The organism is Marinobacter persicus (assembly GCF_002934325.1).
GTDB lineage: Bacteria > Pseudomonadota > Gammaproteobacteria > Pseudomonadales > Oleiphilaceae > Marinobacter > Marinobacter persicus_A.
In genome coordinates this window covers 1-114,725 of sequence record NZ_PTIV01000003.1, presented here as the reverse complement: position 1 = coordinate 114,725, position 114,725 = coordinate 1, and the positions used below count along the sequence as shown (strand labels likewise).

The window sequence follows — 114,725 nt, the reverse complement described above, 5'->3', positions numbered from 1 at the left end:
CGGTGCGGTCATGATCAAATGCTTCGGTCAGCAGGATGAAGGGGATGTCTTTATCCATGCGCTTGATGATGGCGAGAACATCGTCCGGACCGAACTCCTGCTCAAGATCCCTGGCCAGAACCAGATCCCAGGTGGAGGTCTTGAGGGCTTCTTCCAGGTCTTCCTCGGAGGTGATCCGGTGCGCCCTGGTTGCGCGGCCTGCATTTCGCAAAAGGCTGACAACCGACTCCGCATCGTTCTGGGATGGGTCGAGGATTAACAGGTGTACGGTGGTGTTGTTCTTATGCATTCGAAAGAGATCTCATGACGCCCGTGGGTGATCTGGCCGCCACCCCGTTGTTTAAGTTTGCTGTTGGTTATGATGCAGGGCCTTGAAGCCGATAACAACCGGATATGTCACAACGAGGGCCAGAGGGAGTCAAACTCGTCATCGGTTGCCGTGCCGCCACCGGAATGCTGGCCCGGTGATCCCGTGCCGGACACCACTTCGGAACCATAGACCTTCAGTTCAAACTGGCTGACACTGCCGGTGGCCGAGACTTTCTTGAGCAGTTGTGCCTGATCCTCGCAGCCGTCGTGCAGGAGCGAGATTCGGTGTCCGGTCTGGAAGGGCATCCGGGGAGTGACCAGCGTTGCCGCCTGATTGACCACGTTGATTTCCGGCAGCATCAGGCCACGGAGGTATTCGCTGCTGTTACCCGTTTTCTGGATCAGGCGCACGGCGCAGGGGGCGGCGCTGGGCGCGAGCAGTTCAATGCCCAGTTGCGTGCCCTGGTTCTTGATCTGACGCAGCCACCGGACCACCGCAATGCTCCAGGGGTAGGAGGGGTGTTCCCGTACCCCCAGGATTTCACCGGCTTGCAGCGATGGCGGTACATTGTGCTCCCAGGCCACGCAATAGCCACCTGGGCTGGTGTTGACCAGTAAGGTCTGGTGCGATTGGGGCCGATTGCGCGGGGCCTGGGTGCTGGCGTGGTTGTCGGAGCCGCGACGGAAGGTGATCGGGGTTTCACTACCGTGCAGGCGGTGTTCGTCCGGTTCGGTATCGTGGGCTTGTGCCCATGGGTCCTTTTCCTCGTTGGCGCGTTTGATGAACAGGTTTTCCTGTTCATGATGCGAGCTTTCATTGCCATCAAGGAATTCGGAGAAGGTTTTTTCACCCGACACGAAGTAGTGGGTGGCGCTCAGCCCCACGCAGACTTCCAGGGTGCCCTGGCTGGCAATCCGGTTGAAATTCCGCTTGGCCAGAATCCCGAGCGCCTGGCTCAAGTGTGTGAGCAGGGTGTCACTGACATTACCGGGCACGGCCAGGGGTGTTTTATCCTGGGTCTTGTTTCGCTTGGCCTCCAGCAGTTCAGACAGGTAGCCGGATAGCGTGGTGGTATCAAATCCGTAACAGTCGTCTTCCGGGGCCTGGTTCAGCAGGCTCCGGTAGATGGGCGGCTTGTCCCGTTTGGGGTTGACGATAAACAGGCTATCGGTACTGGCATCGGGGCCGCAGTGGGTGAATGGCGTCCAGGTTTCGAACAGCTCATAGACCTGCGTCAGTTCGTTCTGGCGCAACTGGTTTGGTCGCGCGCAACCGAGAAGCAGGACCCGCTTGTAGCTGTCCTCCACCGTGCTGGTGCGCTGGTGGTCCAGAGTGTTGTCTTCCACCTCCTGGTCAAGCAGGTCATGCTGCCAGGCAAATCGGTACAGGTTGTGGGCTTCGAACCAGCTGCGGCGAGGGCTGGGACAATAAAGCTGATGGGAGCGCAGGATGGTTGCTCCCAGTTCGGAAATGATGCGATGGGTCACTGTCGCAATGGGACGCCGGTGTTTGTCTGCACCGCCGTTATCCAGAAACTCCAGCAGGCAGAGCTTGTAGCCGTTGGCCAGGTGAAGCTGTAGGGCCTGGGTCAGGTTGGCAATTTTGCGCTGTTTTTCGGGCAGGGCAATGGCCAGTCCCAGAAAGTGGCGGGATAGCTCGGCACAGACAAAGTGGATCTTGTCCCGAATGATTTCCAGAAATTGCAGGCGCTGCTGGGGTGCCATGAACACCTGATTCAGCTCCAGGATGGCGTGATACAGCTGGCGTGACGCCTCGCCGACATTCACCATGGGCAGTTGTTGGGCCCAGAGCCGGAACGCCTTGGGCGTCGTGTCACAGAAAGACAGACTGGCCGTTTTCTGTTCCGGCACCTCAAGGTCTGGTTTGCTCAAATTACCTTCCATGTTTCAACGCCAATGTCTGTACGGCACCTGCGCGTTTGAAAGCGCTTAAGAAAAATGCCGTAATTATTGATAAACAATAAAGTTCAGGATAGCAAAACCGCTAAAAAAAGCGAGTCGCCAACTGCTTACAGCAGCGGCGTCTTACTGGCGGCTCCAGGCAGTTCCCGCACCAGTTTGGGAACCAGGAATCCCGGGAGTTGTTCCATCAACTCACGGACCAGGGCTTTTGCCCGGTCGTCATTCACTGCAAAGTGGTGGGCGCCCTCCACCGGGTCAAACGCATGTAGATAATAGGGCATGACTCCCGCCTCGAACAGGGTCTCGCTCAGTTGCGCGAGAGTGTCTGTGGAATCGTTCACACCTTTGAGGATCACGCTCTGGTTCAGCAGGGTGACGCCGGCTTCCCGCAGTCGTGACAATGCCTGGCGGGTTGCCTGATCAAGTTCGGCCGGGTGGTTGATGTGCACCACCAGGACTTTTTGCAGTCGGCTTTCCGACAGCCATTTCAGCAGTGAGTCATTCACCCGCTGGGGAATGACCACCGGCAGGCGCGAGTGAATGCGCAGGCGGCGGAGGTGAGGAACCGTGTCGAGGAGTTCTGCCCACTGGGCCAGCAGCCGGTCGTTGGCCGCCAGGGGATCGCCGCCGCTGAAGATCACTTCGTTGATCTCCGGGCTGGCGGTCAGGGTGTTGATAACCTCGTGTCGGTCGTCCGGTGACAGCCGGTGTTCGCCGTAGGGAAAGTGTCGCCGAAAACAGTACCGGCAGTTGATGGCGCAGTGGCCGGTGACCATCAGCAAAGCCCGGCTGCGGTACTTGCGGATCAACCCGGTGGTCTGGATGGCGTCATCTTCGCCCAGGGGGTCCCGGACAAAACCGGGTTCCTGATGGCTTTCCTCAATGAGTGGCAATACCTGGCGGAGCAGCGGGTCATTCGGGTTGCCTGGCTGCATGCGCTGCACAAAGGGCTCGGGCACGCGAACCGGGAAAAGCCCATGACCGGCCCGGGCACCTTTCAACCAGGGCTCCACGGGAAGCCCAAGCCGTTTCAGAAGTTCCTCGGGGCTGGTGATGGCGTTGCTCATCAGTTTCTGCCAATCCGGCCTGGGTTCGGGAATCTGAAGGGTCGCTGTCCCGGTGGCGGGGCGCTGGCTGCTTTCCCGGGCTTCTATCGAGGCGGGGGTTCGCTGTATCATAGCGACTTTTGGCATTTTAACGACATTACGTCAGGTGAACATTTCATGGCTTCATATTCTACCAACGAATTTCGCGGCGGTCTCAAGGTTTTGCTGGATGGTGACCCCTGCATCATGCTGGAAAACGAATTCGTCAAACCGGGCAAGGGCCAGGCGTTCAATCGCGTCAAGCTGCGCAACCTGATGACCAACCGGGTCTGGGAACGCACCTTCAAGTCCGGCGAAAGCCTCGAGGCGGCCGATGTGGTCGAGCTGGATATGGAGTACCTGTATTCCGATGGTGAGTTCTGGTACTTCATGATGACCGATGGCTCCTTCGAGCAGTACCCGGCCAGTGAAAAGGCCGTGGGTGACACCATCAAGTGGCTCAAGGAGCAGGACACGTACACCGTGACTCTGTACAACGACGCCCCGCTCAGCGTGACCCCGCCGAACTTCGTGGAGCTGGAAGTGGTGGACACCGATCCTGGCATGAAAGGTGACACCGCCCAGGGCGGCTCCAAGCCCGCGACTCTTTCGACCGGCGCCGTGGTGAACGTCCCGTTGTTTATCACCATCGGTGAGGTGCTGAAAGTGGACACCCGCACCGGTGAGTACGTCAGCCGCGTCAAGAGCAGCTGATTTCTCCGATGACGATGGACTCTTCCTGGCGGCCGACGGCCTCCTGGGATGCCCTGAAAAGCCGCGCACAGCAGTTGCAATATGTGCGCGGCTTTTTTGCGCAACGTGGGGTGCTGGAGGTGGAAACCCCGGTGCTGGGGCGCCATGGTGTGACCGATGTGAACCTGGACGGCGTGGCAGCCCAGCCTGGGCTGGGAGAGGTGCCGCAGGGCTGGCTGCAGACTTCGCCGGAATACCACATGAAACGGCTGCTGGCGGCCGGCTCCGGATCGATCTTCCAGGTGTCCCGGGTGTTCCGCAGCGGCGAGCGGGGTCGGCGTCATAACCCGGAATTCTCCATGCTTGAGTGGTACCGGGAAGGCTTTGATGATTCGGAGTTAATGGCCGAAGTGGCCGAGCTGGTCTGCGGTTGGCTGGATTGTGATTGGCCCGAGGTTGTCACTTACCGTGAGGCGGTCCGGCGGAGCGCCGGCTTTGACCCCATGACCATCAGCGACCGGGATCTGCAGCGGTACTGTGAGCAGTGGCTTGAGCCCGAGCAGCTGGCGGGGCTGGGCAGGGATGGCTGCCTGGATTTGGTAATGAGCTTTCAGGTGGAACCGACGCTGGGGCAGGGCAGGCCAGCATTTATCACCCATTACCCGGCCTCGCAGGCGGCGCTGGCCCGGATCTCAACAGAAGATGGGTATCCGGTGGCCCACCGCTTCGAGCTTTATTGTCAGGGGCTTGAGTTGTGCAACGGCTACTGGGAACTGACCGATGCCCGGGAGCAACGCCAGCGTTTTATGGCGGATAACGAGCAGCGTAAACGCGCCGGTAAGCCGGAAATGGCGTTGGACGAAGCGTTCCTGGCGGCGGTGGGTGCCGGGCTGCCGGAGTGTTCGGGCGTGGCGCTGGGACTGGATCGGTTGCTTATGCTCAAGCTGGGAACCAGCGACATCAGCGATGTGCTGGCCTTTCCGATAGAGCGGGCCTGAGGCGCTCAGGCGTCTTTATTATCCAGCGCCCCGAAGGCCTCGCCCAGACGGACTTTCTTGCCGGCAATCTGGTCCGCGTTCCACTGCACGCTGCCTTTAGGCATGACGGCGATGACCGTGGAGCCAAGGCGGAAACGGCCCATTTCTTCACCTTTTTCAAAGCGCGGGGCTTCATCGCCGCTGTACTCCCAGTGAGAAACCTGGTGAGGGTTGGGCGCGACCACGCCGGCCCAGGTGGTCTCCACGCTGCCGACAATCATCGCCCCCACCAGCACCAGTGCCATGGGGCCGGCCTCAGTATCGAACAGGCAAATAACCCGTTCGTTGCGGGCAAAGAGGTTGGGTACCTGTTCGGCGGTGGTCGGATTGACCGAGAACAGCTTGCCGGGCACATAGGTCATGCCTGTGAGGGTGCCGGCCATGGGCATGTGAATGCGGTGATAGTCGCTGGGTGACAGGTAGACGGTCGCAAACTCGCCGTCCTCAAAGGGCGCGGCGCGTTCAGCATCGCCACCGAGCAGTTCGGTGAGGCTGAAGGATTGCCCCTTGGCCTGGAATACGCGATCGCGGCTGACTTGCCCCAACTGACTGATGGTGCCATCCACGGGGCTGGTAAACACCGTCTCGTCACCCTCGATGGGCCGGGCTCCGTCTTTCAGGGCCCGCGTGAAGAAGGCGTTAAAAGTGGGGTAGGCGGTGAGGTCCGGTTCAAGGGCTTCACTCATGTTCACGCCGTACCGGCCGATAAACCATTTGATGACCCGGTTCTTCAGGGCAGGCGCTACGTCCATGTCGGCGAGGCGGCCGGCCAACCGGGAAACCGCCAGCTGCGGGGTTACGTACTGGCTGAGAACAAACAGTTTATCAAGCATCCATGAAGTCTCTTGCGTTAAAACGACCGGCAAGTTTATCAAATTGTAACCACTGTATAGAAATGGTTTTGAAGTTTCGCGGTTGCGGCAGAGGCTTGCTATGATCGACCCCCTTAATCGGACGAAAGGCGTACATTGATCCCATGTTGTTGATTATTGGAGCTGTAATAGTTATTGCCAGCGTGCTGGGCGGCTACGTCCTGCACGGCGGCAATCTGGCTGTACTCTGGCAGCCAACCGAGGTGCTGATTATTGGCGGTGCTGCCGTGGGGTCGTTCGTTATTTCCAATTCCCTGCATACCATCAAGGAAGTGTTTCAGGGTGTGCTTCGCCTGCTGACTGGTTCGCCATTCAATAAGTCCTATTACATGGATCTTCTGAGCCTGATGTACGAGATTTTCGACAAATCCCGTAAACAGGGCGTGATGGCCATTGAAGAAGACATCGATAATCCGGAGAGCAGCCAGATTTTTACCCGGTATCCGGCCGTGATGAAGTCAAAGTACCTGCTGGATTTCATCACCGATTACCTGCGCATTATCAGTACCGGCAATATGGCGGCCCACGAGCTTGAAGGCATGATGGAAAACGAGATTGATAGCCGTCAGCATGAGCTTGAGGAGCCGGCTCACGCGGTTAACAAGATCGCCGACGCCTTGCCGGGCCTGGGTATTGTTGCTGCCGTTCTGGGGATCGTCATCACCATGAACTTCCTGAGCGAAGGCCCCGAACGCATTGGCTTGAGTGTGGCCGCGGCCCTGGTGGGTACCTTTATGGGTATCTGGATGGGCTATGGTTTCATCGGCCCCACCTCGATTGCACTGGAACATGCCGCCAAGTACGAACTCAAGGCCTATGAGTGTGTGAAATCAGCCATCGTTGCGACCGTCTCCGGCCAGGCGCCCCAGATGGCCATCGAGTTTGGCCGCAAATCGCTGCCCACCGATAAACGGCCTGGGTTCCAGGAACTGAACGACCACGTGCGTTCCAAGTGATCATTGTCCAGGCATCGGGCTAGACGGAGTAGGGCGTGGAAGAACAGCCGATAATCATCAAACGCAAGAAGAAGGTGGTCGCCGGTCATCACGGTGGCTCCTGGAAAGTGGCGTTTGCCGATTTTGCCACCGCCATGATGGCCTTCTTCCTGGTGCTGTGGCTAACCGCCACGGCGACCCCGGAGCAGAAGCTGGCGGTTGAGGGTTACTTCAAAGATCCTGTTGGCTTTACCGAGGGTGGTTCACCAAGTCCAGTGGATCTGGAGGGCAGTGCGTCGGTGATCCAGGAATCAACGCAGGACGTGGCACCTAATCAGATTCAGCTGAAAGACGAAACCGTCGACCAACTGTCCGAAACCCTGGAGCAGCGCCGAATGCAGGAGCTGTTCCAGGAGCTCCAGGAGCGCATCGAGCAAAGCGAGACCCTGAAGGAATTCAAGGATCAGCTGCTGATCGATATCACGGATGAAGGTCTGCGTATCCAGATCGTTGATCGCTCCGGCCGCCCCATGTTCGACAGTGGGCGGGCCGAGCTGAAATATTATTCACAGGACATCCTGTTTGAGCTGGCGGACACCCTGGGAACTGTTAACAACAAGCTCAGCATTACCGGCCATACGGATTCGACGCCTTTCAGCGGCCGCCCCGGTTACACCAACTGGGAGTTGTCAGCCGATCGCGCCAACACCGCACGAAGGGCTCTGGTGGCTGGTGGTGTGCGCCCGGAGCAGATCGCCCGGGTGGTGGGTTTGAGTGACTCTGTGTTGTTCGACAAGGAAAACCCCAGGGCGCCGGTCAACCGTCGAATCTCCATCATCGTCCTGAACAAGAAAACCGCCGACGACATCCAGAGCGGCGCTTCGCGCCCGGACAAGCCTCTGATTGACCTCACCCAGCCCAGCGAAGAGCAGCAACAGGACGCGATGAAACAACTGGAAGGTGATGACTGGTTCAACCAGCCTGATGAACCCGCGCCGGGCGAGCTCAACTGGTAGCAGGCGCCGACCAAGCCGGCGTCTGGCTCAGGAGAGCTTAAGCCCCCGGGCCTGCTGCTCGGTCATGTCCTGGAGGATGCGATGAAAGCTCTTCAGCCGCTCCGGTGAAATGTCGCCCGCCTCGGCCGCCGCGTCCAGTGCGCAACCCGGGTCGCCCATGTGGCGGCAGTTGCGGAACTTGCAGTGGCCGATCAGCGGCCGAATCTCCCGGAAACCGTACTCCAGTTCCTGTGGCGTCATGTGCCAGAGGCCAAATTCCCGGATGCCCGGTGAATCAATCAGATCCCCGCCAATGGGCAGGTGGAACAGGCGGGCAGTGGTGGTGGTGTGAACGCCCTTGCCGGTACTCTCGGATACAGCCCCCACGCGCAGGCTTTGGTCCGGCAGCAGAGTCTGGATGATCGATGACTTGCCCACACCCGACTGACCCACAAAAACACTGGTCTGGCCTTTTACCAGTTCCTGGACTTCCGGTGCCGGCGCATCCTGGGCACTTGCTGCCGAGGTTTGCACCACCTGATACCCCAGGTTTTCATACCGCGAGAGCAGGGTCTGGATCTGCTCGCGGTTATGCTCACCAATCAGGTCGGTCTTGTTCAGCAGGATCACCGCAGGAATGTCTGCGGTTTCAGATGCGACGAGATAGCGGTCAATCAGGTTGTCGTGGGGCTCGGGTTCCGGGGCAATCACTAGGATAATATGGTCAATGTTCGCCGCCACCGGCTTCAGCGCCCCGAAATTGTCCGGTCGCTGCAGCAGGTTGTCCCGGTCGCATCGGGCGACAATCACCCCGGTCTCGCTTTTGCCCGGGCGCCAGATAACCTTGTCGCCGGTCACCAGACTGTCGATGTTGGCCCGCACGAAGCAGCGGAATACCTGACTCTGGGTTTCTCCCTCAAGTGCCTCGATGTCGAGCTGCTGCCCAAAGTGAGCGATCACCAACCCCTGTTGCTCGACGCCAAGCTCCCCGGCCTCGGCCTGTTCCTGAACGGCTTTCTCTTTGCGCGCGGCCCGGTTGGCCCGCTCTTTCTGGATTTTCTCGATACGCCATTGCTGGCGTTTGTTCAGTCTGCGTTTGGCCATGTACTCGTACGTTTTCCGGGGAAGTGGTGTGACACATGATACGTGAATCATGGACAATGGGTTAACTTCGGTGCTGGCTTTCAACCTTGTAGCCTGAAAGTTGCGGTGCGGGGTGCCATGCGGGTAAGGCTTTCCAGGAGACGCTGCGAGCACATCCCTGTGCGCTTAGCTGAAGCCATCCATGGCTTCAGATACTCCTGGAAAGCCTTACCCGCATGGCCCCTTTGTGCTCACTGCTTTTCGCCTGAAATAAAAGGTTTAAGTCGTAAGCACTACAGCCAGAGATTTGTGATCGCAGGAGCAATGGCGCTTCCAAATAAAGCTGTTGGCTCTATTTCAAGGCGGCATGCACGGAATTTGAACGTGTGGGTGGGGGCGTGGGTTGGCTTTCCGAAAATTTTGAAGGCCATGGATGGCCTGAAATAAGCGCACATGGATGTGCTCGTAGCGGTTTTCGGAAAGCCAACCCACGACCACGCCCGCACTGCCACCCAAATAAAGAGGCCCAAAAATGGCAGAACAGAACACAAAGCTAGTCTGGATAGACCTGGAAATGACAGGCCTGGACCCGGAGAAAGAGCGGATCATTGAGATGGCGACCATCATCACCGATTCGGAGCTGAACACCGTCGCTGAAGGCCCGGTGATTGCCATTAACCAGCCGGACAGCCTGCTGGACGCCATGGACGAGTGGTGCACCAAAACCCATGGTGCCAGTGGACTGACCCAGCGGGTGAAAGAAAGCAATGTTAGTGAAGCCGAAGCCGAGCAAATCACCCTCGAATTCCTCAAGGAACACCTGTCCGCCGGCGAATCCCCCCTGTGCGGCAACAGCATCGGCCAGGACCGCCGCTTCCTGGTGAAATACATGCCCGAACTCGAAGGCTTCTTCCATTACCGGAACCTGGACGTGTCCACCATCAAGGAACTGGCCCGCCGTTGGCGCCCTGATGTGCTCAACGGCGTAAAAAAGAAAGGCAGCCACCTGGCACTCGACGACATTCGCGATTCCATCAACGAGCTGCGCCACTACCGCGAGACGTTCTTCAAACTCCAGGAGTAAAGCGGGAGCTTACTGGCCGTGACGGCGCAGGGCCCAGGCCACATGCTCGCGCACCAGTTCCGAAGGATGGTCGGCCCGCTGTTTCAGGGCCTCAATCACGGGAATGGTGGAAGGTGCGTTGCCCAGCCCGACGGCCAGGTTGCGTAGCCAGTTCTCGTAGCCGGTACGGCGGATGGCCGAACCTTCGGTGCGTTTGAGGAACTGCGCCTCGGTCCACAGGAACAGTTCGGCCAGTTCCGAATTGTCCAGTCCATGCCGGGGCTGGAAGTCATTTTCCGCCGTGGCCTTACTGAATTTGTTCCAGGGGCACACCAACTGGCAGTCGTCGCAGCCAAACACCCGGTTGCCCATCTTCGCGCGCAATTCCTCGGGGATCGGTCCCTTGAGCTCGATCGTGAGGTAGCTGATGCAGCGCCGGGCATCGAGTAAGTGAGCACCAACAAAGGCATCGGTGGGGCAAACCTCCAGGCAGGCGGAGCAGGAGCCGCAGTGCTGCTTCTCGAACGGTTCGTCCACCGGCAGGGGCGCACTGGTGAAGATTTCGCCCAGGAAGAAATACGAGCCGGCCTTCGGGTGAATCAGCATGTTGTTCTTGCCAATCCAGCCCAGCCCCGCCCGCTGCGCTAGCCCCCGTTCCAGAACCGGGGCGCTGTCCACGAAGGCCCGGTAGTCATAGCCACTGACCGCCTCGTCGATCCATGTGGCCAAGGTGGCCAGGCGTTTGCGCATGAGTTTGTGGTAATCGCGACCAAGGGCGTAGCGCGTGATGTAGGCCTTTTCCCGGTTCTGCAGGGTATGTTTGGGGTTGTCCGGCGCGGGCAGGTAATCCAGGCGAACCGAGATCACCCGGGCCGTCCCCGGTACCAGGGAATCGGGGGTGTAGCGCTTGTCGCCGTGATCGGCCATGTAGCCCATCTGCCCGTGGTACCCGGCTTTCAGCCATTGTTGCAGGCGTTCGGCATGGGGGCCGGTATCGGCTAGCGTGATGCCGGCGTCGGCAAAGCCCAGGTCTTTGGCCCACTGACGAATACGCCCTGGCATGTCTGCCAGTGGTGTGTGGGTGCGGTTGTCTTCTGGGGAAGTGGCCATGATGACTGCCTGGTGCGGTCGCCTGCGAATATTTAATTTGATTAAGTTATGACCTTTTTTTCTGTTTTGCTATGCTTTACAGGTATCTGGCCAAAGGTCTTAAACCGAATTCTTTACCTGTATCTCTGGAGTCGCGGCCTATGCCGACGCAGACCACGCACAGTTTACCAGAAGCCCTGTATTCCGCCGATGCCGTGCGGGCGATGGATGAGTACCTGATTGGCGAGCAGGGAGTGGATGGTTTTGAGCTGATGCAGTCCGCAGCCCGGGCGGCTTTCCGTCAATTGCTGCGACTCTCACCCCCGCCGGAATCGATTCTGGTGCTTTGCGGTGCAGGGAACAATGGTGGTGACGGCTACCTGGTCGCTGCCAACGCGCTTCGTCATGGCATGAACGTGCAGTGTGTGGCCGTGGCGCCGGTTGAAAAACTGTCCGGTGACGCGCTGAAAGCGGCGAACAAGGCGCGGGCCGAAGGCGTTGAGATACAGGCGCTGGCGGATCTGGCTGAGTCAGAGTTGGAAATAAAGCTCGGGTCTGTCGCCGTCATCGTGGATGCCATGCTCGGAACAGGCGTTACCGGAGCACCAAGGGAGCCGGTCGCCAGTGTGATTCGTGCAGTGAATGCGTCGGGCATTCCGGTGCTGGCCGTGGACCTTCCCTCGGGGCTTAACGCCAATACCGGCGCTGCCGAGGGAGAGATTATTCGCGCAGCTCTCACCGTGACGTTCATTGGCGCCAAAGCGGGTTTGTATACCGGTCAGGGCGTGGGGGCGTGTGGTCGCGTTGTTTTTGAGTCGCTTTCCACGGAAGCCTACCGCGTCAATGACCAGCAGCAGGCGGTAGCCGGCCTATACCGTTGGTCTGCCTGTCAGTCCTGGTTGCCCCAAAGGGCGTTGAATGCCCATAAGGGAAGCTTTGGCCACGTTCTGGTGGTTGCCGGTGACCATGGCTTTGGTGGCGCAGCGCTTATGGCAGCTGAAGCCGCCGCCCGCTCAGGGGCGGGGTTGGTGTCCCTGGCTACCCGCGAGGAACATGTGTCTGCGGCGCTGGCGCGCTGTCCCTCGGTGATGGTGCGCGGGGTTGGCCACGGTAATGATCTGATGCCCTTGCTGGAAAAAGCGGACGTGGTCATTTGCGGTCCGGGCCTGGGTCAAAGCACCTGGGGGCAGCAATTGCTGCAAGCCGTGATGGGCAGTGGCAAACCACGGGTGCTGGATGCTGACGCCCTCAATCTAATGGCCGGACAGGCGCCCTCCGTTTATGATCAGCAGGTGCTTACCCCTCATCCGGGAGAGGCCGCGCGCCTGCTGGGTTGTCAGGTTGCCGATGTGGAGGCCGATCGCCTGGCAGCGGCGAAGAAGTTGCAGCAAATGTTTGGTGGCGTGGTGTTATTGAAGGGTGCCGGTACCGTGATGGTTTCGGGCACCGGGGTACCCGCCATCATTGCAGGAGGTAATCCGGGGATGGCGACCGGCGGCATGGGTGATGTCCTGTCGGGGATGGTGGGTGCGCTTGTGGCCCAGATGCACAATCTGGAAAAGGCCACTATTGCAGCAGCCTGTGCCCACCTGGCGGCGGCCGATCAAGCCGCGCAGCGCCAGGGGTACATGGGGTTGTTGCCCGTAGACGTAATCGAGGCCCTGGCCGGCGTTTTTCGTTCAGTGCAGCCAGTGGTTGCCAGTAGCCGCCGGGAGGGTGAATGAGCATATTTGGTAATGAGCGCCGGTTGTATCTGGAAGGCGAGGCTGAAACCGAGCGCCTGGGCGAGGAGCTGGGAAGGCTCGTTGAAGAATCGGGCCACGGCGCGACCCTGTATCTGGACGGTGACCTGGGCATGGGCAAAACCACCCTGAGTCGGGGCATTATGCGTCGTCTGGGGCACGAGGGCGCGGTCAAGAGCCCGACTTACACGCTGGTGGAGCCTTACGAGGACCTGGAGCCTCCGGTATTTCACTTCGACCTGTATCGCCTTGGCGATCCGGAAGAACTCGAATACATGGGGATTCGGGATTATTTCTCCGATAAAGCGCTGTGTCTGGTGGAGTGGCCGGAACGGGGTGAGGGTGTGCTGCCAGAGCCGGATCTGGAGATCCATCTTGAAAGGCAGGGGGAAGGCCGTTCTGTCGTACTTCGGGCCCGCTCTGAATTTGGCGCTTCCTTGTTGAACGATATTGAACTGATGGGGCAACACTGATGAAACGGTTACTCAGGCTCACGTTCGTGTTTCTGATGATGGCCACGGCCGGCTTTGCCTCGGCGGCCAGTAAAGTGGAAGGTTTGCGGATATGGCCGGCGCCGGATCATACCCGCGTGGTCTTTGACACTGGCAGCCAGGTGAACCACAACGTATTTTCCCTCTCCTCGCCGGCCAGGTTGGTGATTGATCTGAAAGATGTCGCTCTGGCAACCAACCTGGACGCCGTGGATCTGTCCGGTAGCCCGATCCAGCGTATTCGCAGCGCACCCCGTAACGGTGATGACTTGCGCGTCGTGCTGGATTTGAAAAGTGACATCAAGCCCCGCAGTTTTTCCCTGAAACCCAACAAACAGTATGGTCACCGTCTGGTGATCGACCTGATCGACGAGAATGGCACCCGCATTGAACAGGCCAACAGCCCGACACTGACCGAGGATGCCTCGGGCAAGCGGGATATTGTGGTGGTGGTGGATGCCGGCCACGGCGGCGAAGACCCGGGTGCCATCGGGCCGCGGGGCACCCGTGAAAAAGACGTGGTTCTGAGAATGGCGAAAACCCTGGCTGCTTTGATCAACGAGCAGCCAGGATACACCGCCAAGCTGACCCGGACCGGCGATTATTACATCGGTCTGAGAAATCGGACCATCCTTGCGCGTAAGTACAACGCGGATCTGTTTGTATCGGTGCACGCGGATGCGTTCCGCACGCCGCAGCCCAAGGGAGCCTCGGTGTTTGCCCTGTCCCAGCGTGGCGCTACAAGTGAAACAGCCCGCTGGCTAGCCCGCAGCGAGAACCGCTCGGACCTGATTGGGGGCGCGGGTAATCTGTCGCTGGAGGGTCGTGATGACCTGCTTGCCGGTGTCCTGCTTGACCTGTCCATGACCGCCAGCATCAACGCCAGTCTGGGTGTTGGCAGCTCGGTACTTGCTGAGCTGGGGCAAGTGGCCGAATTGCACAAGCCGGGCGTGGAGCAAGCCGCCTTTGTGGTGCTCAAGTCGCCGGATATTCCCTCAATTCTGGTGGAAGCCGGCTTCATCTCCAATCCCACCGAGGAGAAGAAGCTCTCGTCTGACTGGTATCGAAGCCGGCTGGCCAGGGCGATTATGGGAGGCATTGACGATTATTTTCAGACCACACCGCCACCAGGCACCTTACTGGCCTGGCAAAAGCGCAATGGTAACAGTAATGCTGTCAGCCGTTACCAGATCCAGCGTGGCGATACCCTCTCGGCCGTGGCTCGTGAGAACCAGGTTTCTGTTAACGAACTGATGCGTTTTAACGGCATGAATGATGATCGTGTTATGGTAGGGCAAACCATTCGCATCCCTTCATCGTGATTACGAGGTAAGTCCCGGCTATGCCCCACATTCAGTTGCTTCCGCCCCGACTGGCGAACCAGATTGCCGCCGGCGAGGTGGTGGAGCGGCCCGCATCTGTTGTCAAAGAACTGGTGGAAAATGCCCTGGATGCCGGGGCTTCCCGGGTGGATGTGGAGGTCGAGCAGGGCGGTGCCAAGCTGATCCGGGTCCGGGATGATGGCTTTGGTATTGGCGAAGCCGATCTGCCGCTGTCCCTCAGCCGCCACGCCACCAGCAAGATTACCTCCCTGGACGACCTCGAAGCCGTGGGTACCCTCGGTTTTCGGGGTGAGGCGCTGGCCAGTATCAGCTCCGTCTCCCGTCTGGCGTTGACGTCCCGTACCGCAGAGCAGGAAGCCGCGGCGCGGGTGCAGGTGGAAGGCCGCGACATGGATGCCAGCATTACCCCGGCGGCTCACCCTGTGGGCACCACCGTTGAAGTGCGGGACCTGTTTTTCAATACGCCCGCCCGGCGCAAGTTCCTGCGCACCGAGAAAACCGAATTCAATCATGTGGAAGAGTGCATACGTCGCCAGGCCCTGAGCCGCTTTGATGCCGGTTTCACCCTTCGCCACAACCAGAAAGTGGTGCAGAGCCTTCGACCCGCAGCCTCGGACCTGGACCGGGAGCGTAGGATTGGTTCGCTCTGCGGCCAACAGTTCATTGATAATGCGGTGCTGATCGACACCGAAGCCACCGGCCTGCGCCTGTGGGGCTGGGTGGCGTTGCCGACCTTCTCCCGCAGCCAGGCGGACTTGCAATATTTCTTCGTGAACGGGCGGGTGATCCGGGACAAGCTGGTGGCCCACGCCGTGCGCCAGGCCTACCGGGACGTGTTGTACAACAACCGGCACCCGGCGTTCGTGCTGTATCTGGAAGTGGACCCTGCAACGGTGGACGTCAACGTGCATCCCACCAAGCACGAAGTTCGATTCCGCGATGGCCGGCTGGTGCACGACTTCATTTTCCGCACCTTGCACCGGGCCCTGGCCGATGTTCGGCCGGACGATCATTTGCGTGGTGCCGTGGCCGAATCATTTGGGCGCGAAGCCAGTGTCTCACCTGCCGCCGCCCAGACAGCGCCTGCCGCTTCGCCGTTCCCTGGCAACCCGGGAGTCACATACCCCGGTGCCATGAGTGGGCAAGAGCGCCCGGCGGCGCCTTCGCCAAACCCCCAGTGGCAGGCCAGCGACCAGATGGCCTTTTACCAGTCACTGAATGAAGGTGGCGGTGTGGAAAATAGGGGGGCGCAACCAGCGGTGGAGGCTGGATCTGCCGTGGCCCCGGCACCGACGCCACCGCAAGGAACGGGTGAGGAGCCGCCACTGGGTTACGCCATCGCCCAGTTGCACGGCATCTACATCCTGGCTCAGAGCCGGGCCGGGATGATCGTTGTGGATATGCACGCCGCCCACGAGCGCATTACCTATGAGCGTATGAAACGGGCCCTGGATGAGCAGGATCTGAAAAGCCAGCCGTTGTTGGTTCCTATGTCGTTGGCCGTCAGCCAGAAAGAAGCGGCCCTGGCGGAGAGTCATGGCAGTGAGCTTCAGCAACTGGGACTCCAGATTGAGCGCATTGGTCCGGAAACGCTGGCGGTCCGGCAGATTCCCGCCCTGCTGCGGGGCGCCGATACCGAGCAACTGGTACGCGATGTCCTCGCGGATGTGATCGAACACGGCCAGAGTGACCGTGTGAAAGCCATGACTCACGAATTATTGGGAACCATGGCCTGCCATGGTTCGGTGAGGGCGAACCGACAGTTGACGATTCCGGAGATGAATTCCCTGCTGCGGGATATGGAAGCCACAGAGCGCAGCGGTCAGTGCAATCATGGTCGGCCCACCTGGACCCTGGTTACGCTCTCGGAGCTGGACAAGCTGTTTCTCAGGGGGCGTTGACCGGTATGTCCATAACCGATCCCGCCAAGCGTGATTGCCTGCCCCCGGCCATTTTCCTGATGGGGCCGACTGCGTCGGGCAAGACCGATCTGGCCATCGCCCTGTGCCAGCAGTTGCCCTGTGAGATCATCAGTGTCGACTCCGCCATGATCTACCGGGGCATGGACATCGGCACCGCCAAGCCGTCCGGGGAAGAGTTGGCCCAGGCGCCGCACCGACTGATTGATATCTGCGATCCGGCTGAAACCTACTCGGCGGCTGACTTTCGCCGGGACGCCCTGACCGAAATGGCAGACATTGCCGAACGGGGGCGGATTCCGTTGCTGGTGGGTGGCACCATGATGTACTTCAAGGCGCTGCTCCACGGCATGTCGAACCTGCCGTCGGCCAGTCCGGAATTGCGGGCCCAAATTGAGCGCGAGGCCGAAAGCCAGGGTTGGGAAGCTCTGCACCGGGAACTGTCAGAAAAAGACCCGCAAGCGGCGAAACTGATTCACCCCAACAATCGGCAGCGACTGATGAGAGCCCTCGAAGTGATCCGGCTGACCGGCAAGCCGATTTCCAGCTTCTGGCAGGCGGATAAGGCCAGCCAGTCGGCAGGTGTCGAGGATTTCACGTATTCTACCCGGTGGCAGGCAGACGAAAACGCCAGCCTGCCGTATACTGTCTGCCAGTTTGCGCTGGCCCCGGCACAACGTTCCACCCTGCACCAACGCATTGAACGGCGTTTTCTGGCCATGTTGGAAGCGGGCTTTCTGGACGAAGTCAGGGGGCTGATGGCCCGTGGTGATCTGACGCCGGACATGCCCTCGATGAGGTGTGTTGGGTACCGGCAGGCCTGGGACTACCTGGCTGGCCATACGGATTACGAGACTTTTGTGGCGAAAGGCGTTGCCGCCACCCGTCAACTGGCCAAGCGCCAGTTGACCTGGTTACGGAAATGGCAGGACGTGCAGTGGTTGACCACGGCCGACATTTCCCCGGTGCTGGAAACCTTGAAAAGCCAAGGCGTTCGCACCACATTTGAAGAGAATAATTGACGATCTGCACTTACTAAAAAAACAGGAGAACACTCATGTCAAAAGGGCACTCCCTACAAGACCCTTACCTCAACGCCTTGCGCAAGGAACGCATCCCCGTTTCCATTTTTCTGGTCAACGGCATCAAGCTGCAGGGTCAGATTGAATCGTTTGACCAATTCGTGATTCTGCTGAAGAACACCGTAAGTCAGATGGTCTACAAGCACGCCATTTCCACCGTTGTGCCTGCACGTAACGTTCGTATCCCGCCGCAGAACACGGCCGAGGAAGGTGAGTCTGAGGACTGATCACCGTCTTACCGGTTTTTTGCACCCGCGTTCCAGGTCAGGTTTCGGTCTGACAGGGTCGCGGGTGTTTGTATTTATGGAGTTGATCAAACTTGTTTGAGCGTCCTGATGTCGGAGAGCGGGCGGTTCTCGTTCACATAGATTTTACCGCCCACGAAGATACCGAAGACCCCGGCGAATTCCGTGAGCTGGTTACCTCGGCAGGTGTTGAACCTGTTGCCTCGGTGACCGGTTCCCGTAAGCAACCCAGTCCGCGGCTTTTTGTTGGTGCAGGCAAGCTGGAAGAAATCCGCGATGCCGTGGCCGCCAACGAGGCCGATATCGTACTGTTCAATCATGCGTTGAGCCCGAGTCAGGAGCGCAACATTGAACGGGAACTCAAGTGCCGGGTGCTGGATCGCACAGGGGTGATCCTGGATATTTTTGCCCAGCGGGCCCGAACCCATGAGGGCAAACTCCAGGTTGAGTTGGCTCAGCTGGAGCACATGTCGACCCGACTGGTTCGGGGTTGGACTCACCTGGAACGCCAGAAAGGCGGGATTGGGTTGCGTGGCCCGGGCGAAACCCAGCTGGAAACCGACCGTCGACTGTTGCGCGAACGCATCAAGTCCATCCACAAGCGGCTGGAAAAAGTGCGCAAGCAGCGGAACCAGGGGCGCCGGGCCAGAAAGCGGGCGGACATCCCTACCGTCTCCCTGGTGGGCTACACCAACGCCGGTAAATCGACCCTGTTCAACCACATCACCACCTCGACGGTGTACGCGGCGAACCAGCTGTTCGCCACGCTGGACCCCACCTTGCGTCGTCTGGATCTGCCGGACGTCGGACCGGTGGTCATGGCCGATACCGTGGGATTTATTCGCCATCTGCCTCACAAGCTGGTGGAGGCATTTCGGGCTACCCTGGAAGAAACCACCCAGGCGTCGCTGTTGCTTCACGTCATCGATTGCTACGACAGCCGTCGTGACGAAAACATCGAACAGGTGGAAAACGTCCTGGCGGAGATCGGAGCTGACGAGATTCCCGTATTACAGGTATTCAACAAGATTGACCTGCTGGAGGATTTCGAACCACGGATTGATCGTAACGAGGACGGCGTACCTGTCAGAGTCTGGGTGTCCGCCGTTTCCGGTCAGGGTCTGGAACTGTTGTTTGATGCCATTGTCGAACGCCTGGCTGAAGATGTGGTCCATCACTTTGTGGTGCTCGGCCCCACCGACGGCAAGCTGCGGGCATTACTGCACGAGGCCGGGTCGGTGCTCAGTGAGGAATACCGTGACACCGGTGATTCAGTGGTGGAAGTGCGCCTACAGAACCGGGACTGGTTGCAGCTTCTCAGCCGCGCCGGTGTGCAGGAACAGGATGTCAGACTGGACGACCAGTAACCGCTGCAAGTGCGGTATTGCCGGGGAAGCTATAAATCCCTAGTATTTGCAGCCATTCGCATAAACACGAACGGAGAGAACTATGGCCTGGAATGAACCGGGTGGAAACCGTAACGACAATGACCCCTGGGGAACCGGTGGCGGTCGTGGCGGCAATGATCAGGGGCCGCCGGATCTCGATGAAGCCCTGAAAAAAGGACTCGATAAACTCAATCGGATGCTGGGAGGCAAAGGCGGCAATTCTGGCAACTCCGGGGGTGGCAAAAGCTCTGGCGGGGGTGGTTTTGGCGCCATTCTGGCGGTTGTGGCCATCCTGGCCGTCGGTTACGTCATTTTCCAGTCGTTCTATACCGTGGACGAACAGGAACGCGCGGTGGTTCTGAGGTTCGGTGAATACAACCGTACCGAAAACCCGGGTCTGCGTTTCAAAGTGCCCTTGATCGACAACGTCACCAAGGTTCGCGTAACCAACGTTCGCTCGGCGGAATCCTCCGGTCAGATGCTGACCCAGGATGAAAACCTGGTGACGGTGGACCTTCAGGTTCAATACCGGGTGTCCAACGCCGAAGCCTATGTGCTGAATGTTCGTGACTCCAACCAGGCCCTGGCCTTTGCTACCGATAGTGCCCTGCGGCACGAGGTGGGCAGTTCCTCCCTGGATGACGTGCTGACCGAAGGTCGTGCGGAGCTGGCGATTCGCATTGAGCAGCGCCTGCAGAACTTCCTCCGCGACTATGGCGCCGGCCTGGATGTGGTTCGGGTGAACGTCGAAAGCACCCAGCCGCCATCCGCCGTGCAGGATTCCTTCCGTGAAGTTCAGCGCGCCCGGGAAGACGAGCAGCGCCTGAAAGAGGAAGCCGAGACCTACCGCAACAAGATTGTTCCGGAGGCTCGTGGTCAGGCTCAGCGCTTGATTGAAGAGGCCAATGCCTACAAGCAGGAAGTGATTGAGCGGGCCCGCGGTGAAACCGCGCGCTTCAAGCAACTGCTGGCAGTGTATGAGGCTGCCCCGGTGGTTACTCGTGAGCGCATGTACCTCCAGGCTGTTGAGAACGTCTTGAGCAATAGCAGCAAGATCCTGGTGGACACCGAAAGCAGCGGCAACATGATGTACCTGCCTCTGGATCGGCTGACCCAGAACCGCTTGCCGGCCAATAGTTCCCAGTCGTCCGGGAACAGTAACAACGCACAGCAGGTGGATATTCAGGCCCTGACGGACCAGGTGTTGCAGGAAGTGCAGAGCCGTCAGAACGCCAACATTCGGAGGAGCAGATAAGTTATGGGACCCAAAAGTATTGTGGGCCTGGCAGGCGCTCTGATTGTTGTCCTGCTTGTGTTGTCCAGCGTGTATATCATTCCCGAAACCCATCGTGGCGTGTTGCTGCGTTTTGGGGAACTGGTTGAAACCGACATCCAGGCGGGCCTGCACTTTAAAGTGCCGGTGATCGACGAGGTTCGTGAGTTCGATGTCCGGGTACTGACCATGGATCTGCCATCCCGTCAGTACCTCACGGTGGAGAAAAAGCCGCTGGACGTGGACTCTTACGTGGCCTGGAAGATCCGCGACGTCGACCAGTTCTACCGGGCAACCGGTGGGGACGAGTTCCGCGCCCAGTCACTGATCCTGTCCCGGGTGGACAACGGTCTGCGTGACGAGTTCGGTGTTCGCACCATGCACGAAGTGGTGTCCGGTCAGCGCGATGAGCTGATGCATACCCTTCGGGATCTTGTGAACCAGACCTCGGTAGAAGAGTTTGGTATTGAAGTGGTGGATATCCGCATCAAAGCCATCGAACTGCCAGGTCAGGTCAGCGAGAATGTATACCGCCGCATGGCGACCGAGCGCCACAAGCTGGCTCAGGAATTCCGTTCCCGCGGTCGTGAGCTGGCAGAAGGTATTCGTGCTGATGCAGATCGCCAGCAGACCGTGATCCTGGCTGAAGCCTTCGCCCAGGCGGAAGAAACCCGGGGTGAAGGTGATGGCGAGGCGGCTCGTATCTACGCCGAGGCTTATGGTGCCGATGAAGAGTTTTACAGCTTCTATCGTAGCCTTCAGGCCTATCAGAACACCTTCTCTGGTAAGGACGACCTCATGGTGATCGACGCCAAGAGCGATTTCATGAAGTTCCTGAACAACCCGGCAGGCGCGAATTAATCGCAGCCGGAAACACGAAGAACCGGAATACTCAGGTATTCCGGTTTTTTTGTGTCTGCCAACGGTGTAGAATTTTGCCGGTTTTGTGTCGGGTTTTCCGCATCCGGGCCCGTTAAATCCTGAGTCATTCCCCTGGCTCTGTGCCAGTCAGGGAACAACGGACAACCGAATCTCATGACTGTATCTGATCGCTGGTTACTGCCTGACGGGGTGGAGGACATTTTGCCGCCACTGGCCGGGCAGATCGAATCCCTGCGCCGGGATGTAATGGACACTTGCCAGCGCTGGGGCTACCAGCTGGTAATCCCCCCGCTGATTGAGTACCTCGAATCCCTGTTTACCGGCACTGGTCACGATCTGGAGCTGCAGACGTTCAAGCTTACGGACCAACTGACCGGTCGCATGATGGGCGTGCGCGCGGATATGACCCCGCAGGCAGCCCGGATCGATGCCCATACCCTGGGCGACGAGGGCATCACCCGTCTGTGCTACGCAGGCCACGTGCTGCATACCCGACCGCATCACATGCTGACCGGCCGTACACCGATTCAGGCTGGTTGTGAGCTGTTTGGCAGTGCCTCCGAAACCGCCGACCTGGAAATCATCGCGCTGATGCTCGAGACCCTGCGCGTGTCAGGCTTGCCCCGGGTGCATCTGGATCTGGCCCACGTCTCCATTTATGAGAGCCTGATCACCCAGGCCGGGTTTGATCGCGAGACCGAAGCGGCGGTGTTTGATGCGATGGCTCGCAAATCGGTACCGGAGCTGGACCAACTATTGGGTGACTGTGCCGCGGGTTCCGCCGGAGCGCGCTTGCGGGAGCTGGCTCGAGTAAACGGTGGTGTTGAAGCACTGGAGCAGGCGCAGTCGATTCTCGGTGGCGCATCGGGCGATCTGGACGCGGCCCTGGAACAACTGGCACGTGTTGCACAGATGCTCAAGCGCGACTATCCGGAAGTCAGCCTGGGCTTCGATTTCTGTGAATTGCGCGGCTACAACTACCACACCGGTCTGGTGTTTGCCGCTTATGTGCCGGGCCATGGTGATTCCGTGGCCAAGGGCGGCCGTTACGACGCTATCGGTAGTGATTTCGGTCGGGCCCGCCCGGCTACCGGGTTTAGCCTGGACATCCGTGCCCTGGTAGCCCTGGGGCAGCGGGCATACAGCCGCGCCGGCTCCATCTGGGCACCGGCGGAAGCCGACCCGGCGCTGGAGGGGGTGATTTCCGGGCTGCGCATGACCGAGACGGTCATCCGTGCTCTGCCGGAAGACGCGCAGGCCGATCCCGCCGAGCGTGGGTGCGATCGCCAACTGGTAAAACGTGACGGTAAATGGGTGGTGGAAGCGCTGGGCTGACAGTTCCAGCGTAGTCTCGCTTACACTTTTCTTTGCTAAATTTTTCAAGGCGTTCCCTTTCGGGCCGCCGGATACGAGAGAGAATCATGGGTAAAAACGTTGTTGTGCTGGGCACTCAGTGGGGTGACGAAGGCAAGGGTAAAATTGTTGACCTTCTGACCGACAAGGTGGCGGCCGTGGCCCGCTTCCAGGGCGGTCACAATGCGGGCCATACACTGGTTATCGAAGGCAAGAAAACCGCGTTGCACCTGATTCCCTCCGGTATCCTGCGTGAGCATGTACTGTGCCTGATTGGTAACGGCGTGGTGCTGTCGCCGGAAGCTCTGCTCAAGGAAGTCCGTGAGCTGGAAGCCAACGGCGTGGCGGTTCGTGACCGTCTGAAAATCAGCCTGGCCTGTCCGATCATCCTGCGTACCCATGTGCGCATCGACCAGGCCCGTGAGCGCGCCCGGGGCAACGACAAGATTGGCACGACCGGTCGCGGTATCGGGCCAGCCTATGAAGATAAAGTGTCCCGCCGTGGCCTTCGTCTGGGAGACCTGACTAACCCGGGCGATTTTGAAAACCGCCTGCGGGATATCATGTCCTACCACAACTTCATCCTGACCGAGTACTTCAAGGAAGAGCCGGAAGACATCGAAGCGGCCCTTGCTGAGCTCAAGGAAATGGGTGATGAAATCCTGCCCATGGCGGCGGACGTTACCGATATCCTGCACGACTACCGCAAGCGCGGTGAGAACATCCTGTTTGAAGGCGCGCAGGGCTCGCTGCTGGACATCGATCTGGGTACCTACCCGTTCGTAACCTCATCCAACACCACCGCCGGCGGGACGGCTACCGGCTCCGGCTTTGGTCCTCTGTTCCTGGACTACGTGCTGGGTATCACCAAGGCTTACACCACCCGTGTGGGCTCCGGACCCTTCCCGACTGAGCTGTTTGACGACATGGGCAAGCACCTGGCCGTCAAGGGCAACGAGGTGGGCACCACTACCGGTCGTTCACGCCGTTGTGGCTGGTTTGATGCCGTGGCTCTGCGTCACGCCATCCAGATTAACAGTGTGTCCGGTATCTGCCTGACCAAGCTGGATGTGCTGGATGGCCTGGAAACCGTGAAGGTGTGCATCGGCTACAAGACCCCAAATGGCGAGATTTTCCGTCCGCCCATCGGCTGCGACAGCTACAAGGATATCGAGCCGATCTACGAGGAGCTGCCAGGCTGGAGTGAAAGCACCGTGGGCCTGACCAGCGTGGACCAGCTCCCGGAGAACGCCAAGGCGTATATCCGTTTTCTGGAAGAGAAGATCGAGGCGCCGATCGATATCATCTCCACTGGTCCGGATCGGGTTGAAACCGTGATCCTGCGCCATCCGTTCGGGGAATAAACCGCAGCGGCCCCAAGGCTATAAAGAAACCGCCCGCAGCTTTCCAGGCCCCGGGCGGTTTTTTGTGGCTGCGAGGCAAGCGATCACGGCTTTTCGGCGATGATTGTCGCGCGTTTGGGGCCGGGGTAACCCTCAATGGTTCTGGTGGGGTCGTCCGGGTCCAGGAAGTCTTTGAGAGAGTTGAAACGCATCCAGTCCGTCGCTCGCTGCTCATCCGTGGTGGTGTCACTGACATCCACTACCCGGGCATTACGGAAGCCGGTTCTATCCAGCCAGCGCAGCAGGGTTGGGCAACTGGGCAGGAACCAGACGTTGCGCATTTGCCCGTAGCGGTCCTCAGGCATCAGGCTGTAGCCTTCCGGACCATCCACCACCAGGGTTTCCAGCACCAGTTCGCCACCCTGGCGTAAGGTGCCTTTCAGTTCCAGAAGGTGGTCCAGCGGCGAGCGCCGGTGGTAAAGCACACCCATGGAAAAGGTGGTATCGAACAGCTCCAGTTTGTCCGGCAGATCCTCCATGCGCACCGGCAGCAGGTCCACCGGCACGGCCCCCAGATAGCCTTTTACTGCCAGGAACTGAAACAGGAACAGCAGGCCCGGATCAATGCCGACCACCCGGGCCGCACCGGCTCCGGCCATGCGCCAGCAGTGATAGCCCGAGCCGCAGCCCACATCCAGGATGGTGCGACCTTTCAGGTCGGCCAGGTGCGGAGCTACCCGCTCCCATTTCCAGTCTGAACGCCATTCCGTGTCAATGTAGGTGCCGAAAAAATCAAAAGGTCCCTTGCGCCAGGGCATCAGTCCCCGCAGACCCTGTTCCAACTGCTCCTGCTGGAGCGGGGGCAGGGGCGCCGGCGCATTGAGGGTCACCGGGCCGGCGTTCAGGTCGGCCTCTGCGTTCGGCGCTGACGGCAAGGTATGCAGCGCTTCCATCCACCGGGGCAGGTCACCATGGGGCCGCTGCTCGAACTTCTGGATGAGCTGCTGCTTGAGTAATTCAGCCCATTGGCTGCGGTCGGCCTGGGTCAGGTAATCCAGAATCGGGTTGAAGTGCGTCTGCCAGTCAAACAATGCCATAGGAAAATACAGGGTCCTGAAATCAAGGGTTTTTAATGGCGAGCATGGACACAAAATTGAAGCACTGGTACCACACCAGGACCTGATCAAAGCCGGCGTCCTGCAGGCGGGCCTTGTGGGTGGCCAGGGTTTCCGGGATCAGAACTTTCTCTATCGCGGCCCGTTTCTGGCTGATTTCCAGGTCGGAGTAGCCGTTGGCACGCTTGAATTCGTGGTGCAGCCGGGTCTGGATGTCCTGCTCCGCGTCGGACTCAAACCGTATCTTTTCGGAGAGAATCAGTACACCGCCGGGCAGGGTGGCGTTAGCAATCCGGGTCAGCAGGGGCAGCCGTTGCTCCGGTGGCACAAACTGCAGGGTGTAGTTCAGTGTGGTGACCGAGGCCTTGCTAAGCTCCGTGGTCAGGATATCCTCACAGCGAAGCTGCACCGGCAGGTCGTTGTCGTCCAGGGCCACGTAGTGCTCGCACCGTTCGATCATTGCACTGGAGTTGTCCACGCCGACCAGCGTGCAGTCGCTGTGGGGGATGCCATGGCGCATGGCGAGGGTGGATGCGCCCAGCGAGCAGCCCAGGTCGTAACAGTTTGAGCCGGGCTGCACATACTGCTCGGTGATCACCTCGATCATCGGAATGATGGTGGTGTAGCCGGGAACCGAGCGGCGAATCATGTCCGGGAATACCCGGGCAACCGAGGCGTCGAATCGGAAATCTTCCGGGTTGCGCTCGGTGGCGAACAGGCGGTCGGTCAGCTGTTCGGGTGGTACAGACTGCTTACTGGCCATTGCTGGCTCCAGATGGCGGTGTTGCCGGATCAATGTTAGTGGGCGATGGACGTCTGCAGCGTACGCCGCGGTTTTTGTAATCCACCAGAATACCCCGGAAGGAGGGATCGACATCCGCCGCGATGGCCAGGTAGCCGTCCACGCAGGCGGCGTGGAGTTCGGAGGGCTTGCGGGACATTCGGAATTCTTCGCCGGGTTTTACGTGAATGGCCTGGAAGTCACCCACCGGCACGTTGTCCTTGTTGTCCGAATGATCGATGCGGCCGCTGGTTTCCAGCACCAGTACGGTGCCAATCACCGCTACCACTGCGGTGGCAATGAGTACGCGTACCGAATAACCTTTTTCCTTCTCGCTCATGCTTACCTCTTACAACATAAAGTCAGAATTGCCCCGGCAGACTGATGGCCGGCTCCTGCAGGGCTGCCAGTTGTTCTCTCAGTGACAGGATCTGGTCCGACCAGAATCGCGCGTTGGCGAACCAGGGGAAGAACCGGGGAAAGGCCGGGTCATCCCAGCGCCGGGCCAGCCAGGCGCAGTGGGACAGTTGTCGATAGCAGCGCAGCGGCTCAATCAGGTGCCGCTCGCGCCGGTTGAATTCCCTGAACATCTCATAGCCTTCCAGCAATTCCCCCAGCTGGGCGCCCCGCTCGGTGGCCTCGCCGTTCAGTAGCAGCCACATGTCCTGGATGGCGGGGCCGGTGCGGCAGTCGTCCAGGTCCACAAACAGCATCTGCTCGTCCCGGCACAAAATGTTACCCGCATGGCAGTCGCCGTGGATTCTCAGGGTGCTCACTGGCCCTGCCTCCTCCGCCCGGGCGCGGCAGGCGGCCAGCAGATCGGGAATCAGGCTGTCCCAGGCCGGGCGAAGATCCTCCGGTACCCAGCCTTCGGTGACCAGGAATTCGTTATGTCGTTCAATGCCATCAAGCAAATCAAACGCTGGTCGATGCTCAAAGCTTTTCAGTTCACCGATGTTATGCATCTGCCCCAGCCACTGGCCCAGCCGGTACAAGGTATCGGTCACGCTGGTATCCGGCGCCTGACCGCCACGCTGAGGGAATACCGCAAAGCGGAATTCACCATGCTGGCCCAGAGATTTTCCGTTGGCCAGGCGCATAGGCGCAACCACCGGAATGCCAGCGTCTTCCAGGGCCAGGGTGAACTCGTGCTCCTCCAGGATGGCGGCGTCCGACCAGCGGCCCGGGCGATAGAATTTGGCGATTACCGGAGGGCTGTCGTCCACACCAACCTGATAGACCCGGTTCTCATAGCTGTTCAGGGCGAACAGGCGGCCATTGATGACAAACCCGGCCTCTTCCATGGCGTCCAGGATGACTTCGGGCTTAAGCGCATCGTAAGGATGGCTGGAGTTGGTCAATTCGGTTGATGGCGTTTGCATAAAATCCAGGGGTTGAACGTTGTGCCGAGAGTATACCGGTTATGGCCGCACAGGTAATGTGGCTAGTGTTCTGTCTGGACTGAAATCATCCCGGCGTCCGGGCCAGGGCCCACACCTGAATGTCCCGGGCACCCGCTTTCTCCAGGCAATGGGCGAGTGCCCGCACGGTTGCGCCTGTGGTTACTACATCATCCACGATGGCGATCCGGCTGGGAGGAGTTCCGCAGACCTCAAACACATTCTGTAGGTTAGCCAAACGCCCGGCACGCCCAAGCCCCCGCTGAGAATGGACTTTTCTCGCCCGCCGGACCAGGCCGGGTGCCAGTGGCACGCCCAGGGTGCCGCTCAGTGATTCGGCAATATCGGCGGCCTGGTTGAAGCCGCGACCCCAGCGCCGTTGCCAGTGCATGGGTGTGGGCACCAATGCGTCCGGCCAGTCCTGCGCTGCCAGGGAATGTTGGATGTGGTCTGCAAGGCCCGCCAGCAGCGGTCGGGCGAACTTGCGTTGGCCATGGTACTTGTAGCGCCCGATCATGCCGTCGACGGGAAACTGGTAGCGCCAGGGAATCAGCGTGCGGGAAAACGGAGGCGGGGAACTCTGGCATTCGCCACAAAGGGTATTGGGAACGGCAAAGGCTAAGGGAAGGGAACAACGATAACAGTGCCAGCGAATAACGGGCAGGTCGCGCCGGCAGTCATGGCAGAGCCCATGGACAGCGGATTCCGCCAGGCAGGCTACGCAGCGCCCGCCGGCTTTGTCGCTGTTAACCTTTGTGCTTAGAAAGGTTGACAGAGGTTCCAGTCCCTTTATCATCGCGGTTTATCCGTAAACCAAATAACCCAGAAAGGTTAACAGGACTTTGCCATGACCGCCACCGCACCGCGTCACGACTGGACGCTCAAGGAAGCCCGGGAGCTTTTTAGCCTGCCCTTCAACGATCTGCTGTTCCGTGCCCAGACGGTACACCGTGAGCATTTCGATCCGAACGAAGTGCAGGTCAGCACGCTTTTGTCGATCAAGACCGGCGCCTGCCCCGAGGACTGCAAGTACTGCCCCCAGAGTGGCCACTACAACACCGATCTGGAGAAGGAAAAGCTTCTGGAGATCGAAAAGGTGGTGGGTGAAGCCCGCGCCGCGCGGGAAAAGGGCGCGTCCCGTTTCTGCATGGGTGCCGCCTGGCGCAGCCCGTCCAAAAAAGACATGCCCTATGTGCTGGACATGATCCGTCAGGTGAAGTCCCTGGGGCTGGAAACCTGCATGACCTTGGGCATGCTGAAAGAAGAACAGGCCGAGGAGCTGGCCGAGGCGGGGCTGGATTACTACAACCACAACCTCGATACCTCCGAGAAGTACTACAGCCACATCATCACCACCCGGACCTACCAGGACCGGCTGGATACACTGGATAACGTGCGCAAGGCGGGCATGAAGGTCTGCTGTGGCGGCATCATGGGCATGGGTGAGGACGAAGACGACCGTGTAGGGTTGCTGGTGGAACTGGCGAACCTGCCGCAGCATCCGGAAAGTGTGCCGGTGAACATGCTGGTGAAGGTGAAGGGCACGCCGCTGGAAGACGTGGAAGACCTGGACCCGTTTGATTTCGTGCGCCTGATTGCGGTGGCGCGGATCATGATGCCGGCCTCCCATGTGCGACTGTCCGCCGGCCGTGAGCAGATGAACGAGCAGATGCAGGCGCTGTGTTTCATGGCGGGTGCCAATTCCATCTTCTACGGCGAGAAGCTGCTGACCACCTCCAACCCCGAGGCGGATGCGGACATGCAGCTGTTCCGTAAGCTGGGTATCCGGCCGGAGCAGCGCGAGCAGTGTTCCACCGAGGAGCAGGAAGAAGAGGCGCTGGCTGAAGCCGTGGAATATGAGGCCACGCGGCATCTGTTTTATGACGCTACTCGTGAATCGGCCTGATCTGCTTCTCAGATGCGTGATTTTGCCGCCGAAATAGAACAACGAAAGCGGGACGGCCTATACCGCCATCGCAGGCTGGTGTCCGGTCCCCAGCAGCCGGAGCTGACCGCCGATGGCAAACCGTTGTTGTCGTTCTGCAGCAACGACTACCTGGGGCTTGCCAATGACGCGGGTAATATCGAAGCCCTTAAAAACGCCTTGCCGGAAACCGGTCTGGGCGGGGCGGCGTCGCATCTGGTTTGTGGGCACCACGAGGCGCACCATCAGTTGGAAGAGCGACTGGCGGCGTTTACCCGGCGCAGTTCGGCACTGTTCTTCTCCACCGGCTATATGGCCAATATGGGCGTGATCTCGGCGCTGGTGGGCCGGGGCGACACGGTGTTTTCGGACAAGTTGAATCACGCCTCGATTGTCGATGGCTGCATTCTCAGCCGCGCGCGGATGCGTCGGTATGCCCATGGCGATGTGGCGGCGCTGGAAGAAATGCTCGCTAAGACCGACGGCCACAAGGTGGTGGTCACGGACGGGGTGTTCAGCATGGACGGCGATGTGGCGCCGTTGCGGGAGCTGGCCCGGGTCTGCCGGGAGCAGGATGCGCTGCTGGTGGTGGACGATGCCCACGGTCTGGGTGTGCTTGGTCCCCAGGGGCGGGGCAGTGTGCTGGAAGCCGGGTTGTCGGAAGAGGACGTGCCGGTGCTGATCGGTACTCTCGGCAAGGCGGTCGGCACCAGCGGCGCGTTTGTGGCCGGGCCGGAGTGGTTGACGGAGTATCTGGTCCAGAAGGCCCGGACTTACATCTACACCACGGCCATGCCGCCGGCAGTGGCCGTGGCCACCTGTGCAAGCCTCGACCGGATTGAAGCCGATGATGCACGCCGGGAGCACCTGAACCAATTGATTGCCCGCTTCCGTGCCGGTGCTGAAAACCTCGGTTACGAACTGATGCCGTCGCAGACACCCATTCAACCGATCATGATCGGAGACAACCACGCCGCGCTGTCGCTGAGCCAGGCCCTGGAAGAACAAGGCATGCTGGTAACCGCCATCCGTCCACCCACCGTGCCGGTGGGCCAGGCGCGGTTGCGGGTGACGCTGAGCGCGGCGCACACCACTGACAATGTGGATCACTTGCTGGCGGCGCTCTCGAAGGCGCGCCAGCTGCTTAATGAATCCCCGGAGGGGCTGGCCCAATGAGTGCTGCTGAGAGTCTGGCAATGTCTGTTCCCGCCCCGGCGGATCTGAGCACCGGTAGCAAGGCCTCCATCGCAAAAGGCTTTGGCGGCGCCTGCCAGACCTATGACACGGCTGCCCGTCTGCAAAAGCGCATGGGCGATGCCATGCTGGCCAACCTGTCTGCGGATTTCCAGCCCGAGAGTATTCTTGATCTGGGCTGCGGCACCGGCTGGTTTACCCGCAAACTGGCCGAACGTTTCCCGGAAGCGGGTCTCACTGGTGCCGATCTTTCCCCCGGTATGTTGGCCCAGGCGGCAACCAATGGACCGGGACACGCCGCATGGCTCAATGCCGATGCCGAACAGTTGCCGCTGCCCGATAAGAGCGTGGACCTGATTTACAGTAACCTGATGATCCAGTGGAGCAACCGCCCTGAGGTGATTCTTGGCGAATGCCGCCGCCTCTTGAAGCCCGGCGGGGTGCTGGCGGTTTCCACCCTGCTGGATGGCACGCTGTGGGAGCTGGAAAAGGCCTGGGCCCAGGCGGATCCCGGCCAGCCACACGTTAACCGTTTCGCCCCCGAAGCCGATTGGCAGCAATTGGCGGGCGAAATCCTGCCGGGTGTGACGCATCGGGCAGAAACTCTGGTTTTGCCTTACAATTCTCCTCTGGCCCTCAATCGGGAGCTGAAACACCTGGGTGCGGGTTACAAGGGCGAACAACGCCGGCGTACGGTTACCGCCCCCGGCCGGTTCAAGGCTATGTGTCGGGCATACCCTAAAGACCCTGCGGGCGCGGTGAACGCCAGCTATCGGGCCGGTTGGTTGTACTGGCAGAAACCAGCAAGCTAGAAAGTTCACGTATGTAACTTCGGCGGTTTGCACTGCAGATCGACGGTGAGGGTGTACAACACCCTCACCATTCTCTTAAAACGGCAGGCATTAAGGACAAAGAGTGGCCAAAAAAACCTATTTCGTAACCGGCACCAACACCGGCGTTGGCAAAACCCTGGCATCTGCGGCCCTGCTGGAAGCGGCGAAAGAGCAGGGCCTCAGGACCCTGGCCATGAAACCCATTGCCTCCGGCTGCGAGCAGACGCCAGACGGACTGCGGAATGACGATGCATTGATCCTGCAAAGCGCCATTACCGAGCAACTGCCGTACGAGACCATCAACCCGGTTACCCTTGAGCCTGCCATCGCTCCGCATGTTGCCGCTGAGCAGGTTGGCCAGACAATCACCGCCCAGCGTCTTGTAGGCTTCTGCCGGGGTGTCCAGATTCGCCCGGCTGACTTCATGTTGATTGAGGGCGCCGGAGGCTGGCGGGTCCCTCTCAATGACCGGGAAACCTACGCTGCCGTACCTCGGGAAATGGGCCTGGGCGTGATCCTTGTGGTGTCGCTGGAGTTGGGTTGCATCAACCATGCGCTGCTCACTGCCGAAGCCATTCGGGCCGACGGTCTGCAAGTGGCCGGCTGGGTTGGCAACCATCCACAGGCAGAGCCGATGGCCTGTGAGCAGGAAACCCTGAACTACCTGAGCCTGCATTTGCGCACCCCATGCTTGGGGGTGTTGCCCTGGATTGAAGGCAAAGCAGACAAAGACCTGCCGCGGGTGCTTCGAAAATACGTGAATATCTCACCTTTGATTGAAAAGTAAACAAGGTTGTGCGTTAATAGGGGCATAAACGTAAAGGAGCACAGCCATGATCAACAACGCACTTGGAATCGGTATTCAGGGTATCCAGGATGGCATGGTTGGTATGGAAAACGCTGCCCGGAAGATTGCCCGAGGCGGCGCTGACGGCCCTAAGGGCAGTGCCGAAGGCGCTGGTAACCTGGCAGAGCCGATCATTGAAATGAACCTTTACGAGCGCAGCGTTGAGGCATCCGCTCAAGTGGTCAAAACAGCGGATGAAACTCTCGGTACGCTCCTGGATCTTCGCGCCTGATTCAGTAACAGGAAGCTCAGGCCGTGAACGTCCTTTCCTCCATCCCTCCAATCTATCCCTCTGTTGGTGGTTTTTCGCCGCCGGGTGGGGCTGTGTCTCCAAGTCAGCAGCCAGCGTCCAGCAACCCATCAGTGACCGGTGAGAAGGCCACTGAGGCCGATACTCGCTCGTCTCCCGCGGTCGGCCAGAGTTCGGAGAACAATAGCGCCAACCGGGCCACCGAGCAGTCGTCAGAGCGTGAAAGGAATTCCGGGCAACAGAGCGGGGGCCAGAACCTTACGCCTGAGCAACTCAAGGAACTGACGGAACTGAAAGCGCGTGACCGGGAAGTTCGCGCCCATGAAGCCGCGCATCAATCGACCGGTGGCCAGCACGCCGGCTCCATGTCCTTGACCTATGAACGCGGTCCGGACGGTGCCCAGTACGCGGTCGGCGGCGAGGTTCCCATTGATGTATCGCCGGTGGCTGGCGATCCCCAGGCCACCATCGAAAAAATGCGGGTTGTTCGCTCCGCCGCCATGGCGCCGGCACAACCCTCCTCCCAGGATCGGGCGGTTGCCGCCCAGGCTATGCAGACCATGCTTCAGGCCCAGGCCGAGATGGCCTCCGGTGAGAGCCAGGATGATAACGGCCTTTCCGTTTTCGCCTGAATAACTCCTCCTCTCTTTTTGGTTTCTTCGTTCCCCGTCACCCCCTTGAACGTGTGATTTGCTCCTCGTTCGCCTACCGCTGTTTGGTATCGAATGCAGGGCGCCTGACAAATTTTGCTCAAAAAGTATTGACAATTTTATGCATCGAAACGTATGTTTCAAACATGCGTTTAATTGCGGCGGCCTGTTGATGCAACACCGCCTTTGAGCAACCCGGCATACGCACCCCTAATGCGTAGCCAGCCTGTAACCGAGGTGGATTTCCATGCCTGAATACAAAGCTCCCCTGCGTGATATCAAGTTTGTGATGAACGAGCTGCTCAACGCCGAGCAGCACTACGCCAGCCTGGAGGGTGCCGAAGACGCCACCCCGGATATGATCGATGCCATTGTCGGCGAAGGGGCCAAATTCTGTGAGCAGGTCCTGTCTCCGCTGAACTCGGTGGGTGACAACGAAGGATGTACCTGGAGCGAAGACGGTGTGAAAACCCCCACCGGTTTCAAGGAAGCCTATCAGCAGTACGTGGAAGGCGGCTGGCCGTCGATCACGGCGGATCCGAACTACGGTGGCCAGGGCTTGCCCCATTCCATCGGCTTGGTGATCAGTGAAATGGTGGGCACCGCCAACTGGTCCTGGGGCATGTACCCGGGCCTGAGCCACGGTGCTATCAACACCATTGAGGCCCATGGTACCGAGCAGCAAAAGCAGACCTACCTCACCAAACTCACCAGCGGTGAGTGGACCGGCACTATGTGTCTGACCGAACCCCACTGCGGGTCGGACCTGGGCACCCTGCGGGCCAAGGCCGAACCCAACGAGGATGGCAGCTACAGCATCACCGGCACCAAGATTTTCATTTCGGCCGGTGAACACGACATGGCCGAGAACATCGTGCACATTGTGCTGGCCCGCCTGCCGGGTGCGCCGGAAGGCACCAAGGGCATTTCCCTGTTTATCGTACCCAAGCAAGTGCCGAACGAAGACGGCTCTGCCGGTGAGCGTAATGGTGTGTCCTGCGGCTCGCTCGAGCACAAGATGGGCATCCATGGTAACGCCACCTGTGTAATGAACTTTGATGGCGCCAAGGGCTGGCTGATCGGGCCGGAGAACAAAGGCCTGAACTGCATGTTCACCTTCATGAACACTGCCCGGATCGGCACCGCCATTCAGGGTCTGGGTTCGGCCGAGCTGGGCTTCCAGGGTTCACTGGCCTACGCCAAGGAGCGCCTTGCGATGCGTTCACTGAGTGGTCCGAAGAACCCTGACGGCATTGCTGATCCGATCATCGTGCATCCGGACGTGCGCCGCATGCTGCTGACCCAGAAAGCCATCGCCGAAGGCGCCCGGGCTTTGATCTACCTGGCCGGCCAGCAGGTGGACATCGTACACAGCGGCAAGACCGATGAGGAAAAGCAGGCGGCGGATGCGCTGCTGGGCTTCCTGACGCCGATTGCCAAAGCTTTCCTGACCGAAATCGGTTACGAATCGGCCAACCTGGGCATGCAGGTGTTCGGTGGCCACGGCTACATCTCCGAATGGGGCATGGAGCAGAACGTGCGTGATGCCCGCATCGGCATGATCTACGAAGGCACCACCGGCATCCAGGCGCTGGACCTGCTGGGTCGCAAGGTGCTGATGAGTCAGGGCGAGGCGCTGAAAGTGTTTACCAAGCAGGTGCACCTGTTCTGCAAGGAAAACGCCGACAATGAGCAGCTCAAGGAGTTTGTCGAGCCGCTGGCTGCGCTCAACAAGGAGTGGGGCGACCTCACCATGAAGATCGGCATGACCGCCATGAAGAACCGCGAGGAAGTGGGTGCTGCTTCGGTGGATTACCTGATGTACTCCGGTTACATCGTGTTCGGTTACCTGTGGGCCCGCATGGCCAAGGTGGCGCTGGACCAGATGGCCGAGGGCACCACCGAAGAGATGTTCTATAACGCCAAGGTTCAGACTGCGCGCTTCTACTTCAAGCGCATGCTGCCGCGCACCAAGGCACACGCCGAGGCGATGCTGGCGGGAGCCGACAGCCTGCTGGACATGCCCGAAGACGCCTTCTTTATCTGAGGTCGTCAGGCAATCAGCGAGCGAACAACAAGGCCCGTTCTCCCGCCGGAGGCGGGCTTTTTTATCAGGTACTTGGCGTTATAGGCTAGAGTAGTAAAACAATAATCCGTGGCGGCAATCCATCCCGTGCCAGGCCACTTCAGGTCAGTTCAGGAGTCGTACTATGGCAGATTACCAGGCGCCCCTTCGTGAGATGCGCTTTGTCCTTAACGAAGTTTTCGATGCTCCGGCCCTGTGGGCCTCCCTGCCCAAAGTTTCCGAAAACGTGGACCCGGAGACGGCCGATGCCATTCTGGAGGAAGCCGGCAAGATCACCAGTGGTGTGTTGGCCCCGATTAACCGGGAAGGGGACGAGCAGGGTTGTCACTGGAACGAGGGTGAGGTTACTACCCCGGATGGGTTCAGGGAGGCTTACCAGACCCTGGTGGAAGGGGGCTGGAATGGCCTTGGCGGGAACCCGGAGTTCGGTGGCATGGGCATGCCCAAAACCCTGGTGGCCCAGTTCGAGGAGATGATGCAGGGCGCCAATATGTCCTTCGGCCTGGCTCCGATGCTGACGGCCGGTGCCTGCGTGGCACTGAACGCTCACGGCAGCCCGGAGCTGAAGGAAAAATACCTGCCCAAGCTTTATTCTGGCGAATGGTCCGGCGCGATGGACCTGACGGAACCGCACGCGGGCACCGATCTGGGTATCATCCGAACCAAAGCCGACCCTCAGGATGACGGCTCTTATCGGATTACCGGTACCAAGATTTTTATCACCTGGGGCGAGCACGACATGGCCGAGAACATTGTGCACCTGGTGTTGGCCAAGCTGCCGGATGCGCCCAAGGGGCCCAAGGGTATTTCCATGTTCCTGGTGCCCAAATTCCTGGTGAACGAGGATGGCTCTCTGGGCGAGCGCAATCAATTCGGCTGCGGTTCCCTGGAAAAGAAAATGGGCATCAAGGCTTCCGCCACCTGCGTGATGAATTACGACGGTGCCACCGGCTGGTTGGTGGGCGAGCCGAACAAGGGTCTGGCCGCCATGTTCACCATGATGAATTACGAGCGTTTGGGTGTGGGTATCCAGGGGCTGGGCGCGGCGGAAGCTTCCCTGCAAAGTGCCAGGGCCTATGCCAATGAGCGTACCCAGAGCCGGGCGCCCAAGGGCGCGCAGCAGCCGGACCAGGCCGCGGACCCGATCCTGGTGCACCCGGATGTTCGCCGGATGTTGCTGACCATGAAGAGCTTCGTGGAAGGTGGTCGGGCGTTTTCCACCTATGTAGCGGGCTGGCTGGACCGGGCCAAGTATTCGGACGATGACCAGCAACGCCAGTACGCCGATGGCATGGTGGCGTTGTTAACCCCGGTGGCCAAGGCGTTTCTGACCGACCGGGGGCTGGATACCACCATCCTGGGGCAACAGGTGTTTGGTGGCCATGGATTTGTCCGGGAATGGGGGCAGGAACAGCTGGTTCGTGATTGCCGCATCACCCAGATCTATGAAGGCACCAACGGCATCCAGGCCATGGACCTGATGGGGCGCAAGGTGGTTGGCAGTGAAGGCAAGCTGTTCGAGCTGTTCGCCGAGGACGTCACCGATTTTATCGAGCAGAACAGCTCGGATGCCACGCTTCGCCCCTACCTGGAGCCCCTGGCGGCAGCCGTGGAGCGTTTGGCGGATGTAACCGAATTGGTGCTGAAGCAGGCGGGTGACAACCCCGAAGCCATTGGTGCGGCGGCCGTGGATTACCTGGATATGTTTGGTTATACCGCGCTTGCCTTCATGTGGGCGAAGATGGCCAAGGCGGCTGCCGGTAATGCGGAAGGTGATACCTCCGGTTTCTATACCGGCAAGCTGAAAACGGCCCGTTTCTATTTTGACCGGTTGCTGCCGAGAACGGTGGCTTTGGGTGAGGGTATTCGCAGTGGCGCGGATGCCATGATGGCGCCCACGGTTGAAGAAATCTGAGGGCGGTAAGCAAAGCAGGCCGTCTGGCCTGCTTTTCAGTACACCGGGACAAGGTCCGGGGCTGCGTCAGAGCTTTTTACGGATGTTCTGGTAGCCCTTTTTAAGATCCTCACCCAGCCGGTTCAGGGTTTCCCGGCTTTCATGGCCGGCGTCCTGGGTGTCATGGAGTACTTGATCCATCTTGTGGCGGAACCGCTCCCAGTCCTTCTCCAGATCGTCCCACTCGTCCTTGACGTCTTCGCGGGCCAGGTGCATTTGCACCCGGGCTTCATCCCGGTACTGTTTGATCTTTTCTGACAGCTTGTGGAAATCGTCTTGCAGAGTCATCGTCACTATCCTCCTTGCCTTCCTTGATGAAAGATAGTCTCAGAATGGCGTTGTTGCCGAATTTCTGTCAAGCCAATCAGCGAGCCGGAGCGGCGAGCAGGACTGCCAGATCCCTGAGGTGATGCCAGGGGCCTAAATCGTCAAATCCCTTGGCTGCGCGGTCGGTCAGGCTGCACAGGTACAGGGCCTGTTGAAGCTGGGCCCGGTTGAGTCGACTGGCGGCCTGGCGAACGGCGGTGGCCCGGCGGGGTTGGAACACGCCGCGTTTTTTCAGGAACGCCGATGGGTTTTCACCGGGCTGCACGGTTTTCTGGAATTCCAGGATCAGGTTCAGGTCACGGGTCAGCACGCTGAGCAGGCCCAGCGGGTTTTCCCCTTCCTGCTGCAGCACGCCGATGATCTTGCCGGCGTGCGCCGCCTTGCCCGCAAGCAGTTCGGTCACCAGCTCGAAACCGCTGAACCGGGAGCTGTCCTGTACCGCCTGCTCCACGGTTTCCTCGTCGATGGTCTTATTGTTGCCAACCAGCAGGGCCAGGCGATCCAGTTCCTGGGAAGCGGCCAGCAGGTTGCCTTCCAGGCGTTCCGCCAGGATCATCAGGGCGCCACGAGTCAGTTGAAGGCCCTGGGTGCTGGCTCGTTGCTGCAGCCAGCCAGCGAATTTTTCGGGGTCAATCGGCCACACTGGCACGTGTACCCCGGTGCCTTGCAGCTCTTTGTACCATTTGCGCTTGGTTTCGGCGGCATCCAGTTTGGCGCTGATCAGAAGCAGTACCACATCTTCTGGCGGTGCCTGCAGTACCTGCTCCATCACCTTGCGGCCATCACCCAGCTTGCCGGATGGCAGGTGGATCTCAATGCGGCGCTTTTCGGCGAACAACGACAGGGCGTTGCATTCCTCGGCCACCGAGTTCCAGTCCAGTTGGTGATCGGCGTGGTAGACCAGACGGTCCTGATAACCGGCGTCGCGGGCAGCGGCCCGGATCTGATCGCAGCATTCCTGGACCAGCAAGGGTTCGTCACCAGAGACCAGGTACACCGGAGCCAGGCCTTTTTTCAGTAGCTGGGGAAGCTGGCCGGGCTGGGTCTTCATGAGCCGTTGTCGGTTTTCTGGCTGGCGTTGTATTCCGCAATCGCCGCGTCAATGCGTTCGCGGGTCATCGGTGCCAGGCGGAAAATGACCTGCTGGGCCAAACGGTCCCCGAGTTGCTGGCGCAGCTCGTCTTCCTCGCGCTGTTTGGCCAGCACGTTGTTCTCATCGTAGCGATAGCTTTCGCTGGCGTTCAGGTCGGTTTTGCCGATCAGTGGTACCTGTTCTGAGGTCATCAACTCCAGTGACACCGTATGGCGCAGCACGTATTCGGCGGCAGACGCCGTTGAGGTGATGGCAGAGGCCCGGCGGTCCTGCCGGTAATCCCGCAGCCGGAGGACGTAGTCGGCTCTGGCTTCGCTGGCCAGTTCGACACCGCCGAGGCGAAGTTGCTCCCGGACCGAGTTGCAGAAATCCCCGGGCAGGGAAGCCGGGCAATCCACCGCCAGCGGCTGGAGTGCCGCCGGCACCGGAGAGGTGCCCCGCAACTGGAAGCCGCAGCCAGCCAACACGGTGGCTGCCGTCAGCACCAGGGCTTTCGGAACAGAGGCTTTCAGCGCAGGGTAGAGTGTCATATCAGTTAGCCACCACGTTTACGAGTTTGCCAGGCACCACAATGACCTTGCGAACGGTTTTATCTTCGGTGAACCGCTGCACGTTTTCGTGGGCCAGGGCAAGTTTTTCGAGCTCGTCCTTGGCAATGTCCGCCGGCACGTCGGCCTTGGCACGAACCTTACCGTTGACCTGTAGTACTACGGTAATTTCACTGCGCACCATGGCCTTTTCATCGGCCTCGGGCCAGGATGCTTCCACCACCGGCTCTTCGTGACCGAGGGCGTGCCACAACTGATGACAGATGTGCGGAACGATCGGCGCCAGCACCAGCACGGCGGTCTCCAGGGCTTCCTGGCGAACGGCGAGGGTCTGGGGCTCATCGCCACCCAGCTTGCCCACCTCGTTCAGCAGTTCCATCACGGCGGCAATGGAGGTGTTGAAGGTCAGGCGGCGGCTGATGTCGTCGCTCACCTTGGCAATGGTCTCGTGGGTTTTCAGGCGCAGGGCCTTCTGATTCGCATGCAGGCTGTCGGCATCCAGGGCCGGCACGTCGCCGCTGGCGGCGTGCTCGTTCACCATGCGCCACAGGCGCTTGAGGAAGCGATGAGCGCCTTCCACGCCACTGTCGGACCATTCCAGGGACTGTTCCGGGGGGGCGGCAAACATCATGAACAGGCGCACGGTGTCGGCGCCGTATTCGTCGATGATGGATTGAGGGTCGATGCCGTTGTTCTTGGACTTGGACATCTTGGTGACGCCACCAATTTCCACCGGCTCGCCGTCGGATTTCAGGATAGCGCGAACCACCTGGCCCTTGTTGTCGCGCTCGACGGTGACATCGGCCGGGTTGAACCAGGTCTTGCCACCGTTGTCTTCGTTGCGGTAGTAGGTCTCGGCCAGCACCATGCCCTGGGTCAGCAGGCGCTTGAACGGCTCGGAGCTGTCCACCAGGCCCACGTCCCGCAGCAGTTTGTGGAAGAAACGGGCGTACAGCAGGTGCAGGATGGCATGCTCGATGCCGCCGATGTACTGGTCCACCGGTAGCCAGTAGTTGGCCGCCGCCGGGTCCAGCATGCCCTTATCGTAGTTGGGGCTGCAGAAGCGGGCGTAGTACCAGGAGGACTCCATGAAGGTGTCGAAAGTGTCAGTCTCCAGGGTGGCCGGCTGGCCGTTGTACTCGGTCTTGCACCACTCCGGATCGGCCTTGATGGGCGACTGTACGCCGTCCATTTCCACATCTTCGGGCAAACGAACCGGCAGCTGGTCGTCCGGCACAGGCATTTCGGTGCCGTCTTCAAGGGTCATCATCGGAATCGGTGCACCCCAGTAGCGCTGGCGGGACACACCCCAGTCGCGCAGGCGGTAGTTCACGGTGCGCTTACCGATGTTGTTCTCTTCCAGGTACTTGGCAATGTCGTCGAAGGCTTCGTCGCTGGTCAGGCCACTGTACTTGCCGGAGGACACCAGCACGCCCTTCTCGGTAAAGGCTTCTTCCTGGACATCGATTTCCCGGCCGTCATTAGCGGCAATCACCTGCTTAATGGGCAGGTGATATTTGGTGGCGAATTCGTGGTCACGCTCATCGTGGCCTGGCACTGCCATCAGGGCGCCGGTGCCGTATTCCATCAGCACGAAGTTGGCAATCCAGACCGGTACCTCTTCCTGGGTGAGCGGGTGGATGGCCTTGAAACCGGTGTCGATGCCTTTCTTTTCCATGGTGGCCAGCTCGGCTTCGGCCACCTTGCTGTTGCCGCATTCCTCAATGAAACGTGCGACATCCTGGTGCAGGCCGGCGGCTTCCTTGGCCAGCGGGTGCTCGGCGGCCACCGCCATGTAGCTCACGCCCATCAGAGTGTCCGGGCGGGTGGTGTAGACGGTCAGGCCTTCGTCCCGGTCTTTAAGCGGGAAGGTCAGCTCGGTACCTTCGGATTTGCCGATCCAGTTGCGCTGCATGGTCTTGACCTGCTCGGGCCAGCCATCCAGTTCGTCCAGGTCTTTTAGGAGTTCATCGGCATAATCGGTGATGCGGATGAACCACTGGGGAATCTTCTTCTGCTCGACTACGGCGCCAGAGCGCCAGCCGCGGCCATCGACCACCTGTTCGTTGGCCAGCACGGTCTGGTCGACCGGGTCCCAGTTCACGGTGGACATTTTCTTGTACACCAGGCCTTTTTCATACAGGCGGGCGAAGAACCACTGCTCCCAGCGGTAGTAGTCCGGGTCACAGGTGGCCAGCTCGCGGCTCCAGTCATAACCGAAACCCAGCTGCTTGAGCTGCTGCTTCATGTAATCAATATTGGAGCGGGTCCACTTCGCCGGGGCGGACTTGTTGGCAATGGCGGCGTTTTCCGCAGGCAGGCCGAAGGCGTCCCAGCCCATGGGCTGCATCACGTTTTTGCCCTGCATGCGCTGGTAGCGGGAGATCACGTCGCCGATGGTGTAGTTGCGAACGTGGCCCATGTGCAGTTTGCCGCTGGGGTAGGGGAACATGGACAAGCAGTAGTACTTGGGTTTGCCCGGTTCTTCCTTCACTTTGAAGGTTTCGTTGGTTTCCCAGAAGTCGCGGGCTTTTTGCTCTACATCACGGGGATTGTATTGTTCGTCCATTCCTGCCATTACCAAAGTTACCCTGTGTCTGAAAAAGGTGTTCGAAGGGGCCGGACATTCTAACGCACACTGGGCTTTACAGGTAGTCTGCCAATTTGGTGGTGTTGTGCCAGACTTCTGTCATAGGTGGTGAGTATTTGATTTGATACTTATTATTCCGCCATGGGTCTTGCTTGGGGAGGCCGGGGGCAGGTATCGCTTCCCAAGACCCGCCGTGAACCCATCCATGGGGGCTTGACTGCAGCATCCATGCTGCAGACAGTCTTGGGAAGCGATACCTGCCCCCGGCCAGTTAACAGCAGAGTTGTCTGTAGATAATCGTTTGGAGGTAGTGGCGAAGTCAGGGAGGCAGGATGTGGGTTGGCTTTACGGGACTGTCTGCAGCATGGATGCTGCAGTCAAGCGTACGACCGCCAGGGATGGCGGGAGTGCAGATTTTGCAGGAGCAAAAATCTGCCAGGGACGTATTCACAGCGTGTCTCGTAAAGCCAACCCACATCCTGACTCTTGCACCAAAATCATCAGGCTATAAAGAAACAAAAGGAAGCCAATATGAGCGAACCAGAAAGAAACCGCCTGTCAGGAAAAGCGCTTGAAGCCTACGACCGGATGCTGGAGCGGGTTCAGACCCGTTTGCGGGAGGTTCAGAAAACCTCGCTGGAGACGCTGGAAGATGAAATCCAGCGGGCAGCGGAGTTTGAGTACGAGTTGGAGGAAATGACCCGCGAGGAAGTGGACCTGCTCAGTGCTTACCTCAAGCGGGACCTTCAACACCTCATGCAATTTGTGGATGAGACCGGTGAGGGTCTGAAGGAGTGGCTGCAGCTGGATCTCTCAATGCTGGAGCATCGGTTGGCCGATCGCCTTCTGTCGGTGGCGGACAAGACACTGGTGGATACCCTGGAGCTTCGCCAGAAACTGGAAAATGACGACGTGGGGCACTACATCTCGGGGGAAGTGGCCACCGCCGGCATGTTCCAATGCCTGAACTGCAAGCACATGGTGTGTCTGACTAAAACCAGCCACCTGCACCCCTGCGAGGCCTGCGGCTCCCATTATTTCGAACGTGTAACCAGCCGCTGGCCGCCGAAAGAAGACAACTGATTTTTAGCCACGGAATCCACGGAAGAACACGAAAAAATGATTAACTGAATAGAAAATCTGTGTTTTTAATTTCGTGTTCTTTCGTGGATTTCGTGGCCAAATCGTCTTTGTCTTTTGATTTCCGTGTTCTTCCGTGGATTCCGTGGCAAAAATTAATTCTTTGGAATTACCCTCTCCCGCACAAACACTATCAGGATGACGGCCAGTGTCAGTACCGGCCAGGAGCCGGTCTGCATGTAGGGTGTCTGGCCCTCGGCGGTGTAGGCCTTGCCAGTGAGCACTCCGCGCTCGAATTGCGGAATGCGCTCGGTGATTTCACCCTTTTCATTGATGATCGCTGTCACGCCGTTATTGGTGCCTCGCAGCATGTAGCGACCGGTTTCCAAGGCGCGCATGCGGGCCATCTGCAGATGTTGTTGGGGGCCGATGGAATCACCGAACCAGCCATCGTTGCTGATGGTGACCAGTAACCCGGCATTTCTGGCGTTGAATGCCACGAAATCAGGGTAGGCCACCTCATAGCAGATGTAGGGCATGACATTGATGTCACTGGCTTTCAGCGGCTTTTGATAGTCCGGGCCGGGAGTAAAACTGCTCATCGGCAGGTCAAAAAAACTGATTAACCCCCTCAGCAATCCCGCCAGAGGCACATACTCGCCGAAAGGCACCAGCTTTTGTTTGTGGTACATCCCTTCGCCGTTGCCGGTGGCCATGATGCTGTTGTGGAAGGTGAAGTCTTCCACTTGCTCGCTATAGCCATACCAGGGGATGCCGGTGATCAGAGTGCTGTTGTCGCCTAGCTGGCTGTTGATGTGGTCAATGATCTTGCCGGCTTCATCCTGGGTGATGGGGATGGCGGTTTCCGGCCAGAGGACGATATCGGCCTGCCAGTGGTTTTCGGTCATCCCCAGGTAAGTGACAATCTGATCCCGCATGAACTCGGGGTTCCACTTGATTCGCTGTGGGATGTTGCCTTGCATGGCGGCGACGCTGATGGGCTCGTCGCTCATTTCGGTCCAGTCCGCCTGCTTCATGGCCGGGGCCACGAACCAGGGCAGCAGGGTCAGGGCCACCACCGCGCCGGCGGTTTTCTGCCGGCTTTCACGCCACAGCCACCAGGCGCCATAGGCCGCTACGCCGGTGACGGTGATCCAGAAGGTGATGCCGTGAACGCCGGTGAGTGGTGCCAGCCCACCCAGCGGGCCGTCGACATGGCCGGTGCCCAGGTACAGCCATGGGAAACCGGTCAGCAGCCAGCTTCGCAGCCAGTCACCCAGCACCCAGATGGCCGGGAACAGCAGAAGCCGGCGCACCGGTGAGTCCTTGGCCAGTTTGCCCCAGAACCAGAAGGCCAGGGCATGAAACAGGGCGACGCCGGCGATGAACAGAACCATCAGCACCACGGCAATGGCGGCCGGGGTATTGCTGTGTTCGCTGATGGAAACGTAAATCCAGCTGGCACCGGAGGCAAACAGACCCACGCCGGTCAGCCAGCCGGAGAGGAACAGCCTGCCGGGAGCTTGGTGTACGGTCACCAGCAGAATCAGAAAGACGGAAACGGGGCCCAGCCACCAGAAGTGGAACGGGGACAGGGTCAGGGTTTGCAGGGCGCCGGCCACCAGGAGGGTGGCGGCGGCGAACCAGGGATTATCCGTGAACGGTAGCTTCAGGGGGTGGCGAGCGCCGGGTTCATGACTCACTTCGGGTTACCTGCAACAGACGGATGACTCGGTTATCGGCGTTGGCAATAGTAAACGTAAGCCCGCCGAATTCAACCGTTTCGCCCCGTCTGGGCAGGTGACCAAATTCCTTCAGAACCAGGCCGCCAATGGTGTCGAATTCTTCCTCGTCCATCTCGGTGCCGAAGAATTCGTTGAAGTCATCAACCGGAGTGGCCGCCTTGACGGCAAACACGCCATCGCCCCGGGCCTTGATGTGGGTTTCCTCGTCGAAATCGTGTTCGTCCTCGATTTCGCCGACGATCTGTTCAAGCACGTCTTCGATCGTGATCAGACCGGCCGTTCCGCCATACTCGTCCACCACAATGGCCATGTGGTTGCGGTTCTCTTTGAACTCTTTGAGCAGCTGGTTCAGGCGCTTGCTTTCCGGCACAAAGGTGGGCGGGCGCAGAATCTCGCGGATGTGATTCCAGTCGAGCTCGTTGTTGATGGCCAGCGGCAGCAGGTCCTTGGCCAGAAGCACGCCGATAACGTCATCCTGGCTTTCGCCAATGACCGGGAAACGGCTGTGGGCAGAGGAAATGATTTCAGGCAGGAATTCGCCCGGGTCCTGGGAGGCCTTGACGGTGATCATCTGGGAGCGGGGGATCATGATTTCATCCGCACGCATGTCGATCACCTGCATGGCACCTTCGATGATGCTCATGGCATCGGTATCGATGATGTTCTGGGACTCGGCGTCCCGCAGGATCTCCAGCACGTCCTCGATGGACTCAGGCCCGCTGGAAAAGGCCTGTGATAAACGCTCCAGCCAGGACTTGTTGCCCTGACTGCGACTCGACTGATCGTCGCTCATGAGTCTGGTTCCGTTTCCTCTGATTCGTAAGGATTGCCGATGTCCAATTGCGCCAGCAACTGGATTTCGAGAGCTTCCATGACCTCGGCGTCTTCATCTTGTATATGATCATAGCCCTGAAGATGCAACATGCCATGGATCACCATGTGGGCCCAGTGGGCTTCGGACGCCTTGCCCTGCTCCCGGGCTTCCCGTTCCACAACCGGCGCGCAGATCACCAGATCGCCCGCCAATGGCACTGTTATACCGGGTGGGGCCTCAAATGGGAAGGACAAAACATTGGTGGGTTTGTCCTTGCCCCGGTATTGGTGATTCAGGGCCTGGCTTTCCGGCTCGTCGACAATACGAACCGTTACCTCGGAAGGCTCATCACCCTGCCACGCCAATTGGGCCCAGGTTTGGAGCTGTTCCTCGCCGGGCACGCCGTCGCCGTTGTAGGCGTTCTGGAAATCAACCGTCAGCTCGCTCATCAGCTGGTGGTGCTCCCGTCATCAAAGGAATCGTAGGCCTCAACAATGCGCTGTACCAGCGGGTGGCGGACCACATCCTTGGCGTCAAACCTGGTGAAGCCGATGCCCTGCACCTTGCCCAATACGGTCGCCGCGTGAATCAGGCCTGAATTCTGGCCACGGGGCAGGTCGACCTGGGTGGTGTCGCCGGTGATCACCGCCGTGGAGCCAAAGCCGATCCGCGTGAGGAACATCTTCATCTGCTCGCGGGTGGTGTTCTGGCTTTCGTCCAGAATGATGAACGAATTGTTCAGGGTGCGCCCGCGCATGAACGCCAGCGGGGCGATTTCGATCACGCTCTTCTCGATCAGCCGGGTGACCTGGTCAAAACCGAGCATTTCGTATAGCGCGTCGTAAAGCGGGCGCAGGTAGGGGTCGACCTTCTGCGCCAGATCCCCGGGCAGGAAGCCCAGCTTTTCGCCCGCTTCCACCGCCGGGCGCACCAGCAGGATGCGTTTGACCTGCTCGTCTTTGAGGGCTTCCACCGCACAGGCCACCGCCAGCCAGGTCTTACCGGTACCGGCCGGGCCAATGCCGAAGTTCAGATCGTGGGTGCGGATGTTGTGCACATACTTCTGCTGATTCCGGCCCCGGGGCTTGGCGGTCAGTTTCGGGGTCTTGATGACGGTAACCTTGCCTTCGTCATAGGGCACGTCGTCCGGCAGACGCTCAAGGCCGGTTTCGCGGATGTACAGGTGGACGGTATCGGGGGGAATGTCGTCGGTGGCCTCGGTTTCCCGGTAGAGGTGACGAACCACCTCGGTGGCGGCGGCCACGTTTTCGGTCGGGCCTTCCGCGCGGAAGTGATGGCCACGGCGGCCAACTTTCACCTCAAGACGCTTTTCAATCATCTTGAGGTTTTCATCAAACTGTCCGCACAGGGTGGCCAGGCGTCGCTGGTCCACCGGGTGCAGGTCAAATTGTCTGGAATCGTGTGTGTTCAAAGTGTCTCCAGTTGGATTGGGTGCTGCTATTAAAGCAGTTCCGAATTAACCGGCACGCCCCGCAGGGAGTTCGGGTAGGCTTCGACAATCTCCACGTCGATAAAGTGCCCAACCACCTTCGGGTTTTCGTGGCGGAAGTTCACGATGCGGTTGTTCTCCGTGCGCCCTGCGTATTCGCCCGGGTCCTTCTTGGACAGGCCGGTTACCAGGATCCGCTCGGTGTTACCCACCATCTTGCGGCTGATGTCCATCACGTTCTGATTCAGGCGATTCTGAAGAATGCTCAGGCGCTGTTTCTTCACGTCCATGGGCGTGTCGTCCGGCAGGTCGGACGCCGGGGTACCCGGCCGTGCGCTGTAAACGAAGCTGAACGACATGTCGAAGCCGATGTCGTTGATCAGCTTCATGGTGTCTTCGAAATCTTTTTCAGTCTCGCCCGGGAAGCCGATGATAAAGTCCGAGGAAAAACTGATGTCCGGGCGAATCTTACGCAACCGGCGCAGCTTGGATTTGTACTCCAGCGCTGTATGGCCGCGCTTCATGGCCGCCAGAATGCGATCCGAGCCGCTTTGCACCGGCAGGTGCAAGTGGCTCACCAGCTCCGGCACGCGCTCGTACACGTCGATCAGCGCATCGCTGAATTCGACCGGGTGGGAGGTGGTGTAGCGGATGCGGTCGATGCCATCGATGGTGGCGATGACTTCGATCAGTTCCGCCAGGTCCATGGTGTCGCCATCGTGGGTCTCACCCTGGAAGGCATTCACGTTCTGGCCCAGCAGGTTGATCTCCCGCACACCCTGACTGGCCAGGTGAGCAACCTCGGCAATCACATCGTCCACCGGCCGGCTGACTTCCTCGCCACGAGTGTAGGGTACCACGCAGAAAGTGCAGTACTTGCTACAGCCTTCCATGATGGAGACAAACGCAGACGGGCCATCGGCACCGGGCTCGGGCAGGTTGTCGAACTTCTCGATCTCCGGGAAGCTGACGTCCACCACGCCCACGCCGTTACTCTTGGTTTTGATCTCGGTGATCATGTCCGGCAGGCGGTGCAGGGTCTGGGGGCCGAAGACCATGTCCACGTAAGGGGCACGGTCGATGATGGCCTGGCCTTCCTGGGACGCCACGCAGCCACCCACGCCGATGATGAGATCCGGTTTCTTGCTCTTCAGGCCCTTCCAGCGGCCGAGCTGGTGAAACACCTTTTCCTGGGCTTTTTCGCGGATGGAACAGGTATTCAGCAGCAGGATGTCGGCGTCGTCCGGTGAGTCGGTCATTTCCACGGTTTCGCCGGTCTTGAGCAGATCGGCCATGCGGGCGGAGTCGTACTCGTTCATCTGGCAGCCGTGGGTTTTGATGTACAGCTTCTTGGCCATGGGTCTCACGTAATTTGGTGTATGGGCGCCGGGTGTGGTGTGGGGCGCGGGCAAAAATGGACTGCGTATTATAACGGGGTGCCTAAACTTCAACCACCGTTGTCTCGGTATTCCTTATTTGGGTTTGTGCTATGATCACTTTTCCTCGGGCTTGGGATTCGGAAGGGCTTTGGGGATGCCTTTCCAAAAACCGCTACGAGCACATCCCTGTGCGCTTCTCTCAGGCCATTCATGGCCTTCGAAATTTTTGGAAAGGCATCCCCAAAGCCCTTCGATCTAACTTTTGAATTAGTAGGCCATGGATCATCAAACCCATCAGATGATCGGCGTGGGGTGGGTAGTGCTTTTCTGCAGGAAAAATTGTCTGAGCGAAGCGAGTTGTTTTTTCCGGAAGAAAAGCACTACCCACCCCGGCGCCAGCCCCCAAGCTTTAAATCCAGGCGATACCTGACAGATTAACCAAACAGAAAACACACAAACCATGACCCCCGAACGCCTAGCCCGAATCAAGCAGACTCTGGACACCCGCCAACCCGATTTGCGGGTGCTGACCGACCAGGTGCACAAGCCAAGAAACCTCTCGGCCATTATCCGTTCCTGCGATGCCTTCGGCGTGGCGAACATGCATGTGGTGTGGCCAAAAGAAGGGTTTCGCGCGTTTCGGAAAACCGCTGGTGGCAGTTACAACTGGGTGACCACCCACACCCATCCCACCATGGACAACGCCGTGACCGAACTGAAGGCCCAAGGCCACAAGCTGTACGCCGCGCAGTTGTCGGACCGGGCGGTAGATTTCAGGGATGTGGATTACACCGTGCCGTGCACCATTGTGATGGGCAACGAGGTGGACGGAGTCAACCCGGTTACGGCGGAGCAGGCGGATGAGCACATTGTGATTCCGATGATGGGCATGGTGGAGTCACTGAACGTGTCCTCGGCGTGCTCGATCATTCTTTCCGAGGCCCAGCGTCAGCGGAAGCTGGCGGGGATGTTTGATCGCCAGCGCCTGCCGGACGAAGAATACCAGCGCCTGCTTTTCTGCTGGTGTCAGCCCACCGTGAAGCGCTACTGCGATGACCGGAAACTGCCGTACCCGCCGATTGATCCGGATAGCGGCGAGCTGATTGATGGGGTGGGGTGGATGCAGGAGGTGCGCAAGCAGCGGGCTAATCGACCAAGGTGGGACGACCAGCCCGAGAACATCGCCAGCGAGTAACCGGCGATGCTCTTCGCCGCTCTTCAGTCTTCCCGGGCTTCCAGATAGCGCTGTAGTTGCTCCCGCAACGCCTTGGGCAGGCGGGTGATGGTGAGCGCGTCGTTGTCCCGGTCGTAGTAGACCGCCTGGTTGACCAGGTCCGAGGAGAAGGACACGCTCATGCCACCGCCCGAACCGGCGATGCGGACGAGTTTCTTGACCTTGCGGTGGTCCGGGTGCAGCACGCCGCTTTCCGGCAGCTCGGCGTTCTGGCTGGCGAATTCCTTGAAGCGCTCGGGCTGGTTTTCATCCAGGTAGCCGGACAGGGCCTCGATTTCCACCGGCTCGCCCAGCGCGTGCTGGTCCTTGCAGAACTCGTAGGCCTTGGCGCGCACTTCGCCGGCTTTTTCCGGCTCCGAGTTCTTGGCGAAGGCTTCCACGGCATCGAGGAAGGTCAGGGTCTCTTTTTCCACGTCCACGTTGTTGGTGAAGCCGCTCAGGCGGATGAACAGGTCGCCCGGCTCGCCGGTGCCGCGACCGTGTACCAGCGTGAGGTAGTTGTCGCTGCCGTTCTCGCCCAGCCAGTCATCCAGCTCGATGCGCACAGCCAGGTTCAGGCGGGACAGGCTGATAATGTCGGTGGCATCCAGCCGCTCGCTGCCGTCAAAGCGCATGGCACTGTCGGTTTCCAGCACCAGCAGATAGGCCACTTCGGAATCCGCGAGCGCTTCGTGCACCAGCATCAGGTGGCCGTCGAACTCTTCCTGGCAGCCGTTAAGCAGTTCCTGCCACTGGCCAAACAGGCGGTCGGTGAGGGCGTTGAAGCTCTGCTTGTCTTCCAGGTAATCCTTCAGCCAGGCGCTGAACGGGCATTCGCCCAGGTCTTCGGAGAAGCGGCCGTATTTTTTGCCCGGCTTGCTGTTGAACAGGCGCTTCATCTGCTTGTGCAGGGCTTCATAGTCGCCACCGGGCTCCTGCATGGCCTCGCCGGCAACAAGGCGCGCGGGCTGGCCCGGTTGGTATTGGCTGGCGAAAGCGGTGCGCAGGTGTTTGATGGCCATCGAGTTCAGCTCCTGTTGGCGTTGGCGGGTGATTCAAGCGGGGGAGATTCTGCCATGAATTGGGGTGGGATTCATGGGTAGCCTTCTGTTTGGGGGAGGGCCGCAGGGCAGGTTATTCTTTTTCTTACGAAAAAATAACTCGCTGCGCTCAGACATCTTTTTTCTAGAGAAAAAGAATAACCTGCCCCACGTCCACGAGCCTCTCGGGGAACGCTGAATCAGCCAGTTGGATCCTTTGCAGACTTTTATGTAGGTATAACACTAAAGCTTGCCGGCGGATGGGGTGGGGGTCTCTTTTTCTGCCGGAAAAAGATGTCTGAGCGAAGCGAGTTATTTTTCCAAAGAAAAAGAGATCCCCACCCCGGCGCCAGCCACCGAGGTAGGAATCTCTAGTCTCAGGAATACCGAAAATCAGATCCGCTTACTACGAACCAGCTCCTGAACCAGCCCTGAGACCGCCGCCGGAATGTCCTGTTCCGCATCGGCGCTCACCGTTGCGTTGGCCACGTCGGAACCCAGGTTCTCGGCAATGGCGATCAACCCATGGGCGGTCAGCAACTGGGCTACATGACGGCGTTCGTCGGCATCGCCGGTGTTGTCTTCGGAGACCACCACGGCGGTCTTGCCCTGGTCGAACAGGGCCCGTTCCACGGCCAGCGCCAGTTCCGGGGCGTGCTTGCCATTGCAGGCAATGATCGCGGGCTTCTGGGCCAGGCGGCGTTCGCGCTCGTCGGTGGTAACCGGGTCCAGTGATTCGATACCGTCGGCCAGGCCTTCGATCATGCCCGCGCCGATGGTCACGTTGGTCAGCCGGTCGATCACGATGAAGCTGCCGGTGGCGTGGTTGCGCTGGTAGGCATCGAACGCGATGGGCTGGTTCAGTGTCAGTTCGCACAGGCCGATTTCGTTCAGCTGCAGGCGCTCCGGGTTGGCCTGTTGCTCCAGGGTGTTCACGTCGGTCTGGTGGTGAATGGTCTTCACCGTGCCAGAGGTGAACGTGGGGCCGAGCTTGATGTCGTACAGGCGGCCGGTTTCCAGCGGCGCGTCGGTCATCCAGACGATGTTGGCGTTGAAGCGGTTGTGCACTTCCGGCTCGTCTTCGACCTTCACCAGCATGTCGCCACGGCTGACGTCGATTTCGTCTTCCAGGGTCAGGGTGACGGCCTGGTCGATGTAGGCTTCTTCCAGGTTGCCATCGAAGGTCACCACGTCCTTGATCTTGCTGGTGCGCCGTGAGGGCAGGGCCATCACATCATCGCCCGGGCGAATCACGCCGGAGGCGATGGTGCCGCAGAAGCCCCGGAAGTTGAGATCCGGGCGGGTGACGTACTGCACCGGGAAGCGGAAATGCTCCAGATTCTTGTCCCGGGAAACTTCCACGGTTTCCAGGATGTCCATCAGCGGCTGACCGGTAAACCAGGGCGTGTTCTCGCTCTTGTTCACCACGTTGTCGCCGTCCAGCGCCGAGATGGGCACGAAGCGGATGTCCTTCAGGCCGAGTTTGGCGGCGAACGCCAGGTAGTCGTCCTTGATCTCGTTGAAGCGCTCTTCGCTGAAATCCACCAGGTCCATCTTGTTCACCGCCACCACGATGTGGCGAATGCCCAGCAGAGAGGCGATGTACGAGTGCCGGCGAGTCTGGGTCAGCACACCGTGGCGGGCGTCGATCATCAGGATCGCCAGCTGCGCGGTGGACGCGCCGGTGGCCATGTTGCGGGTGTACTGCTCATGGCCCGGGGTGTCGGCAATGATGAACTTGCGTTTGTCGGTGGAGAAATAGCGGTAGGCCACGTCGATGGTGATGCCCTGTTCCCGCTCGGCCTGCAGGCCGTCCACCAGCAGGGCCAGGTCCAGCTTCTCGCCGGTGGTGCCCATCTTGGCGCTGTCGCTTTGCAGGCTGGCCATGTGATCTTCGTAGATCATCTTGGTGTCGTGCAGCAGGCGGCCGATCAGGGTGCTCTTGCCGTCGTCGACGCTGCCACAGGTCAGCAGGCGCAGCAGTTCTTTGTTCTCGTGCTGTTTCAGGTAGGCCTGAATATCTTCCGCAATCAGATCAGACTGGTGTGACATCTTAGAAATACCCTTCCCGCTTTTTCTGTTCCATGGAGCCTGCCGAGTCGTGGTCAATCACCCGACCCTGGCGTTCGGAGCTGGTGGCCAGCAGCATTTCCTGAATGATGTCCGGCAGCGTATCAGCCTTGGATTCAATGGCCCCGGTCAGCGGGTAGCAGCCCAGGGTGCGGAAGCGTACCGATTTCATTTCGGGCTTCTCGCCGTCCTTCAGCGGCATGCGGTCGTCGTCCACCATGATCAGTGTGCCATCGCGCTCCACCACCGGGCGTTCGGCGGCGAAATACAGCGGCACAATGTCGATGTTTTCCAAGTAGATGTACTGCCAGATGTCCAGCTCGGTCCAGTTGGACAGCGGGAATACGCGAATGCTCTCGCCCTTGTTGATCTTGCCGTTGTAGATGTTCCACAACTCCGGGCGCTGGTTTTTAGGGTCCCAGCGGTGGTGCTCGTCGCGGAACGAGTACACGCGCTCCTTGGCGCGGGATTTTTCCTCGTCCCGGCGGGCGCCACCGAAAGCGGCATCAAACTGGTATTTGTCCAGCGCCTGCTTCAGGGCCTGGGTTTTCATGATGTCGGTGTGCTTGGCGCTGCCGTGGGTGAACGGGCCCACGCCCTGTTCCACGCCTTCCTGGTTGGTGTGCACGATCAAATCCAGGCCATACCGGCGAACCTGTTTGTCCCGGAACTCGATCATGTCGCGGAACTTCCAGGTGGTGTCGACGTGCATCAGCGGGAACGGCGGCTTGCCGGGGTAGAAGGCCTTCAATGCCAGGTGCAGCATCACGGCGGAGTCTTTGCCGATGGAATAGAGCATGACGGGGTTGTCGAACTCGGCGGCAACTTCCCGGATTATATGGATGCTCTCGGCTTCCAGCTGTTTGAGATGGGTCAGGTTATACGTGGTCATGGTCATCCGTTTGCGCAGGGTGCGACGAGATCAATGGATAACCCACTATAACAGTGTCTTTTAGGTATAAAAATAAAAGAAGGTAGAATTTTTGGTTCTACCAATATGGTGTGCTTTGAGGAATTTTAGGAGCCCCGGCCGCTAGTGCTTCTGTTCTGCGAGCAGGCGGGAAACGCACTTGTCGACGTAGTCGAATCCATTGCCCTCGAACTCGGAAAACTGAACGCCCAGCTCGAACTCGTCCCGGGAGATCCGGCGCATATTGACGATGTTGCCATCGGCCAGAACGGTGACAGGTTGGGTTTTCAGGACGGGGACCGGGAAGCGGGCCTTGATTTCCACCCAGCTGCCGGGAGCAGGGGGGCGCATGCCGGGAATGAGCTGTTTGACGGTTTCAAGGTTGCAACACAGGGTCATGCCGGCGCGGGAAAGGTTGGAAGCCTGGCAGTTAACACATTGCCCCTTGGGAACTTCCAGGGTTATATCCAGCTCTACATCCACCCGTTGCTGGTTCCGCAGATTGGGTCGCGTTGTGGCTGTTTTCATCCTGACGCGTTTGGCGTGGCCGGTTTCAAACGATGCTACCTTCCCCATAGTTATTTTCCGTTATAAAGCCCGATGGTTTGTAAGGATTTTATGTGTCCAAAAAGTGATCAGCAAGTGTTGTCAACAAAAGTTGCCATATTTGTGAAATACTTTTGAGTACTGTCATCTTGCCAGAGTCTGTGGCCTGCTGTTATGGCTGAAGTTAGTTTCCAGCTGGGCTAAGATTACGATTCATTCATGAGGGGCTGTTGGCCGGTCTTGCCACCATGCTCCAGGGTTTCTGCAGAGATATATGAACGAAAAAGCACAAGTGACCGCCAAGGGCGGCAAAGTCGGTTTTGTCAGTCTGGGTTGTCCCAAGGCCCTGGTGGATTCCGAGCGTATCCTCACCCAGCTGCGCCTGGATGGTTATGATGTGGTGCCAAGCTATAACGATGCTGACATTGTTGTGGTGAACACCTGCGGATTTATTGATGCCGCCAAGCAGGAATCCCTGGACGCCATTGGCGAGGCCATCAGTGAAAACGGCAAGGTGATCGTCACCGGTTGCATGGGTGCCGACGGTGACAAGATTCGTGAAGCCCATCCCGGTGTTTTGGCGGTTTCCGGGCCTCACGCCTACGAAGAGGTGGTGGGTGCGGTGCATCAGTACGTGCCGCCAAAGCAGGAGCACGATCCGTTTACCGATCTGGTGCCGCCGCAGGGTGTGAAGCTGACGCCACGGCATTACGCCTACCTGAAGATTTCCGAGGGCTGCAACCACCGCTGCACGTTCTGCATTATCCCCGCCTTGCGCGGCGACCTGGTGAGCCGTCCCATTGGTGAGGTGATGGACGAAGCCAAACGCCTGGTGGATGCGGGTGTGAAAGAGCTGCTGGTCATTTCCCAGGACACCTCCGCCTATGGTGTGGATATCAAATACCGTACCGGCTTCTGGCAGGGGCGTCCGCTGAAAACAAAAATGCAGGCGTTATGTGAAGCGCTGGGTGAACTGGGCGTCTGGGTGCGGCTGCATTACGTGTACCCATACCCGCATGTGGACGACATTATTCCGCTCATGGCCGAAGGCAAGATCCTGCCGTATCTTGATATTCCGTTCCAGCACGCCAGCCCGCGTGTGCTCAAGGCCATGAAGCGCCCGGCCCACGACAGCAAGACGCTGGAGCGTATCAGAAAGTGGCGGGAAATCTGTCCAGAGCTGACCATTCGCTCCACCTTCATTGTTGGCTTCCCCGGCGAAACCGAAGAGGATTTCCAATACCTGCTGGATTGGCTGGACGAAGCCCAGCTGGATCGGGTGGGCGCGTTCACCTATAGCCCGGTTGAGGGCGCCCCGGCGAATGAGCTGGAAGGTGCGGTGCCCGAGGACGTCAAGGAGGAGCGCCTGGCCCGGTTTATGGAAAAACAGGCGGAAATCTCGGCCGCCCGTTTGCAGGCGAAAATTGGTAAAACGATTGACGTACTGATTGACGAGGTGGACGAGGAAGGCGCCATTGGCCGTTCCAAGGCAGATGCCCCGGAGATCGATGGGATGGTTTACCTGAATGGTGAGGCGGACCTGGCCCCGGGCCAGATCGTACAGGCCGTCGTGGAGCACGCCGACCAGCACGATCTATGGGCGACTCTGGTGTGAGTCGCGCCCGGATCAGGCCTTGCCGATTTCCTTGATGGTATCGGCATAGAAATCATCGAAGTTCTGGAACTGGTAGCTGTCCTGCCCGCAGCAGCGAATGTTCCCGGACTTGATGTCATAGACCCAGCCGTGGATCTGAATTTTGCCAGTGGCCAGTTTGGCCGCCACGGTTGGGTGAGTGCGCAGGTGCTGAACCTGTTGTAGCACGTTTTCTTCAATGGCTTCATTCAGGAACTGGGCGTCCAGCGGCTGGTCGCTGGCAATACCATGACGCTCCCGAACAATTTCGATGGCTGACCGGCAGTGGCCCAGCCACTCCTGGACGTGGGGCAGGCCTTTGAGGCCCTGCACATCCAGGGCGCCTTTCACTGCGCCGCAGTCGGTGTGGCCGCACACGATGATGTGTCGCACATTCAAAACCGCCACCGCAAACTCGATGGATGCGGTCATCCCCCCGGTTTCATTGCTGTGTGGCGGGATGATGTTACCCGCATTCCGGCAGATGAACAGGTCACCCGGGTGGGTGCCTGTCATCATGTTCGGGTCGATCCGTGAATCCGAGCAGGTAAAAAACAGCACGTCCGGATTCTGGCCAGTGGCCAGTTCGCCGAATAGATCCTTGTGCTCCGGATACACGTTTTTCCGGAAATCCAGTACACCACGAATGATATGGTCCATAAGCGTCCTCGTATTCGTCAGCTGATGTCGATCAGCACTTCGCCGGGCGTTACACGATCGCCCTTGCTAACGTAGATGGCCTGCACGGTGCCATCGATGTTGCTGTGAACTTCGGTTTCCATCTTCATGGCCTCGGTGATCAACACGGCCTGGCCGGCTTTCACGTTGTCACCTTCGTTCACCAGAATATCGACAATGTTACCGGGCATGGCGGTTGTTACATGGCCGGGATCGGTAGCCTGCTTGCGGCCGCTACCGCCGCCCTCTGCCACATACTCGTTCAGTGATTCAAACACCACCTCTTCGGGCATGCCGTCCAGCGACATGTACAGCTTGCGTTTGCCAGGCCCTGAATCGCCAACGCCAGTGACCGCCACTTCGTAGGTTTCACCGTGGACGTCAATCCGGAATTCGGTGGCGACGGAAGTGGCAATATGACCCCGGCCTTTGCTTTCCGGCGGCAGCAATTCCTCGGGCTGCAGGGTGCCGTCGTTGCGTTGCTGCAGAAACTCGCGGCCCAGGTCCGGGAACATGGCGTAGGTAAGCACATCTTCCTCACTGGTGGCCAGACGACCAATGTCTTCCCGGAGTTTGCCCAGCTCGGCACTCAGCAGGTCGGCAGGGCGACCTTCGTTGACCGATTCGTTGCCGATGGCCTTTTTCAGGAGGCCGTTGTCGACCGGTGCGGGTGGCTGTCCGTATCCGCCCTGCAGGTAGCGTTTCACCTCGTTTGTGATGGTTTTGTAGCGCTGCCCGGACAACACGTTATAGACCGCCTGGGTGCCAACGATCTGGGAGGTTGGCGTCACCAGCGGCGGGAAACCGAGATCTTTCCGGACTTTCGGGATCTCGTTGAACACGTCCCGGATTTTTTCCAGAGCATTCTGTTCTTTGAGCTGGTTGGCCAGGTTGGACATCATGCCGCCCGGTACCTGGTTGATCTGGACGCTGACATCTTCCTTGGTGAATTCACTCTCGAACTGGTGGTATTTCTTGCGCACCTCGCGGAAGTAGTCGGCAATCTCCGAGAGCAGTTCCAGATCCAGGCCGGTGTCGTAGTCGGTACCCTTGAGGGCTGCCACCTGAGACTCGGTAGCCGGGTGGCTGGTGCCCTGGGCAAACGACGAGATAGCGGTGTCGATGCGGTCGGCACCGGCTTCGATAGCCTTCAGCTGGCACATGGCCGCCAGGCCGGAGGTGGCGTGGCTGTGAACCACCAGGGGCAGGTCCACTTCGCTCTTGATCGCCCGAACCAGCTCTTCGGTGGCATAGGGGGTCAGCAGGCCGGCCATGTCTTTGATGGCGATGGAGTCGGCGCCCATGGCCTGGATGTCCTTGGCCTGTTTCACGAACAGCTCGGGCGTGTGAACCGGGCTGGTGGTGTAGCAGATCGTGCCCTGGGCGTGCTTGCCGGCGGCCTTGACCGCTTTCATCGCGGTTTCGATGTTGCGCAGGTCGTTCAGGGCGTCGAACACACGGAACACGTCAATGCCGTTCTCGGCCGCCTTGTGAACAAAGGCTTCCACCACGTCGTCGGCGTAATGGCGATAGCCCAGCAGGTTCTGCCCGCGCAGCAGCATCTGCAGTCGGGTATTGGGAAGAGCCGCTCGCAGTTGGCGGAGGCGTTCCCAGGGGTCTTCCTTCAGGAAGCGGACACAGGCATCAAAGGTCGCGCCGCCCCAGACTTCCAGGGACCAGTAGCCAACCTGATCGAGCTTGTCGCAAATCGGCAGCATGTCTTCGGTGCGCATGCGGGTGGCGATCAGCGATTGGTGGGCATCCCGCAGGATGACATCGGTAACTTCAATCTTCTTCGTATTGCTCATGTTGGTTCCTCCCGCAGATTACCAGCCAGCGTGGGCGGCAATGGTGGCCGCGATCGCCAGGGCGATTTCGCTCGGATGACGTTTGGTGGAATAGTTCAGCAACTCCGGATGGGCCGGAACGAAGCTTGTATCAAACAGGCCCTTACGGAAGTCCGGGTGGTCCAGAATCTGCTGGTAATAGTTGGCCGTGGTCTTGATGCCGTGCAGGCGCATGTCGTCCAGGGCGCGCTTGCCACGGTCAATCACCTCGTCCCAGGTGAGCGCCCAGACCACCAGCTTCAGGCACATGGAGTCGTAGTAGGGCGGAATCTCATAACCCGTATAAATAGCCGTATCCACCCGCACGCCGGGGCCGCCCGGAGCGTAGTAGTGGGTGATTCGCCCAAAGCTGGGCAGGAAGTCGTTTTTCGGGTCCTCGGCATTGATGCGGAACTGCAGGGCGTAGCCCCGGTACTGAATGTCTTCCTGGCGATAGGTGAGCGGCAGCCCCGAGGCAATGCGCAGCTGTTCACGGACAATGTCCACGCCGGTGATGGCTTCGGTGATGGTGTGCTCCACCTGAACCCGGGTGTTCATCTCCATGAAGTAGACTTCGTTGCCGGTCAACAGGAACTCCACCGTGCCGGCGTTCTCGTAGCCCACGGCCTTGGCGGCTTTAACCGCCAGTCCGCCGATATACTGGCGCTGCTCTGGCGTAAGTTGCGGGCTGGGGGCGATCTCGATCAGCTTCTGGTTGCGGCGCTGGATGGAGCAGTCCCGTTCGAACAGGTGCACCGCTTCGCCCTGGCTGTCTGCCAGTATCTGAACCTCGATGTGGCGTGGGTTAACAATGCACTTTTCCATGAAGACCTCGGCCGAGCCAAACGCCTTGGTGGCCTCGGAGATCACGCGGGGGTAATGGGTCTTCAGTTCTTCCGGCGTGTCACAGCGACGGATCCCCCGGCCGCCGCCCCCGGAGGTGGCTTTCACCATCACCGGGTAGCCAATGTCGTTGGCCAGCTCCAGGGCCTCTTCGAGGCTTTCCAGGTTGCCGTCGGAGCCTGGTGTCACGGGCACGCCGGCAGCGCGCATGCTGTTCCTGGCCTGGGTCTTGTCACCCATCTTGTGGATAACGCTGGAAGCCGGACCAATAAAGGTAACGCCCTGCTGTTCGCACAGGCGGGCGAACTCGGCGTTCTCCGACAGGAAGCCATAGCCCGGGTGAATGGCATCACAACCGGTTTCCAGAGCCAGGTTGACGATTCGGGCAGGGTCGAGGTAGCCGGCAATCGGGTCCTCGCCCAGAGAGTAGGATTCATCGGCGCGCTTGACGTGAAGGCCGTAGCGATCCGGTTCCGTGTAGATGGCCACGGAACGCACGCCCATCTCTGCGCAGGCCCTTATGATCCGGACCGCAATCTCGCCGCGGTTGGCGATCAGAACTTTTTTTAGCATGGGAGATTCCCCGTTTTTGCGTCCTCGATAAAGGTACGTTGAGCCTATCGGGGTGTCGCTAAAAGTAAAAATTGATATTATTTGGGTGATATATAAGTAAATGCTTATAGGTGAGTGGTTAAGAAGGGGAATCCATGCCCAGTAGCATTCAGCAGCTTGCCAACCGGCTGACGTTTCGCCAGTTGCAGGTGTTTCGAGCAGTCCACGAACTGGAAAGTTACAGCCGGGCGGGGGAATTGCTGGGGCTGACACAGCCAGCCGTCAGCAGCCAGATCCGGCATCTGGAGCAGGCCCTGGGCTCCCGATTGTTTGAGTACGTGGGGCGTAAGCTTTATTGCACGGCGGCCGGTGAAGAAATGGCCGGCTGTGTCAGTTCGGTCTTCGGCGAGCTGGAGAGGGTGCAGACCCGACTGGCGGAGCTGGAAGGGCGGGTTGCCGGTGAGTTGAAGCTGGTGGCGGTGAGCACCGCCCAGTATGTGGTGCCGTACCTGCTTCGCTCATTTCTCCAGCTGAACCCCGAGGTAAACGTGTCGATATCGGTGGTGAACCGGGCAACGGCGTTACAGAGTCTGAATGACAATCAGGCGGGCCTGGTCATCATGGGCATGGTACCGACGGACCGCCCTTTGATGTCCCTTCCTTTTCTCGACAACGAGCTGGTGCCGGTGGCTCCTCGTGGGCATCCTTTGCTGGATCGGGAGGAGGTCAGCCCGGAGGACTTTCTCGCCAACCAGTTATTGACCCGCGAGCCGGGTTCCGGAAGCCGTCTGGCGCTGGAGGTGTTCTGTCAGGAGCATCGGCTCAAAATGCAGCCGGACATCGAGTTGGGGTCCAATGACGCAGTCAAGCATGCCGTGCTGGCGGGTTTGGGGGTGGCGGTAGTGCCCCGATTGGGCGTGTTGTCGGAACTGGCACTCGGCAGCCTTCAGGTGGTGGATGTGCCGGGGTTCCCCCTGAGGCGTAGCTGGTGCGTTGTTTACCCGCAGGCTCGTCAGCCCACGCCGGCAATGCAGGCGTTTATCGATTACATTCAGCAGAATATCGGGCAGTTTGAGCGACTGTTCAAGCGGATGTCGGAGTGAGAAGACAGTCAGGTGGGTGGGCTTTAAATCCACCCCTCCCGCAGATTCTTCAGGCTTGGGTCATAACTATAGTGTGCGACCCAAGCCTGAAATCATTACCCACCAAGCTTGCGAACAAGAATCTCATTGAACAGCTTGGGGTTACCCTGGCCTTTGGAGGCCTTCATTAGCGGCCCCATGAAGCCGCCAAGCATCTTCTTGCGCTTCTTCGGGTTGTCCTCATTCTGGTACTGCTCAACCTGCTCCGGCATGCTGGCCAGCACCTCGTCGACCATCGCCTCCAAGGCACCGGTGTCAGACACCTGCTTCAGGCCCTTTTCGTCAATGATGGCGTCGACATCCTCATTCTCACCGGTCCATAGCGCTTCGAAAACCTTCTTCGCGCCAGCGGAAGAGACCGTGTTGTCGGCAATCCGAACCACCAGGGCGCCAAGCTGAGCGCCGGAAATCGGTGAATCCGCAACAGACTTCTCTTCCGCGTTCAGACGCGCGGAGAACTCACCCTGGATCCAGTTGGCGGCCAGTTTCGCGTCTTTGCCATGTTGCACGGTTTCCTCGAAGAACGCCGCCAGTTTGGCTTCCCCAGACAGTACGCCGGCGTCATAGTCGTTCAGGCCGTACTGGTCCTTGAAGCGGGCTTTGCGCTCGTCCGGCAGCTCCGGAAGGCTGGCGCGCGCTTCTTCGATGAAGGCGTCGTCAATCTCCACCGGCAGCAGGTCCGGGCAGGGGAAGTAGCGGTAGTCGTTGGCTTCTTCCTTGGTGCGCATGGAGCGGGACTCGTCCCGGTCGCCGTTGTACAGGCGAGTTTCCTGCACGATGCGACCGCCGTCCTCGAGGATGTCCATCTGCCGCTCCACTTCGTGGTGGATGGCCTGCTCCATGAACCGGAACGAGTTCAGGTTCTTGGTTTCGGTGCGCGTGCCCAGCTCGTCTGAGCCCTTGGGCTTCAGCGAGATGTTCACGTCAAAGCGCATGGAACCCTGGGACATGTCGCCGTCACAGATGCCCAGCGACGTCACCAGGCTGTGCAGCTTTTTGGCAAAGGCCACCGCTTCCTCGGCGCTGTTCATGTCCGGCTCGGTGACCACCTCGACCAGCGGGGTGCCGGCGCGGTTCAGATCAATGCCGGACATGCCGTGATAGTCCTCGTGCAACGACTTGCCGGCATCCTCTTCCAGGTGCGCATGGTGAATGCGAACCCGCTTGCTGGAACCATCGGCCAGGTCGATGTCGATATGGCCGGGGCCAACAATCGGCTCGGCCAGCTGGGTGGTCTGGTAGCCCTTGGGCAGGTCCGGGTAGAAGTAGTTCTTGCGCTCGAACACCGAGCGGCGGCCAATTTCGGCGTTGGTGGCCAGGCTGAACATCACCGCGTAACGGAACGCGTTTTCGTTCGGCACTGGCAGCATGCCCGGCATGGCCAGGTCCACCGCGTTGGCCTGGGTGTTGGGCTCGGCACCGTAGGCGGTGCTGGAGCCGGAGAAAATCTTGGTACGGGTGGCGAGCTGAACGTGAATTTCCAGCCCGATCACGATATCCCACTGCATGTGTCCGTCTCCTCTGTCGGGCTTATTTCGGTTCACGCTGGTGCCAGTCGGTCACCTGCTGGAATTGATGGGCGGCGTTCAGCAACCGGGCTTCGGAGAAGTGGTCGCCAATAATCTGCAGACCCACCGGCAGTCCGTCGACAAAGCCCGCCGGGACCGACATGGCCGGAATGCCCGCCAGGTTGATGGCAATGGTGAATACGTCTTCCAGGTACATGGCGACGGGATCCGTGGTTTTCTCGCCCTGGGCGAAAGCCGGCGAGGGCGTCACGGGGCTCATCAGCACGTCCACATCCTTGAACGCATTCAGGAAATCCTGCTGGATCAGACGGCGAACCTTCTGCGCCTGCAGGTAGTAGGCATCGTAGTAGCCGTGGGACAGGGCGTAGGTGCCCACCAGGATCCGGCGCTTCACCTCGCTGCCAAAGCCTTCGGCCCGGGTGCGGGTGTACATGTCCATCAGGTCTTTCGGGTCCTCGCAGCGGTAGCCGTAGCGCACGCCGTCAAAGCGGGACAGGTTGGCGGAGGCCTCCGCCGGTGCGATGACGTAGTACGCCGCGATGGCCAGCTTGGCGTTGGGCAGGGACACTTCCTTCACCGTCGCGCCCAGCTTTTCGTATTCGCGGATGGCGTTGCGCACCTGCTCTTCCATGGCCGGCGATAGCTGATCGCTGAAGTATTCCTTCGGCAGGCCGATTTTCAGGCCCTTGAGTGGCTCATTCAGTGTGGCGGTGTAATCCGGCACGGCGCGGTCGATGCAGGTGGAGTCTTTCGGGTCATGGCCGGCCATCACGTTCATCATCAGCGCCGCATCTTCCGCCGTGCGGGCCATGGGGCCGCCTTGGTCCAGGGAAGAAGCGAAAGCGATCATGCCGTAGCGTGAAACCCGGCCGTAAGTGGGTTTCAGGCCGGTAATGCCGCAGAGGGCGGCCGGCTGGCGGATGGAGCCGCCGGTATCGGTGCCGGTGGCCGCCGGTACCAGGCGCGCCGCCACGGCGGCTGCCGAGCCGCCGGAGGAGCCGCCCGGTACCCGCTTGTCGCCTGCGCCCAGGCCCCAGGGGTTGGTAGTGGCGCCGTAGTAGCTGGATTCGCTGGACGAACCCATGGCGAATTCGTCCATGTTGGTCTTGCCCAGGCACACCGCGCCGGCGGCCCGGAAATTCGCCGTCACCGTGGCGTCGTAGGGCGGTACGAAGTTCTCCAGCATCTTCGAGCCGCAGGTGGTGCGAACGCCGTTGGTGCAAAAAATGTCTTTGTGGGCAAACGGTACCCCGGTCCAGGGCGTGGCCTTGCCGGCGGCGCGCATTTCATCGGCGGCTTTCGCCTCGGCCAGCGCCTGCTCCTCGGAAACGGTAATAAAGCTGTTGTACTTCTCGTCTTCGCGCTTCACGCGATCCAGGAACTGCTGTGCCAGTTCCACGCTGGAAACATTCCCGCTCTCCAGTTCCCGGGAAAGCTCTGCTACAGATTTGTTATGCATCGTGAATCCTGAATTCTCTGGGATGGATGGCCAAATGGTTCACTGAATAGCCATGGCTCATTCAATAACCTTGGGTACCAGGTACAGGCCGTCTTCCGTGGCCGGCGCGATGGCCTGGAACGCCTCGCGCTGATTGGTTTCTGTTACCTCATCGGCCCGCAGCTTCTGGACCGCATCCAGTGGATGCGCCATCGGCTCTACCGAATCGGTATCCGCCGCACCCAGCTGGTCCACCAGATCCAGGATATTCCCGAGATCTTTCTCCAGCGCCGATACCTGCTCGTCATCCACCTTGATGCGGGCGAGCACGGCAACTTTCTCAATGTCCTCGCGGGAAATGCTCACGTTGCCTCCAGTTTCATAAATGTGAAAACAGTTTAATGGAATCAATATCTGTGCAATTTGCCGGGCATATTACCAGAATCCCGCCCCTGATGGACCCCGATGCCGGCTCACAAATTGTGACGCGACACACCTCCGAAACGGCGATGTTGCCTTGCCTGAGCATGCCCCCACTGCTAAAGTTGCCGCATTCTTTTCCACAGCCGCAACTCTCAGGTTGAAACAACACGAATGTTAGTTAAAAAACTCCGAGGCCTCTTCTCCAGCGACCTGTCCATCGACCTGGGCACCGCCAATACACTCATCTATGTGCGTGAACGCGGTATTGTGCTGAATGAGCCGTCCGTCGTCGCCATTCGCACCAACAATTCCCAGAAAGTCGTCGCTGCCGTTGGTGCCGAAGCCAAGCGCATGCTCGGCCGTACCCCGGGCAACATCACGGCCATTCGTCCGATGAAGGATGGCGTGATTGCCGATTTCGTGGTCACCGAGAAAATGCTTCAGCACTTTATCCATAAAGTGCACGAAAACAGCTTCATTACACCGAGTCCGCGCGTGCTGGTGTGCGTGCCCAGTAAATCCACCCAGGTGGAACGCAAGGCCATCCGCGAATCAGCACTCGGCGCTGGCGCCCGGGAAGTCTTCCTGATTGAAGAGCCCATGGCGGCCGCCATCGGTGCCGGCCTGCCGGTCGAGGAAGCCAGCGGTTCCATGATCGTGGACATTGGCGGTGGTACCACCGAAATTGCCATTATCTCCCTGAACGGCATTGTTTACGCCGAATCGGTTCGGGTGGGCGGTGATAAATTCGACGAAGCCATCGTCACTTATGTTCGTCGTCACTACGGCAGCCTGATCGGTGACTCCACCGCCGAGCGCATCAAACACGAAATCGGTTGTGCCTTTGAAGGCCTGGATGTGCACGAGATCGACGTCCGTGGTCGTAATCTGGCCGAAGGTGTTCCCCGTTCCTTCACCCTGAACAGTGAAGAAATACTGGACGCGCTGCAGGAATCCCTGGCCCAGATCGTGCAAACCGTGAAAAGCGCCCTGGAACAGTCGCCGCCCGAGCTGGCATCCGACATTGCCGAGCGCGGCATTGTGCTGACCGGTGGTGGCGCCTTGCTGCGCGGTCTGGACAAACTGATCAGCGAGGAAACCGGCCTGCCGGTAATCATCGCCGAAGACCCGCTGACCTGCGTGGCTCGTGGTGGCGGTAAGGCGCTGGAAGTGATTGACCGCAGTGGTATTGGAATGTTCTCCCAGGAGGGTTGATCCCGTGGGAGGGGCTAACCATTAAGACCATATTTGTCCAGGGGCCGGTTCCCGGCTTCCGTCTGATTCTTGTGATGTTGGTGTCGGCAGCGTTGATCGCTGCCGATGCACGTTTTGAGCAGCTGGCTTCCGTGCGCAGCACCCTGGCCACTGGCCTGGCGCCGGTGCACTGGCTGGGCAACGCCCCCTATCGCTTCAGTGATTGGGTGGCCGATCTGTTCGTCAGTCGCGGGGATCTTGAAGAGCAAAACGAAGAGCTCAAGACCCGCCTGCTGATTCTGGAACGTCGTGCACTCAAATACGCGGCCCTGGCGGCCGAGAACAACGAGCTGCGCCGACTGCTCAATTCCTCGGAAAGTGTCGATGACCGGGTGATCATTGCCGAGGTGGTGGGTGTCTCCCCGGATCCCTTCTCTCATGAAGTCATCATCAATAAAGGCGCCAACGACAACCTTCGGCCCGGCCAGGCGGTACTGGATTCCCAGGGCCTGATGGGTCAGGTCATAAACACCAGTCAATTTACCTCCAGGGTGCTGTTGATTTCCGACAGCAGCCACGCCGTGCCCGTGGAAGTGGTTCGTAATGGCTTGCGTTACATCCTCCTGGGAAATGGCGACCGGGAGCAGCTGGAGCTTATCCACGTACCGGACACGGCCGACATCCGGGAAGGCGATATGCTGGTAAGTTCCGGGTTGGGCGGGCGTTTTCCCCGGGGATATCCGGTGGCTGAGGTCAGTAATATTGTTAAAGAGCCCGGAGAATCGTTCATGAGTATCCAGGCGACACCCAAGGCCCGATTGAACCAGAGTCGTCTGCTGCTGGTGGTGTTTCCGCCACAGGAAAATGTCGAGCCGGTTCCGGAAGAGTCCGTTGAGGCAGAGTCTGCCAACAACGACGGCAGTGGAGGGGCAGACTGATGCTGTCGGTAATCAGTTATCCATTATTTGCGATCTCCGTCATCCTGGCCCTGGTGCTCAGCATTTCCCTGTTCCCGGTTGGCTGGTTTGAGTTCCGCCCCGAATGGTTGGGGCTGGTGGTGTTTTACTGGACGCTGCGGGCGCCGGCGCAGTTTGGGGTAGTGCTGGCCTGGTGCCTCGGTCTTCTGTTGGACGTTCTTGAGGCCACTACCCTGGGCGTGAACGCGGTCTCCATGGCGGTAATCGCCTTCCTGGTACTGGCCATGCATCAGCGCCTGCGTATGTACCCCGTGGCCCAACAGTGTCTGGTGGTGTTCCTGGTGCTGGGTATCAACCAGATGCTTGTGCACTTCCTGAAGCAGTTCCTGGGGGCAGACAGTCCGGGCTTTGCCTATCTCTGGCCGGCATTGACCAGCGCCATCGCCTGGCCTTTCGTCGCGGCCGCATTCGATAATCTCAATCGTAAGCTGGGGTAATCGCGATGGAGCAATTGATTCTGGCGTCGGCGTCTCCTCGTCGTACGGAGTTGTTAACGAGCATTGGCGTGTCATTCGACGTGCAGCCGGCCGACATTGATGAAACGCCAGGGCCCGATGAAACCGCTTATGATTACGTTGAGCGGCTGGCGCGCGAGAAAGCCGAGGCTGTGGCCTTGTCCAATCCGCATCAGTTGGTGATGGGCTCGGATACGTCGGTGGTCCTGGAAGGTGAAATACTGGGCAAGCCAGCCACGCAGGCAGAAGCCCGGTCCATGCTGACCCGGCTGTCGGGCAACACTCACCAGGTCATGACGGCTGTCGCGCTGGTGGGAAAAGGCCAGTGCCAGTCTGTGGTGTCGGTGACCAACGTGACTTTCCGTCAGCTGGAGGCTGGCGAGATTGATGCCTACATCGCCACGGGTGAGCCCATGGATAAAGCCGGTGGTTATGGCATTCAGGGCCTTGGTGGTATCTTTGTGACTGATTTGCAGGGCAGCTACAGTGCAGTTGTCGGCTTGCCGCTTCAGGAGACCGCTGCGTTGCTCGCGCAGGCAGGACATCCGGTCTGGCGGAACTGGTCGCGCCGGTAACAAGGCTGAAAAAGAAGAAAAGGAGAAGGCAACATGAGCGAGGAAATTCTGATCAATGTGACCCCGGTCGAAACCCGGGTGGCGTTGGTCGAAAATGGCATGTTGCAGGAAGCCTACATCGAGCGCACCAGTCGTAAGGGCATTGTCGGCAATATCTACAAGGGCAAAGTGGTCCGGGTGTTGCCGGGCATGGAGGCCGCTTTTGTGGATATTGGCCTGGAGCGTGCCGCCTTTATTCACGCCTCTGATGTGGTCGGCGGCCAGTCTCCCGCCGAGGATGTGCCCGGGACGCCGAAAACCGTGCCCGACATTCGCTCACTGCTCCGTGAAGGCCAGTCCCTGGTGGTCCAGGTCACCAAGGATCCCATTGGCACCAAGGGCGCCCGCCTGACCACTCAGTTATCCATTCCTTCCCGCTACCTGGTATTCATGCCGGGCGTCAGTCACATCGGTATTTCCCAGCGCATCGAGGATGACGCCCAGCGCGCCCGTTTGAAGGCCTTGATCGAAGAGGCTGCGGCCGAACACGAAGACATCGAGGGCGGCTACATCGTACGGACCGCCGCCGAGGCCGCCACCGACGAAGAACTCATCGCCGATATGGTGTATCTGCATCGTCTCAGCCAGTCGGTGGAAGAGCGTATCGCCAAGGCCCCCACGCCTTCCGCGGTGTACGAGGACCTGCCCCTGTTCATCCGAACCATCCGGGACCTGATCCGGCCACAAACCGAGAAAGTGCGCATCGACAGCCGTGAGAGTCATCAGCGGGTGATGGAGTTTGTGCGCGAGTTTGTCACGGAATTCTCCGACCGGGTGGAATATTACCCGGGCGAGCGGCCGATTTTCGATCTCTACTCGGTTGAGGACGAAATACAGAAAGCCCTGAGTCGGAAAGTTCAGCTTAAGTCCGGCGGTTACGTCATCATTGACCAGACCGAGGCCATGACCACCATCGATATCAACACCGGTGCGTTTGTTGGCCACAGGAACCTGGAAGAGACCATCTTCAAGACCAACCTGGAAGCGGCCAGGGCCATCAGCCGCCAGCTGCGCCTGCGTAATCTTGGCGGCATTATCATTATCGATTTCATCGACATGGAAGACCCCGAGCACCAGCGTCAGGTCCACCGTATGCTGGAGAAAATGCTGGAGCGGGACCACGCCAAGACCAAAATCACCGGCGTCTCCGAGCTGGGCCTGGTGGAAATGACCCGTAAGCGCACCACCGAAAGCCTGGGGCAGATCCTCTGCGAGCCCTGTCCCATCTGTGATGGTCGGGGCTTCCTGAAAACGGCGGAAACCGTCTGCTACGAAATCTTCCGGGAGATCATGCGGGTTAACCGCGTCTACGAGGCCGAGAGTTACCTGGTAATGGCCTCCCAGAAAGTGGTTGACCGGCTTCTGGATGAAGAGTCTGACAACGTGGCGGATCTGGAAACCTTTATCAGCAAGGCTATCCGGTTTCAGGTGGAACCCTTCTACAGTCAGGAGCAGTACGATGTGGTGCTGCTCTAACCAGTGATGTCCCGTCTGCTATCCCGACTGGCCAGCCTGGTCTGGTGGTCCATACTTGTCGTGTTGGTGTTGTTGGCGCTGTATGCCGCCATCGGTCGGCAACTAACCGCCAATATCAACACCTACAAAGACGACCTGGCGGCCGTGATTTCCGAACAAACCGGTCTGGACATCCAGATCGGCCGGCTTTCGTCGCGCTGGAACTGGCTGGACCCTTCCCTCATTGCTTCCAACCTCGTGGTCCGTACGCCGGATAACAACCTTCTGGATGGCAACCTTGAATACTTGCGCCTGCGTCTGAACTTCTGGTCCTCGCTTCGCCGTGGTCGCCTTGTCTTTGAAGATCTGGAAGCGGATGGTCTTGCCTTGAAGGTGATCAAGCCCCAGTCGCTCCCATTGGAGGAAGCGGCGGAGGAGCTGGAGCCCATACTGACGGCGACCGACAAATCCAATTGGCTGGCGTTGGCGGGCCAGTGGCTTTCCGACCCCCAGGCTCGAGTCACCCGGGTCAACCTGTCGGTGGGGCATCAGCCGGACAACCTGCGCCATTTCTACCTGCCCCAGCTGGATCTGGTCTATCACCAGGGGCTGTTCCAGGCGGCCGGGCGCGCCATGCAAAGTGGCACTTCCAATCAACTGGCCAGCTTTGCTCTGGTAGGGCAGCACTTTTTCCGGGGAGACTTCACCGGCCAGCTTTATGTGGACGTGGCTTCCGGCCGGTTGTTTGATGACCTGATTGCCGACCTCAGTTGGCGAGACATCCGCGTGGAGGGCATCGATCTGGGCGGTCAGGCCTGGCTGACCTTTGATCAGGGCCAACTGGCGGAAATCCAGGGCAGTGTCTCGACCCCGTACCTGCAACTGGGGGCGGCGCAGCAATCCCTGGCGCCGCTGGAGAACATTCAGGCTCGCTTTGGCTGGCGGCCGGATGACGCTCTGGTGCTTAGTCAGCTGCAATGGCAATGGCAGGAATCGAGTGTAGAACCCTTCAGTGTCCGTCTTCAGCATCAGGGCAATGGTTTGGCGCTGGCCGCGGACGAGCTTCCTCTGGACCCGGTTCTCGGCCTGCTCCAGGCTTTGCCGTTACTCCCAACGCAGGCGACGGAAGCCCTTGAGAACTACCGTCCTTCGGGGTATCTCGATGATTTTTTCCTGCTTTTACCGGAGCAACTGGCGGAATTCCGCCTCTCTGCGCATGTACGGGATGGCGGTGTACGGGCCTGGCATGGCGCACCCGGAGCCAGTGGGGTTGAGGGCCAGCTTCAACTGGATGCTAACGGAGGCTTTATCCAGCTGGATAACCAGCAGCCCGTGACCGTCGGTTTCCCCGAGTTGTTTGCCGGTGCCTGGACCATTCAAACGCTGTCGGGCCGGGTGTCCTGGGCTTTGAATGGCCCGATCACCCGGGTTTATGCCGACGACCTGAAAGCCCGCTATGAGCAGGACACCCATTTCACGGGCGCCTTTGACCTGCGCCTGGATCGTGAGGGTGAGGATAACCTCGGTCTGCGTGTGGGTGTTGAAAACGCCGATGCCAGCCGCATTGGTGAGTTCGTGCCCGTGCACCTGGTTAACGAGGGGCTTTACCGGTGGCTGACAGAAGCCATCAACGGTGGGCGCATTACCGCAGGAGCCTATTACGGTCACGGTCGTATTGACCGTAACGCCCCGCGGGGCTCTTTCACCTCCTCCATGTGGTATGAGTTCGAGCAGGGCGACGTGCGTTATGATCCGGCATGGCCGCCCGTCACCGACGCGGCCGGGCGCGTTGAGGTTCACAATAACCAGGCCCTGATCACCCTGAACAACGGTGTAAGTGGTGGTCTGGATGCCGCCGGTGCGGTTGCCCGTCTGCACCCGGGAGACGCCGCGGCAGCCCCGTGGTTGCAGGTGAATGTGTCGCCGCAGGTCACCGGGGGAGACGTTTCCTGGTGGCTGACCAATACGCCCCTGGGAGACTGGTCGGGCGAGCTGTTACGCAGCGCCGGGTACGCCGGCAACTTCCGCCTGGATCTCGGGCTGGAATTGCCGATGACAGAAAGCCCCCAGCCGGTTGTCCAGGCCCGGGTTCAAACAGACAACGGTCAGTTTTCACTGCCTGAGGCCGGCGTAAGCTGGCAAAACGTCCGGGGTGACCTGACGTATCACACGGAAAACGGATTCTCCGGCGGGGCGGTACGGGCTGACTTCTTTGATCAACCGGTGGCCGTGCACCTGACCACCACGAACAATCAAAAGGCGTTGCGGATTCGCCAGACCGGGCGTCTGCCCATGCCGGAATTCCTCCAGCAAATGGGGTTGCCCAAAGGCACCTCCCTGGGGCTTGCCGGCACACTGGATTATGAAGCGAAGCTGATGATTGATGGTGCCGAGGCACCAACGGTGGCGCTGACATCGGATCTTGCGGGCCTGAGCGTTGACTGGCCATCACCACTGGCAAAACCGGCCAGTGCGGCCACGCCCATGACGGCAAGGATTGATCCTTTTGCTCAGGAAGGAATCAATGTATCGGGGCAGTGGCAGGACCGGCTCGAGTTTGAGCTGCAATGGAAAGACTCCGGGTTCGACCTGGTGTTCCCCTGGCTAATGCTGGGTGGCCACAAGCTGGATCAGATCACCATCAACGCCCTGGACATGGGCAACCACTGGGTCGTGCACACCGATTCCGAGCGGGCCGCCGGCCGTTTTGTGTTGCCGCTGGATGGTGGTCTTGTGGAAGCGGACCTCCAAACCCTTCGCCTGGATAGGGAGGGGCAGGCAACGGCAGCATCAGACACCGAGTTTCTGACTTTGGAAGAGCAACTGGAAGCCTTCCGCGCACTCGAGATGGGGGAATGGCCTGATGTAAACGTCACCATCGGCCGTCTGGTGCTGGGCAGTGAGGAGGCCGGCAGTTGGGATTTCAAGCTGCGTCCGCAGCCGGGCAAGCTGGATGTGCAACAGGTGGTTGGGCAGTTAGGTTCCCTGCGGCTGGAAGGTGATTTGCTATGGTCGATCGTCAATGGCCAGGAGACCAGTCGATTTCAGGGCGCCTTGACCGGTGGCTCCCTGCGGGATCTGGAAGCACTGTCCGGCGGTTCCATTCCCCTGAACAACAAAGAAACCAACGTTGAGCTGGACCTGAGCTGGCCCGGGAGTCCGGACGACATTAAGGCAAGTCGGCTGAATGGCCATATTCGCGGGCGGCTGGATGATGGTGTTATTCTGCAGGAAAGTGGCTCGGCTCAGCTGTTCCGGGTGTTCAACCTGCTTAACACCGATACCCTGTGGCGCCGGTTGAAGCTCGATTTCTCGGACCTGTACGAGGCGGGCGTGGCCTTTGATGCCATTTCCGGCAAGGCCCGCATTGTGGACGGGATGGTGACCCTGGACCCTGAATTACAGTTGGCGGGACCATCCGGTGCCTTTAAGCTGAGTGGCACCACGGATATCGCCCAGGAAACCCTGGACATGCGTCTGGTGGTGGTGTTGCCGGTGACCCAGAACCTGCCGCTGGCAGCCGTGCTGTTGGGGGCAGGTGCTCCCATTGGTGGCGCCCTGTTTGTACTGGACAAGCTATTGGGCGACCCCTTGAGCCGACTCACAAGTGCCACCTACGACGTCACCGGAAGCTGGAGTGACCCGCAGGTGGATCTTCGCGGCGTCTTTGACACCGAATAGAAAAGGAGTCCCGAATGACACAGGTTGCAGCAGTGCAAATGGTCAGCACCCCGGATATCGATGGCAATATCGAAGAAGCCGGCCGGCTTCTGAAGGAAGCGGCCGACAAGGGGGCAAAAGTGGCGGTGTTGCCGGAAAACTTTGCCGTGATGGCCACTGGCCAGATGCTGGAAAACGGCCCGAGGGAATCCGGCGATGAGCCGGTGATCCGGAAGTTTCTCTCGGAGCAGGCGAAAAAGCTGGGGCTGTGGATTGTCGGCGGCTCCCTCCCAATGGCCACCCGCCAGGATGGTTCCAAAGTTGATGGTCGCGTACGGGCTGCCTGCATCCTGTACAACGATCAGGGCGAAGAAGTCGCCCGTTACGACAAGATCCACCTGTTTGATGCCATGGTAGAGGATTCCCACGGCCAGTACCGTGAATCTGATACCTTTGAGCCCGGGGACGAGGTGATTGTGGTGGACACGCCGGCCGGTCGCCTGGGTATGGCGGTATGCTATGACCTGCGCTTCCCGGAACTGTTCCGGGCGCTGCGTGAGAAGGGCGCGGAATGGGTGTGTCTGCCCAGTGCTTTCACCTGGCAGACCGGCGATGCCCACTGGCACGCGCTGATCCGTGCCCGGGCCATCGAGAATCAGGTCTGGGTCGTGGCGCCGGGGCAGGGCGGCCAGAACAGTAGCCGCCGGAAAACCTACGGCCACAGTCTGGTGTGTGATCCCTGGGGCAAGGTGCTGGATGAAATCGACCAGGGCCCGGGCGTGGTCATCGCCGATCTGGACCCGGAGCGACTCAAGAAGATTCGGGAGAGCATGCCGGTGTGGCAGCACCGGCGTTTACGCTAACAAGGTTAAGAGAGGCCTCCCCGCTGGCTCGTAGCACCAAGTACTACTGCTCCGCCTCATCAATCCATTCCCGCAGGGCGCGGAACAGTTTCTTGCTCTGGCCGGTGTTCTTCTGCTTTTCCGCTTCCTTGCGGGCATTGCGCACCAGGTTGCGCAGGTGCTGCACATCGGCCATCGGGCAGTATTCAATAAAATCCGCCACCACCGTGTCGCCCTCGGCAATCATCCGGTCGCGCCAACGCTCGGCCAGATGATGCCGGCGGGTATGCTCCTCGCTACCGGCAACAAAGGCATTCAGCCCCCGTTCAATGGCCTCCGGGTCGTCCTCGCTGCGCAGGACCTTGCCGATGTAATGCAGGTGCCGGCGTCGGGCCTCATGCTTGCGAATGCGCCTTGATTCGACAATTGCCGCCCGCAGGGTGTCGCTAATGGGCAGGGCATCGAGCTGTTCGTCGCTCAGATCCAGCATGCGCTTGCCAACAGCCTGCAAAGCCTGCATTTCACGCTTGATCTGTGACTTGCTGGGGCCAAGGTCTTCGTGCAGTTCGTCGTCCGGGTAATCCGTCATAATCAGTCTCAGGCGTAAATAAGAGTGGCCAGCCCTAGGAAGGCCATAAAGCCCACCACATCGGTGACGGTGGTCAGGATGACACTGCCCGCCAGGGCTGGATCAATGTTTCGTGATTTCAGGAACAGCGGCAGCATGGTACCCACAAACGCTGCCGCCACCAGGTTGATCACCAACGCGGCGGCAATAATAGCGCCGATCATCAGGTCCTGAAACCAGGCCGCTGCCGCCGTAGCAACTACCAGGGCCCAGAACAGTCCGTTCAGTGCGCCTACTACAAATTCGCGGTTCAGCAGCCAGCCCACGTTGGCACTGCTGATTTGCCCCACGGCCATGCCCCGTATCACCAGGGTCAGGGTTTGACTGCCGGCAATGCCACCCATGCTGGCGACGATCGGCATAAGCACCGCCAGGGCCACCACCTTGCTGATGGTATCTTCAAACAGGCCGATAACGGCCGAGGCGATAAATGCGGTGATCAGGTTGATGCCCAGCCAGACAGCACGGCGGCGTGTCGTTTTCCAGACCGGGGCGAAGGTGTCTTCGTCTTCATCCAGACCGGCCATGCTCATCAAAGAGTGATCGGCGTCTTCCCGGATAACGTCAACCACGTCATCGATGGTGATGCGGCCAAGCAGCCGGCCGGTGTCGTCCACCACCGGTGACGAAATCAGGTCGTAACGTTCGAACAGGGTGGCCACCTGCGTGTCGGACATGGTGACCGGAATCGGTTCCACCTCGGTGTCCATCACTTCCCGGACCGTCGCCGCCGGATTGGACACCAGGATGCGGGTAATGGGCAGCACGCCGATAAAATCATCCCGCCGGCTTACGACAATCAGGCTGTCGGTCATGGGCGGCAGGTTCCGGTGCCGGCGCAGGTAACGCAAGACAACATCCACGCTGATGTCCGGGCGCACCGTGATGGTGTCCGTGTTCATCAGACCGCCGGCGGTGTCCTCCGGGTAGGAGAGCACTTCCTCCACCCGCAGGCGGTCCTGCTCGTCCATGGTGTCCAGGACTTCCTGGATCACCGTGTCCGGCAGCTGCTGCAGCAAGTCGGCCAGATCGTCCGACTCGAAATCCTCGATGATGTCCGCCAGTTCCTGGACGTTCAGCTGGCTCAGGAAATACGCCCGGATATCGTCGTTCAGGTACTGGAGGACTTCACCCTCAAGGTCTTTCTCGACCAGGTTCCAGAGCAGGGCCCGCTGGCGTGGTGGGGAGGATTCCAGCAGGTGAGCGATATCGCTGGGACTCAGGCCGCCGTTGAGAATACGGGAGACTTGCTTGAGCGCACCACTGTCCAGGGCTTCGCCCAGAGAGCGCAACCGTTGGCGGGCCTGACTTTTTTCCAGAATATCGGTCATGGAAACTACCTGCGATCAGAAAACGCCTGCATTATAGCGGAGTTAGGTCTTGCAGGTTAGAGAGGGTTGTAGGTGAATGCTGTTATTCACCTTCACCAAAGTAATCGTCGATCAGTGCAACCAGTGCATCAATGGCTTCTTCCTCATCGGGGCCATCGGCCACCAGTTCCACTTCCGTGCCCTGACTGGCGGCCAGCATCATGACTTGCATGATGTTTTTGGCATCGACTTCCCGGCCCTTGCCGCGTAGCTGGACCGAGCTGTCGAACTCTGAGGCGGTAGCCACCAGTTTGGCAGTGGCGCGGGCGTGCAGGCCCAGTTTGTTGATGATCGTAACCGGACGACAGAGCATGATGGTTCAGATTTCTCCACGAGCCTGAAGGTGAGGCAGTTCGGTGTGACGAACCTGCACGTTGCGATAGTGTTCCCGGAAATGCTTGCCCAGCTGCTCGCACATGTACACGGAGCGGTGCTGGCCGCCGGTGCAGCCGATGGAGATCGTCATGTAGCTGCGGTTGCTGGCGGCAAAGGCGGGGAGCCAGGTTTCCAGCAGGTGGCTCAGGTCATCCAGCATCTGGCGGGTCACCGGCTCTCGTTCCAGGAAATCGATGACCGGCTGGTCGGTCCCGATAAACTGACGGAGATTGTGGTCCCAGTAAGGATTGGGCAGACAACGCACGTCAAAGACGTAGTCTGAATCCATGGGCACGCCGTGCTTGTACCCGAACGACTGGAACAGTAGCGCCAGTTCCTGGTCCTTGCGGCCCACCACCCGCTGTTTGACCATGTCGCGCAGTTCGTACATGGACAGGCCGGTGGTGTTGATATAAAGATCGGCGAGCTTCGATAACGGCTCCAGAAGGGCTCTTTCGCTTTCAATGGCTTCGCGCAGGGAGGTGTTTTCGTCACTCAGGGGGTGCTTGCGACGAGTGGCGTGAAAGCGTTGGAGCAGGGATTTCTCGGCGGCATCCAGGTAGACAATATCCACCGACACGCCAATATCCCGAAGCTGGTTGTAGATGCGCTCGAAGTTGGCCAGTTCGCCGGAGAGATTGCGGGCATCAATGCTCACGGCCATGCGTTTCAGGCGGCCGGGTGAATCCTGCGTGGCGGCCTCCCGGGCCAGGGGCAGCAGGAGCCCGATGGGCAGGTTGTCGATGCAGTAAAAACCCAGGTCTTCCAGTACATGCAGCGCCGTACTCTTGCCGGACCCGGATCTGCCGCTGACGATGATCAGCTTCATCTTACCGTCTCTCTGGTGATGCGAATGTGGTGCCGGTTACTGGCTGTCTGCCAGCATGCCCTGATACAGCGAATCGCTATCCGTGCACTGGCGCAGGCGCTGACAGAAGGCGCCATCGTTGAACTTTTCCGCCAGTTGGCTAAGCAATTCCAGGTGTGCGCTGGTGGCTTCCTTGGGCACCACCAGGGCGAACACCAGGTCTACCGGCTGGTTGTCGATGGCATCAAAATCCACCGGCTCCTGCAGCGTCATCAGCACGCCAATCACCCGGTCCAGACCGTCCAGGCGGCAGTGGGGGATGGCGATGCCCTGTCCGATACCGGTACTGCCCAGCCTTTCCCGGGAGACCAGGTTGCTGAAGATATCGCTTTCACTGAGGGTTTCATCCTGGTAGTGAATGCGCTCGGCGATGAACTCCAGAACGCGTTTCTTACTGGAGGCCGGTGCCTGGCACAGGGTCAGCTGGGAGGACAGAATGTTGTCGATGGTCAGGGATGTATCGCTCATGGATCGACTGCGCTTCCGTATAAAAAAAGGCTGCGGCTGGTTCACACCGCCGCAGCTCGATCAATTGAAACAGCCGGTAGGCAAGCGCTGGGGTCAGTGCTTGCCGTTACCGTGCGCCCGGTCTACATTCTTTTCCTTGTGCTTGAGGATCTGACGGTCGAGCTTGTCGATCAGGCCGTCAATCGCGGCGTACATATCCTCGCTTTCAGCCTTTGCATGAACCTCGCCGCCCACTACGTGCAGGGTGGCTTCGGCAATCTGGCGCACCTTTTCCACTTCGAGGGTAACCTGGCAGTTGCTGATGTGGTCGAAGTGACGCTCCAGCTTCTCGAATTTGCTGTTCACGTAGTCTTTCAGTGCGGGAGTCAGGTCCACGTGGTGACCTGAGATATTAATTTGCATAGGCATCTCCTGTTGTCATTGTGCCGGCTTTCACACCGGTTTGCCGCTGGCAGATCAATTTTGCCAGCAAAAGTTTAAACCAGTCGTTTGCGTTCGTTCGAGGGAGGGATGTGCATGGCCTCCCGGTACTTGGCGACGGTACGCCGCGCCACGTTGATTCCCTGTTCTTTCAGCATGGCTGCAATCTTGCTGTCGCTCAACGGTTTTTTCGGTGTTTCTTCCGCGATCAGCTTTTTGATCATCGCACGAATGGCGGTGGAGGAACATTCCCCGCCTTCGGCCGTGGAGACATGGCTGGAGAAAAAGTACTTCAGCTCATAAATGCCCCGGGGCGTGTGCATGTACTTCTGGGTGGTCACCCGGGAAATGGTGGATTCGTGCATTTCCACCGCCTGGGCAATGTCCGAGAGAATCAGCGGCTTCATTTTCTCGTCGCCGTATTCCAGAAATTCCTGCTGGTGCTCGACAATACGGGTCGCCACTTTTAGCAGGGTTTCATTGCGGCTCTGCAGGCTTTTGATGAACCACTTGGCTTCCTGCAGCTGGTCGCGCAGGTAGGTGTTGTCGGCGCTGCTGTCCGCTCGGCGAATCAGGCCAGCGTAACTGGCATTCACTCGGATGCGCGGAGCAATTTCGGGGTTCAGTTCCACGCGCCAGCGGCCTTCGTGTTTGCGCACGATGACATCCGGAATCACGTAGTCCGGCTCAGCCTGGTCCACCATGTCGCCTGGGCGCGGGTTCAGGCTGGTAATCAGTGACAGGACTTCCTTGAGCTGATCTTCCTTGAGCCGGCTGCGGCGCAGCAGTTGGGCGTAATCGCGGTTGCCCAGCAAGTGCAGGAACTGGGTGACCACCAGGCGCGCCTGGCGCAACCAGGGGGTATCGGGTGGCAGCTGGTTGAGCTGAATCAGCAGACATTCCTGCAGATCCGCCGCAAATACGCCGGGCGGATCAAAATGCTGCAGGCGGTGCAGAACGGTTTTGACTTCGTCCAGCTCCAGGGGGTCTTCGTCGGCATCGTCCATCAGGCCGGCGTGGATGTCCTCCACAGTGGCCGTGAGGTAACCACGGTCGTCCACCGCATCCAGCAGGGCGTGGGCAATGGCCTGGTCCCGCTCGCTCAGCGGGGTCAGGTTCAACTGCCATTCCAGGTGATCCTGCAGGGTTTCGGCCGGCGAATTGCGGGTTTCGAAATCGTGATCGTTTTCGTCGTCGGCCTTGGGGGCCGGTGCCGGTGCGGACTGATAGATGTCATCCCAGGCGGTATCCACGGGCAGGTCGTCGGGAATGTTGTCCGGGATGTCGTTCTCGGAGGACCAGTCGGGGCCGTTCTCGGATTCATCCCAGTCGGCGGTGGGCTCGGGACTGCTTTCTTCCGCAGTCTCGTTGCTGTCTTTTGCTTCCTCGGTGCTTTGCTCGGCTTCGTTCTGCTCGTCGTCTTCGGAAGTCTCCAGCATGGGGTTTGATTCCAGTGCCTGCTGGATTTCCTGCTGGAGATCAAGGGTGGAAAGCTGCAGCAGCCGGATGGCCTGCTGCAACTGGGGCGTCATGGTCAGGCTCTGGCCCATCTTGAGCTGTAAGGAGGCTTTCATAACCATGGCTTAACATCCATAACTTATTGGCATTCCGATTGAAACTTTGCCCGAGAAAAGTCCTAAGCAATTTTTCTGCCGAGTTTACTTGCTGGCGGTTCGCAAAACAATGAGGCCCCGACTAAAGGCCCCCGTTCCTTACCCTACAGGTGAAACTCGTTGCCAAGATAGACCTCCTTGACCTGCTGGTTGGCCAGAATGGCCTCGGCGTTTCCGGAGGCGATAATGTGGCCACCGGAGACGATATAGGCATTCTCGCAGATGTCGAGGGTTTCCCGCACGTTGTGATCGGTGATCAATACGCCGATGCCCTTGTCCCGCAGGTGCCGGATGATGTGCTTGATATCGCTGACGGAGATCGGGTCCACCCCGGCAAACGGCTCATCCAGCAGGATAAAAGCCGGCTCCATGGCCAGCGCACGGGCGATTTCCACACGCCGGCGTTCGCCGCCCGACAGGGCCATGCCCATGCTGTCCCGGATGTGGGTAATGTGAAACTCTTCAAGCAGCTCTTCAAGCTTCGCTTCCCGGTCGGCGCGTTTCAGGCCTTTGCGGGTTTCCAGGATGGCCATGATGTTGTCGCGCACCGTCAGCTTGCGAAACACGGAGGCTTCCTGGGGCAGGTAGCCAATCCCTTTACGGGCACGCCCGTGCATGGGCAGCGGCGTGATGTCCTTGTTATCAATGGTCACCCGGCCGTGGTCGGAGGGCACCAGGCCCACGATCATGTAAAAGCAGGTGGTCTTGCCGGCACCGTTGGGGCCCAGCAGGCCCACAATTTCCCCGGAGCGGATTTCCAGCGAAACGTCCAGAACCACCTTTTTCTGTTTGTAGCTTTTCGCCAGATTACTGGCCCTGAGTACTGCCATCAGAACCTGTCTCGTTGTCGGTTTGTTCGGAATTGCGTGGCTGGATCACCATTTCGACGCGACCGGAATCGCCACTCTCGGTGCTGCCACCTTCGGCGGTGACCACTCGCCGGACGGTATCGTAGTGAATCACATCGCCGCGGAATTCGTTGCTACCCTGCTCAATGCGGGCCTGTTGTTTCAATACAATGACGTTTTCATCCGCCGACCAGGTGATTTCAAGAGCCCAGGCGTCTGTGGCTTTCTGGCCGTCGCGGGCGGGCTGGGAGTAGTGTGCGGGTGTTCCCCAGGATTCCACCTTGCTGACGCCCTGCTCATTGCGGTGCAGAATCACCCGGTCTGCATTCAGGTAGGCTTCGCCTTGGACCAGTCGTACATCGCCGGTATAGACGGCAGTGCCTTCGGTGTCATCGAGTCTGGCGGAGTCTGCGCTGACCTTGATGGGTTGATCGGAATTCAGGTCAAAGGCGGACGCGGAGCCCGCCAGAAGTAGCCCGGTCAACAGAGCGAGGAGCCGTGATGTGTTACCTGAGGGTTTCATATTGCCCTTCTACCTGCGAGTTGAGTTCCAGTATGCGTTGGTCTATCCAGGCTTTCATGCCGGTTGCCTGTGTAACCCCGAAAGGTTCGGTAATGGTGACCGGCCGATCGGTATACACCGTGCCTTCTTTGTCGTTGAACGTCAGGGCTTCGGTGGTCAGGGTGGCATCAGTGTTTTCCGCGCGCCGGGTGACTACCACGTTGCCTGCCAGGTGAAGCAGTCCCTCTGTTTGCCGCAGGCTACCTTTATCCGCCTCAATTATCCACGGCTGAGGTCGTTCGCTGGGGAAGACTCGGGCTACCGGTCCTTCCAGAAGGGCCAGGTCCGCATCCTGGAACTGCTCAATGCGTGGTGCGGTCAGCTCGACCTCCAGGTTCCCCTGCTCACTCCAGGCCCGATAATGGCTACCGACAACAAAACTGTCCGGTTCAGAGGGGCCGCGTAACTGTTCGGCGTCTGGCGTGCCCAGGCTGCGTTCATCGCTTTGCCACATCAGGAAAACCGTTGCCGCAATAACCGCTGCCAGCCCCAGGGTTCTGGCCCAGGCGTCGATGCTGGATCTTGGCGTCAGCAGCTTGATGATCATGAATGGGCGCCTGTATAGGGTGCCAGGGTTTGAGTGAGTTGGCCTTGGGCCCAGAGGATCAGGTCACAGGCTTCGCGAACCGCGCCAGCGCCACCGGCGGTCTGGGTGCAATAGTCGGCCTGTTGTTGAACCAGCCAATATCCGTTGGGAACGGTAATACCGAGCCCGGCAAAGCTCAGGGCTGGCAAGTCGGGCAGATCATCGCCCATGTAGGCAATCTGGTTCGGTTGCAGGTCCATGTCGGCGATGAGTTCCATCAAGGCGACCTTCTTGTCTTCCCGGCCCTGCATCAGGTGAGGGATGCCCAGGTCCTTCATACGTTTTTCGGTCAGGGGCGAGCGCCTGCCAGTAATGACGGCCACGGTGATGCCGGCCTTCATCAGCTGTTTCAGGCCCAGGCCGTCCAAAATGTTGAACGCCTTAAGCTCGTCGCCTGTGGCGCTGAAATACAGGCGCCCGTCGCTCATGATGCCATCCACATCCAGGGCAATCAGCTTGATGCTTGCGGCCTTGGCCAGTAATGCTTCGTTCCATCGCTCTGCCAGTGGCGGTTTAATATCGCTCATCTGTTCACGCTCCTTTTAAATCACACCAGCACGCAGCAGGTCATGCATGTTGATGGCGCCCACCAGCCGGCCGGCGCTGTCGGTGACCGGCAAGGCATTGATTTTCAGCTCTTCCATGATTTTCAGGGCTTCGGCGGCCAGGTGGTCGGCCTCGATGGTCTTGCCCTGGCGGGTCATCACGTCGCGAATCGGCGTGGTGTGAACGTCCAGGGACTTGTCCAGAGTCCGGCGCAGGTCACCGTCGGTGAATACGCCCACGAGGTTGTCCTTGTCATCGACCACCGTGGTCATGCCCAGGCCCTTGCGACTGATCTCAAGCAGTGCGCCACTCAGGGTGGTGTCTTCTGGGACCTTGGGGATCTGCTCACCGGTGTGCATGATGTCGGAAACGTGCAGCAGCAACCGGCGCCCCAGGCTGCCACCGGGATGAGAGAAGGCGAAGTCTTCGGCGCTGAAGCCCCGGGCCTCCAGCAGGGCGACAGCCAGGGCATCGCCCATCACCAGTGTGGCTGTGGTGCTGGAGGTGGGGGCCAGGCCCAACGGACAGGCCTCGGTGGTCACGCTGACATCCAGGTTGGCCACGGCCTCCCGGGCCAGTACCGAGCTTTCGTTGCCGGTCATGCTGATCAGTGGCGCGCCCATGCGTTTGATCAGCGGAAGAATGGTGACAACCTCGCTGGTGCTGCCGCTGTTGGAAATGGCGATCACCACATCCTGCGGGGTGATCATGCCCATATCGCCATGGCTGGCCTCGCCGGGGTGCACAAAAAACGCCGGCGTGCCGGTGCTGGCCAGTGTGGCGGCAATCTTGTTGCCGATGTGACCGGATTTACCCATGCCGGTGACCACCACCCGGCCCTTGCAGGCCATGATTACCTCGCAGGCGCGGGTAAAATCACCGTTGATGCGATGTTCGAGGGCTTCAATGGCTTCCCGCTCTATGCGGATGGCGCGCAGGGCAGAGGTATGAAAGTTCTGGTCGTTCGCAGTTTTTGAATCTGTCATGTTGGCCGACTGTCTGTGTCTCTGATCGGGATGGCCCGGTGTGATCGTATCCGGGACGGCTCGCGAACCGGCAGTATATCACTTCTGTGGCGTCTGACTCCCGGGGTTCTGGGTGAATCTGTGTTGCCATAATGACATTTTTCCTGCCGACAATTGAGCTTAAGCAGCGCTTGTCATACTGTAGCGGCTTCGTGCAAAGGATGGTTTATGGATTCTTCCGCCTACATAAGCTTTGACAATGTTGTGTTTTCCCGGTCAGACCGGCGAATCCTGGATGGCGTCTCCCTGCAAATTCCAAGGGGCAAGGTGACGGCAATCATGGGGCCCAGTGGCACAGGGAAGACCACGTTGCTCCGGCTGATCGGCGGCCAACTGAAGCCGGACTCCGGAACGATTATGGTCGCCGGGCAGGACGTGCCGCACCTGAAGCGCAAGGCGCTCTATGCCCTGCGTGAGAAGATGGGCATGTTGTTCCAGACCGGAGCCCTGTTTACCGACCTGAATGTCTACGAAAACGTGGCTTTTCCGCTGCGAGAGCACACCCAGTTGCCGGAAGACATGATCCGCGACATCGTGTTGATGAAACTGGAGGCGGTGGGCCTGCGCGGCGCCCGCGATCTGATGCCCGCAGAATTGTCCGGCGGTATGACCCGCCGGGTCGCTCTGGCGCGCAGCATTGCGCTGGACCCGGAGCTGATCATGTACGACGAGCCGTTTACCGGCCAGGATCCCATTGCCATGGGAGTCCTTATCAAACTTATTCGCGATCTCAATAGCTCAATGGGCCTGACCAGTGTGCTGGTTTCCCACGACGTGCCCGAGTCGCTGAGCATCTGCCACTATGCCTGCATCATCGCGGATGGCAAGGTGATTGGTGAGGGCACTCCTGAGCAGTTGCGGGATCATCCCTCCGAGCGCGTCCAGCAGTTCCTGGGCGGACAGCCGGATGGTCCGGTGCCATTTCATTACCCGGTAGCGGATGTCGCTGCAGATTTCGGTGTAAAAGGGGAGTGGTTCAGTGGATAAAATCGCTGCTCTCGGGCGCCAGGGTCTGGCGGTTATCGCTTCCTTTGGCCGCTCCGGACGGTTTCTTTTTGGCGTGTTGTCCGGTGTTCCCAGGCCCATCACGGGTTTTCCCCTGCTGGTTCAGCAGCTTTACTTCGTTGGCGTGCTCTCGCTGGCCATTGTGGTGGTATCTGGCCTGTTTATCGGCATGGTCCTGGCGCTGCAGGGGTATACTATCCTCAGCGATTTTGGCTCGGAATCGGCCATCGGCCAGATGATTGCGCTCACCCTGGTGCGGGAGCTTGGCCCGGTGGTGACCGCTTTGCTGTTCGCTGGCCGCGCCGGCTCTGCCCTGACGGCGGAAATTGGGCTAATGAAGGCAACCGAACAGCTGTCAAGCATGGAGATGATGGGTGTCGACCCGTTGCGCCGGGTGGTTGCTCCCAGGCTATGGGCCGGATTTATCGCCATGCCGGTGCTGGCGGTGATTTTCACCGTGGTGGGTATCTGGGGTGGCATGCTCGTGGGTGTAGAATGGTTGGGCGTATTTGATGGCGCCTATTGGGGCAACATGCAGTCGTCGGTGGACTTCGTCGATGACGTGCTGAATGGCCTGCTGAAAAGCGTGGTGTTTGGCTTTGTGTGCGCATGGATTGCCGTTTACCAGGGCTATGATTGTATCCCCACATCAGCGGGTATCAGCTCGGCCACCACCAAGACGGTGGTGTATTCATCGCTCGCCGTGCTGGGCTTGGACTTTGTACTGACCGCCGTAATGTTCGGTGATTTCTGACAGGATTTTTCAGGGAGCCTGCCATGGGCAACAGACGTATTGAAGTGATTGTCGGCCTGTTTATGATCGCGGGCCTGGCTGCCATTTTGTTTCTGGCGTTACAGGTCAGTGGCTTGTCACCGAAGTCGGCAAGCGATCGTTACACGCTGTATGCCAACTTCAACGATGCCGGCGGGCTGGCGCCCCGAGGCCGTGTGTCCATGGCGGGCGTAACCATCGGTACCATTGAATCGGTCACCCTGAATAAAGAAACCTTCCAGGCCCGGGTGGCGCTGGCCATCGAATCCGACGTTGACAATATTCCAACGGACAGCGCTGCGGTGATCCGTACATCCGGATTGCTTGGTGACCAGTATGTAGATATCTCGGTGGGTGGTGATATGGAATCACTGAAGCCGGGAGATACCTTCTATTCAACCCAGTCGGCCATGAACCTGGAACGACTGATCAGCAACTTCGCGTCTGGCCGCTGACCCGGCCCGAAAGACCAATGCAAAGGAGATTGTCATGCTTGCCCTGAAACAACGTTGTCTGTGGATCCTCGCCATGCTGACCCTGGCGGTGGCACCGGCATGGGCTGGCCCGGAAGACGAGCTGAAAAGTTACGTCGATAACAGCACCCAGCTGCTGGTGGATAAGCTGAATGCCGAGAAAAGCCTGTATTCAGAAGACCCGGAGGCATTCTACAAGCTGATGGAAGAAACGCTTGATCAGTTCGTGGATTTCCGCCGGATAGCGGCCCGGGTAATGGGGCGTTACGCTCGCCAGACCACCCCGGAACAACGTGACGAATTTGTTGAGCGCTTCAAGCGTAGCCTCTTTGATGCCTATGCCCAGGCGCTGGTGAATGCCGATGATTTCCAGATGACGGTTCAGGATGCTGAAATCCTGCCGAACAACAGCGATCGTGCGTCTGTCCAGATGCAACTGACATCCGCTTCCGGCAGCCGCATCCCCATTACCTATTCCATGTTCAAAAATAACGAAGACCGCTGGATGATGGAGAACCTGATTGTCGAAGGCGTCAATATTGGTCTGGCGTTCCGGGACCGCTTCGCCCAGGAAATGGAGCAGAACCGTGGGCAGATCCAGTTGGTGATTGATGGCTGGGGCAGTGCGGTTGAATCGCTCGATCTTAATAACGAAGAACAGGGTCAGTCATGAGCCTTGAGGCGCCACGGGTGACGCTGTCTGGGCCTGTTCTGGCGGTCACCGGTGATGTCGATGCTGAGACCGTGATAGCCCTGCGAGCCCAGGGAGAGGAGCTGATTCGTGGTGCCACCGGCCCGCTGACGGTGGACCTCTCCGAGCTGGGTACGGCCCACAGTGTGGTGTTATCCATGCTGTTGTGCTGGCAGCGCCAGGCTCAGCAGCTTCAGCGTCCAATGACCTTCCGGGGCGCCAGTGAACGGCTGGTTTCCCTGGCGGCATTAAGCAATCTGCAAAACCAGATCCCCGGATTTGCACCACACGGCTGACCGACGCCTGCTAATTGGGTACAATTCCGCCCCTGATTTCAAGACATTCGAGGATTTCCTATGGACGCCGCCCAGGTAACCGAACTGGTTCAAGAAGCTCTGCCCGACTGCAAAGTTGAGGTGCAGGTCGATGGCAACCACTACATGGTCGTCGTTGTGGGTGACGTATTCGAGGGCCTGCCCACCATCAAGCGGCAGCAAATGATCAACAAGGTGCTGTTCCAGCATGTTATGGACGGCACCATTCACGCTCTGCACCCGAAAGCCTTTACACCCAGCGAATGGGCCGAGCGCCAGGCCTAAGCCTGAACCGAACAGGACAGATATTGTGGATAAACTTCTGATCAGGGGCCGCAAGCCCCTGGATGGCGAGATCCGTATTTCCGGCGCCAAGAACGCGGCACTGCCCATTCTGGCGGCCACCCTGCTGGCCGATGAACCGGTTAGCATTGGCAATCTGCCACACCTGAACGACGTTACCACCATGATCGAGCTACTCGGTCGTATGGGGGTGGAGCTCATGGTGGATGAGAAAATGTCGGTGGAGGTGCACGCCAACACCATCAAACATTTTCACGCGCCCTATGAGCTGGTGAAAACCATGCGCGCCTCCATCCTGGTGCTGGGCCCACTGGTTGCTCACTTTGGCGAGGCCCAGGTGTCACTGCCCGGTGGCTGCGCCATTGGTACCCGGCCGGTGAACCTGCATATCCACGGCCTTGAGCTGATGGGTGCCGACATCACCGTTGAAAATGGCTACATCAAGGCCAAGACCAACGGCCGACTGAAAGGCGCGCACATCTTCCTGGATACCGTCACCGTTACCGGCACCGAGAACCTGCTGATGGCCGCCACACTGGCCGAGGGCAAGACCATCCTGGAAAACGCCGCACGGGAACCGGAAGTGGTGGACCTGGCCGAATGTCTGATCGCCATGGGCGCCGACATCAAGGGCCACGGCACTGCCACCATCGAGATTAACGGTGTGGAGCGCCTGCACGGTTGCCACCACAACGTACTGCCGGACCGCATTGAAACCGGCACCTACTTGGTGGCGGCAGCAGCCACCGGTGGTCGCGTCAAGGTCAAGGACACCCGGGAAGACATCCTGGAGGCGGTGCTGTTGAAGCTGGAAGAAGCCGGCGCTCACATCACCACCGGCCCGGACTGGATTGAGCTGGACATGAAAGGCCAGCGGCCAAAAGCCGTGAACCTGCGCACCGCGCCTTATCCCGCGTTCCCGACCGACATGCAGGCCCAGTTTGCCGCTATGAACACGGTCGCCGAAGGTACGGGCACGATCGTGGAAACCGTGTTCGAAAACCGGTTCATGCACCTGCAGGAACTGATCCGCATGGGCGCTGATATTACCCTGGAGGGTAACGCGGCCATCATAAAAGGTGTGGATCATCTGACCGGAGCCCCGGTCATGGCCACCGACCTGCGGGCCTCGGCCAGCCTGGTCATCGCCGGCTTGGTGGGTGAGGGCGATACCATTGTGGATCGCATCTACCACATTGACCGTGGCTACGAGTGCATCGAAGAGAAATTACAGTTGCTGGGCGCGAGCATCCGCCGCCTGCCGGCCTAACCAAACCAACGGGAACCCGGAAAGACTCATGACAGATTCCATCACCATCGCCTTGTCGAAGGGACGCATTCTGGAAGAAACCCTGCCGCTGCTGGCGGAAGCCGGCATCGAGCTGGTCGACGACGTGAAAAAGTCCCGCAAGCTGGTGTTCCCGACCACTGATCCCAACGTGCGTATCCTGATTATCCGGGCCACCGACGTGCCGACGTATGTGCAGTACGGCGGCGCGGACCTGGGTGTGACCGGGAAAGACGTGCTGATGGAGCACGGTGGTGAAGGCCTGTACGAGCCGCTGGATCTGAACATCTCCCGCTGCAAGCTGATGACCGCCGGCAAAAAAGGCGAAAACCCGCCGGCCGGCCGCATCCGTGTGGCCACGAAGTTCGTCAACCTGGCACGTCGTTACTACGCCGCCCAGGGGCGTCAGGCGGACATCATCAAGCTCTATGGGGCGATGGAACTGGCGCCGATCCTGAATTTAGCAGATGAGATTGTCGATATCGTGGATACCGGCAATACCCTGAAGGCCAATGGTCTTGAGCCCAGAGAGTTAATTGATTACATCAGTAGTCGACTGGTGGTGAATCGTGCTTCGATGAAAATGAAGCATGAGCAGATTAACCCGATTATCGAGAAGATGGCGGCCGCAGTCGAAAAACGCCGAGATCAGTAACAGAGCGTTTTGCACTGTAACTAATTGAAGCCGTCAGGGTGGCCTTTCCAAAAATTTCGAAGGCCATGGATGGCCTGAGAGAAGCGCACATGGACGTGCTCGTAGCGGTTTTTGGAAAGGCCACCCTGATGGCTGATACCCCCAAAGCAAAAATCCACATGCAGGATTAGAGTTATGACCGACAAGATCACCAGACTGAATGCCTCCCAGAGCGACTTCGACAGTGCGCTGGCCAAGCTGCTGGCGTGGGATGACAGCGTGGACCATCAGGTGAACGAGTCGGTGCGGCATATCCTGCATGAGGTAAAAACCCGTGGTGACGCGGCGGTGATGGAATTTACCGAGAAGTTTGATCGCCTGAAGGTCGGCTCCATGGCCGAGCTGGAAATCAGCCAGGACCGCCTGCAGGCCGCTCTGGACAAGATTCCTCAGGATCAGCGTGAAGGCCTGGAGAAAGCCGCCGAGCGGATTCGCGATTACCACGAACGTCAAAACCAACAGTCCTGGCAGTATGAAGACGAAGACGGCACCGTGCTGGGCCAGAAGGTCACGCCGCTGGACCGTGCCGGTCTGTATGTGCCGGGTGGTAAGGCTGCCTATCCATCGTCCGTATTGATGAACGCGATTCCCGCCAAAGTGGCTGGCGTGAGTCAGTTGATCATGGTTGTGCCGACGCCGGATGGTGTGGTGAACGACATGGTGCTGGCAGCGGCTGCCATCGCCGGGGTGGATCGTGTTTTCGCGCTGGGTGGCGCTCAGGCCGTGGCAGCTCTGGCCTATGGCACTGAAACCGTGCCGGCCGTGGACAAAATCGTTGGCCCGGGCAACATTTTCGTCGCCACTGCCAAGCGGGAAGTGTTCGGCGTGGTCGGCATCGACATGATCGCCGGGCCGAGTGAAATCCTGGTGATCAGCGATGGCAAAACCGATCCGGACTGGATCGCCATGGACCTGTTCTCCCAGGCCGAGCACGACGAGCAGGCGCAAAGCATCCTGGTCAGCCCGGACGGGGATTTCCTGGACGCCGTTGAAGCCAGCATCAACAAACTGCTGCCGACCATGGAGCGTGAAGAGATTATCCGCACCTCCATGACCAGTCGTGGCGCACTGATCCAGGTGGCTGATTTGAAAGAAGCCGCTGAGGTGTCCAATCGGGTGGCTCCGGAGCACCTGGAGCTGTCGGTGGAAGATCCGCAGGCGATGCTCGACGACATCCGCCACGCCGGCGCCATCTTCATGGGCCGCCACACCGCCGAGGCTCTGGGCGACTACTGCGCCGGCCCGAACCACGTATTGCCGACCAGTGGAACTGCACGGTTCAGTTCACCGCTGGGCGTTTACGACTTCCAGAAGCGGTCCTCGCTGATCGGCTTCAGTGCCGAAGGCGCTGACCGTATGGGTCGTGTGGCGTCCGTGCTGGCCCGTGGCGAAGGCCTGACGGCCCACGCCCGTTCTGCCGAATACCGTATTAAAGATTGAGGCCTTAAATGAGCAAGTATTGGAGTTCCCTGGTCGAACAGCTCAAACCTTATGTGCCAGGTGAACAGCCCAAGATGGCCAACCTGGTGAAGCTGAACACCAACGAAAACCCCTTCGGCCCCTCGCCGAAGGTGATCGAGGCCATTCAGAAGGAGCTGAACGACAACCTGCGGCTGTACCCGGACCCGGAAGGTCAGGCGCTGAAAGACGCGATTGCCAGCTACTACGCCGATTACGACATCAAGGCCAGCCAGGTCTTTGTGGGTAATGGCTCAGACGAAGTGCTGGCACACATCTTCCAGGGCCTGCTCAAGCACGACGACCCGATCCTGTTCCCGGACATCACCTACAGCTTCTACCCGGTGTACTGCGGCCTCTACCAGGTTGAACACCACGCGGTGCCGCTGACGGACAGTTTTGAGATAGATCCGGCCGATTACCGGCGCACCAATGGCGGTATCATCTTCCCGAACCCCAACGCCCCGACCGGCCGCTACCTCGTGCTTCAGCATGTCGAGGAAATCCTGCAGGCCAACGAAGACAGCGTTGTGGTTGTGGATGAAGCCTATGTGGATTTCGGCGGCGAATCCGCCATTTCGCTGGTCAACAAATACCCGAACCTGGTGGTCTGCCAGACCCTCTCCAAGGCCCGCTCCCTGGCGGGTCTTCGGGTCGGCTTTGCGGTTGCCAACGAAGAACTGATCGAAGCCCTCCAGCGGGTGAAAGACAGCTTCAACTCTTACCCCCTGGACCGCCTGGCCCTGGCGGGTGCGGTAGCTGCGTTCGAGGACCGTCAGTGGTTCGAAGATTCCTGCAATGGCGTGATCAACGAGCGTGAGCGTCTGACCGAGGAGCTGGAAGAGCTTGGCTTTGAGGTTCTGCCGTCGAAGGCCAACTTTGTCTTCACCCGCCACAAACAGAAATCCGGTGCGGCCATCGCGGCGCTTCTGCGGGATGAGGGGATTATTGTTCGGCACTTCGACAAACCTCGGATCAGCGATTTCCTGCGGATCACCGTAGGAACCTCTGATCAGAACAATGCCTTGCTTAAGGCGTTGGCCGAACTCTAAAGTCTTAAAATCCTGGCGCTTTAGCCTTTGAGTGGCTGCGGGGCGGGGATGGGTTTCCGAAAACCGCTACAAGCACATCCCTGTGCGCTTATTTCGGGCCATCCCTGGCCCTTGCTATCAGCTCTCTTCGCGCCAACATGCTCCATTAATTCTGTGAATACGGCCGAGGCAACCACCATGGCAAACCGCATCGACATTCTCTCCAAAATCAATGAATGGCTGGAGCCAGAGAACTTTCAGGATTACGCCCCGAATGGCCTGCAGGTTGAGGGTAAGGAAGAGGTCAATACCATCATCACGGGCGTCACCGCCTCCCAGGCATTGATCGACGAGGCCATCAAGCAAAACGCCGACATGATCCTGGTGCACCATGGTTATTTCTGGAAAGGCGAGGACCAGTGCATTCGCGGCATGAAAAAGAACCGGATCAAGCAGCTCCTGGAAAACGACATCAACCTCGTCGCCTACCACCTGCCGCTGGATGACCACCCCGAGTATGGCAATAACCGCCAACTCGCTGATGTGCTCGGTATCCAGAACCCGAAACCGTTAGGCGGCCTAGTCTGGCAGGGCAAGCTCAAGGAGCCCATGAGCCCGGAGAAATTTGGACTGCACCTTGCCCGAGCGCTACACCGTAATCCTCTGCATGTAGGTGAGGGCAGGGACACCATCAAAACCGTCGCCTGGTGTACCGGTGCCGCTCAGGGCTTTATTAACACTGCCATTGAGGCGGGTATCGACGCCTTCATCAGCGGTGAAATCTCCGAACCGACCACACACACTGCCCGGGAATGCGGTATCCACTACTTTGCGGCAGGACATCACGCCACTGAGCGTTACGGTGTGCAGGCGTTGGGTAAGGCGTTGGCGGACGAATTTGGTGTTAATCACCAATTCATTGACTGTGATAACCCTGTTTAATCCTGAAGTTTAGCGGGAATGTTGCTCGAGTTCGGGAGTTCAAGGAAGTCTGATTAGCCTAGAAAGTCCTAAAAGGAAGTTTAGGCAGGCTATGAAGAGTTTTATTGATCAGTCCGGGAAGGCCTTTCCAAAAATTTCGAAGGCCATGGATGGCCTGAGAGAAGCGCACATGGATGTGCTCGTAGCGGTTTTTGGAAAGGCCTTCCCGGACTGACCTCCCCCGCCGCTAATAGGCAAGGGAAGGCCAACGGCGGCAAGCGAGTCAGGCAGACTGCTTCTTACCTTCCTTATCCAGACCATAGTCCTCAGCCAACATACCGGAATCATCGGTATCGGACTTCGGCGCATAATCCCGTGGCGGCTCAGATGGCTCCTCCTCGGAACGGTGGCCCAGACGGCCCGAAGACTTCTGCTCCAGCTCTGCAAGCCACTCGTCATCATTGCACAGCCGGTTCGCACCGCGCGCCATCTGCTGATTTACATCGTGATAAGCATCATTGAAACGCCGCAACAAATGCGCAGACTCCATGAAATGCTCATTCACCTGAGCCTGATAGCGCGTAAACTCACTACGCAACTCATCAATCTGCTGCTCGGCGCGGCGCTGGCGTAACGTCGCCCCCTGGCCTGAACGGCCCACCAGAACACCGATGATAACGCCAACCACCAGCGCGGCTACTGCCGCCAGAATCAGGTTCGTCATAGAAAATCGTCCTTTCATTGCTGCAATTGAGGTAGCCCTCTATGACCAGTATAACGCCCTGTGAAGCATCATCCCATGGCAAAAACACCGCCAATCGTCGTATGGGGCAAAATGGCCCAAAATGTGGCGAAAAAGGCCGGAATGAGTGACAATACGGCCCCCAAAAAACAAACCAACAGCCGAGAACACCCAGATGACAGAAGCCATGTCCTCCGAAACCGAAGCGAACCTGAGCCCGTGGGAGCGTTACCAACAGGATCTAGAACGCCCGGACTTTCAAAAGGACCCGGCTCAGGTCGATGCCGTGCAGCGCCTGCAAGCGCTGTATGAAAAGCTGGTGGAAGCCGAAAAGCAGCGTGACAGCCTTGCGCACAAGCTCAAGCTGAAACTCAGTGGCGGCAAAGAAGAGCCGGTCAAAGGTCTGTACTTCTGGGGCGGTGTTGGCCGTGGTAAAACCTACCTCATGGACACCTTCTACGAGGCTCTGCCGTTCGAGCGCAAAATGCGGGTTCACTTCCACCGCTTCATGCAGCGCGTCCATAACGAGCTTAAGAGCCTCAAGGGCGAGAAGAACCCTCTGGACCTTGTGTCCAAGAAGTTTGCCGACGAAACCCGGGTTATCTGCTTCGACGAATTCTTCGTCTCCGACATCGGCGACGCCATGATCCTCGCCACACTGATGGATGGACTGTTCAGCCGTGGTGTCACCCTCGTATGTACCTCCAACATCGTGCCGGATGGTCTCTACAAAGATGGCCTGCAGCGTCAGCGCTTCCTGCCGGCCATCGAGCTGGTGAAGAAGTACACCGACGTGGTCAATGTGGATGGTGGTGTCGATTACCGCCTGCGGACCCTGGAACAGGCCGAGCTGTACCACAGCCCGCTGGATAAGGATGCGGACATCAGCCTGCGCAAGAGCTTTGACGGCCTGGCCGTGGAGTGTGCCGCCCATGATGCCAACATTGAAATCAACGGTCGTAACATCCCGGCCCTGGCGCACGCGGATGATGTTGTGTGGTTTGATTTCAAAGCCGTGTGTGATGGCCCGCGCAGCCAGAACGACTACATCGAACTGGCCCGCCAGTTCCACGCCATCATAGTCAGCAATGTTCCGGTACTGGGCACCAAGAACGATGACCAGGCCCGGCGCTTTATCAACATGATTGACGAGTTCTACGATCGCAATGTGAAGGTCATCATCTCCGCCGAAGCGCCGATTACGGAACTGTATTCCGGTGGACGCCTGAGCTTTGAGTTCGAGCGGACCGAATCGCGGTTGTTGGAGATGCAGTCCCAGGAATACCTGGAAGCGCCGCACAAGCCTTAAGGGCGCCTCCCTCTCTCCCTGACGTGCCTCTCTCCCGCCAGGGGAGAGGGGCTTACAGCAGCTCCTCTATCCGCTTATCCTTTTCCGCCCACAGCTGGCTCACCCAGCGCTGAAACTCCACTCGCATCTCCCTGTTGTTCTCATAATCCATGCCCAGGAAACGTTCGGGTATGTCCCGCACTTTCACATCAATAATGATCTTGCGAACCTTGCCACTCAGATAATCCCAGATGCCCGGCTGGCCGTCAGGATAAACGATAGTGACATCCAGCATGGTATGAATCATCTCGCCCATGGCGCTGAATACAAACGCCGTACCGCCGGCTCGGGGCTTGAGCAGATGCTTGTAGGGTGAGTTCTGGCGCTTGTGCTTCGCTGGTGTGAACCGCGTGCCTTCCATGAAGTTGAAGATGGTCACCGGCATATACCGGAACTTCTCACAAGCCGCACGAGTGGCTTCCGTGTCCTTGCCTTTGAGGGACGGGTTCTTCGCAATCTGTTCTTTGGTATGCCGATGCATGAACGGGAAATCCAGGGCCCACCAGGCAATGCCCAGCAGCGGCACATACAGCAACTGTTTTTTCAGGAAGAATTTCAGCAGCGGGATTTTACTGTTCAACACGTACTGAATGGCGGGAATGTCGGCCCAGCTCTGGTGGTTGCAGGTCACAAAGTACCAGTGGTTCCGGCTAAGGCCCTCAACGCCCCGCACGTCCCACTCCACTTTATGGAACAGATCCACCAGCACATTGTTAAAACCGATCCAGTACCAGGCAATGGTGTTGAGGATCAGCGAACAGAGCTTGCGCACGCCGGTAATGGGCACAATCAGCTTGATCACGCCCAGCAGTAACAACACCGGGAACAGGATCAGCGTGTTTAGAAAAATCAGTGCCACCACCAGTGCGCCCTTCAGCGGCGAGGGAAGAAAATCAAGCATGGGGACAATCTCGCGAGTTCGGATTAATGTCTCGATTCAGGTCGGCATTCAGCCCTCAAAGGGCGTGGCAACGCCTTGTTCGTCTTTGGGTAGCAGGCGTTTTTCCGTGTCGGTCGAGGCCAGTTCCGTAAACCGGTTGTGAGTGCGTTCACCCAGGAGCGTGCGGAACTGCTGGTCGTAGAAATCCAGGTTGTTGTAACGGATCATTGCGCGGATTTCTTCAATGTAATCTATCCCCCGTTCTGAATAGCTATGCAGTCCACCGGCCAGCCTCGTGCCGGAAAGTCCGTCACCGGCCTTACGCTGTTTCCAGCGCAGTTCCCGAACCTTGCGGTAGGCGTTGTGGCGGTTCAGGTTCTGGATATAGGAACGCACGGAATAGTAGGGGGATGAGAAGGTGGCCACCTCATGATCCGCACCTTCGGCACGGCCCTTCGGAACCAGGCCACAGCCCCGGCTAAAGCACCACTGACCAAACAGGTTGTTGCCTCGGGTGGCAAACCGGGACTGGCCCCAAGCGGATTCGTTGGCGGCCTGGGCAAGTACCAGCGAGGGAGGAACCACATCCAATCGCTTTCTCAGCGCCTCAAATTGTGCCGGGCTGCCGGTTTCGGCTTTGACTCTCAACCGTTCCGACTGCTTCTTCAACCAGGCGGTGTCTGCGGCGGAAAGGGATTCCTGGGTTGCCAGTTGCTCGAGGTATTCGCGCTCAATCAGGATGCGCGAGTTGGCCAGGACAATACGGGGATACAGGAACGAGAAAAACGCTTTCTTGCGTTCGGTCACATCATCATAACTGGAGAAATCGGGGAGGGGAGCACTCGCCCATTTGGGCAACGGCGGCAGGGACGCCAGGGGTGCATCTGCTTCTTCAGATGTCTGTACAGTCGATGGCGCGTAAGACACGCCTCCGATTGCAAACAATACTAGCGGAATCGTTAACAGCAGCGCCCGTGAAGTCGCAGTCATAATATCCCTCATTAAAAACAATTAAGGGAAGGATTATAACAGCTTAAACGGGCGCTGACGGCCTCAGAAGAAGACTTTGATGCCCGCCATCAAACCGTCGTCCAGATCAATGTCGCGACTGCCGCGACCATCGAGGTCGGTATTCAGGTAGCGGTAACCGGCGAACACCTCGGCGTTACGGATCACCCGGTAGCTACCGCGCAGCTCCACCTCGGTCATATCGTCGGAATCGCCGAAAGACAGGATGCTCGGCGCATAGTGCAGGCTGCCACCGACGGACAGGCCCGGTACGGTCGGAATATTCACCCGGGCAAAGCCGCCCAGTCCAACCGCACCACCGTCGCCGTGGTCATCGTCATCCCAGCCGTAAGCCCGTGCGCCCAGGCCAGCGGTGGTTGGCAGGTTGCCCAGGGCAGTCTGGCCCTGCGCGTGGAAATCGGCGTTGGCAATATGGCGGCTACCTTCGTGGTAGGTGTAGCCGGCGCCCAGTTGCAGATCATCACGGCCGGTCATCAGGTTGTACTGACCTTTCACCGATTCGTCGGTAAGGCTCAGTTCCAGGTCGGCAGCGAATGCCGGAGCGGCTGCCAGTGAAAGCGCCAGAAAAGAAACACGTGTCAGTTTCATGATTACACCTTTTTGTGTGTGCTGTTAGCAATGCTATGGATGGTAACCAGCTCCCCGCCACGACACAACTTACAGACGGTTAAATCGTTGGCAACAAAAGAAATACCCGTCAAGGGGTGGGTCGCCTGGGGCAATACTGTTCAAGGACCGCCCGCAACATCTCCATCTTGACCGGTTTGGCAATGAACGAATCCATGCCAGCGGCATGGCACTCTTCTTCATCGTCTTCCGTTGCGCTAGCCGTTAACGCCACCACGGGTACCCGTGGAGCCTGCTGTTCCTGCTCCCACTGCCTTAGTTGCCGAGTGGCCTCAAATCCGTCCATTTCCGGCATCACGCAATCCATCAGGATCAAGTCAAACGGTTGCGTCTGCCAAAGCCGGGAAGCCTCCAGCCCATTGTTGGCGGTGGTCACCGTGCCCCGGAGCTTTTCCAGCAGCCGGCGAGTCAAAGCCTGGTTAACCGGATTGTCCTCCACCAGCAGCACGCGCATGCAATCACAGGGTGCCTGTTGCTGGCGACGGTGGATGTCGTTTACTGCCTGGAGCGAAAAACGGGTCAAAAAGCGCCGATTATTGTTGTCGCCGTCTACAAACAATTGGTTCAGCATGGGCATTAGCCAAGATTCCCGCAGGGTCTTGCTCAGGAAGGCATCCGCGCCGGCTGAGCGGAAGTGCTCGGCATCACCCCGCTGGGGATTCGCGGTCAGGATCAGTATCCGCAGGTTTTGCCAGCGGGCGTCTTCGCGAATCTGCCGGCACAGTCGCTCGCTGTCGGTGTCTGGCACAAAGCCATCCATTAACAGGGCATCGTAGGGCTGCTCCGATTCGCTGGCCTGTTCCAGGGCCGACAATGCCCCCGAAGCGGAATTGACCGCCTCAATCGCCAGCTCCTGGCGCGACAACATTTCCAGGGTGATCTTCCGGGACAGCTCATAGGCATCCAGGACCAGGATGCGCCGGTTTCGCAGGTGGCGGGTGTCCGGGCGGATCATCACCTCGGCACTGTCGCCGGTATCTTTCAATGCCAGCTCCATCCAGAAGGTCGAACCCTGGCCGGGCTCACTTTCCACGTCCAGGGTTCCGTCCATCAACTGGACCAGCTGCCGGCAAATGGTCAGGCCCAGCCCAACGCCCGGCTGGGGTTGGCGCATGCCTTGGGCTTGCTGTTCATGGGGGTGGTAAATTCGCTCAATGCCTTCTGCCGTAATGCCTGTGCCCGTGTCCTCCACCGACAGCCGAACCCTTACCTGGCCCCGCTTGCGCTCCAGGGCCTCGGCGCTAATCAAGACATGGCCGGAATCCGTGAACTTAATGGCGTTGGACACCAGATTGAGCAGCACCTGGCGCACGCGAACCGGATCACCGGCAAGCTCCCACGGCAGGTTCTCGTCAACGCGCACATCCAGCTCCAGCCCCTTCTCCCGCGCCCGTGGGCCGAGCATGTGTACCAGATCGTTCAAGGTGTCCCGCAAGTCGAAGGGTGCGTCCTCCAGCTCCAGCCTTCCGGCCTCAATGCTGGAAATGTCGAGCAGATCATTGGTGATGGCGGATAAGTTGTCTGCGGCATTCAGGAGTGTTCTGGTGTACTCCCGCTGTTCCGGGTCCAGGGGGGTGTCGGCCAGCAGGCTGCCGTAACCGGATACGGATTGCAGGGGAATTCGCAGCTCATGGCTAATGTTGGCAAGAAACCGGGTTTTCGCCTCGTTGGCCTGGTGGCTGGCGTCGCGCTCGGCTTCGGCATCGTGGGCGGCTTGCCGAAGCGCCCGGGTGTCCTCCAGGAGCTGGAGCCGCATGTGGTTTAACGCACGCTCCAGCTCGGACAACGCCGCCGCTCTGGGGCCCTTGTCGGCGGTGATGGGTTCCACCAGGGTGTCGAGGTCCAGTTGGTTGGCTTGTCTGGCAATGGTGCGCAGCTGGTGGTCCAGGCGGCTATTTTTGCGCCATAGCGCATACAGAGCACCGGACAGCACCGCAAGACAAAGCAAAAGCAACAGGTTAAGCAAAGAAGGCAAGGCACCAGATCCCTGTGTCAATTGACAAATAACCAGCGGAGTCTAGCAGACCGACACCACTTCCACCCAGCGCTTGGCCTCATTGGTAATGAACCGGAAACGTACGTTCAGGTCGTACAGGTGGGCTCCATACACACGATCTTCGTCGCGGCCCCGGCGAAAAGACGGGCGGGGGTCAAACGCCACTACATCTTCAATCAAGGCCCGGAAATCCGGGTAGTCTGCCTCGGGCAACGCATTGAGTTGGGCGTCGGCTTCCTTGGAAAAGCATACGTCCAGCCGTTCCGTTGGCGCTGACTCAGCCCAGCCCAAAGACGCTTCCGGTACCGAGTCGGCAAAGGGCAGGTAGGGTTTGATATCCAGAATGGGGGTTCCTTCAATCAAATCATGATCGCGAATCCGCAACACCAGCCGGCCATCCTCCCGGCGAACCAACCCTTCGTTGCGAACCACCGACAGCCCCAGGCTGTTTGGCCGGAACGGCGAGCGTGAAGCAAACACCCCAACCTTCCTGTTTCCTCCCAGGCGCGGTGGTCGCACCACTGGCCGCCACTCGGCCCGCACCGCTTCGTGAAATTGAAACGTGAGCCATAGATGGGAGGCGGACTCCAAACCCCGGAAAGCATCCTCCCGGTCAAACGGTGGCTCAATCACCAGCTCGGCATGAGCGTGGCGGGTCAACCCCGGCTGCCGGGGTACCCCAAACTTATCCTTGAAGCAGGAGTGGGTGTAAGCAATCGGGGTGAGAGTAAGCGCCTCTGCAGCAGGCTTACTTTTATGGTGTAACTTTTTGCGGCGTAATTCGGGCATGCTCAATCGCGCTCCATGGTCCCGGCGAAATACATTTCGATTCGAAACAGCACCGATCCCCGCTCCTTGAAGTCATCCTCGCGGGGAAAGGTCACGGCCGGGATCAGCTCGGCAAACAGCCAGTCTTCATACACGCGATAACGCCAGGTTAAGTCTGCGAAGTAGGAGGTGGTTCGCCAGTTCGGCTTGCTCTCGCCCAGAACGCCCAGGCGAGGCCGTAGCTCGGAACGGTTATTCAGTCGCTTGTGAACACTGAAAATCTGGGCAGCCTCGAACCGGCGTTCATCGTGAATCCACTCCAGCTCGGACGAGGCATAAAAATTCCAGCCGTTACCCAGGGGACGGCTCGCCCCAAACCACGTGCGCGCGCCCCAGCCTTCGGTGTGGTAATAGTAAACCCGTTGCTCCGTACCAAAGCTCCAGTCCTGCCCGGGCTTCCAGCCCTTGCCCACCTTGGCGCGCCAGAACATCTCCGGCGGTAGTCTTAACCGGCCACCAATATCCGTTGAAAAATTAACGGCGTCGCCCAGGTCGGTAATGAAACGAAGCGCGCCGGTTGCTGTGGAATCCGTACGTTCGGATTCAACCAACTGGCGGTCCCTGTCGCGCTCGGCCAGTGGCACCAGGTCATCGGTCTCGCTGTCGAGCACCAGTTTCAGTTTCTCTTCAGCGGTTGGCACTTCCAGCCTGAAGCGAACTTCTTGTTCAAAGTCAGCCAGATTCCCGGTTTCAGACTTGGCCGCCAGGCCCAGGCGCAAATAGCTTCGGTTGTTGGGCAAGGCCCGGGAAGAGCCCGAAAGGGTGCGGTCTGCCCAGGCCCCGAGGGATTCCACCGACTCACCATATTCCCGCTCCTGGCGAATCACCCAGTTGCTGAAATCGAGCCATATGGAATCCTCGGGTTCTGCCCAGAAATCCTCGGGCTCAAAGGTAAAAAACGACAAGGGGAGTTTTTCCGGCGTTAACCGCTCTGTGGCGGATGGAGTCAGTATCTCTGATCTGGGCTCAGCAGCATTCGCCAAAACGGGGAGGAACAGCAACGCGGTGGCCAGGCACCGTTTAGCGGAATTCTTCAAGGAAGCGATCATGTAATGCACGGACCTGACGCTCCACATCAGTTAAGGGTTTATTGTTATTGATGATGGCATCCGCGCGGGCGCAGCGTTGCTCACGACTCATCTGGGCCGCCATAATCTTTTCGACTTGCTCGCGGGTATTGTCATCCCTTGCCATGGTGCGTTCAAGCTGTATCGACTCCGGCACGTCGATAACCACCACCCGGTCCACCAGCTCGTGTTGGTTGGTCTCCAGCAGGAGAGGAGAGACCAGCAAGGTGTAGGGTAATTCGTAGCTGGGTTTTCCCCTAAGCTGCCGAACCAACTCCTCCCGAATAATCGGGTGCAGCAGCCCTTCAAGCCACTGCTTCTCCTCCGGCACTTCAAAGATCCGCCGCCGCAACCAGGCCCGGTCAAGCGATCCACAGTCCTGCAAAACGTCCGGTCCGAAACGCTCGGCAATGGTCGCCAGTGCCGGCGTGCCTGGTTCCACCACCTGCCGGGCAACATCATCGGCATCCACCCAGTGCACGCCCAACTGACCAAAGAGCCGCGCAACCGTTGATTTTCCGGAGCCAATGCCCCCGGTCAGTCCGACGATATAGGGTGAACTCATACCCCAAGAAACCCGAACCAGAAACGCTGGATTTCATTGCCGAACCACAGGCAGAGCAACCCAGCCGTTGCCAGGTAAGGCCCAAAGGGAATGGGCACCTCGCGGCCATGCTTGCGGAAGACCATCAGACTGATGCCTACAACGGCGCCAACCAGAGAAGACAGCAGAATCACGGCAGGCAGCAGTTGCCAGCCCAGCCACGCGCCCAGGGCGGCCAGCAGTTTGAAATCGCCATAACCCATGCCTTCCTTGCCGGTTACCAGCTTGAACAGCCAATACACGGACCACAGCGACAGGTAGCCGGCCACCGCGCCCCAGAAGGCGCTTTCAAAGCTCGTCAGTACACCAAAGTAATTCAATACCAGCCCCAGCCACATCAGGGGCAGGGTGATGCTGTCTGGCAGCAGCTGAGTGTCAAAATCGATCACGGTCAGCGCTATCAGCGCGTACACGAACAGCAGCGCCCAAAGGGCGGACGTGGTCGGCCCCAGCAACCCAATGGTGGCCACGGCAAATACCGCAGTGAGCGCTTCAATAATGGGATAGCGAGGCGATATGCGCGTTTTACAGGATGAACACTTGCCGCCCAGCACCAGCCAACTGATAACCGGAATGTTTTCCCAGGCACGGATTTTGTGGCCGCAGGGCGGGCAGGTGGAGGCTGGCTTTGAAAGGGAAACCCGGGTCTCGGACTTGCGCTGGTCTTCTGGCAACTCAAGGAATTCTTCGCATTGGCAGCGCCAGCCCTGCTGCATCATCTTGGGCAGGCGAAGGATTACCACGTTCAGGAAACTCCCGATGCAGAGGGAGAAAAGGGCGACGGTGGTGTAAAGGAGCCAGGGTGTGGAGAGGAATGTGTCTAAGGTTGGCATGGAAAAATCATCTGTGAGCATTTTGATTCCCTCTCCCCTGGAGGGAGAGGGCTAGGGAGAGGGGGGTGAAAAAGTCCTGTGCGAGCGGAAAGCTTAACCGACAACCTGACCCATCTGAAAGATTGGCAGGTACATGGCTACGATCAGGCCGCCTACCAGCACGCCGAGAACGGACATAATCATCGGTTCCATCAGGGAGGTGAGGTTGTCGACCATGTCATCCACTACTGCCTCATAATGCTCGGCAACTTTGGCCAGCATTTCATCCAGATTGCCGGATTCTTCACCGATGGCGGTTAATTGCACGGCCATTACAGGGAATACGCCCTGGTTGCGCATAGAGGCCTGAAGTTGCGTGCCGCTGGATACATCGTTCTTGATATTCAGAACTGCGTCCCGATAAATGGCATTCCCCGTGGCTCCGGATACAGATTCCAGTGCATCCACCAGAGGAACACCGGCAGCGAAGGTGGTGGAAAGTACGCGTCCAAATTTCGCGACGGCAGACTTATCAAGAATTTCACCCACTATAGGTAGCTTCAGAACCCACTTGTCGACGAAATCAGAAAACTTCTGAGACCGTCTGCGTGCCTCTCTGAACAGGAAAATCGCACCAACGATGCCGAGTAACACTACAAACCACCATTTCTGCATCCATTCCGATAGATGCACAACAAACTGGGTGAAGACTGGTAAGTCGGCACCAAAGCCTTGAAACAAGGCCTCGAATTGTGGCACTACTTTTACAAGCAAGATGGCGGTAACAATGATTGCCACAACGATAACCGCAATGGGATACGTCATTGCTTTCTTAACTTTTTTCTTCAGCAGCTCGGTTTTTTCCAGATAGGTCGCAATTCGGTCCAGCATCTGTTCCAGTGCACCGGCGCTTTCGCCTGAGTCAACCAGATTGCAGTAAAGGTCGTCGAAGTGCCTCGGGTGCTTGCGCAGTGCGGCCGCAAAACCGGTGCCGGAAGCAATGTCGTTACGCAGGTTCATCACCAGTTCCTGCAGACCCTTGTTCTCCAGGCCATCCGCAACAATGTCGAAACTCTGAACCAGGGGCACACCGGCTTTCATCATGGTGGCCAGTTGGCGGGTGAGCATGGCAATGTCGAACGGCGTGATTTTCCTTTTACCACCAAAAAGGGGCTTGGGCTTTTTCTTGACCTTGTCCGGCATTATGCCCTGCTTGCGCAACTGGGCCTTAATCAGAGCCACATTGGCACCAGCCATTTCACCTTTGGTCTTGTTGCCCTTGCGGTCCCGGCCTTCCCAAACAAACGCTTCGAGCTTTTGTGCTTTTTCTGCCATGTTTAATCCTTGGTCACGCGGTTGGCTTCCTCAAGGCTGGTCACGCCCTCCATTACCTTGCGCAGGGCGGATTGCCTCAAGTTGCGGAAGCCTTCTTTCTGGGCCTGCTTCGCGATCTGAATCGAGCTGGCCTCTTCCATAATCATGTTGGCCAGTTCATCGGTAATCTTCACAACTTCATAGATGCCTACACGGCCCTTGTAGCCTCCATTGCATTTATCACAGCCCTTGGGGCGGTACAATGTAAAGCCAGTATCAATTTGTTCTTCTGTGAACCCTTCCTTCAAAAGGGTGTCATGGGGCACATCGATCGGCTCTTTACAGGCCTTGCACAGGCGACGCCCCAGCCGCTGGGCGATGATTAGGCTTACGGAGGTGGCGATGTTGAAGGATGGAACCCCCATGTTCATCATCCGTGTCAGAGTTTCGGCCGCGCTATTAGTGTGCAGCGTGGATAGCACCAAGTGGCCGGTCTGCGCGGCCTTGATCGCGATGTTGGCGGTTTCCAGGTCCCGAATCTCACCCACCATGATGATGTCCGGGTCCTGGCGCAGGAAAGCTCGCAGTGCTTCGGCAAAGCCCAGGCCCACCTTGTTGTTAACGTTGACCTGGTTTACGCCTTCCAGGTTGATTTCTGCCGGGTCTTCCGCCGTGGAAATGTTGCGCTCGGTGGTGTTCAGGATGTTCAGGCCGGTGTACAGCGATACTGTTTTACCGGAGCCGGTCGGGCCAGTAACCAAAATCATACCTTGAGGCTGTTCCAGGGCCTCCATATACATCTGTTTCTGGTCTTCCTCATAACCGAGTACGTCGATACCCATTTGCGCCTGGCTGGGATCCAGAATCCGCAATACGATTTTCTCACCCCAGAGCGTGGGCAGCGTGTTCACCCGGAAATCGATGGCCTTGGTCTTGGACAGTTTCATTTTGATCCGTCCATCCTGAGGCACCCGGCGCTCGGAGATGTCGAGCTGCGACATAATCTTTACACGAGCGGAGATCTTGGGGGCAAGCTTGATGCTGGGCCGGGACACTTCCTTCAGGATGCCATCTGTGCGGTAACGAACCCGGTAAAGTTTCTCATACGGCTCGAAGTGAATATCCGACGCCCCGCCCCGAATAGCATCCAGGAGGATCTTGTTTACATACTTAACGATCGGCGCGTCATCGACTTCGCTAACAGTGACAGCATTGTCGTCTTCCTGCTCGCCGCCCTCAGTTTCAACATCTTCCAGGTCGGCGTCATCCAGGTCACCCATGGTGGTGTCCTGGGATTCCAGGTACTTCTCAATGCCCACCCTTAACTTTGCATCGTCAACAAGAATGCCGTCGGTGCTCAGGCCGGTATTGAACTTGATCTCATCCAGAGCCTGAATGTTGGTGGGGTCAGACACCGCGATGAACAAGCGATTGCCGCGCTTGTATAAAGGAAGCACGTTGTGCTTTCGGATCAGCTTCTCGTCAACCAGCTTTTCCGGCAGCATCTCCGGGGCAAACGCGTCCAGATCCAACACCGAAACCCCAAACTCCATGGCGGCCGAAAACGCCATTTTGGCGCTGTCCGCCATTTCATGTTGGGCGAGGTAGGTAATCAGTGGCAGGCGGTTATGGGAGGCGTGTAGAAATGCATCCTTTGCCGTGTCTTCATCAAGAAGGCCGTCATCCACAAATCGACGGGCAAGGCCCGTCAGCGTCACGTTCTGTTTGCTGCTCGCCATAAATGCTCTGAGGAAAGTTTTATAAGTCGCTGAATCTGGTCTTGTGAAGCTAGAGTTTAGATCTCTGGGAGGGCTTTGGAAAGTCGCCTGGGTCACAGCCTTGATCTTTCTCAATGGTGTGTCGTCAGAGCATTCGTGTCGAAAAGTGCTGTTCATGAGTGACAAAAAGCGTCACTCCATGACGCGAAGGGGCCAAAAAAGTGCAAAAATATGAACGTGATAGCGTTCACATAACTTTATAAATCCATGAACTGAATGTGGTTTTTAACGCGAGTAACTTGTTGGCATGCATGCTGCAGACCTCACTGCAGGCTCACAGGGAGTAGTGGCAAAGCTCCATGCCCGGAGCCACAAGCCCAAATTGGTAAACAAAAATCCAGAGGTGGATAATATGCAAGAGATTCAGATGAATCACGGTCAGAAGGGTTTTACTCTTATCGAACTGATGATCGTTGTGGCGATCATTGGTATTTTGGCGGCGGTAGCGATTCCTGCTTACCAAGATTACACCACACGTGCGCGCCTCACAGAGTTGCCAACGCTGATTTCTGGCTCGAAAGCCGATCTTTATGATCGCGTTACTTCAAATGGGGCATGGCCCGTTGAGGCGGCGGGAGAAATTATTGCGGATAAACTGGTAATTTCGGACGTGATTGTTGATGCGGCCGCTGTTGACTACACAGAGGGCAATACTGTAGACGATCCTGCAACGATCGCGATAACTCTCTCCAATACTGGTAATACTGGTTTGGATGGAGATGTAGTGACATTCTCATTTGATGTCAGCAATAACGGCTTAGAGGTATCCTGTGATAACAACTCTGATGCCGACGAAGATAATTTGCTCCCATCAGTTTGCCGAGACGGGGCAGACGCTTAAGCAGAGCTGGCTTGTTTAGTTTGATCGACATGCTTTGCTAACCTTCTAGAGAAAAGGCTTGGAAGCCCGCTTCCAGGCCTTTTCTATTTTTTATTAGGCGCCTCACGTTAGGCTACAGCTGGGTTTACTCTGTTAGCCCGGATTTCTCACGCGGTATAAAAAGAAGCGGCTGAAAGTGCTATAGTTTCAGGACCTTACACCATCACCAAAGCACCAACAGCCGCTTCCAAAATGGTACCTGAAAAACTGACCTTCTCGCCACTCGTTCGCCGCAAAATTGAAGCCGATTTCTCCGGTGGTCATATCACCTCCGATGCTGGATTATTGCTGCTCCGTGAAGTCGACAAGCAGCATCAATTGACTCGACGGCTGGCCTCGGTGCTACAGGACCCACGAACACCGGAAATGGTCCGGCACAAGCTGGACACCATGGTTCGCCAACGTGTATTTGGCGTGGCTGCCGGCTATGAAGACTTCAATAATCACGAGGCGCTGCGCTTTGATCAGGCACTTCAAACGGCGGTTGGCCAGGACAATGACCTGGCTGGCAAATCCACGTTATGCCGGATGGAGCAGCGAGCAGACCGGCAGGCGGTGGTGAAGGCCCATGAACTGCTCTGGCACCACTTCATCGAGCAGCATGACGAACCACCCAAGGAGATCGTGCTGGACTTTGACGGTACCGATATTCCGGTCCACGGGGATCAGCCCGGCAAGTTCTTCAATGGCTACTACGACCACCATTGCTACTTCCCGTTGTACGTGTTCTGTGGTCGCCATCTCCTGGTCAGTTACCTGCGCACCAGCAACCGCAGTGACAGCCGCCACAGCTGGGCCATTCTGGCGCTGTTGGTGAAGTTTATCCGGCAATACTGGCCGGATACCCGTATCGTATTCCGTGGTGACTGCGGCTTTTATCGCCCACGGATTCTGAATTGGTGCGACCGGAATAACGTCGATTACATCGTCGGCATCAGCAAGAACAGCCGTTTGCTTAAAGAAGTGGACGTGCCCATGATGCTGGTACGAACGACGCAGTGGCAGCTCGATGAGAAAGTGGCGCAGACCTTCCGCTTCCAGTACCAGGCCAAGTCTTGGAAATACCCTCGCTGGGTGGTGGCTCGTCTGGAAGAAGGCGAGCTGGGTTCCAACCCCAGGTTCATCATCAGCTCCCGGTACGACGACGGATTCAAGCTCTACTACGAGCAGTACTGTGCCCGAGGTGACATGGAGAACCGGATCAAGGACCAACAACTGAGCCTGTTTGCGGATCGCACCTCCAGTACCCAATGGTGGGCCAACCAGTGGCGACTGATCCTGTCGGGCTTTGCTTACACCTTGTTCGAACGATTACGGGCGCATCTGAAAAAGACACCCTTCGAGCGCATGAGCGCCAGTAACCTACGGCTGAAGCTGATCAAGGTTGGCGCAGTCATTATCCGCAATACCCGTCGGGTCCGGGTGTTGATGAGCGACAGCTATCCCTACAAAGACGAACTCACGGATCTGGTTCGTCGCCTAGTTCCCGGTTAGAACCCACGGGCTCCCCCGGCCCGACTCAATGGGGGAAAGGGGGTAGTGTGTCCAGATAATAGAAGCTGATCAATTATCAGGCAAAAATGGTCGCATCTGAGCGATCATGGTGGTAAACCGAGCAGTCTGCGAGACTTGCTGGGTGGCTATGAGAAATCCGGGTTAGCCAGCTTGAACCCTATTCAAACATCTACCATCCTAAAAGCAACCCTCCCACCAAGCGACAGGAGATACGTAACCGTGTACGCACACTATATGTGCGCAGCTAAACAAAACGTGAGAAAGATGCCAATAGGCACACAGTCTGCTAGACTCCTCCCATGAAGCAAATTAACTGGAATGCTGAAAAGAACCAGCAGTTGATGAGTGAGCGCGAAGTTTCCTTCGAAGATGTCCTGTTTGCTCTTCAGTCTGGTGGTTTACTTGATGATGGACCTCACCCCAACAGGGACAAGTATCCTAATCAACGTTTGTTTGTGGTTCGGATTGACGATTACGCCTGGCTGGTACCGTACGTCGAGAATGATAGAGAAATCTTTCTCAAGACCGTCATTCCCAGTCGGAAGGCCACCAAGAAATTTCTAAGGGGGTAGCATGGCCAAGACCAAATTAGATCTCGAAGAGCAAGAGCTGCTGGAGGCATACGAATCTGGAGATTTTGAGTCAGATCTTGATGCCGATCGTCGGGAGTACCTGGCGAAGGCAGCGGAACAAACGTTCAAGAAAGACAAGCGCATCAATATACGTATCTCCAGTCGCGATCTGGAAGCACTTCAACGTCGGGCACTGGAAGAAGGACTTCCTTACCAGTCCCTGGTTTCCAGTGTCCTACACAAGTATGTCTCCGGTGGCCTAAAGGACATCTCTGCCAATAAATCAGGCCAGCGGACGCACTAAAGCGCGCCGCTGCGTGTGAGCCAAATGATTGATCATGGGAAGGCGCTAACCTGAGTGAGACTTTATGCGGACCAAGTCTAAATCAGGACGGGTGTTCGAGTTGCCGTCGGATCAGGAAGAACCCGACATCAATGAGCCCATGCTCGACTTTATGAATCCGGCCGCTAAGTAACTTCTACGCGAGTTGAACCCAATCCAAACATCTACCATCCTGAAAGCATCCCTTCACCAAGCGACAGGAGATACATAACCGTGTACGACTTCCTGAAGCAAAGCACCGAACTCATGCGCCAGGCCGCCAAGATCGGCGAGATAAATCCAGACGTCTTGGAACTACTCTCTGGCCCTGGCCGCGTCACCAGTTTCCGTTTCCCTATAAAAATGGACGATGGCAGCACCCGCATCTTCCAGGCTCACCGCGCCTGTCATACCGATGCCCTTGGTGCCACGCGCGACGGCACACGTATTTCTCCGGATCTTGATGTGGAAGAGTGCAAGGCGCTGGCGTTGGTGATGTCCATCAAGCACGCCGCCGGTCGCATCCCCGCAGGTGGCGGTAAGGGCGGTATCGCTGCGGACCCCCGAAAGCTGAGCAAACACGAGCTGGAGCGGTTGTGCCGGGCCTATATGCGGCACTTGCGACCCTCTGGCCCAAATACTGATGTGCCGGGGGCCGATATTGGTACAGACATGCAGTGCATGGCCTGGATGCTGGATGAATACGAGCAGATCACCGGTTACCACGCGCCGGCTGCCGTGAATGACAAGCCCACAATCCTGGGTGGTACGCCCGGTGGGTATGAAGCCACCGGGGCTGGCGTATTTGAGGTGTTTGAGGCAGCGGCCCGGGACATCGGTTTCAAGGTCGAAGGCGCACGCGTTGCGATCCAGGGCTTCGGGCAGGTTGGTTCGATCGCCGCGCAGTGTTTCCAGCAGGCAGGCTGTAAAGTGGTCGCTGTTCGTGAGGTGGACAGCGGCGTTTACGCCGAAGACGGCCTGGATGTTGAGGAACTGCTCAAACATCGTGAAGAAAAGGGCTCCCTGGAGGGGTTCAAGAACGCCAAGTCGATTACCAACGAAGAGCTGTTTGCCTGCGACTGCGATGTACTCGTGCCTGCAGCTGTTCAGGGAGTGATCACCAAGGATGTGGCGGAAACCGTGAAAGCCAGAATCCTGGTGGAAGCGGCCAACTCTCCCACCACCATGGAAGCCGATGAGTTGCTGTTGGAGCGCGGTGTCACCGTAGTGCCGGATGTGCTCGCAAATGCCGGCAGCGTGCATCTGTGCCAGATGGAGCGGACGCAAGGCTTCTCTGACCAGTACTGGAATACGGACACGATTAAAGAAGAGCGCCGCAAGCGGTTGGTACGAGGCTACCAGGAAGCTTCTGAATGTGCTGAACGATATGGGCTTAAATCAGTTCGCTTGGGGGCCTGGATTAATGCCCTGAAGCGTATTGAGGAGGCCATTCTAAGTCGAGGGTGGTGCTGAAAGAGTGTGCTTGCCAGGGGCGGACAAGCCTCCGCCCCGGATCTTCGATACTGTTAGTCAGTTGTTCAGAGCGTTTGCACGTAAGCGGCAAGCTTCTTGATATCGTCCCGTGACAGGGCTTCAACAATACCGAGCATAGGAGAGTCATCCTGGCCTGGCTCCATATCCTTGAAGCGGTTCAGGCGATCCTGGACATAAGTGGCAGGCTGGCCAGCGAGCCGTGGCATATTCTGGAAGCCTTCGGCGTTTTCACCGTGGCAGGCCATGCACCGGCGTTTGAAGATCTGTTCACCCGCCTTGGCCAGGGCCGGGTTTTCCGCTTCTCTTGAGTCGGCTTCCTGCTGGCTGTAGTAAACCGCTACGTTAATGCGCTCCTGCAGCGTCAGGGTCTTGGCCAGTTTGGTCATCACATAGTGCTCACGCCGGCCATCGCCAAACTTCTCAAACTGGTTGAACAAATACATCGGGTTCTGCTCGGCCAGGTTGGGAATGTACTCCCGCACGCTGTTGCCATCTTCGCCATGGCAATAGGCGCAAAAGCGGATTCGGTCATGGCCCGCTTCGTAGGCATCTTCACGCAATTCCTCGTCAGCCATAATGGCTTCAACCTGTTGAATTGCATTGTAAACGGATTGACCAAAAGCCGCCGGCGAAATCGCCAGAGCCACCGCAAGTATCAGATTCTTCGTCCAGAAAGTTCGACGCATAAGTTCTCTGCCACTGTGAAAAACCAAAGACTAAACCGCTCAGTCTAAGTGAATCTTGCGAAAGATCAAAAAACGTATGGGTTCGGTGTCTGACCATGGTCGTATTTATGGGTTATGCTGCAGGTGTCACAGAACGGATAAGGATTGCCCATGAAACTGCGTTTTCTCGGTGGTACCGGCACCGTTACCGGTTCCCGTTACCTGCTTTCTGACGAAAAACATCGGCTGCTGGTGGACTGCGGCATGTACCAGGGCGTGAAAACCCTGCGCCGTCGCAACTGGGCGAAGTTTCCGGTTGATCCCGCCACTGTTGAAGCCGTGGTGCTAACCCATGCCCACATAGACCACTCCGGTTACCTGCCGGCCCTGGTAAAAAATGGCTTTAAGGGCAAAATCTACTGCACCAAGGCGACTCATGAACTGTGCAAGGTTCTGCTGCCAGATGCCGGCTATTTGCAGGAAGAAGACGCCAAATACGCCGCCCGCAAGAAGTTCTCCAAGCACGAACATCCCGAGCCTTTGTTCACGGAGAAAGACGCCCGGGAGGCCCTCAAACACTTTGAGTCGCTGCACTACCACGAAGCTTTTGAGCCGGTGCGCGGCTTCGAGGTTCGTTTCACGCCGGCGGGCCACATCCTGGGCTCCTCCTGCGTCCACGTAACGCACAAAGGCTCTTCCCGCACCGTGGTATTCAGTGGCGATGTGGGGCGCCAGGACGACTTGATCATGCGAGCGCCAGAGCCGATTGACCATGCAGACGTCCTGGTGTGCGAATCAACCTACGGTGATCGGACCCACGGTGAATCAGACCCCGAACGGGAACTGGAAGACATCATCACCCGAACCGCCAACCGGGGTGGCCTGATACTGATGCCCGCCTTTGCCGTTGGCCGGGCACAAATGCTGCTTTACGTGGTTCACAAACTGATGGGAGAGGGGCGCATCCCTAAACTGCCGGTTTATCTGAACAGCCCCATGGCGATCCGCGCCACGGAGATTTTCTGCAAGCACCACAAAGAACACAAACTCAACAACAGCCAGTGTGAGCTGATCGACCACAAAACCAAGTTCGTCCGCACCGTGGATGAGTCCATCGAGCTGGGCATGGTGCGTTACCCGTGCATCATTATCTCGGCCAGCGGCATGGCCTCCGGTGGGCGGGTACTGCACCACCTGAAAACCCTCCTGCCCAATCAGCGCAACAGCGTGGTTTTCGCCGGCTTCCAGGCACCCGGCACCCGGGGGGATGCCTTGGTGAATGGCGCCGACAAAGTGAAAATTCACGGCGAGTACTGGCCGGTTAAGGCCGAGATTCACAACCTGGACTCCATGAGTGCCCATGGCGACTACAACGAAATCCTGGAATGGCTCGAGCAGGGCCGGTTAAAGCCCGAAAAAGTATACGTAACCCACGGCGAACTCGTGGCGAGCGACACCATGCGCAAACGTATCGAGGAGAAGTTCGGCTGGAATGTGGAAGTGCCGGAGTTGTTTGAAGAGGTGGAAATTTAATAAGCCCCTCTCCCCCCCCCTCGCGGGAGAGGGGTTGGGGAGAGGGGCTAGCTCCCCAACTCCCTCATCCGCTCCCTAAATTCCGCATCCCCCAGCGCCCAGCCAGACATCAACGCATGTCGAATCTTCTCTGCCATATCTGTCGGTGGCTTGGCAGAAACAAACTGCTGATACCTGAGCCTGCGGACCGACTCTTCCGCATGCAGGGCCAGGTAACATTCATGAGGTTGGTGAAATCGGGTTTTCATGCCCCGCGCATGACTGCCGTAGCTGGACCATTGAAAACTGTCCGGGTGGCTTACCGCCCGGCCCATCACTGGGTTCAGTTCAATGTACCGTTGGCATTCCAGAAAATAAGGCGCGGTATCGACCAGGCAAGCCCGATAACGTGGTTCCCAGAGCTTGCCGGTGCGGTTGTATTTGGTGTTGTAATACTGGGCATAACTTTGTGATAGCGCCTTCATGAAAGGAAAAAGCGCGTTGTCGGTGTTGGGGGTTACCAGTAAGTGGGCATGGTTATCCATAAGTACCCAGGCATGAACATCTAGGTCGAACGCCTTACTGTGGCGGGCAAGGTACATGTAGTAGGTTGCACGGTCAGAGACGCCTTGAAAGCAGGTTTGCCGGTTATCGCCCCGCTGTATAACGTGCTGGGGAATTCCGGCCGGACAGATCCTTGTTCGGCGGGACATCACATCGTCCTTGTGACTGTTTTCAGAGAAGCTCGAATATGCCCCACCTGTTTTGCGATTTCAACTTTGGACCAAATCGGCGGCAGGCTTTCACGCCTGCTCGCCGATCGCGATCTAAGCTAGTCTTTTTGCGCCAGTTTTTGCATGCCCTTTTCATAGGCCGCTAATGCATCGTCTACCCGCTTGTTGGAAAAGCCCATGCGCGCTTCAATGCTGATGGTGCCATCCGGCGCTTGTTCCACGTTATGTGAATTAATGCCCAGTGTCCGCGAAAGCACGGTCACGCGCTGATCTTGTTCAAGATCAATCACATTGATTTTACGGGTGCCGGCCTCCTGAACCACAGCGAAGGGCCCTTTCGGTGTGTCCATCCAATCGATGCGCCAGAAGTAGTGGCCGGTGTTTCGGCTGCCGTCTAACTCATACATGCTCTGGTAAACGTTCATCCCTGCACATTCGTTGATAAAGCTATTCCTCGGTTTGCAGCCATACATCTGCTGAACGTCCTTGTCCTCAATGCTGATATCCAGCTTCACGGTTTTCCCGGTTTTGGCGTGCAGCAACATATAACCATCCGCTTCCGCCAGGCCAACCGAGGAGCCCAGAGAATTCACAATGCTGCCGAGCTCCGCCACGGAGCCCTCTTCAGGCGGCAGTTTTTCGATCAACATATACCCGGTTGAGGCAAAATCACCTTTCTGCAACGGCGCAACTCGGTAGCCCTCTGGCACAATCGCGCTGGTGGTAGCGTTGCCTGGCACATAATGGAAAGCGGAGCCCTCGCGCGTCACCAGCACCCCTTTTGATGTGCCAATCACACTGTTACCAGAAATGGTTTGGCCGGTTACGGAGCGGAATGTCTGGCCCGCAGCAGAGCGGGTAGCGGTGCCAATGGTCACGGGCAGAAGCTCACCCACGGCCGAAAGGTATTTCATTTTGATTTGGTCCCGGCCAACCTTCACCGCGTAGACAATATCGCCGGTTAGGGCGTTGGCCGAGAAATTGGTAATTTCGCCTTCAGGGTCCAGATAAGGGGCACCGCCGATGCGAAGCCCATCCCGGGAGCGCTCAATATTCACAGGCTGGCCTTCGCCCTGTACCGAGGCAATCTTTTGTGCCAATTCTTCTTCCGTTATGGCTGGTTGGGACGGTGCCGCTTGCTGCGGTTGCCGGTTTTGCATCTGCCCGTTAAGAATCTTTTGGGTTCCTGCCTGCATCCGCGCAATAAACGCCTGCTGCATTTGCTGCTGCATGGCTTTCTGCTCTGGCGTCAACGGTGGTTGAGATGAGCAACCCGCCAAAGTAACAACGCCTGCCACAATCGCTGTCGACAAAAGCTTCCTGTTCATAATAGCCAGCCTCCACATCATTCCTATGGGATGGATTAACGGCTATTAATTTAACGGGACTGATTAATTAATGGGCGCACTCACTGAGTATATTTTGCAAAATTTCACAATCAGTGTGGGGCTCGGAAAACGACAGTCATTTCCAAAGCTGCAACAATGCCCTGCCATTTTATCAGCCAACAGGGTACAGCCAATATTGTTTTCCAGTATATCGAGGGTGCCGAGCGTTTTGTTTTTGTCGTTGGCCGCCTTTCTGTCTCACTCGGCCAAGGCCGACACCTTCAACATCTCATGGGACAACGACCTACTCCTGGGCCTGGATGAGGGCTATACCAACGGCATTCGACTCTCCTACCTCAGCGCCCCGGCCAGCGACGCGGGGAGTCGTTCGGCGACTGCTGCGCGCCACGCCGCAGAGGCACTTTCTGCCTTGCCGAATATAAAAAGCCCAGGAAAAGACCAGGCGCTGTCTTTTAGCCTTCGACAGCTGATGATTACACCAGACGATATCAGCCGCGAACAGCCCAGCTCCAATGACTTGCCTTACGCAGGCTATCTGTCAGTTAGCAGCACCTTGTGGGGTTGGGACGCAAGCACCATCACGGGCTACGGTGCCCACTTGGGGGTAGTAGGGCCGGAAAGCGGTGCCGAAGCCACACAAAAATGGGTGCACAAGCTTACCGGTAGCGACGAACCACAAGGCTGGGATCACCAGCTCGGGACCGATGTAGTAGGTGGTGTGCAGGCCATCCATGCCAGAAAATTCTGGGAAAGTGGTCAGAACGAGGAGTTAGAGCAGCAACTTGCCTGGGTCAGTTCCGCTATGCTCTCCAGCTTTCGGAGCCATGGCAGAATTGGCAGTGTCTGGCGTGTGGGAGAGAATCTGCCTGTTAACTTCATTCCCGGCTACGCTGGCACCTCCAGTGCTATCGGCATGCCTTCCAGGATAAACGGGGCGGGGCACGGCTGGTCGATTTTCCTGGGGCTGGGTCTGCAATACGTGGCTTACTCCTACCTGGAGGATAATGCTGAACCTTACCAGTTTGAGCAAAGTCCGTTACTGCTTCAGGCTGGCCTAGCCCGGATTTCTCATGAGGAGGCGGCGTAAGGAAGGAAGAAGCGGCTGAAAGTGTTATGATTTCAAGCTCCTACACAAAAAACCAACACTAACAGC

Annotated in this window: 110 protein-coding genes (1 of these 110 running past the window's edge); 54 read left to right on the top strand and 56 right to left on the bottom strand. The window is 58.6% G+C overall.

The features are described 5' to 3' along the window. The 3 genes from BY454_RS02795 to epmB form a co-directional block, all read right to left on the bottom strand. Positions 1-289, bottom strand: the beginning of a protein-coding gene (locus BY454_RS02795; RefSeq protein ID WP_104415117.1) for an EAL domain-containing response regulator. The gene continues 1,796 nt to the left of window position 1, outside the view; the window shows 289 of its 2,085 coding nt (coding positions 1-289); the start codon lies at positions 287-289; its stop codon lies off the left edge, out of view. Positions 290-396: 107 nt separating this feature from the next. Further along, on the bottom strand, positions 397-2,214 hold the full coding sequence (locus tag BY454_RS02790) for a GTPase (protein WP_104415116.1): 1,818 nt from the start codon (positions 2,212-2,214) through the stop codon (positions 397-399). Positions 2,215-2,339: 125 nt separating this feature from the next. Then, a complete protein-coding gene (epmB, locus tag BY454_RS02785) occupies positions 2,340-3,410 on the bottom strand; it encodes an EF-P beta-lysylation protein EpmB (protein WP_104415115.1) in 1,071 nt (356 codons plus the stop codon). 45 nt (positions 3,411-3,455) lie between these two features. Here epmB and efp point away from each other — a divergent pair, with 45 nt between their 5' ends. Beyond that, positions 3,456-4,031 carry an elongation factor P gene (efp, locus tag BY454_RS02780; RefSeq protein ID WP_104415114.1) on the top strand — a complete coding sequence of 192 codons (576 nt, stop codon included), beginning with the start codon at positions 3,456-3,458 and terminating at the stop codon, positions 4,029-4,031. Positions 4,032-4,039: 8 nt separating this feature from the next. Further along, complete coding sequence (gene epmA, locus BY454_RS02775) at positions 4,040-5,008, top strand: EF-P lysine aminoacylase EpmA (protein ID WP_104415113.1); 969 nt, start codon at positions 4,040-4,042, stop codon at positions 5,006-5,008. Positions 5,009-5,013: 5 nt separating this feature from the next. Here the strand turns inward: epmA and asd are convergent, their stop codons facing one another. Beyond that, the gene (asd, locus tag BY454_RS02770) at positions 5,014-5,880 is read right to left on the bottom strand and encodes an archaetidylserine decarboxylase (protein WP_104415112.1); all 867 of its coding nucleotides are present in this window, start codon (positions 5,878-5,880) and stop codon (positions 5,014-5,016) included. 143 nt (positions 5,881-6,023) lie between these two features. On the opposite strand from asd, the gene motA reads away from it, so the two are divergent. Next, positions 6,024-6,875, top strand: a complete 852-nt coding sequence (gene motA / locus BY454_RS02765; protein WP_104415111.1) for a flagellar motor stator protein MotA — start codon at positions 6,024-6,026, stop codon at positions 6,873-6,875. Positions 6,876-6,910: 35 nt separating this feature from the next. Beyond that, positions 6,911-7,870 (top strand): flagellar motor protein MotB, encoded by a 960-nt coding sequence (gene motB / locus BY454_RS02760; RefSeq protein ID WP_104415110.1) that lies wholly within the window; start codon positions 6,911-6,913, stop codon positions 7,868-7,870. A gap of 27 nt (positions 7,871-7,897) precedes the next feature. Here motB and rsgA read toward each other — a convergent pair whose 3' ends face one another. After that, positions 7,898-8,953, bottom strand: coding sequence for a small ribosomal subunit biogenesis GTPase RsgA (gene rsgA, locus BY454_RS02755; protein WP_104415109.1), 1,056 nt, complete (start codon positions 8,951-8,953; stop codon positions 7,898-7,900). A gap of 511 nt (positions 8,954-9,464) precedes the next feature. On the opposite strand from rsgA, the gene orn reads away from it, so the two are divergent. Next, positions 9,465-10,016, top strand: a complete 552-nt coding sequence (gene orn / locus BY454_RS02750) for an oligoribonuclease (RefSeq protein ID WP_104415108.1) — start codon at positions 9,465-9,467, stop codon at positions 10,014-10,016. Positions 10,017-10,025: 9 nt separating this feature from the next. Here the strand turns inward: orn and queG are convergent, their stop codons facing one another. Then, a complete protein-coding gene (gene queG / locus BY454_RS02745) occupies positions 10,026-11,105 on the bottom strand; it encodes a tRNA epoxyqueuosine(34) reductase QueG (RefSeq protein WP_104415107.1) in 1,080 nt (359 codons plus the stop codon). A gap of 140 nt (positions 11,106-11,245) precedes the next feature. Between queG and BY454_RS02740 the strand changes: the two genes are divergently transcribed. From BY454_RS02740 to BY454_RS02690, 11 genes are all read left to right on the top strand, one after another. Continuing rightward, positions 11,246-12,808, top strand: a complete 1,563-nt coding sequence (locus BY454_RS02740) for an NAD(P)H-hydrate dehydratase (RefSeq protein ID WP_104415106.1) — start codon at positions 11,246-11,248, stop codon at positions 12,806-12,808. Next, entirely contained in the window at positions 12,805-13,299 is a 495-nt protein-coding gene (gene tsaE / locus BY454_RS02735) for a tRNA (adenosine(37)-N6)-threonylcarbamoyltransferase complex ATPase subunit type 1 TsaE (RefSeq protein WP_104415105.1), read from the top strand. Before BY454_RS02740 ends, tsaE begins: the two co-directional genes overlap by 4 nt. A 35-nt stretch (positions 13,300-13,334) precedes the next feature. Beyond that, the gene (locus BY454_RS02730) at positions 13,335-14,639 is read left to right on the top strand and encodes an N-acetylmuramoyl-L-alanine amidase (RefSeq protein WP_258075545.1); all 1,305 of its coding nucleotides are present in this window, start codon (positions 13,335-13,337) and stop codon (positions 14,637-14,639) included. A 20-nt stretch (positions 14,640-14,659) separates the two neighbouring features. Next, complete coding sequence (gene mutL / locus BY454_RS02725; protein ID WP_104415103.1) at positions 14,660-16,561, top strand: DNA mismatch repair endonuclease MutL; 1,902 nt, start codon at positions 14,660-14,662, stop codon at positions 16,559-16,561. A gap of 5 nt (positions 16,562-16,566) precedes the next feature. Beyond that, complete coding sequence (gene miaA / locus BY454_RS02720; RefSeq protein WP_104415102.1) at positions 16,567-17,601, top strand: tRNA (adenosine(37)-N6)-dimethylallyltransferase MiaA; 1,035 nt, start codon at positions 16,567-16,569, stop codon at positions 17,599-17,601. 35 nt (positions 17,602-17,636) lie between these two features. Next, the gene (gene hfq, locus BY454_RS02715; protein ID WP_104415101.1) at positions 17,637-17,888 is read left to right on the top strand and encodes an RNA chaperone Hfq; all 252 of its coding nucleotides are present in this window, start codon (positions 17,637-17,639) and stop codon (positions 17,886-17,888) included. 92 nt (positions 17,889-17,980) lie between these two features. Beyond that, positions 17,981-19,273, top strand: a complete 1,293-nt coding sequence (gene hflX, locus BY454_RS02710) for a ribosome rescue GTPase HflX (protein WP_104415100.1) — start codon at positions 17,981-17,983, stop codon at positions 19,271-19,273. 82 nt (positions 19,274-19,355) lie between these two features. Next, positions 19,356-20,549, top strand: coding sequence for an FtsH protease activity modulator HflK (gene hflK, locus BY454_RS02705; protein WP_104415099.1), 1,194 nt, complete (start codon positions 19,356-19,358; stop codon positions 20,547-20,549). Positions 20,550-20,552: 3 nt separating this feature from the next. After that, positions 20,553-21,428, top strand: a complete 876-nt coding sequence (hflC, locus tag BY454_RS02700; protein WP_104415098.1) for a protease modulator HflC — start codon at positions 20,553-20,555, stop codon at positions 21,426-21,428. 174 nt (positions 21,429-21,602) lie between these two features. Beyond that, entirely contained in the window at positions 21,603-22,784 is a 1,182-nt protein-coding gene (locus BY454_RS02695) for an ATP phosphoribosyltransferase regulatory subunit (RefSeq protein WP_104415097.1), read from the top strand. 86 nt (positions 22,785-22,870) lie between these two features. Continuing rightward, entirely contained in the window at positions 22,871-24,166 is a 1,296-nt protein-coding gene (locus tag BY454_RS02690; RefSeq protein ID WP_104415096.1) for an adenylosuccinate synthase, read from the top strand. A gap of 83 nt (positions 24,167-24,249) precedes the next feature. On the opposite strand, the gene cmoB is transcribed toward BY454_RS02690, so the two are convergent. The 5 genes from cmoB to BY454_RS02665 form a co-directional block, all read right to left on the bottom strand. Next, a complete protein-coding gene (cmoB, locus tag BY454_RS02685; RefSeq protein WP_104415095.1) occupies positions 24,250-25,242 on the bottom strand; it encodes a tRNA 5-methoxyuridine(34)/uridine 5-oxyacetic acid(34) synthase CmoB in 993 nt (330 codons plus the stop codon). Positions 25,243-25,264: 22 nt separating this feature from the next. Then, positions 25,265-26,023, bottom strand: coding sequence for a carboxy-S-adenosyl-L-methionine synthase CmoA (cmoA, locus tag BY454_RS02680; protein ID WP_104415094.1), 759 nt, complete (start codon positions 26,021-26,023; stop codon positions 25,265-25,267). Then, the gene (locus tag BY454_RS02675) at positions 26,013-26,381 is read right to left on the bottom strand and encodes a kinase (protein WP_104415093.1); all 369 of its coding nucleotides are present in this window, start codon (positions 26,379-26,381) and stop codon (positions 26,013-26,015) included. The genes cmoA and BY454_RS02675 overlap by 11 nt, the downstream gene beginning before the upstream one ends. A gap of 22 nt (positions 26,382-26,403) precedes the next feature. Next, positions 26,404-27,423, bottom strand: a complete 1,020-nt coding sequence (locus BY454_RS02670; protein WP_104415092.1) for a serine/threonine protein kinase — start codon at positions 27,421-27,423, stop codon at positions 26,404-26,406. An 85-nt stretch (positions 27,424-27,508) separates the two neighbouring features. Continuing rightward, complete coding sequence (locus tag BY454_RS02665) at positions 27,509-28,237, bottom strand: ComF family protein (protein WP_104415091.1); 729 nt, start codon at positions 28,235-28,237, stop codon at positions 27,509-27,511. A 51-nt stretch (positions 28,238-28,288) separates the two neighbouring features. On the opposite strand from BY454_RS02665, the gene bioB reads away from it, so the two are divergent. The 8 genes from bioB to BY454_RS02625 all read left to right on the top strand — a co-directional run bounded on the left by bioB (position 28,289) and on the right by BY454_RS02625 (position 37,140). Further along, positions 28,289-29,347: a biotin synthase BioB gene (gene bioB / locus BY454_RS02660; protein ID WP_104415090.1), complete on the top strand. Its 1,059-nt coding sequence runs from the start codon at positions 28,289-28,291 to the stop codon at positions 29,345-29,347. A 12-nt stretch (positions 29,348-29,359) separates the two neighbouring features. Next, entirely contained in the window at positions 29,360-30,541 is a 1,182-nt protein-coding gene (bioF, locus tag BY454_RS02655; RefSeq protein ID WP_104415089.1) for an 8-amino-7-oxononanoate synthase, read from the top strand. Continuing rightward, positions 30,538-31,371 (top strand): malonyl-ACP O-methyltransferase BioC, encoded by an 834-nt coding sequence (gene bioC / locus BY454_RS02650; protein WP_258075539.1) that lies wholly within the window; start codon positions 30,538-30,540, stop codon positions 31,369-31,371. The genes bioF and bioC overlap by 4 nt, the downstream gene beginning before the upstream one ends. 103 nt (positions 31,372-31,474) lie before the next feature. Beyond that, positions 31,475-32,179: a dethiobiotin synthase gene (gene bioD, locus BY454_RS02645; protein WP_104415088.1), complete on the top strand. Its 705-nt coding sequence runs from the start codon at positions 31,475-31,477 to the stop codon at positions 32,177-32,179. A gap of 46 nt (positions 32,180-32,225) precedes the next feature. Beyond that, a complete protein-coding gene (locus tag BY454_RS02640) occupies positions 32,226-32,471 on the top strand; it encodes a flagellar basal body rod C-terminal domain-containing protein (protein WP_104415087.1) in 246 nt (81 codons plus the stop codon). A gap of 92 nt (positions 32,472-32,563) precedes the next feature. Further along, on the top strand, positions 32,564-33,121 hold the full coding sequence (locus BY454_RS02635; RefSeq protein WP_258075538.1) for a putative metalloprotease CJM1_0395 family protein: 558 nt from the start codon (positions 32,564-32,566) through the stop codon (positions 33,119-33,121). Between the two features lie 265 nt (positions 33,122-33,386). Next, a complete protein-coding gene (locus BY454_RS02630) occupies positions 33,387-35,186 on the top strand; it encodes an acyl-CoA dehydrogenase C-terminal domain-containing protein (protein ID WP_104415085.1) in 1,800 nt (599 codons plus the stop codon). Between the two features lie 163 nt (positions 35,187-35,349). Beyond that, positions 35,350-37,140 carry an acyl-CoA dehydrogenase C-terminal domain-containing protein gene (locus BY454_RS02625; RefSeq protein ID WP_104415084.1) on the top strand — a complete coding sequence of 597 codons (1,791 nt, stop codon included), beginning with the start codon at positions 35,350-35,352 and terminating at the stop codon, positions 37,138-37,140. 66 nt (positions 37,141-37,206) lie between these two features. Here BY454_RS02625 and BY454_RS02620 read toward each other — a convergent pair whose 3' ends face one another. From BY454_RS02620 to leuS, 4 genes are all read right to left on the bottom strand, one after another. Beyond that, a complete protein-coding gene (locus tag BY454_RS02620) occupies positions 37,207-37,467 on the bottom strand; it encodes a hypothetical protein (protein ID WP_104415083.1) in 261 nt (86 codons plus the stop codon). Between the two features lie 76 nt (positions 37,468-37,543). After that, a complete protein-coding gene (gene holA, locus BY454_RS02615) occupies positions 37,544-38,557 on the bottom strand; it encodes a DNA polymerase III subunit delta (protein ID WP_104415082.1) in 1,014 nt (337 codons plus the stop codon). Further along, on the bottom strand, positions 38,554-39,129 hold the full coding sequence (locus tag BY454_RS02610; RefSeq protein ID WP_104415081.1) for an LPS-assembly lipoprotein LptE: 576 nt from the start codon (positions 39,127-39,129) through the stop codon (positions 38,554-38,556). The genes holA and BY454_RS02610 overlap by 4 nt, the downstream gene beginning before the upstream one ends. Before the next feature lies 1 nt (position 39,130). Beyond that, positions 39,131-41,716, bottom strand: a complete 2,586-nt coding sequence (gene leuS, locus BY454_RS02605) for a leucine--tRNA ligase (RefSeq protein WP_104415080.1) — start codon at positions 41,714-41,716, stop codon at positions 39,131-39,133. Positions 41,717-42,268: 552 nt separating this feature from the next. On the opposite strand from leuS, the gene BY454_RS02600 reads away from it, so the two are divergent. Beyond that, the gene (locus BY454_RS02600; protein WP_104415079.1) at positions 42,269-42,820 is read left to right on the top strand and encodes a zinc ribbon-containing protein; all 552 of its coding nucleotides are present in this window, start codon (positions 42,269-42,271) and stop codon (positions 42,818-42,820) included. Between the two features lie 152 nt (positions 42,821-42,972). Here the strand turns inward: BY454_RS02600 and lnt are convergent, their stop codons facing one another. Genes lnt through miaB form a run of 5 tightly spaced genes read right to left on the bottom strand, consistent with a single transcriptional unit; the run spans position 42,973 to position 48,184 of the window. Further along, a complete protein-coding gene (lnt, locus tag BY454_RS02595) occupies positions 42,973-44,520 on the bottom strand; it encodes an apolipoprotein N-acyltransferase (protein ID WP_104415078.1) in 1,548 nt (515 codons plus the stop codon). Continuing rightward, positions 44,510-45,355, bottom strand: coding sequence for an HlyC/CorC family transporter (locus tag BY454_RS02590; RefSeq protein ID WP_104415077.1), 846 nt, complete (start codon positions 45,353-45,355; stop codon positions 44,510-44,512). The genes lnt and BY454_RS02590 overlap by 11 nt, the downstream gene beginning before the upstream one ends. Continuing rightward, positions 45,352-45,825, bottom strand: coding sequence for an rRNA maturation RNase YbeY (ybeY, locus tag BY454_RS02585; RefSeq protein WP_104415076.1), 474 nt, complete (start codon positions 45,823-45,825; stop codon positions 45,352-45,354). The genes BY454_RS02590 and ybeY overlap by 4 nt, the downstream gene beginning before the upstream one ends. Then, positions 45,825-46,808: a PhoH family protein gene (locus BY454_RS02580; RefSeq protein WP_104415075.1), complete on the bottom strand. Its 984-nt coding sequence runs from the start codon at positions 46,806-46,808 to the stop codon at positions 45,825-45,827. The genes ybeY and BY454_RS02580 overlap by 1 nt, the downstream gene beginning before the upstream one ends. A gap of 29 nt (positions 46,809-46,837) precedes the next feature. After that, positions 46,838-48,184 carry a tRNA (N6-isopentenyl adenosine(37)-C2)-methylthiotransferase MiaB gene (miaB, locus tag BY454_RS02575; RefSeq protein WP_104415074.1) on the bottom strand — a complete coding sequence of 449 codons (1,347 nt, stop codon included), beginning with the start codon at positions 48,182-48,184 and terminating at the stop codon, positions 46,838-46,840. Between the two features lie 481 nt (positions 48,185-48,665). Here miaB and trmH point away from each other — a divergent pair, with 481 nt between their 5' ends. Further along, the gene (gene trmH, locus BY454_RS02570) at positions 48,666-49,400 is read left to right on the top strand and encodes a tRNA (guanosine(18)-2'-O)-methyltransferase TrmH (protein ID WP_104415073.1); all 735 of its coding nucleotides are present in this window, start codon (positions 48,666-48,668) and stop codon (positions 49,398-49,400) included. 23 nt (positions 49,401-49,423) lie between these two features. Here trmH and BY454_RS02565 read toward each other — a convergent pair whose 3' ends face one another. From BY454_RS02565 to BY454_RS02550, 4 genes are all read right to left on the bottom strand, one after another. Next, positions 49,424-50,440: a nucleoid-associated protein gene (locus BY454_RS02565; protein WP_104415072.1), complete on the bottom strand. Its 1,017-nt coding sequence runs from the start codon at positions 50,438-50,440 to the stop codon at positions 49,424-49,426. Positions 50,441-50,851: 411 nt separating this feature from the next. Next, positions 50,852-52,510 (bottom strand): sulfate adenylyltransferase subunit CysN, encoded by a 1,659-nt coding sequence (cysN, locus tag BY454_RS02560; RefSeq protein ID WP_104415071.1) that lies wholly within the window; start codon positions 52,508-52,510, stop codon positions 50,852-50,854. A gap of 1 nt (position 52,511) precedes the next feature. After that, positions 52,512-53,426: a sulfate adenylyltransferase subunit CysD gene (gene cysD / locus BY454_RS02555; RefSeq protein ID WP_308471483.1), complete on the bottom strand. Its 915-nt coding sequence runs from the start codon at positions 53,424-53,426 to the stop codon at positions 52,512-52,514. 135 nt (positions 53,427-53,561) lie between these two features. Continuing rightward, on the bottom strand, positions 53,562-54,014 hold the full coding sequence (locus BY454_RS02550) for a PilZ domain-containing protein (RefSeq protein ID WP_258075537.1): 453 nt from the start codon (positions 54,012-54,014) through the stop codon (positions 53,562-53,564). Positions 54,015-54,258: 244 nt separating this feature from the next. On the opposite strand from BY454_RS02550, the gene rimO reads away from it, so the two are divergent. Then, positions 54,259-55,599 carry a 30S ribosomal protein S12 methylthiotransferase RimO gene (gene rimO, locus BY454_RS02545; RefSeq protein WP_104415069.1) on the top strand — a complete coding sequence of 447 codons (1,341 nt, stop codon included), beginning with the start codon at positions 54,259-54,261 and terminating at the stop codon, positions 55,597-55,599. Between the two features lie 12 nt (positions 55,600-55,611). Here rimO and BY454_RS02540 read toward each other — a convergent pair whose 3' ends face one another. From BY454_RS02540 to BY454_RS02530, 3 genes are read right to left on the bottom strand one after another with little or no spacing between them, the layout of a single operon-like run. Continuing rightward, the gene (locus BY454_RS02540; protein WP_104415068.1) at positions 55,612-56,277 is read right to left on the bottom strand and encodes a carbonic anhydrase; all 666 of its coding nucleotides are present in this window, start codon (positions 56,275-56,277) and stop codon (positions 55,612-55,614) included. Positions 56,278-56,294: 17 nt separating this feature from the next. Then, positions 56,295-58,103, bottom strand: a complete 1,809-nt coding sequence (gene oadA / locus BY454_RS02535) for a sodium-extruding oxaloacetate decarboxylase subunit alpha (protein WP_104415067.1) — start codon at positions 58,101-58,103, stop codon at positions 56,295-56,297. Between the two features lie 18 nt (positions 58,104-58,121). Then, positions 58,122-59,537 carry an acetyl-CoA carboxylase biotin carboxylase subunit gene (locus BY454_RS02530; protein WP_104415066.1) on the bottom strand — a complete coding sequence of 472 codons (1,416 nt, stop codon included), beginning with the start codon at positions 59,535-59,537 and terminating at the stop codon, positions 58,122-58,124. 134 nt (positions 59,538-59,671) lie between these two features. Between BY454_RS02530 and BY454_RS02525 the strand changes: the two genes are divergently transcribed. Further along, positions 59,672-60,619, top strand: a complete 948-nt coding sequence (locus BY454_RS02525) for a LysR family transcriptional regulator (RefSeq protein ID WP_104415065.1) — start codon at positions 59,672-59,674, stop codon at positions 60,617-60,619. A gap of 95 nt (positions 60,620-60,714) precedes the next feature. Here BY454_RS02525 and gatB read toward each other — a convergent pair whose 3' ends face one another. From gatB to gatC, 3 genes are read right to left on the bottom strand one after another with little or no spacing between them, the layout of a single operon-like run. Then, the gene (gene gatB / locus BY454_RS02520; protein ID WP_104415064.1) at positions 60,715-62,166 is read right to left on the bottom strand and encodes an Asp-tRNA(Asn)/Glu-tRNA(Gln) amidotransferase subunit GatB; all 1,452 of its coding nucleotides are present in this window, start codon (positions 62,164-62,166) and stop codon (positions 60,715-60,717) included. 22 nt (positions 62,167-62,188) lie between these two features. After that, positions 62,189-63,646, bottom strand: coding sequence for an Asp-tRNA(Asn)/Glu-tRNA(Gln) amidotransferase subunit GatA (gatA, locus tag BY454_RS02515; protein WP_104415063.1), 1,458 nt, complete (start codon positions 63,644-63,646; stop codon positions 62,189-62,191). A 57-nt stretch (positions 63,647-63,703) separates the two neighbouring features. Next, positions 63,704-63,991 (bottom strand): Asp-tRNA(Asn)/Glu-tRNA(Gln) amidotransferase subunit GatC, encoded by a 288-nt coding sequence (gatC, locus tag BY454_RS02510; protein ID WP_104415062.1) that lies wholly within the window; start codon positions 63,989-63,991, stop codon positions 63,704-63,706. A 228-nt stretch (positions 63,992-64,219) separates the two neighbouring features. Here gatC and BY454_RS02505 point away from each other — a divergent pair, with 228 nt between their 5' ends. From BY454_RS02505 to BY454_RS02475, 7 genes are read left to right on the top strand one after another with little or no spacing between them, the layout of a single operon-like run. Continuing rightward, positions 64,220-65,263 carry a rod shape-determining protein gene (locus BY454_RS02505; RefSeq protein ID WP_104415061.1) on the top strand — a complete coding sequence of 348 codons (1,044 nt, stop codon included), beginning with the start codon at positions 64,220-64,222 and terminating at the stop codon, positions 65,261-65,263. Positions 65,264-65,292: 29 nt separating this feature from the next. Next, a complete protein-coding gene (mreC, locus tag BY454_RS02500; protein ID WP_104415194.1) occupies positions 65,293-66,180 on the top strand; it encodes a rod shape-determining protein MreC in 888 nt (295 codons plus the stop codon). Beyond that, positions 66,180-66,656 carry a rod shape-determining protein MreD gene (gene mreD, locus BY454_RS02495; protein ID WP_104415060.1) on the top strand — a complete coding sequence of 159 codons (477 nt, stop codon included), beginning with the start codon at positions 66,180-66,182 and terminating at the stop codon, positions 66,654-66,656. The genes mreC and mreD overlap by 1 nt, the downstream gene beginning before the upstream one ends. Positions 66,657-66,661: 5 nt before the next feature. Then, positions 66,662-67,249, top strand: a complete 588-nt coding sequence (locus BY454_RS02490; protein WP_104415059.1) for a Maf family protein — start codon at positions 66,662-66,664, stop codon at positions 67,247-67,249. A gap of 33 nt (positions 67,250-67,282) precedes the next feature. Continuing rightward, positions 67,283-68,764 carry a ribonuclease G gene (gene rng, locus BY454_RS02485; protein ID WP_104415058.1) on the top strand — a complete coding sequence of 494 codons (1,482 nt, stop codon included), beginning with the start codon at positions 67,283-67,285 and terminating at the stop codon, positions 68,762-68,764. Between the two features lie 6 nt (positions 68,765-68,770). Then, the gene (locus BY454_RS02480) at positions 68,771-72,424 is read left to right on the top strand and encodes a YhdP family phospholipid transporter (protein ID WP_104415057.1); all 3,654 of its coding nucleotides are present in this window, start codon (positions 68,771-68,773) and stop codon (positions 72,422-72,424) included. Positions 72,425-72,438: 14 nt separating this feature from the next. Further along, complete coding sequence (locus BY454_RS02475; RefSeq protein WP_104415056.1) at positions 72,439-73,266, top strand: carbon-nitrogen hydrolase family protein; 828 nt, start codon at positions 72,439-72,441, stop codon at positions 73,264-73,266. Between the two features lie 43 nt (positions 73,267-73,309). Here BY454_RS02475 and yjgA read toward each other — a convergent pair whose 3' ends face one another. The 12 genes from yjgA to BY454_RS02415 form a co-directional block, all read right to left on the bottom strand. After that, on the bottom strand, positions 73,310-73,834 hold the full coding sequence (yjgA, locus tag BY454_RS02470; RefSeq protein WP_104415055.1) for a ribosome biogenesis factor YjgA: 525 nt from the start codon (positions 73,832-73,834) through the stop codon (positions 73,310-73,312). Positions 73,835-73,842: 8 nt separating this feature from the next. After that, positions 73,843-75,204, bottom strand: a complete 1,362-nt coding sequence (gene mgtE / locus BY454_RS02465; protein WP_104415054.1) for a magnesium transporter — start codon at positions 75,202-75,204, stop codon at positions 73,843-73,845. Between the two features lie 82 nt (positions 75,205-75,286). Further along, entirely contained in the window at positions 75,287-75,556 is a 270-nt protein-coding gene (locus BY454_RS02460; protein ID WP_104415053.1) for an HPr family phosphocarrier protein, read from the bottom strand. A 6-nt stretch (positions 75,557-75,562) separates the two neighbouring features. Further along, a complete protein-coding gene (rapZ, locus tag BY454_RS02455; protein ID WP_104415052.1) occupies positions 75,563-76,447 on the bottom strand; it encodes an RNase adapter RapZ in 885 nt (294 codons plus the stop codon). A gap of 36 nt (positions 76,448-76,483) precedes the next feature. Continuing rightward, positions 76,484-76,954, bottom strand: coding sequence for a PTS IIA-like nitrogen regulatory protein PtsN (gene ptsN, locus BY454_RS02450; RefSeq protein ID WP_104415051.1), 471 nt, complete (start codon positions 76,952-76,954; stop codon positions 76,484-76,486). Between the two features lie 93 nt (positions 76,955-77,047). After that, positions 77,048-77,356: a ribosome hibernation promoting factor gene (gene hpf, locus BY454_RS02445; protein WP_104415050.1), complete on the bottom strand. Its 309-nt coding sequence runs from the start codon at positions 77,354-77,356 to the stop codon at positions 77,048-77,050. 74 nt (positions 77,357-77,430) lie between these two features. After that, entirely contained in the window at positions 77,431-78,948 is a 1,518-nt protein-coding gene (locus BY454_RS02440) for an RNA polymerase factor sigma-54 (protein WP_104425537.1), read from the bottom strand. 143 nt (positions 78,949-79,091) lie between these two features. Beyond that, complete coding sequence (gene lptB / locus BY454_RS02435) at positions 79,092-79,817, bottom strand: LPS export ABC transporter ATP-binding protein (RefSeq protein WP_104415049.1); 726 nt, start codon at positions 79,815-79,817, stop codon at positions 79,092-79,094. Further along, a complete protein-coding gene (gene lptA, locus BY454_RS02430; protein ID WP_104415048.1) occupies positions 79,795-80,358 on the bottom strand; it encodes a lipopolysaccharide transport periplasmic protein LptA in 564 nt (187 codons plus the stop codon). The genes lptB and lptA overlap by 23 nt, the downstream gene beginning before the upstream one ends. After that, positions 80,342-80,944 (bottom strand): LPS export ABC transporter periplasmic protein LptC, encoded by a 603-nt coding sequence (lptC, locus tag BY454_RS02425; RefSeq protein ID WP_104415047.1) that lies wholly within the window; start codon positions 80,942-80,944, stop codon positions 80,342-80,344. The genes lptA and lptC overlap by 17 nt, the downstream gene beginning before the upstream one ends. Further along, complete coding sequence (locus BY454_RS02420; protein WP_104415046.1) at positions 80,941-81,510, bottom strand: KdsC family phosphatase; 570 nt, start codon at positions 81,508-81,510, stop codon at positions 80,941-80,943. Before BY454_RS02420 ends, lptC begins: the two co-directional genes overlap by 4 nt. Positions 81,511-81,525: 15 nt before the next feature. Next, positions 81,526-82,515, bottom strand: a complete 990-nt coding sequence (locus tag BY454_RS02415) for a KpsF/GutQ family sugar-phosphate isomerase (RefSeq protein ID WP_104415045.1) — start codon at positions 82,513-82,515, stop codon at positions 81,526-81,528. Between the two features lie 207 nt (positions 82,516-82,722). Here BY454_RS02415 and BY454_RS02410 point away from each other — a divergent pair, with 207 nt between their 5' ends. From BY454_RS02410 to BY454_RS02360, 11 genes are all read left to right on the top strand, one after another. After that, on the top strand, positions 82,723-83,541 hold the full coding sequence (locus BY454_RS02410; RefSeq protein WP_104415044.1) for an ABC transporter ATP-binding protein: 819 nt from the start codon (positions 82,723-82,725) through the stop codon (positions 83,539-83,541). After that, entirely contained in the window at positions 83,534-84,313 is a 780-nt protein-coding gene (gene mlaE / locus BY454_RS02405) for a lipid asymmetry maintenance ABC transporter permease subunit MlaE (RefSeq protein ID WP_104415043.1), read from the top strand. The genes BY454_RS02410 and mlaE overlap by 8 nt, the downstream gene beginning before the upstream one ends. 23 nt (positions 84,314-84,336) lie before the next feature. Further along, entirely contained in the window at positions 84,337-84,786 is a 450-nt protein-coding gene (gene mlaD, locus BY454_RS02400) for an outer membrane lipid asymmetry maintenance protein MlaD (RefSeq protein ID WP_104415042.1), read from the top strand. Between the two features lie 34 nt (positions 84,787-84,820). After that, positions 84,821-85,477, top strand: a complete 657-nt coding sequence (locus BY454_RS02395; RefSeq protein ID WP_104415041.1) for an MlaC/ttg2D family ABC transporter substrate-binding protein — start codon at positions 84,821-84,823, stop codon at positions 85,475-85,477. Beyond that, the gene (locus tag BY454_RS02390) at positions 85,474-85,791 is read left to right on the top strand and encodes an STAS domain-containing protein (protein WP_104415040.1); all 318 of its coding nucleotides are present in this window, start codon (positions 85,474-85,476) and stop codon (positions 85,789-85,791) included. Before BY454_RS02395 ends, BY454_RS02390 begins: the two co-directional genes overlap by 4 nt. Before the next feature lie 60 nt (positions 85,792-85,851). Beyond that, the gene (locus tag BY454_RS02385) at positions 85,852-86,094 is read left to right on the top strand and encodes a BolA family protein (protein WP_104415039.1); all 243 of its coding nucleotides are present in this window, start codon (positions 85,852-85,854) and stop codon (positions 86,092-86,094) included. A 25-nt stretch (positions 86,095-86,119) separates the two neighbouring features. Next, positions 86,120-87,382 (top strand): UDP-N-acetylglucosamine 1-carboxyvinyltransferase, encoded by a 1,263-nt coding sequence (murA, locus tag BY454_RS02380; protein ID WP_104415038.1) that lies wholly within the window; start codon positions 86,120-86,122, stop codon positions 87,380-87,382. Positions 87,383-87,410: 28 nt separating this feature from the next. Next, positions 87,411-88,055, top strand: coding sequence for an ATP phosphoribosyltransferase (gene hisG, locus BY454_RS02375; protein WP_104415037.1), 645 nt, complete (start codon positions 87,411-87,413; stop codon positions 88,053-88,055). 174 nt (positions 88,056-88,229) lie between these two features. Beyond that, a complete protein-coding gene (hisD, locus tag BY454_RS02370; RefSeq protein WP_104415036.1) occupies positions 88,230-89,534 on the top strand; it encodes a histidinol dehydrogenase in 1,305 nt (434 codons plus the stop codon). An 8-nt stretch (positions 89,535-89,542) separates the two neighbouring features. Continuing rightward, complete coding sequence (gene hisC / locus BY454_RS02365; protein WP_104415035.1) at positions 89,543-90,604, top strand: histidinol-phosphate transaminase; 1,062 nt, start codon at positions 89,543-89,545, stop codon at positions 90,602-90,604. A gap of 177 nt (positions 90,605-90,781) precedes the next feature. Continuing rightward, on the top strand, positions 90,782-91,525 hold the full coding sequence (locus tag BY454_RS02360; protein WP_104415034.1) for a Nif3-like dinuclear metal center hexameric protein: 744 nt from the start codon (positions 90,782-90,784) through the stop codon (positions 91,523-91,525). Between the two features lie 262 nt (positions 91,526-91,787). Here the strand turns inward: BY454_RS02360 and BY454_RS02355 are convergent, their stop codons facing one another. After that, complete coding sequence (locus tag BY454_RS02355) at positions 91,788-92,228, bottom strand: YhcB family protein (RefSeq protein WP_104415033.1); 441 nt, start codon at positions 92,226-92,228, stop codon at positions 91,788-91,790. 229 nt (positions 92,229-92,457) lie between these two features. Here BY454_RS02355 and zapE point away from each other — a divergent pair, with 229 nt between their 5' ends. After that, complete coding sequence (gene zapE / locus BY454_RS02350) at positions 92,458-93,555, top strand: cell division protein ZapE (protein ID WP_181049635.1); 1,098 nt, start codon at positions 92,458-92,460, stop codon at positions 93,553-93,555. A gap of 52 nt (positions 93,556-93,607) precedes the next feature. Here zapE and BY454_RS02345 read toward each other — a convergent pair whose 3' ends face one another. The 10 genes from BY454_RS02345 to pilB form a co-directional block, all read right to left on the bottom strand. Next, positions 93,608-94,495: an acyltransferase gene (locus BY454_RS02345; protein WP_104415031.1), complete on the bottom strand. Its 888-nt coding sequence runs from the start codon at positions 94,493-94,495 to the stop codon at positions 93,608-93,610. Positions 94,496-94,543: 48 nt separating this feature from the next. Next, positions 94,544-95,464, bottom strand: coding sequence for a glucosaminidase domain-containing protein (locus tag BY454_RS02340; RefSeq protein WP_104415030.1), 921 nt, complete (start codon positions 95,462-95,464; stop codon positions 94,544-94,546). Positions 95,465-95,527: 63 nt separating this feature from the next. After that, positions 95,528-96,091 (bottom strand): YfaZ family outer membrane protein, encoded by a 564-nt coding sequence (locus tag BY454_RS02335; protein ID WP_104415029.1) that lies wholly within the window; start codon positions 96,089-96,091, stop codon positions 95,528-95,530. Positions 96,092-96,200: 109 nt separating this feature from the next. Next, positions 96,201-98,105, bottom strand: coding sequence for a response regulator (locus BY454_RS02330; RefSeq protein ID WP_258075536.1), 1,905 nt, complete (start codon positions 98,103-98,105; stop codon positions 96,201-96,203). A 42-nt stretch (positions 98,106-98,147) separates the two neighbouring features. Then, positions 98,148-98,915 carry a tRNA (N6-threonylcarbamoyladenosine(37)-N6)-methyltransferase TrmO gene (gene tsaA / locus BY454_RS02325; RefSeq protein ID WP_104415027.1) on the bottom strand — a complete coding sequence of 256 codons (768 nt, stop codon included), beginning with the start codon at positions 98,913-98,915 and terminating at the stop codon, positions 98,148-98,150. Positions 98,916-98,917: 2 nt separating this feature from the next. Next, positions 98,918-99,859, bottom strand: coding sequence for a hypothetical protein (locus tag BY454_RS02320; RefSeq protein ID WP_258075535.1), 942 nt, complete (start codon positions 99,857-99,859; stop codon positions 98,918-98,920). Between the two features lie 115 nt (positions 99,860-99,974). Then, entirely contained in the window at positions 99,975-100,586 is a 612-nt protein-coding gene (gene coaE, locus BY454_RS02315; protein WP_104415026.1) for a dephospho-CoA kinase, read from the bottom strand. Further along, positions 100,583-101,458, bottom strand: coding sequence for a prepilin peptidase (locus tag BY454_RS02310; protein ID WP_104415192.1), 876 nt, complete (start codon positions 101,456-101,458; stop codon positions 100,583-100,585). The genes coaE and BY454_RS02310 overlap by 4 nt, the downstream gene beginning before the upstream one ends. 93 nt (positions 101,459-101,551) lie before the next feature. Next, entirely contained in the window at positions 101,552-102,772 is a 1,221-nt protein-coding gene (locus BY454_RS02305) for a type II secretion system F family protein (RefSeq protein ID WP_104415025.1), read from the bottom strand. A gap of 2 nt (positions 102,773-102,774) precedes the next feature. Continuing rightward, a complete protein-coding gene (gene pilB, locus BY454_RS02300; RefSeq protein ID WP_104415024.1) occupies positions 102,775-104,490 on the bottom strand; it encodes a type IV-A pilus assembly ATPase PilB in 1,716 nt (571 codons plus the stop codon). 391 nt (positions 104,491-104,881) lie between these two features. Between pilB and BY454_RS02295 the strand changes: the two genes are divergently transcribed. The 5 genes from BY454_RS02295 (at position 104,882) to BY454_RS02275 (ending at position 109,291) form a co-directional block, all read left to right on the top strand. Next, positions 104,882-105,370 (top strand): pilin, encoded by a 489-nt coding sequence (locus tag BY454_RS02295; RefSeq protein WP_146082680.1) that lies wholly within the window; start codon positions 104,882-104,884, stop codon positions 105,368-105,370. A gap of 231 nt (positions 105,371-105,601) precedes the next feature. Beyond that, positions 105,602-106,903 (top strand): IS1380 family transposase, encoded by a 1,302-nt coding sequence (locus tag BY454_RS02290; RefSeq protein ID WP_104415023.1) that lies wholly within the window; start codon positions 105,602-105,604, stop codon positions 106,901-106,903. Between the two features lie 320 nt (positions 106,904-107,223). After that, on the top strand, positions 107,224-107,496 hold the full coding sequence (locus BY454_RS02285; protein WP_104415022.1) for a DUF4258 domain-containing protein: 273 nt from the start codon (positions 107,224-107,226) through the stop codon (positions 107,494-107,496). A 1-nt stretch (position 107,497) separates the two neighbouring features. Then, the gene (locus tag BY454_RS02280; protein WP_104415021.1) at positions 107,498-107,800 is read left to right on the top strand and encodes a CopG family antitoxin; all 303 of its coding nucleotides are present in this window, start codon (positions 107,498-107,500) and stop codon (positions 107,798-107,800) included. A gap of 252 nt (positions 107,801-108,052) precedes the next feature. Continuing rightward, positions 108,053-109,291 carry a Glu/Leu/Phe/Val family dehydrogenase gene (locus BY454_RS02275; RefSeq protein WP_258075534.1) on the top strand — a complete coding sequence of 413 codons (1,239 nt, stop codon included), beginning with the start codon at positions 108,053-108,055 and terminating at the stop codon, positions 109,289-109,291. Positions 109,292-109,356: 65 nt separating this feature from the next. Here the strand turns inward: BY454_RS02275 and BY454_RS02270 are convergent, their stop codons facing one another. Next, a complete protein-coding gene (locus BY454_RS02270) occupies positions 109,357-109,998 on the bottom strand; it encodes a c-type cytochrome (protein WP_104415020.1) in 642 nt (213 codons plus the stop codon). A 150-nt stretch (positions 109,999-110,148) separates the two neighbouring features. Here BY454_RS02270 and BY454_RS02265 point away from each other — a divergent pair, with 150 nt between their 5' ends. Beyond that, positions 110,149-111,510, top strand: coding sequence for an MBL fold metallo-hydrolase RNA specificity domain-containing protein (locus BY454_RS02265; RefSeq protein ID WP_104415019.1), 1,362 nt, complete (start codon positions 110,149-110,151; stop codon positions 111,508-111,510). A 47-nt stretch (positions 111,511-111,557) separates the two neighbouring features. On the opposite strand, the gene BY454_RS02260 is transcribed toward BY454_RS02265, so the two are convergent. Both BY454_RS02260 and BY454_RS02255 read right to left on the bottom strand, forming a co-directional pair. Beyond that, positions 111,558-112,202, bottom strand: coding sequence for a transposase (locus tag BY454_RS02260; RefSeq protein ID WP_258075533.1), 645 nt, complete (start codon positions 112,200-112,202; stop codon positions 111,558-111,560). Between the two features lie 119 nt (positions 112,203-112,321). Continuing rightward, entirely contained in the window at positions 112,322-113,551 is a 1,230-nt protein-coding gene (locus BY454_RS02255) for a hypothetical protein (protein ID WP_146082679.1), read from the bottom strand. 229 nt (positions 113,552-113,780) lie between these two features. Here BY454_RS02255 and BY454_RS02250 point away from each other — a divergent pair, with 229 nt between their 5' ends. Continuing rightward, positions 113,781-114,659, top strand: coding sequence for a lipid A deacylase LpxR family protein (locus tag BY454_RS02250; protein WP_258075532.1), 879 nt, complete (start codon positions 113,781-113,783; stop codon positions 114,657-114,659). Positions 114,660-114,725 lie beyond the last annotated feature (66 nt).

Bases quoted from the DNA above. Each gene is read 5' to 3' on its own strand.
- BY454_RS02790 (WP_104415116.1), bottom strand. From the start codon at position 2,214: ATGGAAGGTAATTTGAGCAAACCAGACCTTGAGGTGCCGGAACAGAAA.
- epmB (WP_104415115.1), bottom strand. From the start codon at position 3,410: ATGATACAGCGAACCCCCGCCTCGATAGAAGCCCGGGAAAGCAGCCAG.
- efp (WP_104415114.1), top strand. From the start codon at position 3,456: ATGGCTTCATATTCTACCAACGAATTTCGCGGCGGTCTCAAGGTTTTG.
- epmA (WP_104415113.1), top strand. From the start codon at position 4,040: ATGACGATGGACTCTTCCTGGCGGCCGACGGCCTCCTGGGATGCCCTG.
- asd (WP_104415112.1), bottom strand. From the start codon at position 5,880: ATGCTTGATAAACTGTTTGTTCTCAGCCAGTACGTAACCCCGCAGCTG.
- motA (WP_104415111.1), top strand. From the start codon at position 6,024: ATGTTGTTGATTATTGGAGCTGTAATAGTTATTGCCAGCGTGCTGGGC.
- rsgA (WP_104415109.1), bottom strand. From the start codon at position 8,953: ATGGCCAAACGCAGACTGAACAAACGCCAGCAATGGCGTATCGAGAAA.
- orn (WP_104415108.1), top strand. From the start codon at position 9,465: ATGGCAGAACAGAACACAAAGCTAGTCTGGATAGACCTGGAAATGACA.
- queG (WP_104415107.1), bottom strand. From the start codon at position 11,105: ATGGCCACTTCCCCAGAAGACAACCGCACCCACACACCACTGGCAGAC.
- BY454_RS02740 (WP_104415106.1), top strand. From the start codon at position 11,246: ATGCCGACGCAGACCACGCACAGTTTACCAGAAGCCCTGTATTCCGCC.
- tsaE (WP_104415105.1), top strand. From the start codon at position 12,805: ATGAGCATATTTGGTAATGAGCGCCGGTTGTATCTGGAAGGCGAGGCT.
- BY454_RS02730 (WP_258075545.1), top strand. From the start codon at position 13,335: ATGATGGCCACGGCCGGCTTTGCCTCGGCGGCCAGTAAAGTGGAAGGT.
- mutL (WP_104415103.1), top strand. From the start codon at position 14,660: ATGCCCCACATTCAGTTGCTTCCGCCCCGACTGGCGAACCAGATTGCC.
- miaA (WP_104415102.1), top strand. From the start codon at position 16,567: ATGTCCATAACCGATCCCGCCAAGCGTGATTGCCTGCCCCCGGCCATT.
- hfq (WP_104415101.1), top strand. From the start codon at position 17,637: ATGTCAAAAGGGCACTCCCTACAAGACCCTTACCTCAACGCCTTGCGC.
- hflK (WP_104415099.1), top strand. From the start codon at position 19,356: ATGGCCTGGAATGAACCGGGTGGAAACCGTAACGACAATGACCCCTGG.
- hflC (WP_104415098.1), top strand. From the start codon at position 20,553: ATGGGACCCAAAAGTATTGTGGGCCTGGCAGGCGCTCTGATTGTTGTC.
- BY454_RS02695 (WP_104415097.1), top strand. From the start codon at position 21,603: ATGACTGTATCTGATCGCTGGTTACTGCCTGACGGGGTGGAGGACATT.
- BY454_RS02690 (WP_104415096.1), top strand. From the start codon at position 22,871: ATGGGTAAAAACGTTGTTGTGCTGGGCACTCAGTGGGGTGACGAAGGC.
- cmoB (WP_104415095.1), bottom strand. From the start codon at position 25,242: ATGGCATTGTTTGACTGGCAGACGCACTTCAACCCGATTCTGGATTAC.
- cmoA (WP_104415094.1), bottom strand. From the start codon at position 26,023: ATGGCCAGTAAGCAGTCTGTACCACCCGAACAGCTGACCGACCGCCTG.
- BY454_RS02675 (WP_104415093.1), bottom strand. From the start codon at position 26,381: ATGAGCGAGAAGGAAAAAGGTTATTCGGTACGCGTACTCATTGCCACC.
- BY454_RS02670 (WP_104415092.1), bottom strand. From the start codon at position 27,423: ATGCAAACGCCATCAACCGAATTGACCAACTCCAGCCATCCTTACGAT.
- BY454_RS02665 (WP_104415091.1), bottom strand. From the start codon at position 28,237: ATGATAAAGGGACTGGAACCTCTGTCAACCTTTCTAAGCACAAAGGTT.
- bioB (WP_104415090.1), top strand. From the start codon at position 28,289: ATGACCGCCACCGCACCGCGTCACGACTGGACGCTCAAGGAAGCCCGG.
- bioF (WP_104415089.1), top strand. From the start codon at position 29,360: ATGCGTGATTTTGCCGCCGAAATAGAACAACGAAAGCGGGACGGCCTA.
- bioC (WP_258075539.1), top strand. From the start codon at position 30,538: ATGAGTGCTGCTGAGAGTCTGGCAATGTCTGTTCCCGCCCCGGCGGAT.
- BY454_RS02640 (WP_104415087.1), top strand. From the start codon at position 32,226: ATGATCAACAACGCACTTGGAATCGGTATTCAGGGTATCCAGGATGGC.
- BY454_RS02630 (WP_104415085.1), top strand. From the start codon at position 33,387: ATGCCTGAATACAAAGCTCCCCTGCGTGATATCAAGTTTGTGATGAAC.
- BY454_RS02625 (WP_104415084.1), top strand. From the start codon at position 35,350: ATGGCAGATTACCAGGCGCCCCTTCGTGAGATGCGCTTTGTCCTTAAC.
- BY454_RS02620 (WP_104415083.1), bottom strand. From the start codon at position 37,467: ATGACTCTGCAAGACGATTTCCACAAGCTGTCAGAAAAGATCAAACAG.
- holA (WP_104415082.1), bottom strand. From the start codon at position 38,557: ATGAAGACCCAGCCCGGCCAGCTTCCCCAGCTACTGAAAAAAGGCCTG.
- BY454_RS02610 (WP_104415081.1), bottom strand. From the start codon at position 39,129: ATGACACTCTACCCTGCGCTGAAAGCCTCTGTTCCGAAAGCCCTGGTG.
- leuS (WP_104415080.1), bottom strand. From the start codon at position 41,716: ATGGACGAACAATACAATCCCCGTGATGTAGAGCAAAAAGCCCGCGAC.
- BY454_RS02600 (WP_104415079.1), top strand. From the start codon at position 42,269: ATGAGCGAACCAGAAAGAAACCGCCTGTCAGGAAAAGCGCTTGAAGCC.
- BY454_RS02590 (WP_104415077.1), bottom strand. From the start codon at position 45,355: ATGAGCGACGATCAGTCGAGTCGCAGTCAGGGCAACAAGTCCTGGCTG.
- ybeY (WP_104415076.1), bottom strand. From the start codon at position 45,825: ATGAGCGAGCTGACGGTTGATTTCCAGAACGCCTACAACGGCGACGGC.
- miaB (WP_104415074.1), bottom strand. From the start codon at position 48,184: ATGGCCAAGAAGCTGTACATCAAAACCCACGGCTGCCAGATGAACGAG.
- trmH (WP_104415073.1), top strand. From the start codon at position 48,666: ATGACCCCCGAACGCCTAGCCCGAATCAAGCAGACTCTGGACACCCGC.
- BY454_RS02565 (WP_104415072.1), bottom strand. From the start codon at position 50,440: ATGGCCATCAAACACCTGCGCACCGCTTTCGCCAGCCAATACCAACCG.
- cysN (WP_104415071.1), bottom strand. From the start codon at position 52,510: ATGTCACACCAGTCTGATCTGATTGCGGAAGATATTCAGGCCTACCTG.
- cysD (WP_308471483.1), bottom strand. From the start codon at position 53,426: ATGACCATGACCACGTATAACCTGACCCATCTCAAACAGCTGGAAGCC.
- BY454_RS02550 (WP_258075537.1), bottom strand. From the start codon at position 54,014: ATGGGGAAGGTAGCATCGTTTGAAACCGGCCACGCCAAACGCGTCAGG.
- rimO (WP_104415069.1), top strand. From the start codon at position 54,259: ATGAACGAAAAAGCACAAGTGACCGCCAAGGGCGGCAAAGTCGGTTTT.
- BY454_RS02540 (WP_104415068.1), bottom strand. From the start codon at position 56,277: ATGGACCATATCATTCGTGGTGTACTGGATTTCCGGAAAAACGTGTAT.
- oadA (WP_104415067.1), bottom strand. From the start codon at position 58,103: ATGAGCAATACGAAGAAGATTGAAGTTACCGATGTCATCCTGCGGGAT.
- BY454_RS02530 (WP_104415066.1), bottom strand. From the start codon at position 59,537: ATGCTAAAAAAAGTTCTGATCGCCAACCGCGGCGAGATTGCGGTCCGG.
- BY454_RS02525 (WP_104415065.1), top strand. From the start codon at position 59,672: ATGCCCAGTAGCATTCAGCAGCTTGCCAACCGGCTGACGTTTCGCCAG.
- gatB (WP_104415064.1), bottom strand. From the start codon at position 62,166: ATGCAGTGGGATATCGTGATCGGGCTGGAAATTCACGTTCAGCTCGCC.
- gatA (WP_104415063.1), bottom strand. From the start codon at position 63,646: ATGCATAACAAATCTGTAGCAGAGCTTTCCCGGGAACTGGAGAGCGGG.
- BY454_RS02505 (WP_104415061.1), top strand. From the start codon at position 64,220: ATGTTAGTTAAAAAACTCCGAGGCCTCTTCTCCAGCGACCTGTCCATC.
- mreD (WP_104415060.1), top strand. From the start codon at position 66,180: ATGCTGTCGGTAATCAGTTATCCATTATTTGCGATCTCCGTCATCCTG.
- BY454_RS02490 (WP_104415059.1), top strand. From the start codon at position 66,662: ATGGAGCAATTGATTCTGGCGTCGGCGTCTCCTCGTCGTACGGAGTTG.
- rng (WP_104415058.1), top strand. From the start codon at position 67,283: ATGAGCGAGGAAATTCTGATCAATGTGACCCCGGTCGAAACCCGGGTG.
- BY454_RS02480 (WP_104415057.1), top strand. From the start codon at position 68,771: ATGTCCCGTCTGCTATCCCGACTGGCCAGCCTGGTCTGGTGGTCCATA.
- BY454_RS02475 (WP_104415056.1), top strand. From the start codon at position 72,439: ATGACACAGGTTGCAGCAGTGCAAATGGTCAGCACCCCGGATATCGAT.
- yjgA (WP_104415055.1), bottom strand. From the start codon at position 73,834: ATGACGGATTACCCGGACGACGAACTGCACGAAGACCTTGGCCCCAGC.
- mgtE (WP_104415054.1), bottom strand. From the start codon at position 75,204: ATGACCGATATTCTGGAAAAAAGTCAGGCCCGCCAACGGTTGCGCTCT.
- BY454_RS02460 (WP_104415053.1), bottom strand. From the start codon at position 75,556: ATGCTCTGTCGTCCGGTTACGATCATCAACAAACTGGGCCTGCACGCC.
- rapZ (WP_104415052.1), bottom strand. From the start codon at position 76,447: ATGAAGCTGATCATCGTCAGCGGCAGATCCGGGTCCGGCAAGAGTACG.
- ptsN (WP_104415051.1), bottom strand. From the start codon at position 76,954: ATGAGCGATACATCCCTGACCATCGACAACATTCTGTCCTCCCAGCTG.
- hpf (WP_104415050.1), bottom strand. From the start codon at position 77,356: ATGCAAATTAATATCTCAGGTCACCACGTGGACCTGACTCCCGCACTG.
- BY454_RS02440 (WP_104425537.1), bottom strand. From the start codon at position 78,948: ATGAAAGCCTCCTTACAGCTCAAGATGGGCCAGAGCCTGACCATGACG.
- lptB (WP_104415049.1), bottom strand. From the start codon at position 79,817: ATGGCAGTACTCAGGGCCAGTAATCTGGCGAAAAGCTACAAACAGAAA.
- lptA (WP_104415048.1), bottom strand. From the start codon at position 80,358: ATGAAACCCTCAGGTAACACATCACGGCTCCTCGCTCTGTTGACCGGG.
- lptC (WP_104415047.1), bottom strand. From the start codon at position 80,944: ATGATCATCAAGCTGCTGACGCCAAGATCCAGCATCGACGCCTGGGCC.
- BY454_RS02420 (WP_104415046.1), bottom strand. From the start codon at position 81,510: ATGAGCGATATTAAACCGCCACTGGCAGAGCGATGGAACGAAGCATTA.
- BY454_RS02415 (WP_104415045.1), bottom strand. From the start codon at position 82,515: ATGACAGATTCAAAAACTGCGAACGACCAGAACTTTCATACCTCTGCC.
- BY454_RS02410 (WP_104415044.1), top strand. From the start codon at position 82,723: ATGGATTCTTCCGCCTACATAAGCTTTGACAATGTTGTGTTTTCCCGG.
- mlaD (WP_104415042.1), top strand. From the start codon at position 84,337: ATGGGCAACAGACGTATTGAAGTGATTGTCGGCCTGTTTATGATCGCG.
- BY454_RS02395 (WP_104415041.1), top strand. From the start codon at position 84,821: ATGCTTGCCCTGAAACAACGTTGTCTGTGGATCCTCGCCATGCTGACC.
- BY454_RS02390 (WP_104415040.1), top strand. From the start codon at position 85,474: ATGAGCCTTGAGGCGCCACGGGTGACGCTGTCTGGGCCTGTTCTGGCG.
- BY454_RS02385 (WP_104415039.1), top strand. From the start codon at position 85,852: ATGGACGCCGCCCAGGTAACCGAACTGGTTCAAGAAGCTCTGCCCGAC.
- hisG (WP_104415037.1), top strand. From the start codon at position 87,411: ATGACAGATTCCATCACCATCGCCTTGTCGAAGGGACGCATTCTGGAA.
- hisD (WP_104415036.1), top strand. From the start codon at position 88,230: ATGACCGACAAGATCACCAGACTGAATGCCTCCCAGAGCGACTTCGAC.
- hisC (WP_104415035.1), top strand. From the start codon at position 89,543: ATGAGCAAGTATTGGAGTTCCCTGGTCGAACAGCTCAAACCTTATGTG.
- BY454_RS02360 (WP_104415034.1), top strand. From the start codon at position 90,782: ATGGCAAACCGCATCGACATTCTCTCCAAAATCAATGAATGGCTGGAG.
- BY454_RS02355 (WP_104415033.1), bottom strand. From the start codon at position 92,228: ATGACGAACCTGATTCTGGCGGCAGTAGCCGCGCTGGTGGTTGGCGTT.
- BY454_RS02345 (WP_104415031.1), bottom strand. From the start codon at position 94,495: ATGCTTGATTTTCTTCCCTCGCCGCTGAAGGGCGCACTGGTGGTGGCA.
- BY454_RS02340 (WP_104415030.1), bottom strand. From the start codon at position 95,464: ATGACTGCGACTTCACGGGCGCTGCTGTTAACGATTCCGCTAGTATTG.
- BY454_RS02335 (WP_104415029.1), bottom strand. From the start codon at position 96,091: ATGAAACTGACACGTGTTTCTTTTCTGGCGCTTTCACTGGCAGCCGCT.
- tsaA (WP_104415027.1), bottom strand. From the start codon at position 98,915: ATGCCCGAATTACGCCGCAAAAAGTTACACCATAAAAGTAAGCCTGCT.
- coaE (WP_104415026.1), bottom strand. From the start codon at position 100,586: ATGAGTTCACCCTATATCGTCGGACTGACCGGGGGCATTGGCTCCGGA.
- BY454_RS02310 (WP_104415192.1), bottom strand. From the start codon at position 101,458: ATGCCAACCTTAGACACATTCCTCTCCACACCCTGGCTCCTTTACACC.
- BY454_RS02305 (WP_104415025.1), bottom strand. From the start codon at position 102,772: ATGGCAGAAAAAGCACAAAAGCTCGAAGCGTTTGTTTGGGAAGGCCGG.
- pilB (WP_104415024.1), bottom strand. From the start codon at position 104,490: ATGGCGAGCAGCAAACAGAACGTGACGCTGACGGGCCTTGCCCGTCGA.
- BY454_RS02295 (WP_146082680.1), top strand. From the start codon at position 104,882: ATGCAAGAGATTCAGATGAATCACGGTCAGAAGGGTTTTACTCTTATC.
- BY454_RS02290 (WP_104415023.1), top strand. From the start codon at position 105,602: ATGGTACCTGAAAAACTGACCTTCTCGCCACTCGTTCGCCGCAAAATT.
- BY454_RS02285 (WP_104415022.1), top strand. From the start codon at position 107,224: ATGAAGCAAATTAACTGGAATGCTGAAAAGAACCAGCAGTTGATGAGT.
- BY454_RS02280 (WP_104415021.1), top strand. From the start codon at position 107,498: ATGGCCAAGACCAAATTAGATCTCGAAGAGCAAGAGCTGCTGGAGGCA.
- BY454_RS02270 (WP_104415020.1), bottom strand. From the start codon at position 109,998: ATGCGTCGAACTTTCTGGACGAAGAATCTGATACTTGCGGTGGCTCTG.
- BY454_RS02265 (WP_104415019.1), top strand. From the start codon at position 110,149: ATGAAACTGCGTTTTCTCGGTGGTACCGGCACCGTTACCGGTTCCCGT.
- BY454_RS02260 (WP_258075533.1), bottom strand. From the start codon at position 112,202: ATGTCCCGCCGAACAAGGATCTGTCCGGCCGGAATTCCCCAGCACGTT.
- BY454_RS02255 (WP_146082679.1), bottom strand. From the start codon at position 113,551: ATGAACAGGAAGCTTTTGTCGACAGCGATTGTGGCAGGCGTTGTTACT.